The organism is Psychrobacillus psychrodurans (genome assembly GCF_050209195.1).
GTDB lineage: Bacteria > Bacillota > Bacilli > Bacillales_A > Planococcaceae > Psychrobacillus > Psychrobacillus psychrodurans.
Genome location: NZ_CP189791.1, coordinates 288,358 through 403,700, shown reverse-complemented (window position 1 = coordinate 403,700; position 115,343 = coordinate 288,358). Strand labels below are relative to the sequence as shown.

109 protein-coding genes, 5 tRNA genes, 3 pseudogenes and 1 riboswitch (2 of these 118 only partly in view) are annotated in these 115,343 nt (G+C 36.3%); of the genes and pseudogenes, 35 read left to right on the top strand and 82 right to left on the bottom strand.

What is annotated here, in order from left to right:
• Positions 1-1,228 carry the 3' portion of a guanine deaminase gene (guaD, locus tag ACQCPR_RS02050; RefSeq protein WP_427138027.1) on the top strand. The gene continues 128 nt to the left of window position 1, outside the view, so only the last 1,228 of its 1,356 coding nucleotides appear in the window; the start codon falls outside the window, past its left edge; its stop codon occupies positions 1,226-1,228.
• Between the two features lie 214 nt (positions 1,229-1,442).
• Here the strand turns inward: guaD and ACQCPR_RS02045 are convergent, their stop codons facing one another.
• The gene (locus ACQCPR_RS02045; protein ID WP_090564988.1) at positions 1,443-2,222 is read right to left on the bottom strand and encodes a YqhG family protein; all 780 of its coding nucleotides are present in this window, start codon (positions 2,220-2,222) and stop codon (positions 1,443-1,445) included.
• Positions 2,223-2,248: 26 nt separating this feature from the next.
• Positions 2,249-3,787, bottom strand: coding sequence for an SNF2-related protein (locus ACQCPR_RS02040; protein ID WP_090564991.1), 1,539 nt, complete (start codon positions 3,785-3,787; stop codon positions 2,249-2,251).
• A gap of 262 nt (positions 3,788-4,049) precedes the next feature.
• On the opposite strand from ACQCPR_RS02040, the gene ACQCPR_RS02035 reads away from it, so the two are divergent.
• The 5 genes from ACQCPR_RS02035 (at position 4,050) to ACQCPR_RS02015 (ending at position 4,798) form a co-directional block, all read left to right on the top strand.
• Positions 4,050-4,142: transfer RNA gene (locus tag ACQCPR_RS02035), tRNA-Ser, on the top strand.
• A gap of 157 nt (positions 4,143-4,299) precedes the next feature.
• Positions 4,300-4,374, top strand: a tRNA-Met gene (locus tag ACQCPR_RS02030).
• 3 nt (positions 4,375-4,377) lie between these two features.
• A tRNA-Asp gene (locus ACQCPR_RS02025) sits at positions 4,378-4,453 on the top strand.
• Between the two features lie 193 nt (positions 4,454-4,646).
• Positions 4,647-4,722 (top strand) — tRNA-Phe (locus ACQCPR_RS02020).
• Positions 4,723-4,727: 5 nt separating this feature from the next.
• Positions 4,728-4,798 (top strand) — tRNA-Gly (locus ACQCPR_RS02015).
• Positions 4,799-4,848: 50 nt separating this feature from the next.
• Here the strand turns inward: ACQCPR_RS02015 and tlp are convergent.
• Positions 4,849-5,076: a small acid-soluble spore protein Tlp gene (gene tlp, locus ACQCPR_RS02010; protein WP_090564993.1), complete on the bottom strand. Its 228-nt coding sequence runs from the start codon at positions 5,074-5,076 to the stop codon at positions 4,849-4,851.
• A 154-nt stretch (positions 5,077-5,230) separates the two neighbouring features.
• On the opposite strand from tlp, the gene ACQCPR_RS02005 reads away from it, so the two are divergent.
• The 3 genes from ACQCPR_RS02005 (at position 5,231) to ACQCPR_RS01995 (ending at position 7,767) form a co-directional block, all read left to right on the top strand.
• On the top strand, positions 5,231-5,890 hold the full coding sequence (locus tag ACQCPR_RS02005) for a hypothetical protein (RefSeq protein WP_427138894.1): 660 nt from the start codon (positions 5,231-5,233) through the stop codon (positions 5,888-5,890).
• A gap of 123 nt (positions 5,891-6,013) precedes the next feature.
• Positions 6,014-6,889: a radical SAM/SPASM domain-containing protein gene (locus ACQCPR_RS02000; RefSeq protein WP_090564995.1), complete on the top strand. Its 876-nt coding sequence runs from the start codon at positions 6,014-6,016 to the stop codon at positions 6,887-6,889.
• A gap of 65 nt (positions 6,890-6,954) precedes the next feature.
• Positions 6,955-7,767, top strand: coding sequence for an aldo/keto reductase (locus tag ACQCPR_RS01995; protein WP_427138026.1), 813 nt, complete (start codon positions 6,955-6,957; stop codon positions 7,765-7,767).
• A 53-nt stretch (positions 7,768-7,820) separates the two neighbouring features.
• Here the strand turns inward: ACQCPR_RS01995 and ACQCPR_RS01990 are convergent, their stop codons facing one another.
• The 5 genes from ACQCPR_RS01990 to xylA all read right to left on the bottom strand — a co-directional run bounded on the left by ACQCPR_RS01990 (position 7,821) and on the right by xylA (position 13,855).
• Positions 7,821-8,879 (bottom strand): aldose epimerase family protein, encoded by a 1,059-nt coding sequence (locus ACQCPR_RS01990; protein ID WP_427138025.1) that lies wholly within the window; start codon positions 8,877-8,879, stop codon positions 7,821-7,823.
• 24 nt (positions 8,880-8,903) lie between these two features.
• A complete protein-coding gene (locus tag ACQCPR_RS01985; protein WP_090565001.1) occupies positions 8,904-9,896 on the bottom strand; it encodes a Gfo/Idh/MocA family protein in 993 nt (330 codons plus the stop codon).
• Between the two features lie 59 nt (positions 9,897-9,955).
• Positions 9,956-10,939, bottom strand: coding sequence for an aldo/keto reductase (locus tag ACQCPR_RS01980; protein ID WP_427138024.1), 984 nt, complete (start codon positions 10,937-10,939; stop codon positions 9,956-9,958).
• Positions 10,940-11,002: 63 nt separating this feature from the next.
• Positions 11,003-12,502, bottom strand: coding sequence for a xylulokinase (gene xylB / locus ACQCPR_RS01975; RefSeq protein ID WP_427138023.1), 1,500 nt, complete (start codon positions 12,500-12,502; stop codon positions 11,003-11,005).
• A 30-nt stretch (positions 12,503-12,532) separates the two neighbouring features.
• The gene (xylA, locus tag ACQCPR_RS01970; protein ID WP_427138022.1) at positions 12,533-13,855 is read right to left on the bottom strand and encodes a xylose isomerase; all 1,323 of its coding nucleotides are present in this window, start codon (positions 13,853-13,855) and stop codon (positions 12,533-12,535) included.
• Positions 13,856-14,032: 177 nt separating this feature from the next.
• On the opposite strand from xylA, the gene ACQCPR_RS01965 reads away from it, so the two are divergent.
• Entirely contained in the window at positions 14,033-14,671 is a 639-nt protein-coding gene (locus tag ACQCPR_RS01965; protein WP_427138021.1) for a YesL family protein, read from the top strand.
• A 102-nt stretch (positions 14,672-14,773) separates the two neighbouring features.
• Here ACQCPR_RS01965 and ACQCPR_RS01960 read toward each other — a convergent pair whose 3' ends face one another.
• The 3 genes from ACQCPR_RS01960 to ACQCPR_RS01950 form a co-directional block, all read right to left on the bottom strand.
• Positions 14,774-15,595, bottom strand: a complete 822-nt coding sequence (locus tag ACQCPR_RS01960; RefSeq protein ID WP_090565010.1) for a carbohydrate ABC transporter permease — start codon at positions 15,593-15,595, stop codon at positions 14,774-14,776.
• A gap of 12 nt (positions 15,596-15,607) precedes the next feature.
• Entirely contained in the window at positions 15,608-16,486 is an 879-nt protein-coding gene (locus ACQCPR_RS01955) for a carbohydrate ABC transporter permease (RefSeq protein WP_090565012.1), read from the bottom strand.
• A gap of 200 nt (positions 16,487-16,686) precedes the next feature.
• Positions 16,687-17,979 carry an extracellular solute-binding protein gene (locus tag ACQCPR_RS01950; RefSeq protein ID WP_427138020.1) on the bottom strand — a complete coding sequence of 431 codons (1,293 nt, stop codon included), beginning with the start codon at positions 17,977-17,979 and terminating at the stop codon, positions 16,687-16,689.
• A gap of 164 nt (positions 17,980-18,143) precedes the next feature.
• On the opposite strand from ACQCPR_RS01950, the gene ACQCPR_RS01945 reads away from it, so the two are divergent.
• The 3 genes from ACQCPR_RS01945 (at position 18,144) to ACQCPR_RS01935 (ending at position 21,429) form a co-directional block, all read left to right on the top strand.
• A complete protein-coding gene (locus ACQCPR_RS01945) occupies positions 18,144-19,343 on the top strand; it encodes an ROK family protein (RefSeq protein ID WP_427138019.1) in 1,200 nt (399 codons plus the stop codon).
• Between the two features lie 203 nt (positions 19,344-19,546).
• Complete coding sequence (locus ACQCPR_RS01940) at positions 19,547-21,169, top strand: glycoside hydrolase family 43 protein (protein WP_427138018.1); 1,623 nt, start codon at positions 19,547-19,549, stop codon at positions 21,167-21,169.
• Between the two features lie 86 nt (positions 21,170-21,255).
• The gene (locus ACQCPR_RS01935; protein ID WP_241597570.1) at positions 21,256-21,429 is read left to right on the top strand and encodes a hypothetical protein; all 174 of its coding nucleotides are present in this window, start codon (positions 21,256-21,258) and stop codon (positions 21,427-21,429) included.
• A 151-nt stretch (positions 21,430-21,580) separates the two neighbouring features.
• Here ACQCPR_RS01935 and ACQCPR_RS01930 read toward each other — a convergent pair whose 3' ends face one another.
• Positions 21,581-24,025 carry a sensor domain-containing protein gene (locus ACQCPR_RS01930; protein ID WP_427138017.1) on the bottom strand — a complete coding sequence of 815 codons (2,445 nt, stop codon included), beginning with the start codon at positions 24,023-24,025 and terminating at the stop codon, positions 21,581-21,583.
• Positions 24,026-24,354: 329 nt separating this feature from the next.
• Positions 24,355-25,080, bottom strand: a complete 726-nt coding sequence (locus tag ACQCPR_RS01925) for a 3-ketoacyl-ACP reductase (protein WP_427138016.1) — start codon at positions 25,078-25,080, stop codon at positions 24,355-24,357.
• 51 nt (positions 25,081-25,131) lie between these two features.
• Between ACQCPR_RS01925 and ACQCPR_RS01920 the strand changes: the two genes are divergently transcribed.
• A complete protein-coding gene (locus ACQCPR_RS01920; RefSeq protein WP_427138015.1) occupies positions 25,132-25,269 on the top strand; it encodes an SDR family oxidoreductase in 138 nt (45 codons plus the stop codon).
• Positions 25,270-25,330: 61 nt separating this feature from the next.
• Here ACQCPR_RS01920 and ACQCPR_RS01915 read toward each other — a convergent pair whose 3' ends face one another.
• The 6 genes from ACQCPR_RS01915 to ACQCPR_RS01890 all read right to left on the bottom strand — a co-directional run bounded on the left by ACQCPR_RS01915 (position 25,331) and on the right by ACQCPR_RS01890 (position 34,033).
• Positions 25,331-26,455: an NADH-dependent flavin oxidoreductase gene (locus ACQCPR_RS01915; RefSeq protein WP_093493396.1), complete on the bottom strand. Its 1,125-nt coding sequence runs from the start codon at positions 26,453-26,455 to the stop codon at positions 25,331-25,333.
• 154 nt (positions 26,456-26,609) lie between these two features.
• Complete coding sequence (locus ACQCPR_RS01910; protein WP_427138014.1) at positions 26,610-28,019, bottom strand: VWA domain-containing protein; 1,410 nt, start codon at positions 28,017-28,019, stop codon at positions 26,610-26,612.
• Positions 28,020-28,235: 216 nt separating this feature from the next.
• On the bottom strand, positions 28,236-29,066 hold the full coding sequence (locus tag ACQCPR_RS01905) for a GMC oxidoreductase (protein ID WP_427138013.1): 831 nt from the start codon (positions 29,064-29,066) through the stop codon (positions 28,236-28,238).
• A 166-nt stretch (positions 29,067-29,232) separates the two neighbouring features.
• Positions 29,233-31,047, bottom strand: coding sequence for an ABC transporter substrate-binding protein (locus tag ACQCPR_RS01900; RefSeq protein WP_427138012.1), 1,815 nt, complete (start codon positions 31,045-31,047; stop codon positions 29,233-29,235).
• 30 nt (positions 31,048-31,077) lie between these two features.
• On the bottom strand, positions 31,078-32,568 hold the full coding sequence (locus ACQCPR_RS01895; protein ID WP_427138011.1) for an ABC transporter permease: 1,491 nt from the start codon (positions 32,566-32,568) through the stop codon (positions 31,078-31,080).
• A 19-nt stretch (positions 32,569-32,587) separates the two neighbouring features.
• Positions 32,588-34,033 (bottom strand): ABC transporter permease, encoded by a 1,446-nt coding sequence (locus ACQCPR_RS01890; protein WP_427138010.1) that lies wholly within the window; start codon positions 34,031-34,033, stop codon positions 32,588-32,590.
• Positions 34,034-34,345: 312 nt separating this feature from the next.
• On the opposite strand from ACQCPR_RS01890, the gene ACQCPR_RS01885 reads away from it, so the two are divergent.
• Positions 34,346-36,085, top strand: coding sequence for an ABC transporter ATP-binding protein (locus ACQCPR_RS01885; RefSeq protein WP_427138009.1), 1,740 nt, complete (start codon positions 34,346-34,348; stop codon positions 36,083-36,085).
• Positions 36,086-36,482: 397 nt separating this feature from the next.
• Here the strand turns inward: ACQCPR_RS01885 and ACQCPR_RS01880 are convergent, their stop codons facing one another.
• Positions 36,483-36,689 carry a twin-arginine translocase TatA/TatE family subunit gene (locus ACQCPR_RS01880; protein ID WP_427138893.1) on the bottom strand — a complete coding sequence of 69 codons (207 nt, stop codon included), beginning with the start codon at positions 36,687-36,689 and terminating at the stop codon, positions 36,483-36,485.
• A 420-nt stretch (positions 36,690-37,109) separates the two neighbouring features.
• On the opposite strand from ACQCPR_RS01880, the gene ACQCPR_RS01875 reads away from it, so the two are divergent.
• From ACQCPR_RS01875 to ACQCPR_RS01865, 3 genes are all read left to right on the top strand, one after another.
• Positions 37,110-37,367: a hypothetical protein gene (locus tag ACQCPR_RS01875; protein WP_241597616.1), complete on the top strand. Its 258-nt coding sequence runs from the start codon at positions 37,110-37,112 to the stop codon at positions 37,365-37,367.
• Positions 37,368-37,449: 82 nt separating this feature from the next.
• Positions 37,450-38,223, top strand: a complete 774-nt coding sequence (locus tag ACQCPR_RS01870) for a gluconate 2-dehydrogenase subunit 3 family protein (protein WP_093496686.1) — start codon at positions 37,450-37,452, stop codon at positions 38,221-38,223.
• Between the two features lie 21 nt (positions 38,224-38,244).
• Positions 38,245-39,960 carry a GMC family oxidoreductase gene (locus tag ACQCPR_RS01865; RefSeq protein WP_427138008.1) on the top strand — a complete coding sequence of 572 codons (1,716 nt, stop codon included), beginning with the start codon at positions 38,245-38,247 and terminating at the stop codon, positions 39,958-39,960.
• A gap of 161 nt (positions 39,961-40,121) precedes the next feature.
• Here ACQCPR_RS01865 and ACQCPR_RS01860 read toward each other — a convergent pair whose 3' ends face one another.
• The 4 genes from ACQCPR_RS01860 to ACQCPR_RS01845 all read right to left on the bottom strand — a co-directional run bounded on the left by ACQCPR_RS01860 (position 40,122) and on the right by ACQCPR_RS01845 (position 43,026).
• Positions 40,122-40,595 carry an alpha/beta fold hydrolase gene (locus tag ACQCPR_RS01860; RefSeq protein ID WP_427138892.1) on the bottom strand — a complete coding sequence of 158 codons (474 nt, stop codon included), beginning with the start codon at positions 40,593-40,595 and terminating at the stop codon, positions 40,122-40,124.
• 29 nt (positions 40,596-40,624) lie between these two features.
• On the bottom strand, positions 40,625-40,822 hold the full coding sequence (locus ACQCPR_RS01855) for an alpha/beta fold hydrolase (protein ID WP_427138007.1): 198 nt from the start codon (positions 40,820-40,822) through the stop codon (positions 40,625-40,627).
• 16 nt (positions 40,823-40,838) lie between these two features.
• Positions 40,839-41,216 (bottom strand): PH domain-containing protein, encoded by a 378-nt coding sequence (locus ACQCPR_RS01850; RefSeq protein WP_090565053.1) that lies wholly within the window; start codon positions 41,214-41,216, stop codon positions 40,839-40,841.
• A 496-nt stretch (positions 41,217-41,712) separates the two neighbouring features.
• Entirely contained in the window at positions 41,713-43,026 is a 1,314-nt protein-coding gene (locus tag ACQCPR_RS01845) for a GHKL domain-containing protein (RefSeq protein WP_427138006.1), read from the bottom strand.
• A 196-nt stretch (positions 43,027-43,222) separates the two neighbouring features.
• On the opposite strand from ACQCPR_RS01845, the gene ACQCPR_RS01840 reads away from it, so the two are divergent.
• Entirely contained in the window at positions 43,223-44,041 is an 819-nt protein-coding gene (locus tag ACQCPR_RS01840) for a purine-nucleoside phosphorylase (RefSeq protein WP_427138005.1), read from the top strand.
• Positions 44,042-44,365: 324 nt separating this feature from the next.
• On the opposite strand, the gene ACQCPR_RS01835 is transcribed toward ACQCPR_RS01840, so the two are convergent.
• The 4 genes from ACQCPR_RS01835 to queF form a co-directional block, all read right to left on the bottom strand.
• A complete protein-coding gene (locus ACQCPR_RS01835; RefSeq protein WP_090565060.1) occupies positions 44,366-44,989 on the bottom strand; it encodes a hypothetical protein in 624 nt (207 codons plus the stop codon).
• A 616-nt stretch (positions 44,990-45,605) separates the two neighbouring features.
• Positions 45,606-46,145, bottom strand: coding sequence for a VUT family protein (locus tag ACQCPR_RS01830; protein WP_269923251.1), 540 nt, complete (start codon positions 46,143-46,145; stop codon positions 45,606-45,608).
• Positions 46,142-46,813, bottom strand: a complete 672-nt coding sequence (gene queC, locus ACQCPR_RS01825; RefSeq protein WP_427138004.1) for a 7-cyano-7-deazaguanine synthase QueC — start codon at positions 46,811-46,813, stop codon at positions 46,142-46,144. The genes ACQCPR_RS01830 and queC overlap by 4 nt, the downstream gene beginning before the upstream one ends.
• Before the next feature lie 234 nt (positions 46,814-47,047).
• Positions 47,048-47,548, bottom strand: coding sequence for a preQ(1) synthase (queF, locus tag ACQCPR_RS01820; RefSeq protein ID WP_090565066.1), 501 nt, complete (start codon positions 47,546-47,548; stop codon positions 47,048-47,050).
• A 131-nt stretch (positions 47,549-47,679) separates the two neighbouring features.
• A riboswitch (PreQ1 riboswitch) is annotated at positions 47,680-47,726 on the bottom strand.
• A 774-nt stretch (positions 47,727-48,500) separates the two neighbouring features.
• Here queF and ACQCPR_RS01815 point away from each other — a divergent pair.
• Both ACQCPR_RS01815 and ACQCPR_RS01810 read left to right on the top strand, forming a co-directional pair.
• On the top strand, positions 48,501-48,899 hold the full coding sequence (locus ACQCPR_RS01815; RefSeq protein ID WP_093496671.1) for a (deoxy)nucleoside triphosphate pyrophosphohydrolase: 399 nt from the start codon (positions 48,501-48,503) through the stop codon (positions 48,897-48,899).
• Between the two features lie 33 nt (positions 48,900-48,932).
• On the top strand, positions 48,933-51,821 hold the full coding sequence (locus tag ACQCPR_RS01810) for a DUF3427 domain-containing protein (protein WP_427138003.1): 2,889 nt from the start codon (positions 48,933-48,935) through the stop codon (positions 51,819-51,821).
• 145 nt (positions 51,822-51,966) lie between these two features.
• Here ACQCPR_RS01810 and ACQCPR_RS01805 read toward each other — a convergent pair whose 3' ends face one another.
• From ACQCPR_RS01805 to ACQCPR_RS01795, 3 genes are all read right to left on the bottom strand, one after another.
• The gene (locus ACQCPR_RS01805) at positions 51,967-52,476 is read right to left on the bottom strand and encodes an ankyrin repeat domain-containing protein (RefSeq protein WP_090565072.1); all 510 of its coding nucleotides are present in this window, start codon (positions 52,474-52,476) and stop codon (positions 51,967-51,969) included.
• A gap of 20 nt (positions 52,477-52,496) precedes the next feature.
• Positions 52,497-53,561 (bottom strand): hypothetical protein, encoded by a 1,065-nt coding sequence (locus ACQCPR_RS01800; RefSeq protein ID WP_427138002.1) that lies wholly within the window; start codon positions 53,559-53,561, stop codon positions 52,497-52,499.
• Between the two features lie 72 nt (positions 53,562-53,633).
• Positions 53,634-54,245, bottom strand: coding sequence for a ribonuclease YeeF family protein (locus ACQCPR_RS01795; RefSeq protein WP_427138001.1), 612 nt, complete (start codon positions 54,243-54,245; stop codon positions 53,634-53,636).
• Between the two features lie 683 nt (positions 54,246-54,928).
• Between ACQCPR_RS01795 and ACQCPR_RS01790 the strand changes: the two genes are divergently transcribed.
• Together ACQCPR_RS01790 and ACQCPR_RS01785 are read left to right on the top strand one after the other, a co-directional pair.
• On the top strand, positions 54,929-55,957 hold the full coding sequence (locus ACQCPR_RS01790) for an ATP-binding protein (protein ID WP_427138000.1): 1,029 nt from the start codon (positions 54,929-54,931) through the stop codon (positions 55,955-55,957).
• A gap of 46 nt (positions 55,958-56,003) precedes the next feature.
• The gene (locus tag ACQCPR_RS01785) at positions 56,004-57,302 is read left to right on the top strand and encodes an ATP-binding protein (protein WP_427137999.1); all 1,299 of its coding nucleotides are present in this window, start codon (positions 56,004-56,006) and stop codon (positions 57,300-57,302) included.
• A 23-nt stretch (positions 57,303-57,325) separates the two neighbouring features.
• Here ACQCPR_RS01785 and ACQCPR_RS01780 read toward each other — a convergent pair whose 3' ends face one another.
• The 4 genes from ACQCPR_RS01780 to ACQCPR_RS01765 form a co-directional block, all read right to left on the bottom strand.
• The gene (locus ACQCPR_RS01780) at positions 57,326-57,706 is read right to left on the bottom strand and encodes a hypothetical protein (RefSeq protein WP_427137998.1); all 381 of its coding nucleotides are present in this window, start codon (positions 57,704-57,706) and stop codon (positions 57,326-57,328) included.
• Positions 57,707-57,772: 66 nt separating this feature from the next.
• Positions 57,773-58,102 (bottom strand): hypothetical protein, encoded by a 330-nt coding sequence (locus tag ACQCPR_RS01775; protein WP_090565079.1) that lies wholly within the window; start codon positions 58,100-58,102, stop codon positions 57,773-57,775.
• 177 nt (positions 58,103-58,279) lie between these two features.
• On the bottom strand, positions 58,280-59,215 hold the full coding sequence (locus tag ACQCPR_RS01770) for an alpha/beta hydrolase (protein ID WP_427137997.1): 936 nt from the start codon (positions 59,213-59,215) through the stop codon (positions 58,280-58,282).
• A 262-nt stretch (positions 59,216-59,477) separates the two neighbouring features.
• Complete coding sequence (locus ACQCPR_RS01765; protein WP_427137996.1) at positions 59,478-59,732, bottom strand: hypothetical protein; 255 nt, start codon at positions 59,730-59,732, stop codon at positions 59,478-59,480.
• 607 nt (positions 59,733-60,339) lie between these two features.
• On the opposite strand from ACQCPR_RS01765, the gene ACQCPR_RS01760 reads away from it, so the two are divergent.
• Positions 60,340-61,575 carry a mechanosensitive ion channel family protein gene (locus ACQCPR_RS01760; protein ID WP_427137995.1) on the top strand — a complete coding sequence of 412 codons (1,236 nt, stop codon included), beginning with the start codon at positions 60,340-60,342 and terminating at the stop codon, positions 61,573-61,575.
• A 373-nt stretch (positions 61,576-61,948) separates the two neighbouring features.
• On the opposite strand, the gene ACQCPR_RS01755 is transcribed toward ACQCPR_RS01760, so the two are convergent.
• The 12 genes and pseudogenes from ACQCPR_RS01755 to ACQCPR_RS01700 form a co-directional block, all read right to left on the bottom strand.
• On the bottom strand, positions 61,949-62,323 hold the full coding sequence (locus ACQCPR_RS01755) for an immunity 22 family protein (RefSeq protein ID WP_427137994.1): 375 nt from the start codon (positions 62,321-62,323) through the stop codon (positions 61,949-61,951).
• Positions 62,324-62,531: 208 nt separating this feature from the next.
• Positions 62,532-62,765: pseudogene (locus tag ACQCPR_RS01750) on the bottom strand (recombinase family protein); the annotation flags it as partial.
• 635 nt (positions 62,766-63,400) lie between these two features.
• Entirely contained in the window at positions 63,401-63,943 is a 543-nt protein-coding gene (locus ACQCPR_RS01745) for a T6SS immunity protein Tdi1 domain-containing protein (protein WP_427137993.1), read from the bottom strand.
• A gap of 14 nt (positions 63,944-63,957) precedes the next feature.
• Positions 63,958-64,136 (bottom strand): annotated as a pseudogene (locus ACQCPR_RS01740) (polymorphic toxin type 15 domain-containing protein); the annotation flags it as partial.
• 124 nt (positions 64,137-64,260) lie between these two features.
• A complete protein-coding gene (locus ACQCPR_RS01735; RefSeq protein WP_340878807.1) occupies positions 64,261-64,734 on the bottom strand; it encodes an SMI1/KNR4 family protein in 474 nt (157 codons plus the stop codon).
• A gap of 21 nt (positions 64,735-64,755) precedes the next feature.
• Positions 64,756-66,519 (bottom strand): T7SS effector LXG polymorphic toxin, encoded by a 1,764-nt coding sequence (locus ACQCPR_RS01730; RefSeq protein WP_427137992.1) that lies wholly within the window; start codon positions 66,517-66,519, stop codon positions 64,756-64,758.
• Between the two features lie 371 nt (positions 66,520-66,890).
• Positions 66,891-68,153, bottom strand: coding sequence for a PTS ascorbate transporter subunit IIC (locus ACQCPR_RS01725; protein WP_427137991.1), 1,263 nt, complete (start codon positions 68,151-68,153; stop codon positions 66,891-66,893).
• A 1-nt stretch (position 68,154) separates the two neighbouring features.
• Positions 68,155-68,430, bottom strand: coding sequence for a PTS sugar transporter subunit IIB (locus ACQCPR_RS01720; protein WP_090565094.1), 276 nt, complete (start codon positions 68,428-68,430; stop codon positions 68,155-68,157).
• A gap of 55 nt (positions 68,431-68,485) precedes the next feature.
• Positions 68,486-70,534 (bottom strand): BglG family transcription antiterminator, encoded by a 2,049-nt coding sequence (locus tag ACQCPR_RS01715; RefSeq protein WP_427137990.1) that lies wholly within the window; start codon positions 70,532-70,534, stop codon positions 68,486-68,488.
• A gap of 432 nt (positions 70,535-70,966) precedes the next feature.
• Positions 70,967-71,881, bottom strand: coding sequence for a glycine betaine ABC transporter substrate-binding protein (locus ACQCPR_RS01710; RefSeq protein WP_427137989.1), 915 nt, complete (start codon positions 71,879-71,881; stop codon positions 70,967-70,969).
• A complete protein-coding gene (locus tag ACQCPR_RS01705; RefSeq protein ID WP_269922857.1) occupies positions 71,878-72,735 on the bottom strand; it encodes an ABC transporter permease in 858 nt (285 codons plus the stop codon). The genes ACQCPR_RS01710 and ACQCPR_RS01705 overlap by 4 nt, the downstream gene beginning before the upstream one ends.
• Before the next feature lies 1 nt (position 72,736).
• A complete protein-coding gene (locus ACQCPR_RS01700) occupies positions 72,737-73,990 on the bottom strand; it encodes a quaternary amine ABC transporter ATP-binding protein (protein WP_427137988.1) in 1,254 nt (417 codons plus the stop codon).
• Between the two features lie 214 nt (positions 73,991-74,204).
• Here ACQCPR_RS01700 and ACQCPR_RS01695 point away from each other — a divergent pair, with 214 nt between their 5' ends.
• Positions 74,205-74,762, top strand: a complete 558-nt coding sequence (locus tag ACQCPR_RS01695; protein WP_090565116.1) for a GbsR/MarR family transcriptional regulator — start codon at positions 74,205-74,207, stop codon at positions 74,760-74,762.
• A 117-nt stretch (positions 74,763-74,879) separates the two neighbouring features.
• On the opposite strand, the gene ACQCPR_RS01690 is transcribed toward ACQCPR_RS01695, so the two are convergent.
• The 12 genes from ACQCPR_RS01690 to phnG form a co-directional block, all read right to left on the bottom strand.
• Positions 74,880-75,737: an ABC transporter permease subunit gene (locus tag ACQCPR_RS01690; RefSeq protein ID WP_427137987.1), complete on the bottom strand. Its 858-nt coding sequence runs from the start codon at positions 75,735-75,737 to the stop codon at positions 74,880-74,882.
• A complete protein-coding gene (gene phnE, locus ACQCPR_RS01685) occupies positions 75,737-76,525 on the bottom strand; it encodes a phosphonate ABC transporter, permease protein PhnE (protein ID WP_093495261.1) in 789 nt (262 codons plus the stop codon). Before phnE ends, ACQCPR_RS01690 begins: the two co-directional genes overlap by 1 nt.
• 12 nt (positions 76,526-76,537) lie before the next feature.
• Positions 76,538-77,311, bottom strand: coding sequence for a phosphonate ABC transporter ATP-binding protein (gene phnC / locus ACQCPR_RS01680; protein WP_427137986.1), 774 nt, complete (start codon positions 77,309-77,311; stop codon positions 76,538-76,540).
• A gap of 83 nt (positions 77,312-77,394) precedes the next feature.
• The gene (locus ACQCPR_RS01675; RefSeq protein WP_427137985.1) at positions 77,395-78,435 is read right to left on the bottom strand and encodes a PhnD/SsuA/transferrin family substrate-binding protein; all 1,041 of its coding nucleotides are present in this window, start codon (positions 78,433-78,435) and stop codon (positions 77,395-77,397) included.
• Positions 78,436-78,583: 148 nt separating this feature from the next.
• Positions 78,584-79,390, bottom strand: coding sequence for a PHP domain-containing protein (locus ACQCPR_RS01670; RefSeq protein WP_427137984.1), 807 nt, complete (start codon positions 79,388-79,390; stop codon positions 78,584-78,586).
• Positions 79,380-80,102, bottom strand: a complete 723-nt coding sequence (locus tag ACQCPR_RS01665) for a phosphonate C-P lyase system protein PhnL (protein WP_090565128.1) — start codon at positions 80,100-80,102, stop codon at positions 79,380-79,382. The genes ACQCPR_RS01670 and ACQCPR_RS01665 overlap by 11 nt, the downstream gene beginning before the upstream one ends.
• 20 nt (positions 80,103-80,122) lie before the next feature.
• Positions 80,123-81,304 carry a phosphonate metabolism protein PhnM gene (gene phnM / locus ACQCPR_RS01660; protein WP_427137983.1) on the bottom strand — a complete coding sequence of 394 codons (1,182 nt, stop codon included), beginning with the start codon at positions 81,302-81,304 and terminating at the stop codon, positions 80,123-80,125.
• Between the two features lie 13 nt (positions 81,305-81,317).
• Entirely contained in the window at positions 81,318-82,157 is an 840-nt protein-coding gene (locus ACQCPR_RS01655) for an ATP-binding cassette domain-containing protein (protein WP_427137982.1), read from the bottom strand.
• Complete coding sequence (locus tag ACQCPR_RS01650) at positions 82,150-83,016, bottom strand: alpha-D-ribose 1-methylphosphonate 5-phosphate C-P-lyase PhnJ (protein WP_427137981.1); 867 nt, start codon at positions 83,014-83,016, stop codon at positions 82,150-82,152. The genes ACQCPR_RS01655 and ACQCPR_RS01650 overlap by 8 nt, the downstream gene beginning before the upstream one ends.
• A complete protein-coding gene (locus tag ACQCPR_RS01645; RefSeq protein WP_340878797.1) occupies positions 83,006-84,121 on the bottom strand; it encodes a carbon-phosphorus lyase complex subunit PhnI in 1,116 nt (371 codons plus the stop codon). Before ACQCPR_RS01645 ends, ACQCPR_RS01650 begins: the two co-directional genes overlap by 11 nt.
• Positions 84,121-84,717: a phosphonate C-P lyase system protein PhnH gene (gene phnH, locus ACQCPR_RS01640; RefSeq protein ID WP_090565139.1), complete on the bottom strand. Its 597-nt coding sequence runs from the start codon at positions 84,715-84,717 to the stop codon at positions 84,121-84,123. The genes ACQCPR_RS01645 and phnH overlap by 1 nt, the downstream gene beginning before the upstream one ends.
• A 21-nt stretch (positions 84,718-84,738) precedes the next feature.
• Entirely contained in the window at positions 84,739-85,161 is a 423-nt protein-coding gene (phnG, locus tag ACQCPR_RS01635) for a phosphonate C-P lyase system protein PhnG (RefSeq protein ID WP_340878796.1), read from the bottom strand.
• Between the two features lie 531 nt (positions 85,162-85,692).
• Between phnG and ACQCPR_RS01630 the strand changes: the two genes are divergently transcribed.
• From ACQCPR_RS01630 to ACQCPR_RS01620, 3 genes are all read left to right on the top strand, one after another.
• A complete protein-coding gene (locus tag ACQCPR_RS01630) occupies positions 85,693-85,878 on the top strand; it encodes a DUF4083 domain-containing protein (protein ID WP_269922776.1) in 186 nt (61 codons plus the stop codon).
• A 59-nt stretch (positions 85,879-85,937) separates the two neighbouring features.
• The gene (locus ACQCPR_RS01625; protein ID WP_269922777.1) at positions 85,938-86,330 is read left to right on the top strand and encodes a hypothetical protein; all 393 of its coding nucleotides are present in this window, start codon (positions 85,938-85,940) and stop codon (positions 86,328-86,330) included.
• A gap of 68 nt (positions 86,331-86,398) precedes the next feature.
• Entirely contained in the window at positions 86,399-86,671 is a 273-nt protein-coding gene (locus ACQCPR_RS01620; RefSeq protein ID WP_340878795.1) for a hypothetical protein, read from the top strand.
• A gap of 100 nt (positions 86,672-86,771) precedes the next feature.
• Here ACQCPR_RS01620 and ACQCPR_RS01615 read toward each other — a convergent pair whose 3' ends face one another.
• On the bottom strand, positions 86,772-87,995 hold the full coding sequence (locus ACQCPR_RS01615) for an IS110 family transposase (RefSeq protein WP_427137980.1): 1,224 nt from the start codon (positions 87,993-87,995) through the stop codon (positions 86,772-86,774).
• A gap of 408 nt (positions 87,996-88,403) precedes the next feature.
• Between ACQCPR_RS01615 and ACQCPR_RS01610 the strand changes: the two genes are divergently transcribed.
• Positions 88,404-88,583, top strand: coding sequence for a hypothetical protein (locus tag ACQCPR_RS01610; protein WP_340878794.1), 180 nt, complete (start codon positions 88,404-88,406; stop codon positions 88,581-88,583).
• 187 nt (positions 88,584-88,770) lie between these two features.
• Here ACQCPR_RS01610 and ACQCPR_RS01605 read toward each other — a convergent pair whose 3' ends face one another.
• Positions 88,771-89,304 (bottom strand): hypothetical protein, encoded by a 534-nt coding sequence (locus ACQCPR_RS01605; RefSeq protein ID WP_340878793.1) that lies wholly within the window; start codon positions 89,302-89,304, stop codon positions 88,771-88,773.
• Positions 89,305-89,508: 204 nt separating this feature from the next.
• Positions 89,509-89,775, bottom strand: a pseudogene (locus ACQCPR_RS01600) (transposase); the annotation flags it as partial.
• Positions 89,776-89,917: 142 nt separating this feature from the next.
• Here ACQCPR_RS01600 and ACQCPR_RS01595 point away from each other — a divergent pair.
• A complete protein-coding gene (locus ACQCPR_RS01595) occupies positions 89,918-90,055 on the top strand; it encodes a hypothetical protein (protein WP_340878792.1) in 138 nt (45 codons plus the stop codon).
• Positions 90,056-90,371: 316 nt separating this feature from the next.
• On the opposite strand, the gene ACQCPR_RS01590 is transcribed toward ACQCPR_RS01595, so the two are convergent.
• A complete protein-coding gene (locus tag ACQCPR_RS01590; RefSeq protein ID WP_340878791.1) occupies positions 90,372-90,809 on the bottom strand; it encodes a DUF3888 domain-containing protein in 438 nt (145 codons plus the stop codon).
• Between the two features lie 237 nt (positions 90,810-91,046).
• Between ACQCPR_RS01590 and ACQCPR_RS01585 the strand changes: the two genes are divergently transcribed.
• The gene (locus tag ACQCPR_RS01585; protein ID WP_427137979.1) at positions 91,047-91,580 is read left to right on the top strand and encodes a hypothetical protein; all 534 of its coding nucleotides are present in this window, start codon (positions 91,047-91,049) and stop codon (positions 91,578-91,580) included.
• Positions 91,581-91,846: 266 nt separating this feature from the next.
• On the opposite strand, the gene ltrA is transcribed toward ACQCPR_RS01585, so the two are convergent.
• Together ltrA and ACQCPR_RS01575 are read right to left on the bottom strand one after the other, a co-directional pair.
• Positions 91,847-93,121 carry a group II intron reverse transcriptase/maturase gene (ltrA, locus tag ACQCPR_RS01580; protein WP_340878789.1) on the bottom strand — a complete coding sequence of 425 codons (1,275 nt, stop codon included), beginning with the start codon at positions 93,119-93,121 and terminating at the stop codon, positions 91,847-91,849.
• Positions 93,122-93,667: 546 nt separating this feature from the next.
• Complete coding sequence (locus ACQCPR_RS01575; RefSeq protein ID WP_427137978.1) at positions 93,668-94,510, bottom strand: SDR family NAD(P)-dependent oxidoreductase; 843 nt, start codon at positions 94,508-94,510, stop codon at positions 93,668-93,670.
• A 132-nt stretch (positions 94,511-94,642) separates the two neighbouring features.
• Here ACQCPR_RS01575 and ACQCPR_RS01570 point away from each other — a divergent pair, with 132 nt between their 5' ends.
• Positions 94,643-95,002 carry a MerR family transcriptional regulator gene (locus tag ACQCPR_RS01570; RefSeq protein WP_340878787.1) on the top strand — a complete coding sequence of 120 codons (360 nt, stop codon included), beginning with the start codon at positions 94,643-94,645 and terminating at the stop codon, positions 95,000-95,002.
• Positions 95,003-95,333: 331 nt separating this feature from the next.
• On the opposite strand, the gene ACQCPR_RS01565 is transcribed toward ACQCPR_RS01570, so the two are convergent.
• The 4 genes from ACQCPR_RS01565 to ACQCPR_RS01550 all read right to left on the bottom strand — a co-directional run bounded on the left by ACQCPR_RS01565 (position 95,334) and on the right by ACQCPR_RS01550 (position 101,249).
• Positions 95,334-96,038 (bottom strand): GntR family transcriptional regulator, encoded by a 705-nt coding sequence (locus tag ACQCPR_RS01565; protein ID WP_269922870.1) that lies wholly within the window; start codon positions 96,036-96,038, stop codon positions 95,334-95,336.
• A gap of 101 nt (positions 96,039-96,139) precedes the next feature.
• A complete protein-coding gene (locus ACQCPR_RS01560) occupies positions 96,140-99,295 on the bottom strand; it encodes an SNF2 helicase associated domain-containing protein (RefSeq protein ID WP_427137977.1) in 3,156 nt (1,051 codons plus the stop codon).
• 197 nt (positions 99,296-99,492) lie between these two features.
• Positions 99,493-100,794 carry a hemolysin family protein gene (locus tag ACQCPR_RS01555; RefSeq protein ID WP_340878786.1) on the bottom strand — a complete coding sequence of 434 codons (1,302 nt, stop codon included), beginning with the start codon at positions 100,792-100,794 and terminating at the stop codon, positions 99,493-99,495.
• 35 nt (positions 100,795-100,829) lie between these two features.
• Positions 100,830-101,249, bottom strand: a complete 420-nt coding sequence (locus ACQCPR_RS01550) for a MerR family transcriptional regulator (RefSeq protein WP_427137976.1) — start codon at positions 101,247-101,249, stop codon at positions 100,830-100,832.
• A gap of 175 nt (positions 101,250-101,424) precedes the next feature.
• Between ACQCPR_RS01550 and ACQCPR_RS01545 the strand changes: the two genes are divergently transcribed.
• The 3 genes from ACQCPR_RS01545 (at position 101,425) to ACQCPR_RS01535 (ending at position 103,697) form a co-directional block, all read left to right on the top strand.
• Positions 101,425-101,898: a general stress protein gene (locus tag ACQCPR_RS01545; RefSeq protein WP_340878784.1), complete on the top strand. Its 474-nt coding sequence runs from the start codon at positions 101,425-101,427 to the stop codon at positions 101,896-101,898.
• A 36-nt stretch (positions 101,899-101,934) separates the two neighbouring features.
• Positions 101,935-102,270, top strand: coding sequence for a hypothetical protein (locus tag ACQCPR_RS01540; RefSeq protein ID WP_340878783.1), 336 nt, complete (start codon positions 101,935-101,937; stop codon positions 102,268-102,270).
• A gap of 146 nt (positions 102,271-102,416) precedes the next feature.
• Entirely contained in the window at positions 102,417-103,697 is a 1,281-nt protein-coding gene (locus tag ACQCPR_RS01535; RefSeq protein ID WP_427137975.1) for a glucose-6-phosphate isomerase, read from the top strand.
• 474 nt (positions 103,698-104,171) lie between these two features.
• Here the strand turns inward: ACQCPR_RS01535 and nadD are convergent, their stop codons facing one another.
• The 13 genes from nadD to ACQCPR_RS01470 form a co-directional block, all read right to left on the bottom strand.
• The gene (gene nadD, locus ACQCPR_RS01530; protein ID WP_427137974.1) at positions 104,172-104,810 is read right to left on the bottom strand and encodes a nicotinate (nicotinamide) nucleotide adenylyltransferase; all 639 of its coding nucleotides are present in this window, start codon (positions 104,808-104,810) and stop codon (positions 104,172-104,174) included.
• A 128-nt stretch (positions 104,811-104,938) separates the two neighbouring features.
• A complete protein-coding gene (locus ACQCPR_RS01525; RefSeq protein WP_427137973.1) occupies positions 104,939-106,408 on the bottom strand; it encodes a nicotinate phosphoribosyltransferase in 1,470 nt (489 codons plus the stop codon).
• 50 nt (positions 106,409-106,458) lie between these two features.
• Positions 106,459-107,007: a cysteine hydrolase family protein gene (locus ACQCPR_RS01520; protein ID WP_427138891.1), complete on the bottom strand. Its 549-nt coding sequence runs from the start codon at positions 107,005-107,007 to the stop codon at positions 106,459-106,461.
• A gap of 59 nt (positions 107,008-107,066) precedes the next feature.
• Positions 107,067-107,867 carry an NUDIX domain-containing protein gene (locus ACQCPR_RS01515; RefSeq protein WP_427137972.1) on the bottom strand — a complete coding sequence of 267 codons (801 nt, stop codon included), beginning with the start codon at positions 107,865-107,867 and terminating at the stop codon, positions 107,067-107,069.
• Positions 107,868-108,071: 204 nt separating this feature from the next.
• Positions 108,072-108,968: an ROK family protein gene (locus tag ACQCPR_RS01510; protein ID WP_093495283.1), complete on the bottom strand. Its 897-nt coding sequence runs from the start codon at positions 108,966-108,968 to the stop codon at positions 108,072-108,074.
• Positions 108,965-110,662 carry a glycoside hydrolase family 13 protein gene (locus ACQCPR_RS01505; RefSeq protein WP_427137971.1) on the bottom strand — a complete coding sequence of 566 codons (1,698 nt, stop codon included), beginning with the start codon at positions 110,660-110,662 and terminating at the stop codon, positions 108,965-108,967. The genes ACQCPR_RS01510 and ACQCPR_RS01505 overlap by 4 nt, the downstream gene beginning before the upstream one ends.
• A 109-nt stretch (positions 110,663-110,771) precedes the next feature.
• A complete protein-coding gene (locus ACQCPR_RS01500; RefSeq protein WP_427137970.1) occupies positions 110,772-111,467 on the bottom strand; it encodes a hypothetical protein in 696 nt (231 codons plus the stop codon).
• Positions 111,464-112,135, bottom strand: coding sequence for a hypothetical protein (locus ACQCPR_RS01495; RefSeq protein ID WP_427137969.1), 672 nt, complete (start codon positions 112,133-112,135; stop codon positions 111,464-111,466). The genes ACQCPR_RS01500 and ACQCPR_RS01495 overlap by 4 nt, the downstream gene beginning before the upstream one ends.
• A 192-nt stretch (positions 112,136-112,327) precedes the next feature.
• Positions 112,328-112,666, bottom strand: coding sequence for a YrdB family protein (locus tag ACQCPR_RS01490; RefSeq protein ID WP_269922828.1), 339 nt, complete (start codon positions 112,664-112,666; stop codon positions 112,328-112,330).
• A 2-nt stretch (positions 112,667-112,668) separates the two neighbouring features.
• On the bottom strand, positions 112,669-113,352 hold the full coding sequence (locus ACQCPR_RS01485) for an MBL fold metallo-hydrolase (protein WP_340878775.1): 684 nt from the start codon (positions 113,350-113,352) through the stop codon (positions 112,669-112,671).
• A gap of 12 nt (positions 113,353-113,364) precedes the next feature.
• Positions 113,365-113,982: a TetR/AcrR family transcriptional regulator gene (locus ACQCPR_RS01480; protein WP_093495289.1), complete on the bottom strand. Its 618-nt coding sequence runs from the start codon at positions 113,980-113,982 to the stop codon at positions 113,365-113,367.
• 255 nt (positions 113,983-114,237) lie between these two features.
• A complete protein-coding gene (locus ACQCPR_RS01475) occupies positions 114,238-115,002 on the bottom strand; it encodes a sporulation protein (RefSeq protein ID WP_093495290.1) in 765 nt (254 codons plus the stop codon).
• Positions 115,003-115,267: 265 nt separating this feature from the next.
• Positions 115,268-115,343, bottom strand: the 3' end of a protein-coding gene (locus tag ACQCPR_RS01470) for a DUF2971 domain-containing protein (protein ID WP_090569850.1). 836 nt of this gene lie beyond the right edge of the window; only the last 76 of its 912 coding nucleotides appear in the window; its start codon lies beyond the right edge, outside the window; it ends in the stop codon at positions 115,268-115,270.

The following is a 115,343-nucleotide window of genomic DNA, read 5'->3' as shown; positions in this document are numbered from 1 at the left end:
GGAACATTCAGAATATCAAAATTTAGTCAGTTCCTATAAAGGAAAAGAAAATTTCCATCAGTTAGAGGATCATCAATATTTCTTGCCTGGATTTGTCGATTTACACGTCCATGCACCACAATGGGCGCAGGCAGGAACAGCGCTAGATATCCCACTAAATGATTGGTTAAATACATATACATTTCCAATTGAATCTAGGTTCGCGGATTTAGATTTCGCCAATAAAGTTTACAACGATGTTGTCAGTACCCTTCTAGCGAATGGAACAACGACGGTTCTTTATTTTGCAACAGTGCATAAAGAGGCAAGTATATTACTCGCACAAATATGCGCAGAAAAAGGCCAACGTGGACTCGTTGGAAAAGTAGTTATGGATAATCCCGAAGAAAATCCAGACTTCTATCGAGATACGGATACAAATACTGCTTTAGCCGATACAGAAGAATTTATACTAGCCGTTAAAGAATTAGGTGAGACTTCTAAGCAAGGAGTATATCCAGTTGTAACTCCTCGTTTTATACCAAGTTGTACTGATGAGGCATTACAAGGATTGGGAAATCTTGCAGCTAAATATAATACGCACATACAGTCTCACTGTAGTGAAAGTGATTGGGAGCATAAATACGTTCAGGATCGGTTTCAGAAAAATGATGCGTTCGCTTTAAATGATTTTGGTCTGTTAAGTGATAAATCCGTAATGGCACACTGTAATTTCATAAGTGACGAGGATGCTGATTTATTTGTTGAAACAGGAACTGCAATAGCTCATTGCCCTATTTCCAATGCCTACTTTGCCAATAGTGTCATCCCAATCGCACACTTCCATTCAAAGGGTGTAGAAATCGGGTTAGGGACAGATATATCAGGAGGTTTTTCTCCGAGTCTTTACGATAATATAAAACAATCGGTAATCTCCTCTAGAATGCTAGAGGATGGAGTGAATACAAAACTTCCGGCAGATGAACGTGGAGTTCCTGGGTCACGTGTCACAGTCAAAGAAGCCTTCTACCTCGCTACTGTAGGTGGAGGTGACAGTCTTAGCCTACCTATTGGTCGTTTAGCTGAAAATTATATTTGGGATGTACAAGTAATCGACACAACTAATCTCCCTCTTTATGATTCTAATCATGACTTACAGGATGCTTTTCAAAAAATGATGTATCTTATACGACCTGAAAATATACGAGAAGTTTGGGTTCAAGGAGAAAAAGTCCACTCTCGAGGTTAATAATGAATAACTTCTGAAGTTTTTGAAATCAAAAACTCAGAAAATTTTCATATACTTTAGTAAGTCAGTTACTGGTAAACCGCTGATAGGCAGCTAGCTCTAAATAGATTAGTATTAACCGTCTACTTCTGCCGCTTTATTTTTCTCATGAAGCTCACGCAAATAACATGAAACCCATCTTGAATAAAAATTCAAGATGGGTTTTTAGAGTGGCCTATTTTAAATAAAATAGGCCTCCATTTATAATTTCGATCTTTATTCTTGCTTCATACTGTTGTTGTAATGCTGTTTTCTCCATTTCGTAGCTCTCGGGTTTTTCTTCTACACCTTCATAGAAAAATTCTAATACTCGTATATCACGTTGCCACCTTTTTTCCGCTTGTGCTGCCCATGAATGATCATCATTCTGAATGAAGTTTTCAACTACTCCATCTAGCCGTTCTAAACCACGAATTGGTTTTATAACGAAAGGTAATAGAAAAGCATTAGGTGGCATTTCGGGAGCGATATTTGTCTCGCTTAAAGAAGCATGAAAGTCCGTTATGATACTGCCATTCATTAGATTAAGACCAAGTGAATGAAGCATTTCTTTCGTTTGGTTACTGTAATATGAAACTTTATAATTCACCACTAGCCACGGAGTTAAAATTGGACGTTTGTTCGATTCCTCCACTTGTTCAAACATTTGGATAAAAGTACCCATTTCATGCGTTACTTGAAAAAGTTGGCCAAGTCGTGGTGATCCGAAATGTACCAATTCTCCTTTAATGTTCTCTTTTAATTTTGTTTGGTCAGTTATTAATGTGAGCTGTGACGGACAAGGTACACCGCCAACGCTTTCAACGTATTGCCAATAATAGGGTCTATTCATTATTCGTTTATCCATATCAATCGTTAGCTGAACGGTAAGATAATGATCCGTATCATTCACAAACTGACAATTATTTTCAGTGAAAAAAGTACGCAAATAATGTTGAACCTGTTGCGGATACATATATATCCTCCTTTACATGTCCCAATTTAAATCGTTTTCTTGAAAGCGGACAATATATCATCTAAATCACCTACAACCTTTTCAAAAACATCAATTTTTTTGTAGAGCAGCTGCAAAATATCTATTTCAATGGTGTTATCAATTGCCAAATTGTATATATGAACATCATGTTCTTGGCCAAGCCGGTGCACACGTCCTATACGTTGTTCTAACTTCATCGGGTTCCACGGTAAATCGTAATTGATCACATGATGACAAAATTGAAGGTTAATACCTTCCCCACCAGATTCGGTAGCTATCAATACTTGGGCGTGTTCTTTGAATAAATGCTTCATATAATCTCGTTTATTTTTATTGAATTTCCCATTAAAAAGCACACTTGTAATACCTTTTGTATGCAAATACCACTGTAAGTAAGCTTGACTTGCTTTATATTCTGTAAAAATGATTACTTTATCCTTTGCTTGTGAAATTATTTCATATGCTTTTTCTGCTTTTGAGTTTGTCTCTAATGCCATCAATCTTTGCATAACATTTTCAACAGAAGCATTTTCCTCGGGATTTGAACAATTTTGCCGCATTTTATTTAATGTAAGAAATGTAGCTTCCTTACTACTACACATTTCCTTTTGAAGTGTAATCATCGAAAATGCACCTGAAAAAATAGGAGAGATATTTTTGAGGTTCACTATCATTTCATACACTTCTTTTTCTTCGTCAGAAAACTGTATCGGAATAATATTAACTTGGCGATTCGTCCATTCTATCCCTGTATCTTGTCTACGGTTTCGAACCATCACCTGGTTTACTAATTCTTTCAAGTAATCATCATGCTCTAAATCATGTTTGCTAGCAGAAAATGCCGACTGAAATGCCTCGTAGTTTCCAAGATGCCCAGGTTTTAATAGAGAAATGAGATTAAATAGTTCAAACACATCATTTTGAACAGGCGTAGCAGTTAACAGTAAGCAAAACTTTTTCTTTAAACTCTGCACAAATTCGTAAATTTTGGTTTTGTGATTTTTTAACTTATGCGCCTCATCAATAATAATCATGTCATAATCCTGTGCAAAGATGAGCTCTCTATGAGGACTTTTTTTCGCAGTATCCATACTTAAAACAACAACTTCACAATGTTCTAGTGGAGTATTTTTCTTATAAGGCACAGCTGGTATATAAAATTTATAATGCAGCTCTTCCACCCATTGATTGATAAGAGAGGCCGGAGCCAATATTAAAGCCTTCTTTACCAATCCACGAACAAGATATTCTTTCAATATCAAACCTGCTTCAATTGTTTTACCAAGTCCCACCTCATCAGCCAAAATTGCTTTTCCATTCATCCTTTCAATAACCGTTTCAGCAACATTCAATTGATGTTCGAGTGGTTTCAAATTAGTCAAATACTTAGGAGATTGAAGGCCAGTAAACTCAGTGATTAAATTGTTTTTCACAATTTCATAGCTCATATTATAAAGAGTCCAATTATCCCATGGCTCAATATTTTCCAAACGTTTGATTAAACCCTCTGCCCATTCCGATGACTTTTCTATAATCATTTTCATCACCTCATATTACTTTTCCTTAGGTTGTCCCAAAAATAGAAGTGTATGTTTAAGTTTGTGAAATAAAGAGAAAGTCGATTAGCAATAATTCTAGCTTAGTTAGATTTTCCTGATTTGAAATCACAGAGAATCTCACAAAGACTGCTGTTTTAAAACTAATTATTTTTTTCACAAAAAAAAAGATTGCCTTTCTGGTCGATAATGATATATAATATAAAAGTCGCAAATGATTTGAATTATATCAAATCTATTATTTAACCTCGGAGGAATACCCAAGTCCGGCTGAAGGGATCGGTCTTGAAAACCGACAGGCGGGTCATACCGCGCGGGGGTTCGAATCCCTCTTCCTCCTCCATTTTTATTTTTTTGTTGGTAGTTATAAATTTCTTATTGTCGCGGGTGGAGCAAATCGTCTAACGAAGATGACGATTAACACCGATGCAGGCGAAGCCGAAGCAGGTGTCCTACTTTTTTTGAGCGCAGTATCATGGTGTTTGTAAGTATTTTAACGTCGCGGGGTGGAGCAGTGGTAGCTCGTCGGGCTCATAACCCGAAGGTCGCAGGTTCAAATCCTGTCCCCGCAACCAAATGGTCCCGTGGTGTAGCGGTTAACATGCCTGCCTGTCACGCAGGAGATCGCCGGTTCGATCCCGGTCGGGACCGCCATTTATTATTTTGTGAGATTTAGGATAAGCAAGCTGACAAAGAGATTCGCAGCTTAGCACAAATCGATTAGAAGTTTGGAATAAGCAAACAGGTCGAGGAAACAAATGAGTGAAAGAAGGAACGTACTAAAGTACGTGACTGACTGAACGAATGAAGTTGACGAAGAGATGTGCAGCTTAGTGCAAACTGAATTGGCTCAGTAGCTCAGTCGGTAGAGCAAAGGACTGAAAATCCTTGTGTCGGCGGTTCGATTCCGTCCTGAGCCACCATATATGCGGGTGTAGTTTAGTGGTAAAACCTCAGCCTTCCAAGCTGATGATGAGAGTTCGATTCTCTTCACCCGCTTCATAATGTTAAAAGACCTATTGATCAAAAATCAATAGGTCTTTTTTTGATTATTTCTTTCGATTTTCTGCTTCGTCTAGAATTTCTCTTCGGAAACCTTCAATACTTTCTTTTCGACGTTCGTTTTTCTCTCTAATGGCTTCCCTATTGTTTCCAATGGTGTGTTCCATTGTTTCTTCAGCAGCTTCCATATTATCGATTGTGTTTTTTACCATTTTTTTTAGTTTTTTTGCATTATCTGAACGATCATCTGGGTTTGGTTTATTATTACGAGTCACTTCAATTCCTCCTCTTATTTTTTGTCATACAAATTTTATCGTCTCCTATCTTTTTAAAATTATTCGGTCGTACTTAATTTCTTTCATTCTCTGGAATAATTTTTTTTAGTTGGGACAAGATAGAAGGAGAAAATGATGAAGGGCGGTAATGACTATTACTACAGAATGGTTTGACAGAGTAACAGAGGAGCTACAGGATCACTTGAATTCGATTTGTGAAGAGTATGACCAAGTCGGTCATATGAATATTAACCGTGCTTCTAAACATCCAAGAATTGAATTTTTTGTTAGTACAGAAGACGAGGAACGAGACTATTTTTGTACCATTCTGTTTGATCCTTATAATGAAGAGTTCTATGTAGAAAGCTTTGATGTTGAACTTCTACAGCCTACCAGAATAATATTGGATGATATTACTGATATTGTAGAAGCTGTTCACGAAAGTTTTCACGAGTTTCTTACGGACGATAGTGATAGTGATAGTGAATTTTATTATTTGGACGATAATGATGATGACGACTTTGAAGATGACACTGACGAAATCACAGTCGAGGAAATTGATGTGGAATGGGAAACCCCTGAAGTCACTGCATTTCTAATAGATGATGAAATGGAAGTAACTTATCAGTTCGGTGTAGACAGCGCTAATGGTGATGGTGTTCTCCGTAGAGTGAGTCGTATTTGGACAGATGATGAAGAACTTGAAGACGAAAGTACATTTACTTTTAAAAAAGATGAAGCCAGCACTATTATAGCTATGATCGCTAGTCATATGGATAGAATGATCGGTTATGATGAAATTATAGACCTTTAATTTTATTACACCCCAATTGGTCAGTTGCCATTTGTGGGTGTTTTTTTATATTCAAAATCTAATCAACAATAGGAGATATTCTGATAAAATGAGAGTAATAAGAAATGGAATGGAGAACATACCTTGAAAACCTTTAAGAAAATGTATATTGAAATTACTAGCGTTTGTAATCTTGCTTGCAGCTTCTGTCCACCGACAAGTAGAGCAAAAAATATCCTCAAACTAGATGCATTTAATAAAACATTAGATGAGATTCGACCACATACAAAATATATTTACCTCCATGTAAAAGGTGAGCCACTTTTACATCCACGGGTGGATCAATTATTGGATGCTAGTCATGCCAAGGGTTTTAAAGTTAATATTACAACTAATGGTACCCTTATCAATAAAAATAGACATAAACTATTGGGCAAACCAGCACTTCGTCAAATCAATTTCTCTTTACATAGTTTCGATGGTCATGAAGGATCAGAAAATCGCGAGAAATATTTAGGAGATATTCTGGATTTTGTACGAGAAGCCAAGGAACACAATGTTATTATTTCCTACCGATTATGGAACTTACAGAGGGATCAAGTTTCAGAAGTTGCACAACGGAGAAATCGAGAAACATTGGAAATACTTGAAAAAGAATATAATCTAGATTTTAAAATTGAAGAAAAAGTACAACCTGGTAAAGGGATTAAAATCGCTCATAATGTCTATTTGAACCAGGATCATGAGTTTCAATGGCCGAGTTTACTTGCACCAGAGGATGATGGAAAAGGCTTTTGCCATGCTCTTCGCAACCAAGCGGCTATTCTCGTAGATGGAACCGTCGTACCATGTTGTCTAGATGGTGAAGGCGTTATTAACTTAGGTAATATCCATAATAATTCTTTCTCAGACATTATTGAGAGTGAACGGGCAAATAATTTGTATGATGGATTTACAAGAAGAGAAGCAGTCGAAGAAATGTGCAGAAAATGTGGATATAGACAGAGGTTTGGAGTTTGAAGCACTTCTAATGGAAACTAAGTGGTGCAAATGGTAATATTAAATTTTCGAGAGGAGAGATAAATATGGAATTTATTACACTTAGCAATGGTTTGAAAATCCCTCAAATTGGTTTTGGGGTGTGGCAAGTTGACAACGAAACAGAAGCTCCCGCTGCTGTAGAAGAAGCTTTGCGAGTCGGTTATCGTCATATTGATACTGCTGCTACTTATGGAAATGAAGAAGGAGTCGCAAAAGGAATTACTGCTTCTTGTGTTGCACGTGAGGACATCTTCCTAACTTCAAAAATCTGGAACGATGATATACGTGCCGGCCGTACAAAAGAAGCATTCCAAGAATCTCTTAACCGCCTAAAAACTGATTATTTGGATTTATGTTTAATCCATTGGCCAGTTGATGGTATTGTAGAAGCGTGGCGTGCACTTATTGAGCTGTACAATGAAGGAAAGATAAAAGCAATCGGCGTATCCAATTTTAAAGAACATCACTTGGAACAATTAGAAGCAGCTGGATTGATGACTCCTATGGTCAATCAGATTGAGCTACACCCGCAATTACCACAGCACGACTATGTGAATTATTTATCCAAAAAAGGTATTCATGTAGAGGCTTGGAGCCCACTAATGCAAGGAAAGTTCTTGGATTTTGATTTATTCAACCAGTTAGCTGAAAAGTACGGGAAGTCTCCATCACAAATAGTACTTCGCTGGCATTTACAGTTAGGTAGAGTTGCTTTGCCAAAATCGATTACCCCTACTCGCATTAAAGAAAATTTTGATGTCTTTGACTTCGAGTTATCCTCTGAGGATATGGAAGCAATTGCCACTTTAGCTACTAATGTTCGCATGGGTCCTGACCCGGATGAAATTCAATTTTAATAGAAAAAAATGCCGGAAGAAGTGTCTATATACTTCTCTCGGCATTTTTATTATCATTCAATCATGGTAACCCCAAAAGAATAAGTAGTTGTTGATTTATACTCTTTTCCTGCTTGTAGGATGGACGAAGGAAAATGAGGATGATGGATGGAATCAGGTGGACCTTGTGTTTCTAAGCATATACCTAAATAATCCCTTAGTTGTTCTCCTCTCATTATTTCAGAGTTGCCCAAGTTATTGCCTGTATAGAGAACAACGGCAGTTTCTGTCGTTTCTACTACCAGTTGCCGACCACTTGCCTCATCCGTTAATACCATTACACTTGATTCGTTTTCTTTCAATAAAAATGGATGATCATAACCGTTGCCTACTAATACATTTTGGGGATGAACAGAAGTTGCTCCATCAGCAATTTTACGACTCTCTCGAAAATCGAATACAGAATTCTCTACTGGAACTAAATTTCCAGTTGGAATAAACTCCTCATTCAACTCCAAATAAGCAGGACTATCAATCATTAGTTCATGATCTAATACATCCCTTTTCAGATTTCCACTAAGATTAAAATACGAATGGTTCGTTACATTTAATAATGTGTCCTTATCGGAAATACCCGAGTATGTAATAGATAACGTATCTTCATCATGTAGAATTCTATAAGCTACTTTCATCTCCAGGTTTCCGGGGTAACCCTCTTCTCGATCTCGGCTTAAATAAGTAAACTCGATTGTTGTTTCGTGGTCACCTTCCAGTATAGTAGAATTCCATAATACATGACTGAATCCTTTAGGACCTCCATGTAAATGGTTGTTATTCTCATTCATAGGAATATTGTAGACATCCTCTCCTAAACGGAAGGAACCTCCCTTAATACGACCAGCAACTCTACCTACAACCGCTCCTAAATACTTGGCATTTCGACCGTATTCCTCTAATGTATCGTATCCTAATACTACATTTTCATATTTCCCCCTTCGATCAGATGCTAAAATTTCCGTAATTACGCAACCATAATTCATGCAGGATACTTCAAAACCGTTTTTATTTCTTACTGTAAATAATGTAACGGGTCGATCATCTATAAATCCAAATAGCTTCTCTTGCACTAACACTCACCAATTCAACCCTCTCTTATGTTACTTTATCACTGCGAGTTCTCCAGTTTGAATAGATTGATAACAAGCTTCTATTACTCGCATATTATTAATAGTAGAAATCCCTGTAATTTCTGGATCACCATTTGTTTGTATGACATCTGAAAAATGCTCAACTTCAAGTCGGTATAAATCCCCGTATACACTCTCTTCACGAACCATATTTGCTACTTGTGTAATAACTTTTCCTACTCCTCCATTGTTATCTGGTCGGAAGGCAAAAGGTACTTTGATCGTGCCTTTTGTACCTATTACTTCATACTCATTCCTACCAGTCATATCAAAGCTACAGTCAAATATAGCCCGCACGTTTCTACCCATGTTTAAATATCCAAATGTACTCGTATCTACACCTGTTTCAGGGTCTAATTCCGCAAAACATTGCACAGAAACCGGTTCTGAATCTAACAAATAGCGAATTACATGAATGCTATAACAACCAACGTCATAAAGAGCCCCACCACCCATCGCTTTGTCCATTCTAAATTTATCAACACGGGATTGTAAGTAAAAGGAATGACTCGATTTGATAAGCTTTATATCCCCAATTTCGCCTGAGGAAATAATTTCTTTCACTCGCTGATGCTGTGGGTGTAACTGATACATGAAGGCTTCCATGAACTTAACGTTGTTTTCACGACATACTTCTACCATCTCTTCAGCTTCTCGGGCTGTTAGCGCCACTGGCTTTTCGCAGAGTATGTGCTTTCCTTGCTTAGCCGCTTTAAATACCCATTCCTTATGTAAATGATTAGGAAGTGGAATGTAAACAGCTTCTATTTCTGAATCGTTTAGAAGCTCTTCATAGCTTTCATAGGACTTAGTAATACCTAATTTAGAGGCTACTGGATGCACTTGACTTCCACGACTCGAAATTGCTACTAGCTCTGCATTACTTGCTCTGGAAATTGCAGGTATTAGTTGTTGCTGTGCGATATTTGCCGTACTTAATACTCCCCAACGAATGTTCTTCATCCAATCATCCACCTTTACTTTTAAAATTCAATAACTCGTTTCATTCACACAGAAAGTTACTAATAAACTCCTTTAATTTCACTGTGGACTTCTTCTTTATAAAATTTAGCTAGTTTCAGCATTTCTTCTGCTGTATATGAACTTACATTCACCGCTTGCAAGTTATCCTTTACTTGAGCAACTGTTTTAAAGCCTGGTATGACACATGAAATTTCATCATGCTCCAATATCCACTTCAATGCAGCGCGGGTCATATTATCTCTACCTTCCGCGATCCATTTTAGCTTTCCTGCTAATTCCACGCCTTTTTCTAATCCTAGTCCCGCAAAGGTTTCACCAACATTAAACGCTTCTCCACTTTGGTTAAAGTTACGATGATCGTCTGATTCAAACTTGCTATCTACATTAAATTTTCCAGTCAGCAGTCCACTAGCAAGTGGAACTCGCGCAAGAATCCCAACACCCTTTTCCTTTGCTTTAGGAAATAAATCATCCAACGGCTTTTGTCGGAAGATGTTGAAAATTACTTGAAGGCTACGAACATTAGGCTGCTCCAAACATAGTAATCCTTCCTCAACTGTTTCTACACTGACACCGTAATAGCGAATTTTCCCTTGCTCCTTTAAACGATCAAGTACATCAAATAATTGACCCTCCTTTAAAATTTCTAGAGGTGGACAGTGAATTTGAAACAAATCAATTTGCTCTCTCCCAAGTCGTCTTAAGCTATCCTCACAGTATTTAGTTACACTTCCCATGGAATATGTATGATGATCATGCACATCAGCTGCTCTACAAAATTTCGTAGCAATATGGATATCTGCATGCTTTCCTTGTGTTGCTTTAGCTAAAAGCTCTTCGCTATGCCCATCACCATATACATCCGCAGTATCGAAAAAGTTTACCCCGTTACCAATTGCATAATCTAGTGCTTTTAATGATTCCTCGTCATTTGTTTTTCCCCATGCTCCACCTATTGCCCAAGTACCAAAGCTTAACTCACTTACCTGTAAATCTGTACTGCCAATTTGACGATAATTCATCTTACTACTCCTCCCTTTTGTAAATAAGAGCCCCAACTATATAGTTGAGACTCTTCATCATCCTTACTTACGGAATTCCAAAAGTTCTTTATTTAGACTCTTCGTTTGACTGTAGACTTCTTGATAAATAGGAAATAACTTCTTATACTTTTCCACATTTGCTTCAATAGGATTAAACTGTTTATCTTCCTTTAAAAACTCATCTGCACAACCTTTTAATGAGTCAAACCATTGACATCCATAAGCCGCCAGCATCGCTGCTCCCATTCCTGGTCCCTGTTCGCTAGTTAACCGAACAATTTTTGCATCGAAAATGTCTGCTTGCATTTGAAGCCAATCATCATTTTGTGCACCGCCGCCAATAGATACAATTGTATCTATCAACTTTCCATTTTTCCGAAAAATTTCAATAGATTCATGCAAGGAGAATGTTATTCCTTCTAAAACAGCACGAACAAAGTCTTTACGCTGATGCGAACTATCCATTCCGATGAAACTAGCACGAATAATTGCATCTGCATGCGGGGTTCTTTCACCAACTAGATAAGGGGTAAATAGCAATCCATGTGACCCTATCGGAACATTCCCTACCCCAGATAATAATTCCTGGAACGACTCTTCACTTGCAAAAACCTCTTTAAACCAAGTCAAACTATGACCTGCGGCAAGTGTTACACCCATTGTGTAAAAGGATTCTGATGCTCCGTGATTAAAATAATGAACCTTCCCCTCGAAATCCTTATCCGAGTTTGCTTCATACGATAGTACAACACCAGATGTTCCTATGCTACAAAGTGTTTTTCCATCCTCTAAAATTCCTGAGCCAATTGCACCACAAGCATTATCCGCACCACCTGCAAACACACGAGTTGTTGCTGAAAGACCGGTAGCTTGTGCAACACTTAAAGAAATAGTACCAACTTCGTCATGCGAATTTAACAATGGTGGACACAGACTAGGTTCGATATCCAATGACGCACATATGGTTGTGCTCCATTCTTTCCTACTAACATCCAATAGAAGTGTTCCTGCAGCATCCGAATACTCCATATGAAGCTGGCCTGTGAGCCTGTATCGTAAATAGTCCTTCGGGAGTACAAATGTCTTTGCCTGCTCAAATATTTGTGCTTCATGTTCTTTGACCCATAATATTTTTGGCAAAGTAAAACCCTCTAAAGCAGGATTTTTTGTTATTTCAAGCAGTCTATCATCACCTATCACATCATAAATTTGCTGACACTGAGCTGTAGTGCGTGTATCATTCCAGAGAATTGCAGGACGTAAAACATCATTTTTCTTATCTAATAGAACAAGGCCATGCATTTGTCCTGAAAAACTCATCCCTTCAATATTCGCTACATCCCCTTTGAAATCCTTCAATAGTTCCTTTAATCCCAATAGAGTTTGGTCCACCCAGTGCTCTGGGTTTTGTTCACTATAGCCCGTTTTCTCCTGTATTAAAGGATAGGATTTCGATACACTTCGAACAACTTCCCCATTTTTATTAACTAGCAATATTTTCACAGCGCTCGTTCCTAAATCTACACCAATAACATATTTCATAGCTCAGCTCTCCTACCAAATGCATTCAAATTATTTATTAAATGATTGCAATAAATACTGATTGATTGTCGCCTTGATTTGCTCCAAACGTCCAGAAGTCTGTTTAATATCTTGAAGTCCCAAAGCATACGCTTCTAGCTTATGGAAATCTGTTTTGGCTTCTACAATATCTAGTCCGATACCTTCTTTATACGTTTTGTAGCGTTCATCCACAACATTTTCAAGCACTTTATCATCTATCAAGTTTTGTGCAACTCGCAAACCTACTGCAAAAGCATCCATACCAGCAATATGTGCATGGAATAGATCCTCCGGTTCAAATGACGCTCTTCTAACTTTCGCATCAAAGTTTAAACCTCCCCTGCCTAGTCCACCGTTTTGCAAAATTTCATACATTGCAAGAGTTGTAGTCCATAGATCTGTTGGGAACTCATCTGTATCCCAGCCTAGAAGTGGGTTACCTTGGTTCGCATCAACGGAACCTAACATATTATTAATACGAGCATAATGAAGCTCATGCTCAAATGTGTGACCAGCAAGTGTTGCATGGTTTGCTTCGATATTAAATTTAAATGAATTTTCTAAGCCGTAGCTTTGTAAAAATGCATGGGCAGTTGCAACATCATAATCGTATTGGTGAGTAGAAGGCTCTTTTGGTTTTGGTTCGATTAAGAATTGTGCATCAAATTCAATTTCTTTAGCATAGTCTACAGCCATATGATAAAAGCGAGATAAGTTATCCAACTCTAGTTTCATATTTGTATTTAGTAAAGTATCATAGCCTTCGCGTCCACCCCAGAAAACGTAATTTTGTGCGCCAAGCTCCTTACCAATTTCTAATCCTTTTTTCACTTTAGCAGCAGAGTATGCAAAAACATCTGCATTACTTGAAGTTGCTGCGCCATGAACAAAGCGAGGATGCGTAAAGTTATTCGCCGTATTCCAAAGCAATTTTGCTTTACTATTTTTCATATAATCCTTTATCATGCTAACAATCACATCTAAGTTATGATTACTTTCTTTAAGATTACTTCCTTCCGGTGCAATATCGATATCATGGAAGCAGAAGAACGGGACATCCATCTTTTCATAAAACTCAAACGATGCCTCTACTCGCGCTTTTGCTAAATCCAGCCCACTAAACTTATCCCAAGGGCGGTTCATACTTCCTGCTCCGAAAGGGTCCGATCCATCCATCGTAAACGTATGCCAGTAAGAAACAGCGTACCTTAAAATTTCTTCCATCGTTTTACCGCCAATTTTCTCTTCTGGATTATAAAATTTAAACGCATAAGGATTTTTTGAAGTTGCACCTTCAAATTTAACTTTCTCGACATTTTGGAAATAGACCATTATTTTTACCTCCTGAATTTTATCTACACTAATCACCGACGGTTTTTGTGTGAAATTAGATTGTTTAATTAGTTTGTTAATCATACGAACAAAGTTGTATTATTGTAAATAAAAAGTGTATGCTATTAATAATTATTAAACTCTTGCAAATAAATTGATAACAAAGGACGGTTCTCTATGAATGCAACAAGTAGTTTTATATATAATATTGCCGAATGGATTACGAAATTTGCCTATTTAAACTTGCTATGGATTTTATTTACGATACTAGGCGGTGTGATTTTCGGGTTTTTCCCTTCAACTATTTCGATGTTTGCCATAGTGAGAGAATGGTTGAAAGGTGAAACAGATATACCATTGTTTAGCACCTTTTGGAAATGTTACCGAGATGAATTCGTTAAAAGCAACTTGTTAGGAGTCATAGTCACGCTAATTACAGCTATTATAGTATTGGATATTTTTTACATACAATCTACTGATAGCAATTTGTTAACTTGGACTTACCTGCCATTGTTTGCTTTTATGTTAATATTCATCATGTTTCTATTTTATCTTTTTCCTTCTTTTGTACACTTCAACTTAAAGTTAGGACAAGTTATCAAAAATTCATTTTTTATCATGCTTATTAATCCAATTACAACTCTACTAATTTTCCTAAGCCTATTACCATTTTTCTACTTAATAAGCCTTCTCCCAGCAATCGGATTCATATTTGGCGGAAGTGTATACGCTTTTATATCGATGAGGTTTAGTTTACATGCATTTCAGAAAGTCAGCGAAAAGCAAGAAGCATTAAAAATGAGCAATGAAATATAATTTCCCATAGCGTGAAGTTATTTTCTTGTTGTCTAATTCCTGTGCCTAGCCCTTCAAGTCTCTTTAGGATTCAGGGCTTACATAGGCACATGATTTTTCTTCTTACCCTTTTACAGCACTTGCAGAAATACCTTCCACTACTTTATTGCTAAAGAAGATAAAAGCAATAATGATTGGTAGTACACTTATGATAAGAGTTGCCCCTATTGCACCCCAATCCGTCATATATTGACCGATGAAATTTTGGATACCTACTGTTAATGTTTTGTATTTCTCAGAGCTTATAAACGTATTAACGAACACAAACTCATTCCAGTTATAAATCATATTAATAACAACAGTAGTTGACATTACTGGCACTGTCATAGGTAGAATAACTTGGAAAAACATTCGATTCACTGAGCAACCATCTATAACGGCTGCTTCCTCTATTTCCCTCGGCAGCGTGTAATAGAAACCCAGTAAAATCATCATCGTAATTGGTAGATTATAGGCTGTATATGTAATTACAACTCCCAGCGGATTATCTATTAAATTTACACTTAAAAACATACTGTATAGAGGAATTAATGCTGAATGGATAGGAATCATAAGCCCTATGATGAACAAGCTAAGAACTGCCCCACTTAACTTCCATCTCATTCGAGTTATCGCAAATGTTGCCATACTTGCAAAAAGTACGGTTAACACTATCGCTAGTGCCGTGATCCAAACACTATTAAAGAAGTAAACTCCTATACCTCCATCCCACACTTTTAGATAGTTTTCCCATCTAAACTCCGAAGGTAATGCAAATGGTGAACCCGCAAATATTTCTCGATTATCTTTTAATGAGAAGATGAATAACCATATTAGCGGGACGATTTGAAACAATGCTACAACCAATAGACTAAAATATAGAAAAAAGTAGCCTACACGCTTCATATACAAACCTCCTTAATATTCTATTCTCTCTTTTGGTGTAGTTAATTTACGAACGATAAAGGTTACGATTAATGTAATGATTAAAAGCAGGAATCCAATTGCACTTCCGTACCCAAAGTTATAGCTGGAAAATGCTAACTTATACATATAGGATGCCATTACTTCACTTGCACCATTCGGTCCACCAGAAGTCATCACATATATTAAATCAAAATATTTTAACGATCCAACTATTGCTAGGACGACCGTCACACTTACTACTTCCTTGATCAAAGGCAACTTAATCTTCGTAGCAATTTGGAATGCTGAAGCACCATCGATTCTCGCCGCTTCGATTAATGACTCCGGAATATTCTTTAATGCAGCATAGTAAATCAAAATATAAAAGCCCGCATATTGCCACAAAATTGGGATGAAAATTGCAAATAAAACTAAAGATGGATCTGCCAACCAAGCAGGAGGATTTTCCACTCCTATTTGTTTAAGAAACACATTTAAAATACCATTCGATGGGTTATACACTTTAATCCAAAGCTGTGCAATCGCAACAGAGGACAATAGCATCGGTATTAAATATATCTTTCTCAATAAATCCGATCCTTTTATCTTGGATGCCAAGATGAAAGATATGGTCAAATAAATGCCTAAACTCAGTGTGGAGAATATCGCCAGTAAAAACGAATGATAGGCACTACTCCAAAACTTCATATCTTGCAGACCATTTATATAATTCTCTAATCCAATGAATGTTTTATCCCCTATTCCATCCCACTCCATTAAGCCATAATACCCTGATAGAATTAGTGGAATGAATACTAACACCAGAACTAGCAACAGTGCAGGAGAAATATATAAAGCTATTAACAGTTTGTTAGACATTACCTTGTTCAAAACAGTCAACTCCTTCCTTACCAGGTAGAGAAGGGCTATCCAACTAGGCAGGATAACCCTCGTTTTTAGAAATTCTCTTTTTAATCCAAAGTCTGATTAATGTTGGTTTCCACTTTAGAGGCGGATACTTTCCGTGGGCACGGCTCCAATCAACGAAGTCTACTTTATAATAAGTTAATTATGAAATTGACTCGTTCATTCTATTTTGAAAGGGCATCCTCATGTGCTTTTGCAAATTCTTCAGGAGTCATTTCTTTTCCAAATAGGGCTTGAATCGAGTCTAAATGTACTTGTGCTACATCTGGACTCATTTGAACATCCGCAAATAGCGTAATATTACTTGCTTCATTTAATTCATTTAAAATATCAATATACATTTCCGGAAGATCTAATGAATCAGCATCCACTTTAGTTGCAGGGATTACGCCAGCTTGTGTAACTGCTTTTTCTCCCCATTGCTTAACAAAGTACGCTGCAAAATCTTTCGCTTCTTCTTTTACTTTAGAATCCTCAGCTACGAATAGTCCAACTCCAGGACCACCAACAAAACTATTCATATCCCCGTTTCCATCTACTGTAGGGAACTTCAGGTATTCAACGGAATCTCTAAATTCCTGCGGCACAGTTTCATTCGTAGTATAGTTTGGCAAATCCCAAGTTGCGATTAAATACATTGGCACTTGCTCACTCATGAACATACTTTTTGCTTCCTCATCTGCTAATCCGTTAAATCCATTAACAAATGCACCCATATCTACAAGGTCTTGAACCTTTTGCGCTGCTTCTACTAATGCAGGATCTTCGAAAGAACCTGAGCGATCGATTGCCTTATTTAGAACTTCAGCCCCACCAAGGCGGTCCGCTAGATACATATACCAAAGCGATCCTGTCCAAGCATCTTTATTTCCTAATGCAATTGGATCAATTCCATCTTCTTTGAATACTTTTATTACATTCTCTAATTCTTCAAAAGTTTTTGGTGCTTCTAAACCTTGTTCATCAAACATCGCTTTATTATAGTAAAGAGTTACAATGTTCAACTCTAATGGTAAACCATATGTCTTACCATCTAATGCATATGCTTCTGCAGTTCCCGGTACAAAGCTATCACTTAGTTGATCTCCAATAACATCATCTAATGGGGCGAACATGTTACCACCAACATAAGGCTCTAAGAAACCTGCTGCCCAAGTCATTCCTACATCAGGAAGTTCTTTAGATGTCGATAAAACTCTCAGTTTATCTTTATATTGTTCGTTACTTAACACTTCGAGATCGACTTTAACCCCTTCATGTTCTTTTTCATAATCCGCTATTATTTCATTTACAACATCGTAATGCTGCTTGGAGCTTCCTTCTGGCCATAAATGCATAAACTTTATTTCTTTGTCTCCACTTGAACTTGATGATGATTCACTTGAATCTGAACACCCTGCCAATAAATAAAATACAGAAGCAAATAATAGAACTTTAATCATTTTGTTGATTTTCATTCTTATTTCCCCCACCCCAATTATTTTTACAACAATATTCTGAATATTGTATGCGGTTTCATTGTAGCAAATAAAACTATGTTAGTCTAGTGGATAAACAAAGTTTTTTTATTCTTCGTTTATATGATAGAATGATGAAAAAAGATAGAAAGAGCTGAAGAAGGATGAAACTAAGCGCCAACCAAACATGGAATCATCATGTTGTAAAAAAAGGGAATAAATCGCTAGTTCTAGATAAAATAAAATACAACTCCCCTATATCCAGAGCCTCTGTTGCAAGCCAAGTTGGATTAAATAAAGGAACTGTGTCTTCTTTGGTAAATGATTTACTTGAGGAACATCTTATCTATGAATCCGGTCCAGGTGAATCTAGCGGCGGAAGAAGACCAGTTATGTTACTGTTCAATGAAAACGCAGGCTACTCTATCGGAATAGATTTAGGAGTTAACTATTTACTCGGAGTGCTTACAGACCTTAACGGAAATATTCACACAGAGAAGCAAATAACATTTAAGAATCTATCTTATGAAGAGATTGAGACTAAGTTATTTGAAACAATAGAATTCCTTCTTAAGTCCACACCTGAATGTCCACACGGCGTTATAGGAATTGGCGTTGGGGTACCAGGTATTGTGGATAAGGATGATAACATTCTGTTAGCGCCTAATTTAAACTGGCGTAATATAAACCTGAAAGAAGTTCTTGAAGAAAGATATAACGTTCCAATCATTATAGAAAATGAAGCCAATGCAGGTGCATACGGCGAAAAAAATTTCGGTGCCGGAAAAGACTTTGAAAATGTTATCTACGTGAGTGCTGGAATTGGTATTGGAGTTGGTCTAATACTTAATGGTTCTTTGTACAAAGGATCCAATGGTTTTTCAGGTGAACTAGGTCATATGACGATTCAAGCAGAGGGCGCTAAATGCCGCTGTGGAAACGAAGGATGCTGGGAGCTATATGCTTCGGAGCAAGCACTCACTAGACAGGCAGAAAAGTTGGATATTCCATCAGATATGCAGGACTTAGAGGGCTTAGTAACACTTGCTGAGCACGGAAATGATGAGGTCATTGCATTATTTGAACAAACTGGAGACTACTTAGGTATTGGTATTAATAATATTATTAACATCTTTAATCCTCAGCAAGTCATTATCGGTAATAGATTAGCCTCCTCTGAAAAATGGCTAAAGGATCCGTTAAATAAAAGAGTCGCAAAACAAGCATTATGGTTTCAACAAAATGATTTACAAATCGATTTTTCTGAGCTATCGACAAGATCAACTGCATTAGGGGTTGCTGCTTTTTCCATCGAAAACTTTTTGAGTGTCAGTATTCAGCAAAAAAACACTGCCCAGGAATAAAAAAAATTTCTGTTTAACTATCAAAAAATTTAGACTTGCTAATTTTTTTATTCTAGTGTTATATGTATTGTTATATTGAAAAAAAATCTATTTTTGGAATTATTAGGAGTGAAAATAATACTGTGAAGTTTAGATTCATCATGTATTGTTACGCTACTACATAGGCTTGAAATGGAAAAACTAGATGCAAAGGATGATGACAGTTGACAACTATACGAAATCCAATTTTACCTGGCTTTAACCCAGATCCAAGTATTTGCAGAGTTGGAGAAGATTATTATATTGCCGTTTCTACTTTTGAATGGTTCCCTGGTGTTGGTATTTATCATTCCAAGGATTTAAAAAACTGGCGTTTAATTTCTCGCCCTCTTAATCGTATTAGTCAATTGAACATGATGGGAAACCCTAACTCTGGTGGGGTTTGGGCACCTGCGTTGTCCTACAGTGAAGGGCAGTTTTGGTTAATATTCACGGATGTAAAAGTGACAGAGGGACAATGGAAAGATTGCCATAATTACCTGGTCACTTGCGACACCATCGATGGAGAATGGTCCGAGCCTATCTATTTAAACAGCTCTGGTTTTGATCCATCCTTATATCATGATGAATCGGGTAAAAAGTACTTAGTGAATATGAAATGGGATCATCGTCTCCATCATCATAATTTTTATGGTATTGCACTTCAGGAATATGATGTGGAACAGCAAAAATTAGTTGGGGAATCTACTATTATCTTTAAAGGAACAGATATTAAATTAGTGGAAGCTCCTCACCTTTACAAAATTAATGGCTATTATTATTTGTTAACTGCTGAAGGTGGTACAAAATACGACCATGCAGCAACTATTGCACGTTCCAAAAATTTAGAGGGACCGTACGAGGTGCATCCGGATAATCCTTTAATAACTTCATTTCCCTATCCGAGAAATCCATTGCAAAAATCGGGACATGCTTCTATCGTCCAAACCCATACTAATGAATGGTTTTTAGTACACTTAACCGGTCGTCCACTACCAAAAGAAAACCAACCTTTACTGGATCCACGAGGATATTGTCCACTTGGAAGAGAGACTGCTATCCAAAGAATAGAATGGAAAAATGACTGGCCATATGTTGTTAATGGGAACGGACCTTCCCTTGAAATTGAAGGACCTGCAATCGAGGAAGTGGTTTGGGAAAAGGATTTCGAGGAGAAGGATGATTTTAATGGGAAACGATTAAATAATCATTTCCAATCACTGCGTATCCCACTTGACGAACATATAGTTTCACTAAAGGACAATCCTGGTCATTTGCGACTATACGGGAAAGAATCGCTTACTTCAAAGTTCACACAAGCATTTATAGCAAGACGCTGGCAGCATTTCAACTTCACAGCAGAAACAAAAGTGGCCTTTAATCCGAATACTTTTCAGCAATCTGCTGGATTAGTTAACTACTATAATACAGAAAACTGGACAGCACTTCAGATTTCCTGGGATGAGGAAAAGGGAAGAATTTTAGAACTAACTACATGTGATAACTTTACCTATGACCAACCGTTAAAAGGCAAAGAGATCATTATTCCAAAGGAACATGAATATGTTTACCTAAAAGTGGATGTTCAGACTTCTATTTACGAATATTCTTATTCATTTGATGGGGAGAATTGGACATTAATTCCTATTAAACTTGCTTCACATAAATTATCCGATGATTATATTCAAGGCGGTGGCTTCTTTACAGGAGCATTCGTCGGAATGCAATGTCAGGATACATCTGGTCAAAGCATACATGCCGATTTCGATTACTTTGTCTATAAAGAATTTATTAACTCAACTAAATAATCTTTATTTATATCATAGTTACGCATTTTTTCAATATTTCAAGCCATATTAAATAAGCATCAAAAATCGTCGAGAGGGGTTTTCTTATGAAAAATGGTACTCATATAGGAGCTAACAAAAGAGGTTCTATGGCGAAACGACCAACTAGTAAGAAAGAAGAGATTTCTCTAGAGTTAGCCGAGCTTGGTTATTTAACACCAAAGCAAGGTTCAATGTCTCCAAATCGACGTGATATGAGTGAGAGAGATAGATCTTACTAATTGAAAGATGCAAAAAAAGGACACAACGCTTAGTTGTGTCCTTTTTTAATCTACTATTGAATCAACCTTAAAATGACTTAATACATATTGTAATACTTCCGCTAAATGCGCTGTTTTTCAGTTGCACTATCTGCCTTGCTGTAACTGATAACTATTTGAACTTAGCCGGAATCATTTCTGCAGGCAATGGACGGCTATATAAATATCCTTGGAACATATCGCATTTATAACTTTTTAATAAATTTGCCTGTTCTTCTGTTTCTACCCCTTCAGCAATGACCGGCATGTTTAAGTTATGACCAAGTGCAATAATTGTTGCGATTATACTGCGGTCTTCTTCATCCTGTTGAATACCTTGCACGAAGGCTTTGTCAATTTTGAGGTGATCAATAGGAAAACGACGTAAGTAGTTCAATGAACTATATCCTGTACCAAAGTCATCCATCGCTATCAGTACACCGATTGCTTTCAACTCATTTAGCACATGAATAGCAATATCAGGCTGCATCGCAATCGTTTCCGTAATCTCAAGTTCCAAATACTTTGGGTCAAGTTTAGTTTCTTTTAGAATCAATCCTACCTTCTCTACCAGATCGGTTTGATAAAACTGTCGTAAAGAAAGGTTGACCGATACGGGTACTGGCGGCAAACCTTGTCTCTGCCATTCCTTATTCTGGCTGCATGCTTCTCGTATAACCCATTCACCAATCGGTACAATCATACCCGTTTCCTCGGCAAGTGGAATAAAGTCAGCAGGTGAAACCATTCCCAAATCTTTACTATTCCAACGCAACAAAGCTTCAATGCCTGAAACTTCATGTGTGACCGCATCGTATTGAGGCTGGTAGAAAAGTACAAACTCTTGTTTATCCAATGCTTTATGTAATAGTGTCTCCATGTGAAGGTCTGTCTTTGAGAGACCATCTATTTGGGCATTGTACATTTGATAATTGTTGCGCCCCTGTCGCTTGGCATAATACATTGCGTGATCAGAAGCCCTCATTAATCCTTTAATATCTGAGGCATGTTTTGGAAACAAACTTATACCTATGCTCGCAGTTAAAATCGCTTCAAAACCGTCAAGATCGAAGTGTTTTCCTATTTCTGATATTAACGTCTGAGCTTTTAGAAGGACTTTACTTTCATTAATATTTTGCATAATAATAGTAAATTCATCTCCTGCGTATCTATAAACTGTACCATCATGGCCCATTATTTTCACTAAACGCTCCGATACTTGTTGTAATAAAGCATCTCCCATTTCATGTCCAAGATAGTCGTTGATAAACTTAAAACGGTCAAGGTCGATCATTAAAACTGCGGAGTTATGTTTTTCTGAGGTTTGAGTCTCAATCACACTTCGCAGATCCTTCTGGAACAAGCGTTGATTCCCTAATCCAGTTAGCATATCATGATATGCCATAAAGTTTGCCTTATCCTCATTACGCTTTATGTTTGTTATATCTTTCCCAATACAATGAACAGCTGAGAGTTTACTTTCGATGAACACAGGGATTACTGTAATGTGTAACAAAACATGTTCACCTTTATGATTATGCAAAGAGGTCTCATATTGATGTGGACGTCCACTTTGAACCTTTTGAAAATTAGCTATTGTCTCCATTTGCTTGTTTTTATCAATGAAGGGAAGGAAAGGCTTTCCAATCAATTCTTCAGAGGGAACACCCAAAATTTTCTCTGTAGCATCATTTACGACTAGAAAATTCCCTTCTAAGTCAAAGGTAATAACAGGATCAATGTTGTGCTCAAATAATGCCCTATACCTCTGTTCACTTTCCTTTAGGAGGTTTTCTATTCGTATTTGTTCAGTAATATCACGAGCGACACAAATAACCTCTACTACTTCACCATCCAGTATAGTAGGGACTGCTGTTATATCAATATTAAAAACTGAACCTTCTCTATTGACGACCGAGATTTTAAACTCCGCTGTATTTCCTTTCAATACTTCAAAAAAGTAATCATTTGTAACATCGAGGTCTTCAGGTACAATCAAATTTCGAAAGCTCATACTAGTGATTTCGTCATACGAATATTTTAAAATCTTTAATCCTGTTGCATTTGAGTTTGTGAAAATTCCCTCGGGATTAATGGTAAATACTATATCAGGGTTATGATAAAACAGTGATTCAAACTCTCTCGTCGATTTTTTTAACTTATTTCGTGTATCTTGATGTTCAGTTACATCAATAATAGTTAAAATTAAGTATCGATTCCCATCTTCAAGCTCAATTGCATGCCCTGATACTTTTAATGCTCTACCTTCCAAGTTTTTCTTTAATGGCGAAGAGTCAGCCTTATGCAGCTTTGAAGAATGTTCACTCTTCAAAGCTTCGAAGTCCGAATCACTAGGAACTCCAAACATGTCCTCCCAGTTATATAAACAGATATCTTCTTTTTCCATACCTGTTAGTTTCACAGCAGCCTCGTTTGCATATATAAACTGATCTGGATACTGCCTTTCTTTTAAGGTTAATATACATATTGGTTCAGGAAAGTTCTCAATAAACCGAACAAAATCGCTTTTGCTAAACTTTGAATTTAAAGTAGAACTCTCATTATAGTAGATTTCCATCATAGTCACCTCGCTTTTAATTACTCTTAATAACAAGTCTTTTGTAATACATACTTAAGAAGATTATAACAACCAAGAGCATGCATTACAACACGAATATAAGTACTAAGGCTTATTTTTCAACTTATACATTTATAAAAATAAATCAAAATACCTATAAGTAGTGACAACGAATTACCAAAAACTTATTATTGTAACTAAATACCCTCATCTAGAACTTTAGTAAACCTTTGAAGGACTCTCACCCATTAGAGAAATAAGTGCTTCAAACACAAAAACGCACCATACCTCAAAAGGAATGGAGCGAATTTATAGGATTATTATGCAAATTAGAATGGATTAGTCGCTAATAGACTAGCTGTCTTCACGTAAATTCTTGAGTTTAATTTCAATTGTGAAACTATAAATTCTGCTATGTCTTCTGGTTGCATAAATTGCTCAATTTTCTCTTTATCCACTAAAGATGATTTAGTAGCAAGTTCGGTTACTACTGTACTTGGAGTCAATGCTGTCACACGTATATTATTTCGACGAACTTCCTGTGCCAAAGATTCTGTTAGCCCAATAACGCCGAATTTAGATGCACTATAAGCACTTGAACCAGGTGCTCCATTTAAACCATTCGTAGAAGAAATATTTATAATATCTCCTCCATTTTTTTCGATCAATTGCGGAAGAACTGTATGTGTCACATAATAAGTACCCATTAAGTTAACATCAATGATTTTTTTCCACTCCACAGGGTCTGTATCTACTAGTTTCACAAAGCCACCAATTCCTGCATTGTTGATCAATATATCGGCAGTTCCTAATTCATTAGTTAATTTCTCTATTGCTTGTTTCACTTCTTCTAATGAAGAAACATCAGCTGATGCATATGCCACTTTAACACCTAAGCCATCTATTTTCTTGGCTACATCCTTTAATGCTTCCTCTGTTCTAGCTAGTAGTCCAACGTTTACTCCTTCTTTTGCCAAAGCAAAAGCTATAGCTTCGCCAATACCTCTCCCTGCTCCCGTCACAAATGCTACTTTACCCTTTAATGATTGTCCCATTTTTAGCAACTCCTTTGAAATGATAATCTATCTCCATCATAATGCTGAAAAATGGAAAACTCCAATAAACGCACTTTATTTGGTCAACCTCGCGAAATTGCACAAGCTTCTCTATGGTTAGCATCGGATGCATCATCTTACGTGACGGGTACGACTAATCACGCGGATGCAGGTTATACTTCACGTTAATTAAAATAAAACTTTGCATCTAAAAAACGAGAGAAGTGATAATCACTTTTCTCGTTTTTTTTTAGTCTTCTACCGGTAACCAGCCTTTTACATTCATCAGTCTATCCCACAATGGATCTGGAATAACTAGCTCTTCCTGCGCTTGCCTAGAAAGGGTTTTACGTATTTGATCTTCCTGACCAGCTTGAACTTTCTCCACCCAGTTTGGTTCCATCAATAATTCTCGACCTAGTGCAATGAAGGGTACACCTGTTTCAAGTGCTTCTACTACTTCATCTGGTGTATGCAATGAACCTACCCCGACTACTGGAGTACGATTCCCTACTCTTTCATGTATCTTAATAATTCTAGATTCTGTTTTATCTTCTTCACGGAAGGAGCCATTCCAAAAATGATTAACAGACACATGTAAATAATCTAAGCCTTGATCTGCTAGCTTATCTACAAAATGAAGTGTATCTTCCAATTGAATACCTGGATTACTGCCCTCTTCTGGGGATATTCGATAACCAACTACAAATGGTTTTTTTGCATAATCCTTTACTGCTTTTTTAACAGAATTTACGATCGCCATAGGAAACTTCATCCGATTCTCAAGGGAACCACCCCACTGGTCTTCTCTTCTATTTGAATGCGGCGAGAAGAATTGTTGTAATAAGTAAGTGTTTGCTCCATGGATTTCTACACCATCAAAGCCTGCTTCAATAGCTCTTCTAGTAGCATCTCCAAAGTCCTGGATTGTATTATTAATTTCATCCTCTGACATTTCTCTCGGAACTATTGCACCTTCACGTTCCGCAGCAACTGCACTTGCTGAAACAGGTTGTTTATCTGGAAGTAATTCTGGAGGTGACTGTCTGCCTCCATGATAAATTTGGATAATCGCTTTTGTACCATTCGACTGAATAGCTTTTGCTAGTTTTTTCAATCCCGGCAGAAATTTGTCATCATCTATACTGAATTGGCCTGGAAATCCCTTTCCATCCTTACTTACATACGCACAAGCGGTAATGAATGTCCCCACTCCACCAGTACGTTCTTTATAATAAGCTAGCTCTCTTTCAGAAACTTCCCCACTTTCTTCAGAGGAATAGTTAGTCATCGGCGCTACCATTATTCGATTTTTTACTTCTACACCTGATGGAAAAGTAAATTCTTGAAAAATCTTCTCGTATTTTTGCTTCATAGTTTTTTAACTCCTCTACTAGCCCTTCCGGCGAAGGACAATGTGTGATCTCTTTTTAATAGTACAGAAGTTGGCCGTAATCTTCCAACAATCTGCAATCCAAAAATCCCTATGAACAAACTATTCAATGATAGTATGCTACATAGGGATTTATTTATTGCTCTGCTCTAATTTTTTCTATTTCATTTGCCCAAGCGTCGATGTTTTGATGAATGCGCTCATACTCATCATCAACCTCTTTGTCTTTAGCGGTTTTTAGTTCTTTATTGATGGCAAGTAATTGGTCCTTACGCTGATTAACCATCTCGGTAAGTTCTTCTCCTTGTTCCTTCGTAATCATCTCTTCCGTAACTAATAACTGAATCATTTCTCTGAAGCGACTACTTTCTATTGTGACTGCATTATTTAGTTTCAATGACAGTTGTCCTATTGAATATTTTGCATTAGATACCGCAAAACCATTAGGTCCTGATAGCTTAATATGAACTACATCTGTCATACTAGGGATAACCCACTTTTCAGCAATACTATTATTTAATTCTTCGCTATTATTTGCAGAAATATACTCTCCATTACCAGCTTCAGCTACTGCTTTTAACTGGTCTTCTCCCCTTTGGTCCACATTAAATCCAATAATATTCACTTTACGATTCTCGTTATCCTGCGCAAACTCTTCTGCTGCTTTAATCGGATCTCCATCACAAGTTTCTGCTCCATCACTTACAATATAGACTGTTAATGGACCTTCCATATCTTTGCTCGCCGCATTGACCGTCTGAATAGCAGCAGCTAATGGAGTCCACCCTTTGGCAGCCACCGCATCTACCGTAGCATCAAATTCTTTTTCCTTATAACTTTGGAATGGAAATACTTCATCTATTTGTGTACATGAGAGTTCTTTGTCCTTATCTTCCTGTGTTCCAGCATGTCCATAAACATAAAGGGAGACTTCATTGTCTTCTCCTAAAGTTTTCGCAAACCGTTTAACCGCAATTTTAGCAATACCCATTTTTTGCTTCCCATCTACTGAAAGTAGCATACTGGAGCTAGCGTCCAACAACAGAAAGGCTTTTGGTGGTGCAACCTTCTCATCATTCTCCTCTGCACCAAATTCTTTTGTTGGTTTTGGTAAATATGGCTCGTTCATGACCGCAGCATAGTTAATCTGCTTATCTAGTAAATCTTTATATACATTACTTCCAAAGTAATATTGTAAAGCCTGCAACATTACACTGGTATCATCTGTTGCTGTTACTACACTTTCTATCTGTTTCTTTTCCTCCGAGCTTAGTTCCCTAGCATCCTTTGGCCAGCTAGATGTTTCATAATCTAATGTATAGTCAAGTGCAAACAATCCAGGCTCCGTATGCTTCCATTCTTCTATTGTTGTGGGAATCACTACTTTGTCGATGACACTAAGGTCTGCTTCTTTAGATTTCTCCATACCTTTTTGTTCCTTTACAACTGTCTCCTCTAACTGCTCAGTGACCTCTGCTTTTTCATTTTCACTACAGCCCGAGAAAAGCAATGCGAGTAAAACAACGGGAATAATTTTTCTCAACATTGAAGACCTCCTTTATTAACCTTTAGTTTCTATACGTATGTACCTAGTATTTGTTTCACTAAAAGTGAATGTGATTTTAGAAATCAGAAATAGCCCATTTGCTCACTAGACGTTATTTTGTAGAAACACTATATACTTTTAGTTCTCTATAAAAAAACTCCTGACCACATATTAAATACGGGTCAAGAGCTCTTTTAAAGAATAACTAGTTGTCATTTATGCTTTAACTAGTAATCCGCCTTCTTTTAAATATTTTTGAATACCTTCTGCTGCACGATAAGAAAGTGCACCCAGTGTACCAGTTGGATTAAAGCTACTATTATGTGGAAATGCAGATGCACCTAAAACAAATACGTTTTCAGCTTCCCACATTTGTAGGTAAGTGTTTAGCGCTGATTTCTCTGGGTCTGTTCCCATAATTACTCCACCTGTATTATGAGTGTTTGAATCTTTGTTTACGTTAAATGGACCTTGCTCTTCATTTGTATCAATAATATCTGCACCAATTTCCTCTGCAAATTTACGTGTGATAGCCGACATGTATTTACCCATTGCACGATCATTATCTGTATATTCATATGTCATGCGTAATAATGGATATCCAAATTCATCTTTAAATTCCGGATCAAGATCAAGGTAATTTTCTTTATGTGGTAAAGAAGCGCCCTGCGTTTTAACTGGGAAGTTTGAATTCGCATATTTAATAGATTTCTCTTTGAACTCAGCACCCCAGTTTGGTGTTCCTGCGGGTACACGGTTTACAGCAATTGGACGGTCGCCGTATTGTGTTGAACGAATGCCAGCTCCATGAATGAAGTCTACTTCGGAATGGTCAAAGTTATCACCCATATATTCAGCAATTTCCATCCCTAATGCACCAGCACCGCCGTACAGATTGAACTCTTTATCCTCGAAGAATAGCTGAGAACTTCCAGCAGTTACTTGGTAACAGTAATTTTTACCAATTGTCCCTTTACCTGTTTTGGGATCATAAGGAGTACCAAGAGGATGTTGGTCACGAAGGCGTTGCCACACTATGTGGCGCACTTAGCCTTTGTACTCCACCTAAAACGGAAATCAGCAGGATTATTCACTCTTAAAAGTGTCGAAAACCCAGTGTGCACGGGACATTTTTTATACTTTCTTATCTATTTTAAAAAAACACCAGCCTCTAATACAAATCGAAATTTGTATAGAAACCGGTGCTTTATAATTATTTTTTACTTGCATGGTAAGCTTCTAAGAACTCCTTCACTTTCGCTGGATCTGCAACTACCTCATTTCCAGTATCAACAAGTGGACTTACAGTAGAAACTGCTTTGTTTTTGTTTCCTTGGTAATAATTCAAAATTTCATCTTGGTTAATGGAATACAGAATAGCTTTTCTTAAATCTTCACTATTAGATACTTCACGATTTTGAGTATTGAACAACAGATAGGATACAGCGTTACTGTCATTTTTTTGAAGGGTTAATTTACTATCACCCTCTACTAGGTCATATTTTGTTTCTGGCACTCCATTGAATATATGGATTTCCCCATTACGTAATGCTGAGAGCGCGCTATCCGGATCTTGTATGAAACGTACAGTTACATTGGAGATTTTAGCTTCATTTTCTGTTCCTGTCATGTACGCTGGATTCTTCAAGAATATAGCTTCGTAATCATTTTTATATGACAAGATGTAAGGACCGCTTGCATATAACGTATTGTTATACTTGTCACCTTCTGTAACTGTGTTTTGGTCTCCATATGGAATATCTGTATTTACATCAAATGTTTCGACATCGTACGTATTTATGCTTTCTACTTGTTTCTTAGATACGATTCCAGCAGATTGGTGAGCTAAATAATTTAGTACTTGCGGGAAAGGATTTACAGTAGTAATTTTAACTACTTGATATTTTCCCGCTGCATTAGCTGCTGTATTTTTGTCTTCTACTAATTCTGTAATTTTAGCATCTAAGCCATTTTCAAGAGCTTCTTTTACAGTAACATCGCTTCCAGATTGTTTGACATCAAGCTCTGACAGGTCCGTTACTACTTCGATTGCTTCCATACTTTCATGTAAGCTATATGTGCGGTGATCTGGTACAGACTTTTCGTCTTTAGCACGGTTCATCGAGAATACAACATCATCTGCACCAACGCGTTCCCCAGTATCAACTGCTTTTTTATCTGCAACGGCAGCAAAGTTTATATCATCACGAAGAAGGAAGTAATAAGATTGATTCCCTTCGGCAATTGCATGATTAAGTGATAATGAGCCATCTGAAACAACTTTATCGTCATCTGTTAAATTTACAAGTCTTACATACATATTAGTGTTTAACGTATTAATAGAACCGTCATTTCCCTTAATCGGATCTAAAGATGTTAGTGCTCCAATTGCTTGTTGCATTATTAATGGTTGTGTTGCTCTGTTAGAAGTGTCTGTAAAGTCAATAGACTCCCATGCAACTGCACGTGATTTTGCCAGTCTTACCGTATCTGCATTTAAAATTTCTTTGTTTACGCCCTGTGCTTTGAATGAATTATAAAGAGGTGCAATATATGCTTTATCCAGAACAAGATGTTGCTCTAATTGTTTATATGTTTCTGTAAAATCTTCTTCCGTTTCTGTACTTGCTTTATCAATTAACTTATCCACTTCTTCATCAGACATAATACTATTGTCACCGTCTGATTTGAATAGTGAACGTACCGCATAATCAGGATTCCCTGTAACTGTTGTCCAGCTAGATAGTGCTAAATCATAGTTACCAGCATCTTTTTGAGCTGTAAAGCTTCCGTAATCTGGTTGGATATTCAGCTTCACATCAAAACCATTTTTAATCAGTTGATCACGTACGATGTTCATATCCGCTTCTCCAGTACTCATACCTAACAGTTCAATAGCGACCGGAGTATCATCCGTTTTTACATCTTTATTATCATTTCCTTTGTCCGCTACGTCAGACTTCGTATTTACGCATCCAGCTAATATCAATACAAAGCTAAATAGTATTGCCAATAAACTTTTTTTCATATCCATGTCCTCCTATATAATATTATTTTTTTAATCCATCCTCGGATCAAAAGCATCTCTTAACCCATCTCCTAAAAAATTGAAAGATAATACAAGACCTATAATTGCTAGCCCCGGTATAATTGCTAGATAGGAATGAGATTCAAGATAAGTACTTCCTATTTTTAAAATATTTCCCCATTCTGGAATATGTGGTTCAACCCCTAGTCCAAGGAAACTTAAGCTACTAGTTGCAATTACAGCGCCACCAATAGTTAAAGTGGCTTTTACAATCATTGGCGCAAGCGAGTTTGGTACAATCTGCTTAAAAATTATAGATAAGTCAGACGAACCTAATGCACGTGCAGAATCTACATATTCATAATTCGATACCATAAGTACGTTCGCCCTCATCGTTCGTGCATAGCTTGGAATGGCACCAACACTAAGAGCTAGTATTAGATTCATCGTGTTAGCTCCGAATGCAGCAATAATAGCTATGGCAAGCAAAATTCCTGGAATAGCATACAAAATATCTAGCAATCTCATAATAATGTTATCCGCTCGTTTCGTATAATAGCCCGCTATTGCTCCAAGAAACCCGCCAATAATTAGCGGAATGATTGTAGACGCAAATCCTACCAGAAGAGATATTCTTGCTCCAAAAATAATTCTTGAAAATAGGTCTCTACCAAAATCATCAGTTCCAAAGGGATGTTCTAAGCTTGGTTTTTGTAGCAAACTTCCATAGTCATTTTCAACAGCCAAATCATAATCGAACGTATACTTGCTACAAACTGATAGAGAAAGCATAAGAATGATGAAGAACAATCCTAATATTGCAGTGGAATTCCGAGTAATTTTGTTCCACATCGTGTTCCACTTCATAATTCTAGAACGATCGTAGCTGCGAGCCTTAATGACTAGACTAATACCCAGTAACAGATTAAACAAATTTCCAGTTAGTGATGAAATAATTAATAATACAGCAATGATAAGGAACCAAGATGGCGCCGATTCATCCTGTACATATTTCCCTACAAGAACTAAGGTCACTATTTGAAAAAGCAGGATTCCCAGAAGAATACCCATAGCAGGAACAAAAGTATCTGTCACATACGGTTTAAATAAGTTGAAAGCCGAGACAGCAATTACGAAAATCTGTGTAAATAACATAAATACAGCAAACGTATACTCTGGTGGTTTTTTCTTTTTAATCAAGTTAAAAGCAAATGATGCCGTAAAAACATTTGCACTCAATATACTTAAAAGTTGAATATATCCGAGCTTTCTTGTAATAGGTTGTATTGCACCAAATTTCAAAAGATCTTTTTTAATTTTCCAGGTTAGGAATAATTGATATACAGTGAATACGGCGTAAACTATAAATATAGTAAAAACAAGAGACTTAATCGTTCCTTCTTTGTAGTTGAAACTATTTATCAGGAAAACAAGGCTTACTACGAAAGAAAGAACCCATGCAAAGTTTGCTTGCGTATACTCCCGAGACAATTTCAAAGCATGTTTTTTAAATGAATTCACCTCTACACCTACTTCTAAATTACAGTTGCTTCATCTTAGATCGTATGCGAGGGTCGAAAAACGCATACAAAATATCGATGAGCACGTTTACTAATGAAATTGTTATAGCAATATAAATTACCCCACCCATGATGGCAGGAATGTCAGGAATAAACTGCTTATCAACGATATAGCTTCCTATACCACTAATATTGAAAACTTTCTCAGTAACAGCGGCTCCACCGAGCATATCCCCAAACAGCAATCCAATTACTGTAATAATGGGAATCATAGCATTACCAATTGCATGTTTCCAAAGTACCTGACGCTTATTAAGCCCCTTAGCTTTTGCCGTAATAATATAATCTTCATTTATTATTTCTAGCATAGAGGAGCGAGTCATTCTTGCAACAGATGCTGTAAGCCCCGTCCCTAAAACTATTACTGGCATAATAATAGATAACAAATTCTGAGGATTATAAGTCGCTGGTAACCATTGCAATTTAATAGAAAAATTCAAGATAAATATTAACCCCTGCCAGAAATTCGGAATAGATAAACCAATTAACGCTATAAACATAAAAGAATAATCTAAAAATGTGTTTTGTCTAGTTGCTGAAATGATTCCAACTGGGATTGCTATAACAACTGCCATCAAGAGTGAGAAAATCGCAATTATTAAAGTGATAGGAAACTTATTAGCAATGCTTGCTGCAACGTCTTCATTTCCAGTAAAGGAAGCTCCTAGGTCAAACGTGAAAATGCCTTTGACAGCATTCCATAATTGGGCCAAGTAAGGCAGATCCAAACCATAGGTATGATTGAAAGATGCTATTTGCTCTTTTGTTGCAGCTTCTCCTAAAAGATTCGCTGCGGGATCAAAAGGTGACAAATACAAAATAGTAAACACTAGAACCGAGACCCCCGCAATAACTAAAACACTCATAACTAGACGTTCGAAAACAAATTTAATAAAGAAATTACTAATCAAAAAAAGCAGTATATACATTAGTATTCCAGGGATAAACGAAACAATTAAAAACGGTGGTTTTTTTAGTAAATCTCGAAAATACGAAATATAATTGGGCTTTACTAAACCTTGCTGTTCATACTCAGCATCAATATTTTCCGCAAGTAACTTCGAGTATCGTTCCTGTACAAGTCTATCTACTTCACTGTTCATATGCTGTTCATCCACTGTCTCATGAAAGAAAGCATGTTTCCGGACGTATTGTTCTTTGAATTCACTTTTTAATTTTTCTTTAAGCCCTGACGTTTGTAACGAAGCATTTATTTTTTTATGAATAATAGAATATGTATCATTGTTTCTCTTCAATTGGTAGATGATAAAAATAACGACATGTAAGGGAAACCCTAGAAGAAGCAACAAATATTTATACGTATTTCTCTTCATCATTTTTTCAAATATATACGCAAGATGATCAAAAAAAACCAAATTCACCGATGGTTCTTTATTTATTCCCATCGACTATTTACCTCCTTTCTGATATATTAGAATTCCTAGTGGTATTGTATAGTATAGATTTTGAATTTTATTAAGTCAATGACATTTATTTATTAATTGAGTCAATTTCATAAAATCATATTTAATAGTGAAACGCGAACAACACTGATTTCCATTCTAGTCGAACGCTTGCCGATCCAAGCTACGAAATCGACTTTTAAAAACCCATTAAAAAGCTTCTTTATTAAATAAATATCCGTATTTTTAAGTAAAACAAGTAGTTATGAAATAGACATGATTAATTACATATACTGAATTAGGTAGGTGTTTATATTGGAGACTGTTCTAAGAGTGAAAGATTTAAATATCTCGTTTCTAACGAACGAAACAGAATTTGAGGCTGTGCGAGGGGTAAGTTTTGATGTGAAAAAAGGTGAAACTATTGGAATTGTTGGAGAATCCGGTAGTGGAAAGAGTGTTACTGCTCGTTCGATCATGAGACTTCTTCCCTCCCCTCCTTCTTTGCTGAAAAACGGCGAGATTGAATTTCTCGGTGAAAATCTTATAAACAAGTCAGAAAAAGAGATGGAAAGTATCCGAGGTCAGGATATTAGCATGATCTTCCAAGACCCAATGACCTCCCTTAATCCTACTATCCGAATTGGAAAGCAAATAGCTGAAAGTCTTATGAAACACCAAAAGTTATCCAAGAAGGATGCAAAAAAACAAGCACTTGAACTTCTCAAGCTAGTAGGGATTAAAGATAGTGAAGGTCGGTTCAATCAGTACCCTCATGAATTTTCTGGTGGAATGCGTCAAAGGGTCATGATAGCAATAGCATTGGCTTGCCGCCCTACTCTACTGATTGCGGATGAACCTACAACTGCACTTGATGTTACGATTCAAGCACAAATATTAAACCTAATGAAAGATATGCAGATACGTTTCGGAACATCCATTATTTTAATCACACATGATTTAGGTGTAGTTGCAGGGATGTGTGACCGAGTAGCAGTCATGAGAAATGGGGAAATTGTTGAAACTGGGACAACAGAAGAAATTTTTGAAAACCCTCAACATGACTATACAAAAAAACTACTCAATGCACTCCCACGCTTGGATGAGAAAAAAAAACCTAAACGCCCTTCTCTCCGTTCTATCGGAACAGAAGACGGAAAGCCTTTATTAGTTGTACGTTCTCTTAAGCAACATTTCAATTCTGGAAAAGGAAATGTACTTAAAGCTGTTGATAACATTAGTTTCTTCATAAAATCGGGTGAAACACTTGGGTTAGTAGGAGAATCGGGTTCAGGTAAATCTACAACCGGTAGAGCAATATTACGACTCCATGAGCCAACAGATGGCGATATACTATATCAAGGGGTAGCTATAAATAGGCTAAGTAAAAATGAAGTCAAAACAATGCGTAGACATATGCAAATGATCTTTCAAGATCCTTATTCTTCATTAAATCCACGGTTTAAAGTGCTGGATATAATCGGGCAAGCTCTAGATATTCATCGTTTAAGTAAAAGCAATGAGGAAAGAAAAAAGCGTGTGGAAGAATTACTCATTATGGTTGGTCTAAAACCTGAACATGCTATGCGTTATCCACATGAATTTTCTGGTGGACAACGTCAAAGAATTGGAATTGCTCGTGCACTTGCTGTAGAACCTGATTTTATCGTTTGCGATGAACCATTATCTGCTTTAGATGTCTCTATACAATCTCAAATCGTCGAGTTACTTGAGGATCTTCAGCATCGTTTAGGACTTACGTATTTGTTTATTGCGCATGATTTATCTATGGTCAAGCATATTAGTGATAGGGTAGCAGTAATGTACGCTGGAAAAATTGTTGAGCTTGCAGAAAGCGAGGAGCTATATTCTAACCCTCAGCATCCATATACAAAATCACTACTAGCTGCAATTCCAATTCCAGATCCTAAAATTGAAGCAAAGAAAAAGCGGGCCCTAATGGAAGAAAATTTAGAAATAGACAAATACCAATTAAGTCAATCGGAGTTAGTAGAGGTATCCCCAGAGCATTGGGTAGCTATACCGAAATATTAAGCAAGACCGTTTTGTAAATGGATATACTGGTATTAATACAATTCAGAATTAATTTGTATCTGCCACAGTATATAATAAGAAAAACCAGCAAAAATGCCCGGTCCTTATAGTTCAAATTCTGTTTCTAGCGTTTTCGAAGTACTCTCGACAGACTTATCGTTGTATGAATTACCGAATGGTTTTTTAGAGCTATGCTGAATCTTCTAATGAAGTACTACACACTGATTAATTGGAGTGCAAGGTGGCGTTCTTATCCTTTGTTCCTTCACCTGCAACGGAAATCAGCAGGATTATTCATTCTTGAAAGTGCCTTGATCTCAGTATCCATGGGACTTTTTTATAAACTTTCTAATCTTTCAAAAAAGCCAACTATTTTAAAATAGTTGGCTTCTTAATATTAGATTTTCTTTTTATCGTCTGTAACTTTATCATCTAATTTAAATTCTTCTGCTACATCGTCCACGATATCTTTAGTCGAGTTTTTGAATTCTTTTAACGTTTGTCCAACTGCTTTACCTAATTGAGGTAACTTTTTCGGACCGAACACGATTAAAGCAATTATTAATATAATGATTAAACCTGGTACACCGATATTTGGCATTATGTTCCCTCCTCATAACTGAATATATATAATGATCCTGAAAATTTATGCATAAGTAGTATTCAAAAGTATTGGTTGTTTTGTAACAATTACACATTATACTCCTTCGTCCCAATTTGTAAACACATAGTTATAAAAACTATTTACTGATAATGAAATCAACCCCTAAAAAAATAAGATTACGCATAGTCTATTGGCATGTTTTCTCAGAGATTTAATTAGTCGTTTTGTACCACTAACATTGTGTATCCTCCATATTAATTTGTAGAAAAGAGAGTAATTTAACGTTATTTTCAGAATAAAACTATATTTTATTTTTTTTGCAAATGTGTAGAAATCGTGAAAAAAAAGGAGTAGACTTGGAAACGGTTGTTTTGTATCGGTACATTTTTTAAATAGTTTATTAATCGAAGGAGAACAAAAGTGACTCAATATAATTTAGAAGAATTAAAACTCTTGAATCAAGTTCTTTTTGCATTATTTATAGCGGCAGACTTATCACTAGGTCTTTTTTTCTATAACAATGAATTCCCTTGGTTTGCATTATTAGGTTCAGGTATTGGACTAGCTATCATTGTTCTTTGCTGGACAGGAACAAAACATATATACTTTATCGCTTCTTTATTGGTTTATACTGTCTTATTCTCATTAGTATACAACTGGCATACTATCGTTCATTAATGAGTATATTTTTTTAATTTATTATTTACCTAAATAAAGAAATTCGTTCAATTTTCTACTTATTTATACTGGAGGTTATATTATGTCAGAACAGGAAAAAAATGCTCCATACTTAGACAAACGTTCATCTAGACGTACATTTATAAAGAATTCTGGGTTAACAGTAGGTGGGGTTGTACTAGGTGGAGCTCTAGGTTCTTTACTAAGTAAAGACTCAACAACACAAACTCATGAAACAGGTGTTCATACTACAGCAACAGCAGTAAATTTCAACCAAGCACTAATGTATTTTGACAAAACACAATTCGACACAATTGATGCAGCGGCAGAACAAATATTTCCAAAAACAGAAGTAGGACCAGGAGCAAAAGAATTACTCGTTGCTTTTTATATTGACCATCAGCTTGCTGGAAGTTGGGGACTAAATTCTAAAGAATATATGTCTGGACCATTTTATCCAGCAGAAGCTACACCATTGTTCGGACATCAAACACACTTAAACAGACAACAAATTTTCAATCTAGGGATTGAAGCTTTAAATTCAGAAGCAGCAAAACAATATAAAGCAAAGTTTTCAGAAATAACAGCGGAAGAACAGGTTGCTATTTTACAAGCTTTTGAAGCAGGTGAAGTCACATTAAATGGTGCTGTTACTTCTACATATTTCTTCTCATTACTAAAAAGTGCAACTATTGAAGGTGCTTATGCCGATCCTTTATATGGTGGGAATAAAGATATGGCAGGATGGAAGATGAAAAACTTCCCGGGCCATCAAATGAGTTATGCAAATATCATTGAAAAAGATGAATTTGTAAAAATCGAACCGACAAGCTTGAATTCACAACATAAACATTAATCGAAAGGGAGCTAATTAGACATGGCTAAGAAATTACCAAAAACAGATATAGTATTGGCAGGAGTTGGCTGGACTGGTGGTATTATCGCTGCCGAACTTACTAAAAAGGGATATAAAGTAGTAGGTTTAGAGCGCGGTAAAGAAAGGAAGACAGAAGATTATCTAATGGTTCACGATGAGCTTAGATATCAACAAAGAAATGAAATGATGCAAGATCTTTCTAAAGAAACTTTGACATTGCGACATGACCGTTCAAAGAGAGCTCTACCCTATCGTCAACATGGTTCATTTTTAATCGGTGATGGTGTAGGTGGTTCTGGTGAACACTGGAATGGATTAACATATCGCTTTCTTCCTTACGATTTTGAAATTTACACAAAAACTGTAGAGCGTTATGGAAAAGATAAAATTCCAGCGGATATGCCTCTACAGGACTGGGGAATTACTTATAACGATTTAGTACCATATTTTGAAAAATTTGAAGCTATGGCTGGTATCTCTGGGGAAACTAATCCACATCCAGAAGTCCCAGAAGTTAAGTATCCTACAGTTCCACTTAAAGAAACGCCTTCAATGAAAATGTTTAAGGAAGCTTCTAAAAACTTAGGATATCATCCTTACATTGCACCAGCGGCTACACTTTCTGAAAGCTACACAAATCCAGATGGAATCTCTCGGGCAGCATGTCAATATTGTGGTTTTTGTGAGCGTTTCGGTTGCGAATATGGGGCAAAAGCATCGCCAGTAGTAACTGTTTTACCAGTGGCAAAAGAGACAGGTAACTTTGAAGTAAGAGCGCACTGTGTTGTTCGCAAAGTCTTACATACGAACGGAAAAGCTACTGGAGTTTTATATGTTGATACTCGAACTGGAGAAGAATATATTCAAGAGGCTGACGTTGTAGTTGTTTCAGCGTATGCACTTAATAACATTAGAATTCTATTAAACTCTCAACTTGGACGTCCGTATAATCCAGAATCGGGAACTGGCGTAATTGGAAAGAACTACGCTTATCAAATGACGTCATCAGGTTCAACAGGTTTCTTTAAGGAGAAAGAATTTAATTTATATGCAGGTACAGGTGCACTTGCAGGAGTACTAGACGATTTTAATGGAGATAATTTTGACCATACTGATTTGAATTTTATTCACGGTGGTAACATAGCACTTGGTCATTACGGAAAACGTCCTATTTCAAATAATTCTGTCCCTAAAGGTACACCAACTTGGGGTAAAGAATTTAAAGATGAATCTATTTATTGGGCGAACCGCAACTTGTCAGTAGGTTCACAAGGCTCAGTTATGCCAAACAAAGAAAACTATATTGACCTAGATCCTACGTATAAAGATCAATTTGGTGATCCATTATTACGTATGACATTTAACTATAAAGACAATGAAAGAAATCAACAAAAGTATATTAGAGATATCACTACGAAGATTCTTGAAGAAATGGGAGCAGACATGATTAATACCCCAGGAGATCAAGGTGATTGGGATACGACAAAATATCAAACTACTCATAACACTGGTGGAGTTATCATGGGTGCAGATCCTAAAACAAGCGCATTAAACAACTACCTTCAAATGTGGGATTGTGAAAATGTATTTGTTCCTGGCGCTTCAGCATTCCCACATAATTCTGGTATGAATCCTACAGGCACAGTTGGAGCTCTTGCGTATCGTGCTGCAGAAGGTATCGAAAAATACTTAAAAACTGGTGGATCTTTAGTTTAAATAAGAGACGCTTATGAAAGAGCAAAGAATAGAATTATATTTGTTAAAATATTAAAAGAATTTTACTATATATAGAATTAGCCAACAACTTGAAAAACTACTAACCTTCTTTCGAAAAGAAGTTAGTAGTTTTTTCAATTATATTTAACATTTACTTCTCTTTACACTGCTTTTCCAATAAATAATTCTACTATTTTAGTATAGATTTCTGGTTGTTCAGTATGAACTAAATGACCTGCAAACGGCACAATCGCAACGCGAATATTTGGGTTCTTTTCAGGGTAAATAGTTGCTCCGATTGTTTCATTCGGTTTATTCTCTCCCACGATAAAAAGCACAGGGAATTCAAATTCAGTTACCGCTTTTACATCCTCAAATGGATACCATTTTTCGTCCTTTCCAAAATGAATAAATTGCCTCCAATCTGACGCATGTATTTGATCGAAGTAACTACCTATTTCTTTACTAGTCAATAAGTCGGTTTGTCTTCTCACATCTTCCTCATGCATTTCCAACCAGTTGTCCGGCTTTATCGGCGTAATTCCCGAAATAACTAAAGAGCTAATCCTATCAGGAAATAGTTGAGCAAATTGAATCGCGACAAGAGCTCCCAACGAACACCCTACTAGATGAATATCAGATATTTTTAAGTGATCCAGCGTTTCTAATAAATCCTTAGCTGAGTCCTCAAAAAATTGTCTGTTATAGATTGCCCATGGCCTCTTAAATCAGGAGAAACCACTTGATAACTTTTACTAAAATAATCTCTTTGAAACTCAAAATCTAATAGACCGGTTTGTAGACCAGTATGTAGAAAAACGATGGGCTTACCATCACCTGTAACATTTGTATGTAATTTCAATTTATCCATACTCCTTTTACTTCATTACATATTCAGCTAATACACTTTGAACTTTATATATATTCAAGGATTTGTTGAATTTCTTCTGTATAGGAGCTACACTACCCGACAACCATATTTTTAACTCAGCATCTAAATCAAAAGTTCCTGCTGTTTCAATTGAAAAATGAACGATGCTTCTATACGGTATCGAATGATACTCTACCTTTTTCCCCGTCACTCCTTGTTTATCGATTAATAATAAACGTTTATCCGTGAAAACAATTAAATCACGAATAAGCTTATACGCATGCTCTACCCTCTCCGAAGGAGCAAGTAAATCTTTTAATTCACTTTCAACTTGACCATTTTCCATCTCTGATGCATTCCCCATCAATCCATCTAAAATTCCCATCTATATTCCTCCTAAGTACACATTTTAATACTAATTCAAGAACTATATCCTAATCTCCTGCAAGTATAGAAACAAAGTAAATTATTTGAACCAATTTCATAATAGTGAAATACGAACAATGCTAATTTACGCTCAATGCGGATGCTTTCCGCTGGCACTGCATCAAACTTCTCGTCACTACTTTCCTATTCGGCTTTCAGTTCGAGCTGTTCCTGCTGGAGTCACCGCCTGCTGGTCCAATCAACGGGATTAACTTTTAAATAATGAATAATAAATTGTGATATCGAAGCTTCAGTTATATCTTTAACCGTTCATCGCCTTGTTTTCGGTTTCCTCCTGTTAGGGATTAGCATTCAACTCTTTCAACTAGTTGGTTCTTTTGTGATAGGTGTTTCCATATCACTTCAAACCAAAAGCAAACACAAAAAAATAGATACTTCTACTTGAGTAGAGTATCTATTTTTTTAAAGCAAGCTGTATAACAACTAAAAAGCAATTACTTTAGCGGAATTTCCACAATAGCTGTTGTCTCTGATTCAGCTGTTGATTCAATGGAGATTCTTCCATTGTATTTATTTACTACTTCCTTCACGATAAATAATCCTTGGCCTCTAACCTGCCCTTTTGCTTCATCTTTGGTTGAATACCCTTGTTTGAAAATTTGTGCTTCCTTACCTATACATTGCCCGGTATTCGTAATGACAAATAGATAATTAGTATCGTTAACCGAACAATCAATCGTTATTTTCCGTTCCCCTTCTGGCAACTCTTTCGCCGCATCAATAGCATTATCGATTAAATTCGATAAAATAATTATTAAATCTGTGCTTTTTATTCTACCAAATGAAGCATGGGGGATTGTCATCTCCATATTTATACGATGATTTTGTGCAGCTAGCTTCTTTGATTGCAATAATATCGATAGACCAGGATGATCTATATTTAACTTAAGAGATTCAATAGTTTCTACTTCTTTAAAAAGGGTGGATGCATATTGTAATGCCTTCTCCGATTCCCCTATTTTTAGAAGCCCATGCAAAACAAGAATATGATTAGAAAAATCATGTCGTAATGATGAAACCGAGGTTATTAAAGTTTTTATCTCTGTTTGATAAGTATTCTCCGTATGACCTACTTCCTTTTTAACCTCTCTTTGATACCATTTTTGCATAAATAAGAAAGAGCCTAGCACGATGAAAATAAATAAACCATTAAATGCAAAGATTAATATATTCCTTTTTAACCCAGCCCCTTCAATCTGATTAATGGTATGTATACTAGTATCTATACCTAAATAACCAAGTATTTTCCCATCATCGTCCTTTATAGGTGCTCCAACGGATAAATAATCTCCATAATCCGGATCTTTCAGCACTTCGGTTACGTATACCTGACCTTTATAGGCTTTCGTAACTTGCTCTTCCGGAACTGTACATGCAACACCTATCTGATAATTATCTAAATTAGCTATTTTACCGGAGTGCGCCAAAATCATCGTTTTAGAAACTTTAGGATTATCGACTTCTAGTGTGTAAACATATAAGGAACCTAACTTTTCGCGCACATCATTCAAATAAACTTGAATCTCTCGAAAATGTTCATTTTTCTCGGGGTTACTCAAAAATTTTTGATACGTGTCGATATCTATTGATGAAGCTATTGACCTAGCTGCTTGCAAACTTTGGTTTGCAATTGACTCTTGTACTGTATTTTTCATTTTCACGTACGAAATATAAACATTTAAAGCAGAGAAAAAGATTAATAAAACAGTAGACAAGACTAAAATTTTTTTTACTTTATGACTTTTCATATGCATATGTACTTCCTTAGCTTATTTCTCTTTAAAAGTAGATTATTCGACAATTATCTTGTAAATAATGTAATTATACTATAATACATCATCAATAACCTTGTTTATGAGCATATTCCTTTTTTTGAAATAATACACTTTGAGTGTATACTACATTTGTATTGTTTTTTATGTACCATCTCAAGGAGGAATTATGATGTACAACATTGGAGATATTTTAGAAACTAGAGACTTCATTATGAGTAAGACAGATCACCGCCCTGTGATTGGAATGACTTTAGGGTCAGGCTTAGGTACGCTTGCTGATGAAATTAAGAACCCCATAAAAATTCCATATAGCGACATTCCACATTTTGCAAAATCTGAAGCAATTGGTCATGCAAACGAACTAGTCATTGGAGAATTAAATGGAAAAATAGTTGCTGCCATGAAAGGTCGCTTTCATTATTATGAAGGCTTTACTTTGGACGAAGTAACCTTCCCAGTACGTGTAATGAAAGCACTTGGTATAGAAAAAGTTATTATTACAAATGCCTGTGGTGCCGTGAATACAAGTTTTAATCCAGGAGACTTAATGTTAATAACAGACCACATTAATTTAGTAGGAAGCAATCCATTAATTGGTCCAAATAATGACGAATTAGGTACACGCTTCCCTGATTTATCTGAAGTATATAACAAAGAGCTACGCAGTATTGCAACTAAAGTAGCGAATGAACAAAACATGGAATTGCAAGAGGGTGTTTATGCTTGGTGGAGTGGTCCTACATACGAAACCCCGGCAGAAATCCGTATGTTCCGCATATTAGGAGCTGACGCTGCAGGTATGTCCACGGTTCCGGAAGCGATTGTAGCTACTCACGGTGGTATGAAAGTACTTGGTATTTCATGTATAACGAATATGGCGAGTGGAATATTAGATCAGCCTCTAAATCACGAGGAAGTAATTGATGTTGCAGGTAAAGTAAGAGTTAAATTTGTTGAATTAGTAAAAGGTATTTTGAAAGAAATTTAAAATTAATTGTTTAACTAAATTGCAAACAAAAAGAGTGATCCAAGGGATCACTCTTTTTTGTGCTGTCATAGCTGCTCGGAGGAGAAGAAAGGAAGTTTCAAATCCTACAGCACCTGTTACCCGAGATTTTATAGATTTTTTATCGCTAAATAATGAGCGTTAGGATGTAAGAGAGTTGATCGTTAACCTTTTAGCTTTAAGGGTTGAGCTTTAAGCTTTATAGCTTTCGTAAATACTATAGTTGGGAGCAGGGATTTACCCAGACCCTGCAAACGGGGAAACTTTCTTCTTTTTCGCTATAACAGCAAAAAGTTCTTAAGATATTTATTGTTTAATAGTGATTAACGTGCGTGCATTAATTTCACTTAGAGCTACATCCACGTCATCTTCAAAAGACTCAATATCTAAAGCCATCTTTGTTGCGATTTCTTTTACATGAATTGGGTCAATTAATTTAGTTTCCTCGGATTCCCAAAACAACTTTTTGTACCCTTCAACCGCAGTTAAGTCTGTTTTACCATCTTTTGAAATCATGTTATTTAACTGAGTGTCTAATCTATCTTGGGCAATTTCGTTATTAACTTCTACCTTTTCTTGAGACTGAGCATAATCGGTATTCATTTTACGAAGGAGTGTTTTTTCGATTTCAATAAAGTTTTTACGCTCAATTGCATCCGCCACCGTCATTTTGACTCCAGATACTTCAACAACAGTTCTTGCATTAGATTCTACAATCGATTTTTTGATTTGCTTTCTACGATCCATTAAATCTTTTATAGATTGTATACTTTCTTTGGCTTCCTTTTCAAACGCCTCAACAGTCTTAAAACCACGAATATTCTCTTTTGGTTTTTTAGATGCTGCGAAAGTTGTCTCGTTAATCTTCTTTAATATGCGTGCATCCAATGTCTTTAACTCGCGTAAAGCTTTTGTAATAGAAATTTCCATCGGCATTTCACTCCTCAATTGTATCTTTATGGTAATTATTAGTTTATAGGAGATTACTAGGTTATTCAAGTAACCACATCATTTCATGCATTATGCTGCGTCCGTTTTCAAAGACGTCTAGACAAGCATTTAGAAACTTAGTTTAATGAAAAAGACAATTGGTGTTTTAGCACCAGTGGTCAAATAGAATAGACGGTTCTTCTCAGGGGAGTTTGGTTGACTATTTAACAATCAATTTCTATAACAGCATATTAAATAATGAAATCTAAACAACGTTGTTTTCCGCTCCAGGTGGACGCTTTCCGCGGGCACGGCTTCAATCTCCTCGTCACTACGAAAACATATGCTCCTGCGATTACTCGTCGCAAAGACACTGTTCAAACAAAGTTCGACCAATGTCTTTCCTGTGGGGCTCTCAGCTCGCGCTGTTCCCGCTGGAGTCGCCACCTTCCGCTTCAATTAACGAGTTCTACTTTTCTGATATCACGTAAACATTTTATAATTGAAAAAGAAAATATAAAATTTATACCTAGGAGTAAATATGTTGAGATGACCTAAGAAATAGCCTTCCAAACCTACTCGGAAGGCTATTTATACTATGAAACTTTTCATAAAATCATTCAGACAGAAGACGCTTCTCCTTTACTATTACTACTTGATTCAAAATAAGTGCCCCAATCATCTGAATAACCGTTTTCACGATAATTTGCCCTACAATAGCAGCTGGAACTGCTTCCCATGGAAGAAAATTTGCTCCAAGAGGACTTAAGCCAATTACAACAAAAATTACAGAATCTAGGAATCCGCCAACTATCCCACTATAGAATACTCGCCATGCCATTGGTAATTTTAGTCTTGTGTAAATCTCTGTATCTGCTGTTTCAGCTACAACAAATGAAATTGCCGAAGCAAGTACAATTAATAAAGTATCCCCCAATATAAATGAGGCTAGTGCAGAAAATGCTAAAGCCACAAAAATAAATAAGTAGGTTTTTGCTCTCCCATATTTATTTTGTACAAGGTCTCGGAAAATAAAAGTAGCTCCCACGAAAAGTGTTCCCATAGGGACGATAAACATGGCAAACTCTAATGGTGCAAAAGCTGCTGTCACGACATTAGCAGTCACTATTGATATTAAATAAAATAAGATTCTCATGCTATTACTCCTTTAGTAGATTTTGAACTCAAGTACTCGTTCAGTCCTTTATTTCTCAGCTTACACGCCGGGCACTTCCCACAGCCATCTGCTATTACTCCGTTATAACAGGTCAACGTTTTCTTTTGGACAAACTCTAGTGCTCCAAGTTGATCTGCCAGCTCCCATGTTTGTGCCTTGTTCAACCACATGAGTGGTGTTTCAATCACAAAAGTAGAATCCATTGTAAGATTTAGCGTTACGTTTAATGACTTCACGAAAATATCACGACAATCTGGATAGCCACTAAAATCAGTCTCACACACGCCAGTTACGATATGCTTTGCTCCGACCTGGATAGCTAAAACACCGGCAAAAGATAAAAAGAGCAAATTCCGACCAGGTACAAAAGTCGACGGCAATTCACCTTTTCCTCCGTCCTCTACTTTTATGTCATCTCGCGTCAATGCATTCGGTGCAAGCTGGTTTAAAAGTGACATATCCAGTATGTGATGCTTTACACCGAGTTCCTTCGCTATCTCTTTTGCACATTCAATTTCAAGACTATGTCTTTGCCCATAATCAAACGTCACTACCTCGATTTCTTTAAAACGTTCCTTCGCCCAAAACAGACAGGTCGTGCTATCCTGACCACCACTAAACACTATAATTGCCTTTTCCTGCTTCATCCGCAAACTCCCTTATACTGAAAAACAGCACCCAAGAAAGAATGCTGTTATCTTCTTAGTTTTTTTAAATTGTCTAGCTTCAGCGCCTAGCCCCTCGAGTCGCTTCAGGCTTTCAGTAAAGGCATAAAGAAGCCTTTACGTGTAACCCTTCCAGCGCTTTTCGGGACTTACATAGGCACTTCCGCTTTTCTAAAGAGGGTAGCTAAAACCTCTTCCTTCAAAAGGACTATTCAATTATCGATTATCAATTTTCTCTGGATAAAGATCGTGGTTCATCAATCGAAAATCCGCCATTTCTACATACTTCGTCCCCGGTCTTCCATAGTTACACCACGGATCAATCGAAATACCTCCGCGTGGTGTGAATTTACCCCAAACTTCGATATACCTTGGATCTAACAATTCAATTAAATCGTTCATGATAATGTTCACACAGTCCTCATGGAAATCTCCGTGATTTCTAAAGCTGAACAAATACAATTTTAACGATTTACTTTCTACAATTTTTTTATCCGGAATATACGAGATATACATCGTTGCAAAATCGGGCTGATTTGTAATTGGGCATAAACTTGTGAATTCAGGACAATTAAACTTCACAAAATAATCCCGAGTAGAATGCATATTATCTACCGACTCCAATACCTCAGGTGCATAATCAAATGAATATTTTGTGCCTTGATTACCTAACAATGTTAAATCCTTCAAACCTTCATCATGACTTCTTCCAGACATAATAAAAAAACCTCCTATTAAAAATGTTTCCCAACACTTTCAAAAGAGGTTTCATAAACCAATCTATACAAACAAAAGGATAAAAACAAAAAAAGCCACGTCCAAAATATATGGACATGGCGAATAGTCATGTATCCATAGTTTTTTATAGAGGGTATTAGCTATGAACCTCTCCCGGTCAAGTACGGGTACTCAATCATATTATAGAATATTGACCAAAACGTCAAATAGGTATTTTAGTCATTAGATATTCAAATCTTATTTTAAGAGATTCAAATTTTTTTATAATATCATGCATAAACTCAAACTATATTGACTATATTGTTAATAGAATAAGAGATTAAAGGAGGAACAATAATGAAACATCAACTTTACTTACCTGAACAATTACCAGAAACAACAGAAGAGTTATTAAAGTTAATATTACAAACTATCTTAGCCTAGGAGAGATTTAGATTATCAAAGAGACTCAGAAACATAGAAAAGTAGATACCTCTACTTATGTGGAGATATCTACTTTTTGTATTTAATTTCAGCTTGTCTATAAAGTGTCCCATTACTATCCTTGAGTAAGGCTAAATACTCTTACCACTTAATTATTTTCTACTGGCAATCTCTACTACAATTCTGTGTTCCTTCAGTTTAAAAATCCTTCATTTATTAAATTTCCACAATCGGGAGGAATGGTATTTCATCTTCCTTCCATACATTATCCTTAAGTCTTGAGTACAGAGTAGCTATTATTGTATGCAGCTATTGTTTTGTAACCTAAACTATAATTACATGCCCCCCCAATCTCCTTTTGCTAAATTGTATTAGAATCTGTATGGTTTTACTTAATAAATAAAACACGAAATAATCAGTTAATTAAAATCATTTGATGTTTCTTGCTGTTCATTACTCTAAAATCAGATATGATAAAGATATAAAATAAATTTAGGGTGATAATTTAATGAAAAAGTTAGTCCATGTTGTTGGGGCAATTATTGAAAATAATCAGCATGAAATATTTTGTGCGTTAAGAAGTCCGTCAATGTCACTTCCAAATCTTTGGGAATTTCCTGGTGGAAAAATTGAGTCCGGAGAAACTCCAGAGCAGGCTTTACAGCGAGAAATTACAGAGGAATTTAATTGTGCAATTGAGATTGGTCATAAGGTTGAAGATACTACTTATGAATACGAAAAATTTATCGTTAGACTAGAAACTTATAAAGCAAAACTATTAGAAGGTATCCCTATTGCAGCAGAGCATGCCGACACTAGGTGGGTTACTCGGGAAAACTTACATAAGCTTAATTTTGCAGCTGCTGATATTCCTGCAGTTGAAAAAATAGTAAGTGAAAAAATGTAATTCGGAAAATATGAATGAAATGACGTGATTAATATGGAACAATTGATTCGCAAAATGAAGAATTCATTATATAAAGGATTTATCGATCAAAGTAATCCAGTAACAGGACAGTTTAAGCCTAAGCTACTATCAAATAAAGCTCATGAAAATGTTCTATCTACACTTCTTCAAGAAATGAAAACATGCGAAACCTTCACTTTTTCCGTAGCTTTTATTACCGAGGGTGGTTTAGCTACATTAAAAACTATGCTATTCGATCTTCAGCTAAAAGGTATAAAAGGCCGTATTCTAACGTCTACTTTTCTAAATTTCAATCAACCCAAAATGTTTAAAGAACTATTAAAACTTGAAAATGTAGAAGTCCGTCTAACTGGCGTCAAAGGCTTCCACTCTAAGGGATATATATTTGAACACAAAGACTATTATTCTTTAATAGTAGGAAGCTCAAATTTAACGGATAGCGCTTTAAAAGCTAATTATGAATGGAATGTCTATTTAACTTCTTTAGAAGATGGAGAAATCATTCATCATTTTAAAAATCAATTTGAAGAGGCTTGGAGCGAGGCTATCCCTTTAACTATAGATTGGATTAATCATTACAATCTTAATTATGAACAACAGCCTTTCATTAAACAGGCATCCTCAAATGTATTTGAATTGAACACAGACTATCTCACAAACAGTTTATCCGATAGTCTTACTATTCAGCCAAATAAAATGCAAATAGACGCTCTGAAACAGTTAAGAACTCTTCGTGAAAACGGTGCTAAAAAGGGATTAATAATCTCTGCTACTGGTACAGGAAAAACATATCTATCTGCTTTTGATGTTCGTAACTTCACACCTAAAAAAATGCTATTCGTTGTACATAGAGAACAAATTTTGAAGAAGGCACTTCAAGATTACCAAAAAATATTAGGTGGACACCCCGATGATTACGGATTACTTTCGGGTAATTCTAAAGATACAGGTGCTAGATACTTATTTGCAACAGTTCAAACTCTATCATCGCAATCACATTTACAACAGTTCCCAAAAGATGAATTCGACTATATTTTAATAGATGAAGTACATCGTGCAGGTGCAGATTCTTACCTGAATATTATTAATTACTTTGAACCCGATTTCTTACTTGGAATGACAGCCACTCCTGAACGTACGGACAGTTTTAACATTTTTGAGCTCTTTGATTACAATATCGCTTATGAAATTCGACTACAGGCTGCTCTTGAAGAAGAAATGCTTTGTCCATTTCATTACTTTGGTGTGACAGATTATGAGAGGAATGGGGAAATAATCGATGATACATCTACCTTGCAGCACCTTATATCGCATGAACGTGTCCACCATATCCTCGAAAAAATTAATTACTATGGGTATTCTGGGAAGAGAGTACGTGGATTAATTTTCTGTAGTTCTAAACAAGAATCACATGCTCTTTCAGCAGAGTTAAATACCCAAGGATTAAAAACTACTGCCCTTACTGGTGATAATTCACAATTTGAAAGAGAAGATGCTATTCGTAAATTAGAACGATACGAGCTAGATTATATTTTAACGGTGGATATTTTTAACGAGGGTATTGATATTCCTTTTTTAAACCAAATTATCATGCTTCGTCAAACACAATCAAGTATAATTTTCATTCAGCAATTGGGACGTGGATTACGCAAGCATAATGAAAAAGAGTATGTTACTATTATTGATTTCATCGGTAATTATAAAAACAACTATCTAATCCCAATTGCCCTTTCAGGCGATCAATCCATGAACAAGGATAATGTTCGACGTAAAACGGTTAACACTGACTATATCCAAGGAGTTTCAACAATAAATTTTGAAGAAATTGCTAAAAAACGTATTTTTGATGCAATTGATAATAAAAAGTTGAAATTGTACAATATGGAGTTTCTCACGACTCCTTACAAAGAGTTAAAAAATCGACTGGGGAGAGTCCCTCTTCTAATTGATTTTATTAAAAACAATTCTATTGATCCTGAAGTAATCTTTATAAAAAAGAAAAATTACTTTGATTTTTTATTAAGTATGAATGAACCTATAACATATATAAATGATTACGAGCAAGCAGTATTAACAATGTTTTCTCAGGAACTCATAAATGGCAAAAGAATTCATGAAGTATTATTAGTTCAAAATCTCATAGAAAAAACTAAAGTATCTAAAACTGATTATCTAAAGTTATTAAATGATTCTGGAACTTATAGTAATAAAGAAACCATTGATTCTGTAGAAAATTTACTATCTTTAAACTTTTTCGTAAAAACTGCTCAGAAAACTTATGGTTCAAAACCAATAGTAATTTTAGAAAATGGAAAATACCAGCTAAACAGTGAACTACAGAAAAGTCTAGAAAATGATCAATTTAGGGAATTATTAGAGGATATAATACTCTGTAGTTTAGAAAAAAATAAAAGATATAGCAAACAGACTCCTCTGACAATATATGAAAAATATTCAAGAAAAGACGTGTGTAGACTTTTGAATTGGAGTAGTAATGAAGAAGGCACCTTAAACGGCGGCAGAATTAAAATGAACTCTTGTCCTATATTTGTAAACTATCATAAAACTGACAATGATAATTTAGAAGTGAAGTATATGGATGAGTTCTTGTCAACTGACATTTTCAAATGGTGTTCAACTAAAAACAGAAAAGTTACAGCTAAAGATATCGCTCCAATAGTAAACTCTTCTGTAGAAAACACAAGTGTTCATTTGTTTGTAAAAAAACATAATGGTGAAGGAAAAGATTTCTATTACCTCGGTGAAGTTATGGTAGATTCAGATAGTGCAGAAAACGATACTCTTATGGATCAAGGAAAAGTATATAATGTAGCTACTATGAACATGATTCTTGAGCAACCTGTCCAGTACGATATATTTCATTATTTAGTGGAAGAATAAGAATAAAAATACGAATAGCAAGATTGAAAAGAGTATCTAAATATTCTGTAAAGGTGAAAATGCTCCTTTTATAGGCTACCAGGTTCTAAAACAATTCTAAAATGTATTAGAACCTGGACCTTTCACTATTCTTTCTAACACTTTATTAATTTTTTTCATCCATCTTTTGCTTTAGATATTCAGCAATTTCTGTTTGTCCTCTTTCAATAGCAAATTCATAAGCCCCCATATCTTGCATAGTATTCCCAGTATACTTAACGTTAATATCAATACCATTCTGAACAAGATACTTTACTATATTGAGGTGTCCTCCATAAATCGCTGAGAATAGAGGATTTCTATTTGGGTCACTAGTATCTAATATTGCACCATTCTCAAATAAGTATTCTACAATACTAATTTCACCTTCACTAGCTGCATTTGCAATAGGTGCTGACTTTGGTACACCTTCGTTAATGTTAATATCCATACCAGAATCAACTAAAAATTTTATCATATCCAGTTTACCTGCTCTAGTCGCAACATGTAGCCACGTTCCAAAAGGTGTTATAAAATCAAGCAAGCTTTTATCAGTAATAATTATCTCTTTCACTCGTTCTATGTCACCATTCTTAATTAAATCATAGATTTTTATGGCTTTTTCCTTATTATCCATGGAATCCTCCTAAAATATCTTTATTTCATCGATGCAGCTTCTTCACCTAGCAGCTTAAGCATTTCAACAATTTTTTCACGATTACCTCCAAAACTATCTACTTCATTCAACTTATCAACAATATGTTGAAGACGTTCTATACTGTGTTGTCCTGTAATTCTATTTGGTGCCCAAATAAGATTTTCTTTGCCAATTATCGGTTCTATTCCATACTTCTTTAATATTTCTTGACCTTCTCCAACAAGTTCTTGTTGCTTCTGGCCAAGACCCTTTTTAAATAAAATATGATGTGCATGTGGATCCACCATATCGGTAGGCGGGCCACTTATTAGCCTTTTAAGATACTTACCAAAATCTATTTTAATTAATGCTTCATCATATATTTTAGTAATGCCTAATTCAGACATTTTTTTACTAATTTCGGAAAGCTCATCTACACTAAAAGTATTATTCTGAATAGCATTTTTAAGCTTATTCATCTTAGCAGAATCTACTTTCCCCTTTACAATAATATCATTAGTATAATCACTTATAGTTTTATCCGAACCCCTAAAACCACTCTCCACTCTAACTATAGAATTTATTCGATCCCTCAAATCCGCCGCATTCACTACGTTATAAGGAACTTCACCTGCGATTGCAAACTGCGGACGGGGTCCGTAGGGTAATAGTTTAGCTAATGAGTCTGAGGCATTGTTGGCGGCTCCGACTACTTTTGGAGCAACTGCCTTTGTGACCGTGACCCCTGATTTGGTAAGTGCACCGACACCTTTTGTTCCAACTACTGAAGTGGCAACCGTGCCTAATGCATAGGTTACCCAGTGAGCACGGGAATTGGCATCTCCGTTGACCATATCGCGTTCGTAGGAAGTAGTGATGGCCGATTTTATCGTGTTGTATGTCTCTTTAGGATTAGTAACTGCCACTATCGTAGCATCTATTGTGGCTTTTGGATCCTGAACTATATCTACAATACCAGTAACAAAATCTTTCCCTACATCAAATAAACCACTTAAAATTCCATCTACTATTTCTAAACCTGTATCTATAACCGACTTATCTTCCTCTTCTTCACGTATACACATTTCTCCTTCAACCGTTGGCGTGGAAATGGTTAATGGGCGACTACATGCAACTAACTCCGCCCAATGATCTGTTTAAAAATGGATATCCGTGAGATTACTTGTGAACATCTCTTCCATGTTACGGATCCACGTATCCATTGCCTGCATGTCTTGCTCGAAAGGTAGTAAAGCGGCTGTCTGTGTTGCATCAAATTCTAGTAGCCTACTTACTGTATCGTCTCGTTTTCTTTTGGCATCTAGAACGCCTTGCTGCACTCCACTATCATCCAAATATGGAAGAACTACGATATCGCTGACCTGGTCCATTAGACTGTTTGACTCATTCGTTAGATTTTCAGTCAGTTGTGCGATTGTAGTAAGTCCCAGTTCTACCTCACCTTCCAGAAATTGCTCCACAATATGGCCGGATGTATCTGGTTCAAGTGAATAAAGAGCACTTTCCATTTGTTGAAGCACTTGCTTATAACTTGCAGCAGAAACGAGGAATTGTTGGAGTAATGGCAGATGGCATTCCGCATAGAAAGCACGAATAGCACTCCCACCCTCTCCTTTAAGTTCTTCTTCCATCCCTACTAATCCTTCTACTGCACGATGTATTGTTTCTACTTCACTTCCAAGCCTGTCCAACATTGCAATATTTCGTCTTAATCCATCTTGAAATAAATCTACGTCTAGTATTTTCATAGGTACACCATGGTTTCTTTTCTTCTATTGAAAGAATGTAAGCGACAAATGTTAACTTTTAAGAATGATATCTTCCTTTCCTGAAACATTAAACCCCTCCTCAACACTATTAGTTATAATATTCCATTTTTCAGATGGATGGTAAAGGTAGAATTCGATAATACTGGAAAAATGATTCATAGGGACGGTAAGTATCAGATTTTTAATGCAACTAATGGTTTAATAAAGTCTTCCAAGACGTTTATAAATACCTATAATAATGTTTTATAGTTATAAGATCCCTGCGTTTTTTAAATTTAGGAAAGGAAAGTTAAGAATCTAGGCAATCCATTAGCCTTTTTTACCACTTTTAAACAAATTTCCCTATGAATCTTCTGAATATTCATTAAAAAATATTGTGCATTCCACATTCTTTCGTTAATATTAATTTATAAAATTATTAGGAGAGATATATATTGGGAATTATAACAATGCACTTTCTATTTAATCTTTCGTTACTAATGATTTTATTTTTTGTTTTTTTTCTATTAGATAAGAGAGCCGGTAGTATCCATTTACATAAACGAGCAGGTTTATTTTATTTTGTTTTTTCGTTAATAATTTGTTCTGTATTTTCTTATCCCATACAAAGTGGGTATGTTCTGGATCTGAGGATAATTCCTTTTTTATTGGGTGGCTTATATTTGAGGTTCAGTCCTATACTAGGATTTTTGGTTATTTTGTTTCGAGCATTCCATGGAATAGACGTTGGATTCTTTATAGCAGTTGCATTTTATACCGTATTTAGTTTTTTTATATGGTATATTTCTCCTTGGTTTTTAAAACTTACTTCTAATATACGAATACTTTTTTCCACTGGTATTACTTTACTGATAAGTGTTGGCATCTTATTCACTATAGCATTAAACAAAGTATCTCCTGACCAATTTATAGATATATTCATCGCCTATGTGATAGTCCCTCCACTTGGGGTTGCAATTATTTCTTCCACCATTGAAATAAGAGAAAAGAATCAACAGTTGCAACAACAGTTAGTAATCGAAGAAAAGTTGGCTGCAGTCGAACAAATGGGGGCTGCAATATCTCATGAAATTAGGAATCCTTTAACTACAGCAATTGGATTTATTGAGCTCCTCGACCAAGTTTCTCTTGATAATAATAAAAGAACCAAATATATCTCCATTATAAAAGATGAATTAGATTCTGCAGAAGGTATCATACAAGATTACTTAACCTTTTCTAAACCAGTTATTGAATCAATAGAAGAACTAGATATTCAGAAAGAACTTACGCATATTTTAAAATTACTACATCCTCTGGCTAATTATCATTCAGTAAAGGTTTCTACTGATTTTTATACCTATGGAACAATCCAAGGAGACAGATCGAAATTCCACCAATGCTTCATTAATATTATAAGGAATTCAATAGAATCCATGCCTTATGGCGGTGCATTATTGATCAAGACAATTGCTACCCAGAATAAGATAACTATTTCTATACAAGATACTGGAACAGGATTGAGCAAGGATCAAATTAACCATCTAGGAGAACCACACTATTCTCCGAAGGGACCTAAGGGAACTGGTCTTAGCATGATGGTTGCTTACAGTATATTACGTGCTATGAAAGGAACAATTGAAGTTCAAAGTGAGATTGGCAAAGGCACCATCTCCCTATTTCATTTTAAGCTCCATAAAACTAAGGTATAGAGAAGATGAATCTTTTTACATAAAATAGTCTTGGAGGAATAATATCTTGGAATTAACAGTACATTTCTTTTTCAACTTATCCTTATTAATTGTAATACTTTTTTTTGGAGTTTTATGGGCAGAAAAGTCAAAAAGATTTTGGTCTCACCAAGCTATTTTCATCATCCTTTTAATAATTAGTTTAATGCTTTGTTTTATTTTTACTTATCGTATAGAAGGCAGTAATGTCGTTTTTGATTTAAGAAAAATTCCGTTCATTGTCGGAAGTTTGTATATGGGTTTTGGTCCTTTTTTAGCTGCATTCATTATGCTCGTAAGAGGTTTTTTTGGAATTGATTATGGGTTTTGGATGACAGTACTTTATTATGGTGGGCTTGCTATTCTTTTTTGGCGAATCTCTTCATGGTTTTTAAAACAATCTCCCAAACAGCGAGTTCTTTTTTCCGTAGGCGTAACATTTCTGTTCAGTTTTGCCCAAACTTTTACAATGGGAATTTGGCAATTACCTCATAGTAGTACCGAGGTTTGGTTTGCTTATTTAGTCATTCAACCCATTGGAGTCGGAATTATTTCTTATATTATTGAAGAAATTCTTATGACTATTCAATTGCGCCAACGGACTATGAAATCCAAACGGCTAGAGGCCGTTGAACGAATGGGTGCAGCTATTAGTCATGAAATTCGTAACCCTTTGACAGCAGCAATTGGTTTTGTTCAACTTTTGCAAAATGACTCTATTTCAAAAGAAAACTATACTCAATACCTTTCCATTATTAAAAACGAGCTAAAATCTGCTGAAAGTGTCATTCAAGATTACTTGAATTTCTCTAATCCTGAAATTAAATCGATGGAACCCCTACTTCTTCAAGAAGAACTAGAACAAGTAGTTCAATTGCTACAACCACTGGCAAAGCGAAATTCGGTCAAAATAGTTTCTATGTTTTCACCAGGAGAGGAGATTGGAGGAGACAAACAAAAATTTCATCAATGCTTAGTAAATATCATGAAAAATGGAATAGAAGCAATGCCAAAAGGAGGAATTTTAACGGTAGAAACGGAGAGCACACAAACAACTGTAAGTATTCTCATTAAAGATACTGGCTCAGGTATGACACTTGAACAGGTGACCCGTTTAGGTGAGCCTTATTATTCAACAAAAGGAAGTAAGGGGACAGGTCTCGGCATTACGGTAGTGTTTAGTATCGTACGTGCTATGAATGGTACTATTCATGTAGAAAGTAAAATTGGAGAAGGAACGACATTTAAATTTACATTTCCTTCCTTATCACCTATTTTTCTAGAACCAGAAACCAAGGAAACTGAGAAAGAACTTGTTATGAGTTGATAAGTGCTCATTACAAGTCTATTTTAATAGTTAAAATGTGATGGTATTTTAACTAGCGTATAATCAGTCGTCCACTTCTGAGTCGTAACAATCAAAATTTTTCCTTGTTTATCAAAGAAAAGTCCACTACCATCTTTTCGTTTGAAAATCCAACCATGCTGAATGACCATTTTCTTAGTAATTTCATCTGCCACATTTGTATTTCGTTCACTTATGATATACCATTCATAACCATTTTCGTCTGATAATTTAACAATTTGTTCATTAGAATCATTTAGCTTTTTTATTACTTCCTTCTTGTTAATACTTTCCATAGGAAGTGTAGGATAGTAGAGTTTGTTGTAGAATACGATTGCTCCCAAAAATAAAATGATCAACCCGATTGCAAATAACCATTTCTTCATAAAACACCTCTATATAAGGTTTATAGTGTTCAGAACTGTTTAAGTTCCCTATGTGCCAAACAGATATTAACGCCGAGTACGATTTTCTTTTTTGATTCTCGAAATTCTATAAATTTGATTGCTTACCGGCATCGCTTTAAAACGATTATAGAACATTGGGAGAACGAGACCCACATAATCATCTAAAAACTTGTTATCCATTCTTTCTTCTATGAGCACTCTATATTTAACTAAAGCACTTACGATTAGTTTTTCGTTTGGTTCAGACATACTAATCGTCTCTATATGTTGAATCGACCGAGTCTTGGATCGCAAAACCTTTTCAACTTTTTTTACATAATCTTTCGTATTTTTTACTTCCACTAACATATTTACTACTGTTATTACTTCAATCATTATTAGTCCTCCATGCTAGAATCGCTGATACTTTTTACTAATGGTAGCATATTATATCATCAGTAAAACGTATAGAGAAAACTCCTCGGCTTTAGCTTTACATAATAATTAATAACTGAAGTTTTCATTAATAATTAGCTATAGTAATAACTTTAGTGGTAGGTACCAAGCTTCTATTCAATCATTTGCAAATGCTTTGGTAAAATCATTAACATATTTACTCATTTCCTTGTATTGAGTCCAGTGTAGATAATGATGCCCTTCTAAAGGAACAAGTTTATGTAGAGAAGTATTACGTAATTCCGATTGATAAAAAGTTATATTTGATTTGCCTTCCTCATTTACCTTCCCATCGTTCGTCGTAAAAATCATAACAGGCAAATCTGAAGGAAATGACATATTACGTGTTTCTTCAATGTTATTTTTTATTTCATTTGCTTCATTTACTATATTTTTGTTATACCCTCTCTGTGCGGACAGGATTTTGGTCATTTTTATATTTTTTTCCGAATAAGTTCCCTCGTTTGCTATGGGAAGGAAGTCTTCGGGACTTAAATATAATGCCAATCTAGCAATTCCGGTTGGGGCGATGTAACTCATATATTTGGGCATTGTTGGGACAGATTCATCAAAGTACTCCAAGGCATTAGGTAACGTCGGATCGATTCCTATAATAGCTTTAATTTCCTCTGGGTATTTATTTGCGTAGTACATACTATATATCCCAGAAATAGAATGAGGCATTAATATATATGGACCTTCGATATTCAATTTTATTAAAGCTGTTCTTAGTTCTCCTACTATACTCTCCACTGTTCGATTCTTATCAGTAAGGTCGCTCCAACCATAACCGAAAGGCTCTACAACAACTACTTTATTACTTTTTGACATCTCATCAATCAAAGGCTCAAAATCCAACACAGGTGCGGTCGTTCCTAAACCACTTAACAAGACAATTGTATCTGGACCTTCACCCTTCGTATATACATGTATATTCTTTCCATCTACTTCTACTAACTCTCCTAATTCGGGGTATTTCTTTTGTTCATATGCAGCCATAACTTGATGGATTGTAATCCATATAAGGAATAAAGCAGCTAATGCTAAAACCACGTTTCTAATAATAATCCTAAATCTAAACCTTTTCTTGGTTTTCACTATTCTTCACTGCTTTCATATATAAATTTGTACTAGATTGAAAGGCAAAATCGTTCTGTCTTTATATTACGATAAATATTTTTTTTAGTTTCCTCCCCCATTTATTTTGACCATAAAAAAACGAGGGAATTTCTCCTCGCTTATCTTCTTTATGCAATTGTATATGTGATTAAGAACAATAGTTTTTAATTTTTCTCTAACAATACCTTCTTCTAAATTACTTTTCTTTCCGCGCTCTTACAATCATAAAGTGAGCATTTTTCATAAGCTTTTCATAGTTTTCTGGCTCTTGCTCTTTAAATGCTTTTGTAGGTTGCGGTTCGATTAACTTTTCCAGCGAAAAATACGCTATGGTTTCATTAACTATCTCATGGAGTGGCCGACGATAAAACGGAACCTCAATGAGTTTCCCTTCTCTTTTCCACTGATCGACAATAAGTTCATTAGAAAAATAGTCACCATTCACTGACATTTTTATATCCATAAATGAGTGGTGTACAGAAAAAAGCAAGTTCCCACTAGGTTTTAGTATTCTTTGAAACTCGCTAAAAGGCTTGCTCCAATCCTTTATGTAGTAGTTCCTTACACAGGGTCCGGATTCTAACTACAAAGGAAATGACATCTCTGGAGTTCCTTTTTTCAATGCTTCTAATGCAAAAGCAGGACCTGGAATTGAATTTGCTTCAAGCAATCCCGAATTCAGAAAAGCATTTGTAAATATAATCGCTCAGCAACGATTCTGGAATAGAGATTTCTACTAAACTGATCTTTGGTACCATGTTCTAAGTAATTTAGACAATTGTACACTGTTGAATAGAATAACTAAATGAGTGAAAGCCTTGTAGAGAGATTTCTGCAGGGTTTTTTAGATTTTAATAGCACCCTGTGTAAGAAACAAACATGAAAGTTTAAACATTCATGTTTATTGGAAATATCACGAATGTTTCCTACACAGGGACGAAGATTAGGGACGAAGATTAGTTTTTTCTGATACAATAATAATTATCTCATTTCACTTGTTACAAATATGAGCTGCGCATTAGGGTACCGACAATAATATATACAATGAGGTGAAATATATGGATTACATTTATAACCAACTTTTAAAACTAGACATGGATTCCACCTTAGCAGGGTACCTTTCCATTATTATTATGTGTCTTTTAATAGTTCTTATCTGTATTATTGCTAATTTTATTACGAAAAAGGTAGTAATCAGGATAATCTCTAAAATCGTGAAAAACACTAAATTCCGATGGGATGATATGCTTTTGGAAAGGAAGGTATTTCATAAGCTATCGCATATCGTTCCAGCGATTATTATTTACTTCTTTGCTTCCGCCTTTCCAGAATCCCTTGAATATTTAATCCAAAAGGTTGCAATAGCATATTTAATAATTATGGGGTTAGTCATTATTAGTAGCGCTTTAAATGCTATGAATGATATTTATCAAACCTATGAAGTATCTAGAACCAAGCCTATTAAAGGGTATATTCAAGTCGTTAAAATTGTAATCATAACTCTTGGGATCATTCTGGTGATCGCGAACCTTATAGGGAAAAGCCCACTTCTTCTTCTAAGTGGAATTGGGGCACTTTCTGCAGTGTTCATGTTGGTTTTTAAGGATTCTTTATTAGGTCTTGTTGCGGGGATTCAGTTGTCGACGAATGATATGGTTCAAGTTGGGGACTGGATTGAAATGCCAAAGTATGGTGCAGACGGAGACATTATTGATATTTCCCTAAATACAGTCAAGGTGCAAAACTTTGATAAAACTATTACAATGATACCAAGTTATGCTCTAATATCCGATTCTTTTATAAATTGGCGTGGGATGCAAAACTCTGGAGGACGACGGATCAAACGTTCATTATTTATCGATAAGAACAGTATTTCATTTTGTTCGGAAGAGATGATTGATAACTTTAAAAATATCCACTATCTTTCGGATTATGTAACCCATAGAGAAAGTGAAATTGCAGAATACAATACAAGAAATAAAATTAATCAGAGTAGTCGAGTGAATGGAAGGGCTCTTACAAATATTGGTGTGTTTCGAGCATATATTAGCAACTATCTTCGTCATCATCCTGGAATCAATCAGGAAATGACTTTAATGGTTAGGCAGTTAGCCCCAACCGAGAACGGATTACCATTAGAAATATATGCATTTACCAACGATATACAATGGGCAGTGTATGAAACGGTTCAAGCAGATATCTTTGACCATCTTCTCGCCGTAGCACCGGAGTTTGGAATTCACCTTTTCCAGAATCCAACTGGAAATGATTTTAAAAAAATTACTGATATATGAGTTAAATAAACACATAAATTGAAACAGGTGTAGAAAAACGTATCTTTTCTACACCTGTTTTTTGCTGACTTCATTATTTTTACTCAACTATCGACAAGGTTATTTACACAAAGTGAAATTCATTAAATAGGGCATAAAATTTAAAGGTACTGTATGTACTAAAAAATTTGTTAAAACATCAGATTGGGATTGCAAGGGGTATCTCTATTCTGTAAGTAATAAATAGTTCATTCATCACTAGGTATCTCTTTAACAAAGAAACCTTGAAAGGCAATTTGCCAATCAAGGTTTCACATAAATTACATTATATCTCAGGTATATATATCAATCTCTTTGCCTGGAGACTTACTAATTAGGACCTTTAAGAGTTATTTTATTCATAATTTGTAGTAGCAATAAAATCAAAAGCACCTGTTGAACTAATTTCATTTTTATATTCAAAATTATATATTAAAATTACTGCATTATATGATTTCTTTAGGTTTATACTTTTCTGGATTTTTGAGATGACAATTTCTTCATACGAACAGCCATCTAATAATGCTGAAATATCACTACTACTATTCTTATAGACCGCTTTTTCTATAGTATCCTCATCTGTTTCATCCATATCAATATTAAAATCTATAAAGAATTGGGATGGGACAGACTCACCATCCTCATCATACGTTAAATCAACATACTCTCCTATTGAGTCCTCATCGTTAATATTCCCTAACCAAATTGAAACCCATCCTTGTTTTTCCATTATAGTATCCTCCTACTTTAATCTTAGACCTTGCGGTAAAGACGATACTCCACCCTCTAATTTATTATTAGCCCAATTATTAAGTCGTCTAACAAATGTATCATAGTCGCTAGAAGTATCTATTATTGCTAAAAATTCATTATGTGCTTTACTTGAGCCTAATGAAAATTGGGAGTCATTAACGGCTTGTATTGAGTACAACCAACTAATTAATTTGGACAGACGAAAGGTGAGCCAACATTTTCTGTAAGCCCAACCTGTCTATTTCCAATGCTTCTTCATTCAGTTTCGCGCCACTTATTCCTTCATCTCTAAAAATATGTATCAAGTTCCAGCCCTGTTCTTCACAGTATGCTTTGATTTCATCTTCTTGATATTTCAAACTGTATCCATCTTTCGCTTGCCCTTGAGTCGAGGCCCGTATATACCCAACAACGTTCAACTTTTCACCCTCCCGTTACATAAATTGTAATTTTCGTAACGCTTTTTTTACGAATAGCGAGTATTATACGACCGTCTCTAGTAAAAATACAACACAATTTTTGTCTGCCCTATTGCTAAACTAGGAACTTTCTTATGTAACCTACCGTTTATCGCCACGAACTTTGTCATTCTCGTTAGTTTTTTATCCATTCCCTGTCATAACTACCCCTGCCATATTATCGTACTTTTCTTACTATCAAAGTATTAAAACGATACTCCATGATAGTACAACCATCATGAGCTTTCGATTCTCAAACAAATCACATTCTTATTGTCTCACTCAAAAATCTTCACTTTTTATTATTCACTATCTTTATGTATCCGTATCGATACCACCTTTAGCATTACGAGCTTTGTCATTGTCTTTAGTTTGTGGGTTTTGCAGTATCATAAGTCTCCCTGCCACTTAAAATGTCATCTCGCCTATTTATCGTACTTCTCACAAAATCCAAATATAAAATCAATACTCCATGATGGTACTACCTTCATGAGCTATGAATTTCAGTAAAGCAATATCCAATATCGTCCAAAGTTAAGATTTCTAAAAAAAAACAAAAAGTGCTTATAGTTAATTCTGTAACATACTCCCGAATATTACTGAACTGGTCCCATAAATTCAGTAATAATAAGAATATGTTCCTTCAGTTTGACTTTTTTTAGATTCTCTACTTTTTCTGCTCCACCTAAACCTAATAGCGGTGTATAGCCGAAGCACTCATCATAATGCAACTCACTATATTGTTTAAGGGCTTCGGGATAAGGTTGCCAAGACAAATCTTCATCTTTAAATTCCAAATCATTAATATTTTGAAAGAAAAATTCAAATGTAAACATAATTGTCTTTACCACACCATACCTGCAATTAAGTAGTCTAACATATCCATCTGACCAAATAACTAGGTCACCCATACCTGTAGCAAACAACACAACTGAATCTTTGTATCTCTGACTACTCTCTCCCAAAATCTCTTTAAATTCCTCTGGATTTACACTTTTAAAATACCCTTGCATAAATGTACCAAATCCATAATTACTCCATAAATCTATAATTTCATTTGGTACCAGTTGCATATATTTTTCAATGATTTCACTCGGAACCTTATTATGCAATTTAAAATCTTTTAGATATTTTTCCATTTATACTCCTCCCACTAATGTGTTAATTTCACATTTAAATAAGTATTTTTTAGTTGTTCTGGTGTCATACTTTTTGCTAATTCCTTGATTTGTTCATCAACAATATCAATCCTATATCGCCATTGACTACCTATTGTGAATCTATTCTCTTATCTCCCAAACCTCCTATTACTTCAGCCTTTCCTCCTGCTATCAATTTCTCACAAAAAACAAAAAGCACCTGTTGCCTATTAGACAATCAAGTGCTTAAAGTAAATTAAATAAGTGTTACTAACTTAAGGGCATTATATCAAGGTTTAGATACTACCGACAAGTATCTATTCTGTTAACATATTTAGAAATTCTTCAAAGCTATTACTTACAATATATGTTATAGGATTTAAATCTGAAGACTCTTCATGATTCCAAACGCATACAATAGGCTCTTCAACATTGTTACGATAGTCTAAGCAAACAAAGTCACCTGCAAATAAAACAGCTATTGGTAGCAGTTCAGTACCTACTAAATTTTCATCAAAAACAATTCTTTCGTCTAGTTGTGTTCTAACTACTCCTATATCGTAATACTCATCATCTCTTTCCCCGGTTACTTTTAAAATACATAAAAACCTATCAATCGCATAAATATGGCTATTACACTTAAAACTATCCTTTATAGGAGTACTACCATTATATTTTTTTATAAATTCTTTATACGTCTCTGGTAAATTTATTCTCCACTTACCTTCCTTTTCAGAAAGCAAAGTATCGTCCGGCAAGGGATAAATTATTGAACCATCCTTAAATTCCATTTCTATACCTCCTCAATATTATTATCTTGGAGCGTCGGCCCACATTCCTTTTGTCCTTCCACCATTATGAGGTGTAATATTATGAATACCAAAGGGGACTAGCTCCATTTTACCAGGAACCTCCGTATGATGCCATGTTATCCCTTTTCTTGTACCACCTATTTGTTCGTCTAACCACTTAAACTGTTCTTTATCCGATAACTTCCAAAATCTCTCTGGTAGCTGAACAGTCTCTTCTACAACACCTGCACTTGCAAAGTCGGCAAATCCATACCTCATACCATCTGCTTTTGTAACCTTTATTTCAGGAATATGTCCTTTTTCTATAGCCATTTCTTTTATCTTTCTTTTTTGAGCAGAAGACAAGCTATCTCCACCCGGAATAGTATCATCCCAAGACCAAGGTTTGTTTAAATCAACATGTTCTTTATATACTTTTGCATAGTCTTCAATGACTTCATCAAATTTCTTGTTACCATTTATAAAATCATCAATATTTCTTAAATTAGTTTCACTAACTCCCTTATCTTTAACCGTACCCTTACCAGTATTCTTTGCCTTTTCTCCACTTTTCAACAAATCTAGTCCGGTATCCGCAATCTTTATTGGTTTACCAAAGGTAAATACAGCTGCGGCTAATCGTTCGTTTACAGTAGAATCAGGACCAAACATTGTAACGAGGTCCTCTGTATAGAAGTCGAAGGCAAACATACCAATTGGCGCTAGTCCATCTGCTGTTCCCGATCCATTCCCACCAACAACTTTTCTCATTCCTTCAAAAGTATGTAAGTATTCACCTGTTAGCGGATCGACTAGGGTATCTGAACGGTAGTTACCGAAATCAGGGTGTTTCGCCAACTCAGCATAAATCACCTTCAGTTCTTCATCTACTATATTTGTGTCATTTACTTTATCCTGCCTGTCGCTTTGTACGGACGACAATCTAGAAAAAGCTAATGTTTCAGGCCCAAAAAGAATAATTGGACGATGGATTAGTCCACCATAGCCAAAACGAATTGGATTTGTACTAGACATAAAGGTTTTGAACATCAAATTTAACTGACTTTCTTTAGATAGTTTGTTCGAAATTCCAGCAATCGATGTTGTATGAATTATCAGGTCCGACTGAAATCTATTACGTGAAGTCAACTTCGCCCAGTGATTTTGTTGAAAGTCGATATCCGTAAGATTACTGTTAAACATTTCTTCCATGTTTTGGATCCATGTATCCATTGCATCCATGTCTTGCTCGAAAGGTAGCAATGCGGCTGTCTGGGTTGCATCAAATTCTTGTAGCCTACCTACTGTATCGTCCCTCTTTCTTTTCGCATTTAGAACACTTTCCTGTACTCCACTATCATTCAGATGTGGAAGGGCCACGATATCACTTACCTGGTCCATAATACTGTTTGACTCATTCGTTAGATTTTCAGTCAGTTGTGCGATTGTAGTAAGTCCCTGCTCTACCTCACCTTTTAGAAATTGCTCCACGATATGACCAGACGTATCTGGTTCGAGTGCATCTAGAGCGTTTTCCATTTGTTGAAGCACTTGCTTATAACCAGCGGCAGAAACGAGGAAGTATTGGAGTAAAGGTAGATGACATTCCGCATAGAAAGCCCGAATAGCATTACCTCCTTCTCCTTTAAGTTCGTCTTCCATCCCTACTAATCCTTCTACTGTACGCTGAATTGCTTCTATCTCGCTTTCAAGCCTGTCCAACATTGCTATATTTCGCTTGAGTCCATCTTGAAATAAATCTACGTCTAATATTTTCATAGGCATACTTTTAACTCTTCTTGTCTAGAGAAAAAATCAAAGTAACACCTGCCTACACCATTATATGATATCTTCCTTTCTTGATACATTAAATTCCTCCTCATCCCCTTATTAGTATAATATTCCATTTTTTATACGGTTGGTAAAGGTGGAAGTATATAATTTTAGTAAAATGAATCATAGGGCGGGTTAATATGACATTCAAAGCATTACTAATGTTTTAGAAGAATTTACATAATGGTTTATAAATATCTACATAAGTAGGTCAAACTTCCCCCGATTAACAAAATAGCCATGGACTGCTATCGTCCATGGCTGTTTTGATTTTTATTTAAACTGATAGGGTGATTTCCTACGTAGTTGTACTGTTCATGTTGTTAACTAAATAGATTAATAATATACCCAATGATAATTCCTACTACACCGAAATCAGAGTCTCCAAAAGTGGTGCCTTCAAATCCTAGGGAACCTAGAACTGGCAACAACATTGCTGGTAAGAAACTGATTAATATTCCTTGTACAAAAGCACCAATTACAGCACCTCTACGTCCTCCTACCGCATTACCAAATACTCCAGCGGCTGCTCCACAGAAAAAGTGTGGAACAAGTCCTGGTACGATTACTGCCAATCCTGCGAGTGGAAGTAAAAACATACTTAGTAATCCTGCTACGAAACTTGATAAAAACCCTATAATAACCGCATTTGGCGCAAAGGGGAATACAATTGGTACGTCTAGTGCAGGTTTTGCGTTTGGAACAATTTTATCTGCAATCCCTTTAAATGCAGGAACTATTTCAGCAATTAACATACGAACGCCTGCTAAGATGATGAAAACACCGGCAGCAAAGGTAATGGCCTGTAGTAATGAAAATACTAAAAAGTTAGTACCATCACTTAGGTTTTCCTCTATGTAACTAGGACCAACAAAAAGAGAAACCACAAGGAACATGATAGTCATTGTCAACGCTAGTGCTACAGACGAATCTCGTAAAAAGCCAAGGGATTTTGGTACTTTGACCTCTTTCGTAGATTTCGTTTTGTCACCTGTCAATTTCGCAACTTTAGCAGCTGCAAAATAACCGAATGATCCGAAGTGACCTACAGCAATATCATCTGAACCTGTAATTTCTCTTACCGTAGGTTGTAGCATTGCAGGTAGTAGAACCATTAATGCACCTAAAATTAGAGAGCCTATGATTACAAGAGGAATACTACCCATCCCTGATGTGGAAAGAACAGCAGCGAGTAAACAAGCCATGAACATAGTGTGATGTCCTGTCAAGAAGATATATTTAAACTTCGTATATCGAGCTAAGACGATATTAACTAACATACCTATTAACATAATCATAGCTGTCTCAGTACCAAAAGCATTTTGTGATAACGCCACAATTGCTTCATTGTTTGGAATAACACCTTCAATATTAAATGCCTTTTCAAACATATCTCCGAATATAGTTAGTGAACCCGTTAATACCGTCGCACCTGCATTAAGAATAATGAATCCCATTATTGTTTTTAATGTCCCAGAAACAACATCGGTAATCGCCTTCTTTTGTAACATCAAACCAAATAAAGCGAACAAACCAACCAGAATGGCAGGAGTCCCTAAAATATCCTTCATAATCAAATCGAACATACTATTTTTCCCCCAAGATATGAGAAGTTAACGCTTTCTGGATTTCATCTGCACTGACCATATTGATAATACTAATAGTTTTTTTGTTACCATCTTGCAATTGTTCCATAATTTCAGGAGTGCCAATATAATAATCAGCTACTTCGGTCTTTGCACTCGCTAAGTCCATATTCTTACATTCACCATCAATATTCAATTCTTTTAGCGCCTTATTTACATTTATTGATAAAATAAAACTCGTACCTAAACCATTTCCACATACTGCTAAAATTTTCATTTTTATTTCCTCCTATTAATAGTTAGTTTCGATCGTATATCCATTGCACACAAGCCTATAGTTCAGAGAACTCTACAACTAAATCTAGAATATCCTGTTTTGTCTGCGCCTTCTTCAAAAGTTCTAATTTTATAGGATCACTCAACAATGTAGTCAATTGAGCCAAAGCTTTTAAATGTGTTTGGTTATCAATAGCAGCTAAACATATGAATATTTCTACTTTGTTTTGCTCCTCACCTAGCAAGTAACTAGGTTCTGATAATTTCAACAAGCTCATCCCTAATTTTTTCACTCCAAATTCTGGACGTGCATGAGGGATCGCAACTTGTTCGCCGATGATAATATACGGTCCCATTGTTTCTATGTTCTCAATCATGACATCTACATACTGATTTGTAATTGAATCATTTGATAACAAAGGTTCCGCTGCTGTCTTGATTGCATCTTTCCAATCACCAATATTATGCATAAATTGAATATTTTCTTCGATTAATAAATCCTTTAACACTGGTTGTTTCCTCCCTAGATTCAAGTGATCATTTTTAAACAAGGCCTGTTGTAATGCACTTTTTAGCAGATCAGGCTGTTTGATATCAGCATACTGACGAATAATTTTTATTAACTCATCTGAAGTTGGATTATGGTATGACTGTTGCAGCGTAAGCCCTTCTACTGTTTGTACTAGTTCCTTCTTTTCCATTTCACTCATAATCGGTCTAATAATAAATAATGGTTTTATTGTTTTAAGTACAACAGTGGAAAATACAAGATCATACTCTGTATCTTTAAGATGTTGAAAATCATAAGATGAAAACGACGAAGTCCACTTAAACTGTGGAAAAAGTGATCTTAACTGATTTTCCAGCATTAAACTTGAACTAATCCCATTTGGGCAAACGATTACAGCCCTAAATAATTTTATTGAACTTTCACTATCCAGTTTAAGTAACCCTCCGAAATGAAGGGTAAGAAAGCCTACCTCATCTTCCGGTACCTTAATATTTAACATTTCCTCAATCGGCTTGAGTACTTCCTTAACCACAATAAACAAGTCTCGATGCTCTTCCTTAATATCATCCAGTAATACATTTGTAATTGGTATTTTAAAGAGCATCCGGTAGTAAGCTGGCTTGAAATGTAAATATAGTGTTTCCATTGCCTTGTTTCTATCTAACAATTGAATACATGCATAACGTTCAAAGTTAACAATGATTTTCTCCGTAATAGCAAACAGCGCATCAGTCCTAGCAGGGCTAACCTCACCTTGGCATATGCCAAGTAGTTGAATGGTCAAAAAAGCAACTTCTTCCCGATTAGTTGTATATCCTAAGCGTTGCTGTATCAATGTAGACACCAAAAAAGCCTGTTGATTTTCCAAAAAATTCACTGTATCTGGATAAATCTGCACCTTTTTTTGTTGTTGTTGGCGAATATGTATCATTTGAAGCAAGTAGATAAATTCATCCAATCTGTCTTCAGTGAATGAAAATGAATATTGCTGTTCAAATTCCTTCAAAACTTGTTGATAGTCCTCATACTGATTTTGCAATTGTTGCTGTTGAAATATAAATGTGAATTTCTCATGAGCATATGATTTAATCTTTAACATGGAAATTGCCTTAAGCATTAGGTTTCGCTTATCTTCTTCCGTACCTTTTAAATGGTACCCATGTTCTCTTGAATAGCGTACTTCTACACGGAAATCCACACAAAACTTATTAACTCGCTTCACATCTGAACTGACGGTATTTTTACTAACACCAAACAAATGTTGAAAGTGAAAATTGGAAAGAGGTTCATGTCGGATGAAAGTATATAACAGGAATATGATTACTCGCTCTACTTGCTCAAAAGAAAATTGATTTGCTACAAAACCTGCTCCATTTCCCTTCCAATAATCGACAACCTCTTGTTCTATCAAGATTCGGTCACCCGAAATTCTAATGGGTGGTACCCCCACGTCTAATAGAAAGCTATTAACTTTCTCTACATCATATTGAAACTGACGTTCTGTTAAGTTTATCTTGTCAATAAAAGAGGATTGTTGCGCCGGTTGCAATTTCATCAATTGATAAAAAGTATTTAGGCTTCGTTTCTCCAGCATCACTAGCTCCCCCTCACATAAATTATAACGGAAATCGCTTTCACTTCAGATGACATTTGGTCACAAAAGTTGCTTTCAATTTCTTACTACATTGGTATGTACATTTTATAACAATAAAACTCATAGTAAATCCACCAGAAGCTTAGAACAACTTATTAATATTGAAGGTACAGTTGAAACCTCCGTGACACTTAAAACCCAATGCTAAAAAAATATGCATTCCTAAGGTTTTGCTGGTACTAAAGTGATTACATATAGGAATATCCCTTGTTATATAGAGAAGCAGGAGCTTAGACTGGAACTCAGATAAACAAACATGAAAATAGAAACATTCACGTTTGTTTGAATTAACGCGAATGTTTCCTACACAGGGACAAACTAAAAAACCCCAGAACAAGTTTTAAACTTGCTCTAGGGGTTTGTTTATAATTATTATTTTTTCAAATCTTCAATTGATGTGATGTCCATATATGCTGGAACAACTAAGCCAATTTTCACACCTGTCATGCTTGTGCCAAGGTCTTCAAATTTACCATCGAATTTTTCAGCATACGTAGCATGTGTTAACGGCAACCATCCAGCAAGTGATGCATCTGCACTACCGTCGGCAATAGCTGTCCACATTGGACCTGCTTCAACTTGAAGCATTGTTACGTCATATCCTAAGCTTGTTAATACGATGCTCATAACGTTTGTACTGGCGATTTCACTATCCCATGCAACATATGCAAGTTTAATCTTGTCGCCGTCGACTTTTTCAATACCATCTGTCCATGCTGCAACTTTCTCGGGATTTGCATCTACCCAAGCTTGTGCAGCTACTTCTGGTTTTTCACCGTCTTTAATAGCAATCATCACTTCACCCATATCATCCTCTGACCAGTTGAAATTGGAAAGGACTTGGTGAGCTTCTGGCATTTCTTCTTGTAATCCAGTACGACCAATTGTGTGAATTTCTTCTTCCCCACCATATGAACCTTTTGGATCTTCAAGATATTTCAAATCATATTCAGCAAATTTCCAGTGAGGAGTCCAACCTGTTACGACAATCGGCTCTTCCGCATCATATGCTTTTTTTAGAGATGCTGTCATTGCAGCACTTGAACCACTTACAAGGTCCCACTCATCTAATTCATAATCTGTAATAGCTCGTTCTGTTGCTTCCATAATTCCAGCACCAGGATCAATACCAGTAATTTTGTAGTCAAGTGACTCTCCAACTGAACTTGCATTTGAATCCGTAGATGATGTTGAATCATTTTTATCTTCTGTATCCCCACATGCTGCTAACCCAAGTGAAAGTAATGCAACTGCTCCTAGACCTGTTAACTTTTTTGCTAATTTCATATTGTATTTCCCCCTAGTTTTTTCTTTCTATTTCCAGCGTATTGCGTGATTCTATCTAAAATAATCGCAACGATTACGATAGATAGTCCAGTTTCTACGCCAACTCCTGTTTTCAATTGTGTAACAGAACGGTAAACTTCTTCACCAAGCCCCGGTGCACCTACCATCGAAGCTATTACAACCATTGATAGGGATAGCATTATACTTTGGTTCACCCCTGCCATAATCGTAGGTTTCGCTAGTGGGATCTGGATTTTAAACAACCGCTGCCACGTCGTTGAGCCAAATGCTTCTGTTGCTTCTATTAAATCTTTTGGTACTTGCTGAATGCCTAACATCGTCAAACGGATTGTTGGAGGCATTGCGAAAATTACCGATGCTACAACTCCCGGTACGACCCCAATATTGAAAAAGAAAATTGCCGGTATTAGATAGACGAACGCAGGCATTGTTTGCATTAAATCCAATATTGGATTTACTACCTTTCGAACACCAGCTTTTTGAGAACTAAGAATCCCTATAGGAATACCAATCACTAGTGCGAAGATGACTGAAGTCAATACTAACGTTAGCATCTGAAGCATTGGGTACCAATATCCTAAATAATCGATGAATAAAAGGCCAATCAGTGAGAAGAAGGCAATCTTCCTCGTAGAAATTAGTCCCGCTATTAAAGCAAAGATGAAAGCTAATAATATAGAAGGAACTAAATCCAATATATCCACTGAACCTTCTACTACTCCTTCTAGTACATCAGCAAAACCGTCTAGACCTGTTCCAAACGTATCTACTAACCAATCAACTCCAGTATCAATCCAATCGGCAAAAGGTAGGCGAGGTAATAGTTCATTCATCTTAAATCACCTCCGTAATAGGTTGCTCTGCGGAATCCACTGTTCCATCTTTGTTAATGAACTCTTTATCACCAGATAGTGCACCTATGAGGGCACCACGTATAATAATTCCTTGTAGCTTTTGTTCTTCATTAATAACCGCTACAGGAATGCTTGCTGTTGAGACAACATCAAATAACTCTGTGAGAACCGTATCTGGTAAAATCATCGGAAGATCAGAAATAATGACATCATTCAGTGATTTCTCTGATTCAATCGCAGCTACAGTATCTTGCGCTGTAACAGCTCCCAATAAGCGATTCGCATTATCTACTACATATATAGAAGAAATACCTAATTGTTTCATCAGTCGAAGTGCTACACGAGGACCACGGTCAACTTTTACTGTGTCGGCTTTTTTCATAATATGACCAGCAGTTAGTACTTTGGATAAATCTACGTCTTCCACAAATCTTTCAACATACTCATTGGATGGACTCATCAGAATTTCTTCAGGAGATCCAATTTGAACAATTTCCCCGTCCTTCATCAGTGCTATACGGTCACCAATGCGAAGGGCTTCATCTAAATCATGTGTGATGAAAATTATTGTTTTTTGCATATCGTGATGAAGCTGAAGCAGCTCATTTTGCATGTCTTTTCGAATAAGCGGATCTAATGCACTAAACGCTTCATCCATAAGCAAAATATCTGGGTTATTCGCAAGTGCTCTAGCAAGACCAACACGCTGTTGCATACCTCCACTTAGTTGTTTCGGGTACTGTTCCTCATATCCTGCAAGACCGACAAGTCTTAAAGATTCTATTGCTTTTTCGTTTCTTTCTTTTTTAGAAACCCCTTGGATTTCTAAGCCATACTCTGTATTTTCAACAATTGTTTTATGTGGAAAGAGGGCAAAATTTTGAAATACCATTCCAATTTTCTTCCTTCTTACATCACGAAGTTGTTCCTTATTCATCTGAACAATATCCTTACCATCTAGTAAAATTTGGCCCATTGTTGGATCTATTAATCTATTAAGCATTCTAACTAATGTTGATTTACCACTTCCGGATAAACCCATAATGACGAAAATTTCACCTTCATTGACATCAAAGGATACTTGTTTCACTCCAACAGTTGCACCAGTTGCTTTCAAAATTTCACTTTTTGATTTACCATCTTTCAGCAACTGTATTGCACGACCACTACTTTTACCAAAAATCTTTGTAGCGTCTTTTACTACTATTTTTTTATTTATATATTCTTCACTCATGCCTTCACTCCTCACCGTCCGAAACACACGAACCCTATTCATTATAGAGTTAATTTCATAAATTTTCAACAGTTTAAACTAAATTAATTGTTTGTACAGTAAAAACTGTACAATAAATATTTAAAAAAATTGCTTTTTGGGTAAGGATATAATACATTTAAATTTAGTTAGCTGGATTATGTGAACAAGGCTAATTTCAGTGGAGGGAACGTATATGGAGGACCATGAAAAAATAGATAAAGCACGGGAGAGAATTATAGAGACAATTGCCCAAAATATACATTTATACGGCTTGGTACCTTCTGCAGGTAGACAATTCGGAACAATGTTTTTTCAAAATGAACCATTAACATTAGATGATATGACAGAAAAACTAGGCATGAGTAAAACAAGTATGAGCACTTCTGTCCGAGCACTATCTGAACTAAAGTTAGTCGAACGTGCCTGGAAAAAGGGAGTTCGTAAAGATTTATATAAAGTGACAGATGATTGGCACCAAAGCTTCATCGATTTGTTTTCTATTAAATGGCAAAGATCAGTCACACTGCATACGGCGGCAATTAAAAAGTCACTGGCAGAACTTGAAGAATTATTACAGAATCCTGTCCTAAGTGAAGAATTACGTGAAGAGGTTCAAATAGATATTGATAAGCTGAAATACATGAAAGACTATTACAACTGGTTGGAACGCCTCATAGATGCTTTTGAAGACCAACGAATTTTCGATTTAGTTCCTAAGTTTGAGAATTCTAACGAAAATACTAAAAACTAATACAAAACCCCAAAATAGCTGCACTTTTTACAGTGCATACTATATTGGGGTTTTTGTGTCCCTGTGTATAAAACAAACCTGAAAATTTAAACATTCATGATTGTTTGAATTAACATGTTAATTTACAGATGTAGCTGGGAAATAACGACTTTTTAATCTAGTAGATGTTAACTCTAAGACAATTGCTAGGATTAGGATCATGTAAGTAATTAATCCGACCTCTCGCATATCAAAGTAGAATCCAGAAGCCATAAACAATTCGAATCCGATCCCTCCTGCACCTGCTGCGGCTCCCATTGCAACAGCTACAGAGAAATTGATTTCGAATCGTAAGAATGTCCAAGATAGTAAATAGGTGAACGTCGAGGGTAAGATAGCATGAGTTACAGTATGCCACCAGTTAGCACCAGTTGCAGTAAGTGCCTCCAATATCCCCTTATCTACTTCTTCAAAAGCCTCCGAAAATGCTTTTACTAAATAGGCAATTGAGTGAAATAGCATTCCAAGAACAGCTGCTTCACTTCCTAGCCCTGCTGCGATTGCAAAGATTAGTACCCATAAAACGGTTGGTACTGCGCGAACAAAGGCTACTAGAATTCGTACTGTTTTCGATATCCATTTGTTTGATAAATTAGTTGCTGCCATCAAGGCCAAGAAGAAGGCAATCACTGCTCCTAGAATTGTCGAAAGAAATGCTAATCCAAGCGTAATTCCTACTTGATAAAAAGCCTCCCCCCATGTGAAGTGACTCAAAGCGGGTTCGAGGAACATCGTCTTCAAATTATATGCTGTTTCTGAAATTGCTTTAGTTAAATCTAAGCCAGAATAATTAAATGACATAAAAGCTAAAATAGTTAGTGCAAACAGAACAATCCCTGTCGCTTTCATGACGCGTTCTACTTTGTTGCCAGATTTAATCGAAATTCGACCGTTTGACTTTTTCCTGATGTATATCGGTGTGGATGTTACTTCCATTATAGAATCACCTTCCGGATATGATTTGAAATCAGTTCTAGCATAATAACGGAAATGACGATACTAAGCGTAACAAGCGCCACTGCATGATAGTTAAGGGTTTTATAATAGAGGTCAAATGAGTATCCAATTCCCGTACCAGTTAAGATACCAACTAATGTGGCACTACGGATATTTGTCTCGATCATAAACAAAATCCAACTGATCATTTGAGGCAAACATTGTGGAATAACTGCTTTATAGACAATTTGAAAGTAGGTAGCACCAGTGGCCCTCAAGGCTTCCACTGCGCTTTGGCTAGCTTCATCGATAGATTCAATAAATGCTCTTGTTAAAAAGCCCAGCGAGCCAACAAACAAAGCTAAGTACCCAGTCACTGAATTTTGCCCAAAGGATAGAAGCAATATTAAAGCCCAAGCAACCACTGGAATATTTCTTGCCACCGAAGCGATAAATCGAGCAAATGCACCAAGTAAATTACTTGTTCCAGTTGTTTTTGAACCCATTAACCCTAAAAAGAGAGAAAAGACTGTCGCAGTTGTGGTGGCTGCAATAGACATAAGAATAGTTTCTGCTAATTTCTCCAGTATTTTCGGGAGCCTTTCTAGCGTTTCTTGGGTAATAAATAGATTTGAAACTATCCAAGTAAAAGCATTTGGTAACGTAGCAATTCCATGAATGATATTAAAGTTCGTTATATCCGATGATAAATATGTCAGGACGATTATAATCGTAGCAAAGATAATCGTTTGCCATTTCCGTTGGTTTCGCATTACTTTTTCATTCACTTTGATTACTCCTTACACAGTAACTAACTGTCTTTTTTCTACCGTTTTTGTGCCATAAATTAGATCCGTACTGTCTGTAGATAATCTATAGCTAGGACCGTCAAAGACGATGCCACCTTTACTTAAGCCGATAATACGATCAGAATAGCTTCGTGCAATTTCCACTTGATGCAAATTCACAATGCATGTAATGTTAAGCTCCATCGTAATCGATTTTAAATAATCCATAATCACTTTAGATGCATTGGGATCAAGTGAAGCAATTGGTTCATCACACAGAACAATTTTCGGCTCTTGGATGAGAGAACGAGCAATTCCTACACGTTGTTGCTGACCACCACTTAGCTGATCACATCTTTTATATGCATGCTCTCCAATTCCTAATTTTTTTAGAAGGTAAAAAGCTTGTTCCTTTTCATCTTCTGTAAATTTCCCTAATATACCTTGAACAGTTGTTTTATATCCGAATCTACCATGTAGTACGTTCTCGATAACAGATAAGCGTGGAACAAGATTATAATGTTGAAAAATCATGCCAATGTTTGTACGCATTTTACGTAGTTCCTTTTTGTTCAAAATACCTACGTCATTACCATCAAAAATAACTTTGCCTTCGTCGATTTCCACCATCCGATTTATACAGCGTAATAGTGTTGATTTTCCAGCTCCTGATGGTCCAATAATTGATACAAATTCTCCAGCTTCTACTTCAAAGCTAACATCGTTAAGAACTTTCGCATCCGCGTTATATGACTTTCCTAATTTCTCCACTTTAAGTAAGGACATTTATCTGTACTCCTTTAGCTAATTTAATGAATAAGAGCATGCATTTATACGTATGCATACTCTTATTTTGAATACCTTGTTTACTATTTTGAAAGTTCACGAATTGGATTGAACCAAGCATCTTCTACTTCCGCGAATCTTTCATTTCCTGACTTAAAGAATAATCCACCATCTCCTGAATCCTCTGGAACAAAGATCTTTTCATTGTTTGCAATTTCATCAGAGGTGAATAATTCTATTAATTTATCATAATCATCTTGACCTAAAGCTTCTAAATTTGCTGCAAATGGTGCGTTTAATACTGGTGTAACAGACATTAACAAAAATTCTTTCCCTGTAACAGTGTTAAAAGGCTCTGCGGCATCGTCTTTAACTTTATAAACAGACCCGACTTTGTTCTCGTCACCTTCCACTACATCCACGTAGTTTTCTACACATGTATCACAGAAAGCAGCGACCTCTGAATTATTACTTAATAGGTTTACTGCTGAACCCTGATGTGAATTGCCGAATAATACTTGAGAGAATAGCTTGCCGCCCTCCATCAAATCTTCTGCTACTAAATCTTCAAATCCTGATTTTTTTACATAGTGAGAAATAATGGATGACGTCGGTACCACAAATCCCGATGTCGAGCTATTTGATACAAATGAAATACTTTTTTGTTCTAATTTATCTAATGAAAATTCTCCGTCTACCTTGAAATCATCTTGTGCATCTACATTTATAGCTAACCAACTATGGTACAATGCGTCATCTAATGTACCTGATTCACCTGTTGGTACGACTAAAGGTTGAATAGCATCGTTTCCATTTTTAGCTTCGATATAACCTTGCGCTCCCATGAAAGCAAGGTCAGCGTTATTATTTATTAATGTTTCAATGGCAATTGCATAATCAGTAGTTAACTGATGTTCCACTGTTTTACCAGTAGCTTCTTCAATTACTCGTCCAATTTCATCACGTGAAGACTTCATATCCGAACCTGATTCATTTGGATACCAAGCGATTTTTATCACGTCATCCACTTCAGCGTTTTTCGCCCCAGCAGTTCCTTCTGAACATGCAGATAACAATATAGCTACCACTAAAACCAGACTGATAATAGACCAATTTTTCTTCATTAATAATTCTCCTTTTCGCTAAATGAAATGGTAGTGCATTTAAAACCTGTTCGTACATGTATATTGAAACATAAATTATTTACCAATTGTGGAAATTTACAGTATCTTAGCAGACTATTAAACTTCTTTACATCTTGACAAGTATTATTTAGCTAAATCTTTCAAATAAAGGACTCACAATATCTCCAACTTCAATAGTGGCGCCATATGAGCCGTGAAAATCCGTGCCACCTGTCATAATTAGTCCATATTTTTCTGCTAAAATTTCTACCTTTTGATAATCTTCCGCAGTGTGATCTAAATGGTTTCTTTCAATTCCACCTAAGCCAGCCTCTATTAGCTCGGGTATCAACTCATAGGTATTTAGCTGACCAGGGTGTGCAACGACTGCTAATCCCCCATCTCCGACAATGGCTTGTATTGCCTCAAATACATCAATGTATTGGATATCTCCTGAAGCAACACCATTACCTTTAAATAATTTTTTATATAGCTCTTTATATATTGCAGATGTATAAGGGGCTTCCGTTAAATTATGCATAATATGTTGCTTGTAAATTATGTCGGATGGCTTTGCAGATTCCTTAATCGCTGCAAGATCAAGTTCATATCCAACAGCTTTTAATTGTTGTATTTGCCAAAGCGAATGTTCTTGCCTTCGCTTTAACAATGGATTACAAATAGCTTGGATATGAATTGCTTTAGGATGATAGTTATATCCGAGCACATGTACTTTACGGTTTCTTTTAAAGTCAAAGGCGGAGATTTCGATACCAGGTATGACTTTAACTCCGTATTTTTTACCAAGTGCAAGAACTTCTGGGAGTCCCTTGACTGTGTCATGGTCAACAAAACTAATATGCGTGACACCTTGTAAGCTTGCTAGTTTCATCACTGTTTCAGCATATTCCGATCCATCTGAATAGCGGCTATGAACATGTAAATCAGCTTTCATAGGTTATCGTCTCTTTTACAACTGTTTGCTGTCTTGACTGTATATCGTAAACCTTGTCACATAGACCTTCCATGAATTCAATATCATGAAATATTCCAACTAAGGTTGTACCTTTATTTTTCAGTTTTTCAATCATTTCACGGACTTTTACTTTAGATTGTTGGTCGAGACTTGCAGTTGGTTCATCTAGCAATAGTAAACGCGGATTTTTCACCGTTGCCATCGCAATGTTTAGTCTCAGCTTTTCCCCACCAGAAAACGTATTAGGATAGCTATCCCATAATTTTGGATCCATTTCGAAATGTGTTAGTGCCTCTCCTGACTCCTTGAGAGCAACTTCCTCGGATTCACCCATTTCTAGTAATGCATTAATAACAAGCTGACGGCAGGTCGTTCTTGGCATAACGTTTAAAAACTGGGATACATATCCTATCTCATATTGGCGTAAATAAAGCATTTTTCTTTCCGATATTGTTGCCAAATCCACTTGTCCAAAACGTGCCGAGTTATATAAAATATTGCCGGTATCAGGTAAATAGGAGCGGTAAATACTCTTCAATATCGTCGATTTACCACTGCCACTTTTCCCAACAATTCCAATGAACTCCCCAGCTTCTAAGGAGAAATTAATATGTTCGATTGCTGGCATTGTTTTCTCTAAGTGATGAATCGTGAATCGTTTGCCAAAATCCTTGATTTCTAGCATTGTCATTTCACTACCTCCTTGATTTACTATTTAATCCGGTAATGTGTTGTCGTTATTAATGCTCCGTTTACCATTGTTGTAGTCAGCATCGGATACCCATCTTCCATACGTTCAATCACTAAAATATCCGCTTTCTTGCCAGGTTTTATCGAGCCCAACTCATCGTCCATTTTTACTGCTTTAGCAGGATTTAACGAGACCATCATAAACATTTTGTGCAAATCATTGCCATGCTTCTCGTGCAGATCAAAGATTGCGTGTAGCAATGCTGCTGGATAGTAATCACTACAAAGAATATCTACACAGTCGTTTGCAACTGCTTCAGCCGCCGACAGATTGCCGGAGTGTGAGCCACCGAGAAGCACATTAGGAGCCCCCACAATTGTATGTAGCCCAATTTCCTTTGCTTTCTTTGCTACTTCAAGGGTTATAGGAAATTCACTAATTGTTGTTCCAAAGGATTTTACTAATTCTAACTTTTGAATTTTGTCATCGTCATGTGATGCAATTGCAATACCTTTTGAAATCGCAATGTCTGCTACTTCCTTTATTTTTTCACTTGTTAAAAATTCTGTACTTTGCCGCTCTGCAATTAACACATTGACGTCATCATCTGAAATGTCCCGGTACCCTTTTAATGTTTCACGATATACTTCAAGATTTCGATACTGACCTTGCCCTGGTGTATGGTCCATAAATGACAACAGATGGACTTTGCCATCCTCCATATTTTTTACAAGCGTGTCTATTTCATCTACATTGTCTATTTCAAACCGTGCATGCATGCGGTGACGGATTAAATGTAGTTCTTTATGCGTCGCGTCGATCGCATCTACCATTCGCTGAATATTATTCGGATTTCGCATCGGTTTATGGGTAAAAACATCTTCTCGGTAAAATGACAGGGAATGAAACATCGTAGTGATTCCATGACTGATCAATATTTTCTCTGCTTCCCTCAAACTAATATTGAAGTCCATCATACTAGTTGGTCTAGGCGATGCTATTGTCTCAATATAATCCGAATGGATATCTATAAATCCAGGAGATATGTATCCCCCTCTTGCATCTATTAACTGCGCATTGGTATAAGTAGACACTGTTTCTTGGGGAATTATCGACTGAATTATTTCACCTTCCACTACAACCGCATACCCTTCCAAAATTGTTTCTTCTGTTATGATTTTCCCATTATGAATAATGTACAAAGTCACCGCTCCTCTATAATAATGAGTAAACTAATTGCTGTGTGTACTCATGCTGTGGGTCTTCTAAAACTTGATCGGTTAAACCTTCTTCGATAACTTTCCCGTTCAACAGCACGATGGTACGATCTGCAAGCATACGTATTACGCCTAAATCATGCGAAACAACAATCATACTAATCCCTAAATCTCGTTGGATTTTTTTGATTAAATCCAACACGTTAGCTTGCACGGAAAGATCCAATCCGGTAGTTACTTCATCTAAAAAGAGAATAGGAGGATTATTCGACAACGCCTTTGCAATTTGAACCCTTTGCTGCATCCCCCCCGAAAAGTTTCGCGGTTCTTCTTTCATGCGATGCAAAGGTATATGCACATTATTCAACAGTTTTTTACTCGTAGCTTCCATATTTGCAACATTGCGATTCCCTGCCGCAATTAATTTCTCCGCTATATTGCCGACAGAAGAGAAGTTCATTCTTAAACCATGGACAGGGTTTTGATAAACCATTCCATATACATGATTACGGATAGAGCGCTTTTGCTGGGAGGATAATCCAAAAACATTCTGCCCAGCTAATATCGAATCACTAATATACGCTTCTCCTGAAGTGACATCTGCATCGAAATATAAGCATTGCATCATCGTAGATTTACCACTTCCACTTTCCCCAACGATTCCTAAAATTTCTCCTGGGTACAAATCGAATGAAATATCTTGGCATGCATAAACTGTCCCACAACTCTTACAAAAGTTTTTTTCTAAATTCCTTTTCATAAGTTCAGAGCAATCCTTGCACCCCGTTCCAAATTGCTTCCGTAGGTTCCTTACTTGGAGTATCGGCTTCTCATGCATAGCTAGTTTGCACCTCAACTTTCTCTTTCCTGTTCAGTTGATCCATACAGAAACTTGTATCGTTGCATTGATGACTCTTTTCCCCTGTTTGTTGATCTATTATTTCATCTAAAAAGATATCTGTTGAACCACATAAGTGACACTTATGACCTTCAAAGGACTCCACAGTGAATGGATAGTCCTCAAAAGCTAGAGATTCCACATTTGTAAAAGGTGGAACTGCATATATTTTCTTTTCTCGCCCTGCTCCAAGTAAGATTAAAGACTCTGATTGATGCATTTTATTGTTATCAAATCTAGGAATTGGGCTCGGTGCCATCACATATCGTCCATTTACGTAAACAGGGTGATCGGCAAATGTTGCCGTCCTTCCGTATTTCATGATTTGTTCAAATAACATGAGCCAAACACCGCTATAATCGTCTTCTGAATGCATTCTTTTCGTCACAAATTCCCTTTCTTCCACTCCTCGAAGTGGTTCTGGAGTAGGCACTTGTAAGACAATAATTTGATCTTTTTTTAAGGGAACTTCTGGTATACGGTGCCTTGATTGAATTATAGTTGCTTCTGAGGTTTCCTCTGTTAGCTCTACATTAGTGGTTTCATGAACTAACTTTTTTATACTAACTGCATTTACAGATTCGTCTGCACCCTGGTCAATTACTTTCAGCACATCCGACTTACCAATGATGGAAAGGGTAATTTGCAATCCCCCTGTACCCCAACCACGTGCAATGGGCATTTCTCTTGAAGCAAATGGCACTTGATAACCCGGTATTGCTACAGCTTTCATGATTGCACGGCGAATTTCTTTTTTAGATCCTTCATCGAAAAATGCAAAATGGGTATTAGCTTTCAACTGTTTGCCCCCCTTTCTTCACTTGACGGATACTATCGAGTTTTGATTGGAACGTCACATAATGTGGTAGCTTCAAGTGGGAAATAAACCCTGTGGATTCTACAGAATCTATATGCAATAGCACAAATTCTTCATCATGTGTTGGAAAATCTGATTCTGGTTGCTCCAGGCATTGATCTAAAATGCTCATAGCGATAGCTTTCGTTTCATTTTGCCCATAACAAATGCCATATCCAATTTCAAATTCCAGTTCATATTCGTTATTTTCATTTTTCACGTTCGTTGGAACAAAAGACTCAACTTCGGTTACTTTAATTTCACCAATATAAAATTCATCCTCGTCACTATGCTCCATCTCATTTGGATGCTGCACATAAATCGGGACAAATCCTACTCTAACTTCTCCGACAGTTGGATGAACCTGCCCATATCCTCTTAATGATGCATAGCCTAGTGAAGTAACTGCACCAGTTTGTCCTCTTGTTAGAACTTGAAGCCTCTCACTACGCGTTGTTGGAAATTTTAAACTTCGCTTTGTAACATCTATAGGAGGGGTATTGTCTGCCTTGTATGTTTCAAAAAGTCCTTCTTCTCGCAAGTAATCTACTACTTTAGGAAAATAGCTTACTTCGCCTAAAGCTTCAATTTGTTTTAATTGATCTTTATAATTTTGTAACCATTGTAGGTTATTTTCTAGATTTTCTTCTATTAATGTAAAATCTAGTAAGCGGTGTGTGTAATCATACGTCGCTCCTAATAATTGTCCACCTGGGATATCTTTGAAACTTGCTGAAATACGACGCTCTACAAACATCTTTTCAGGCTCAACTGTTTGACTGTAATAAGGACGGGGCAAAGTCGAACGATGAGCCCTCATAAGAAATACCGCCTCTTCCATACTTCCTTCCGCTTGCTTGACAGCAAGTGCTGCCAAGTATGGAGAATACAAGCTACTTTCTGACATAACTTGATCAACCATTCCCCGCATAGTTGACATAATCGTCTCTACATCAATTATTTCTTGACCTTTTAACCGTTCAAACTTTATGCGCTGAATAGATGCATCAATTGCCTGCGTGCCGCCTTTTACCGGAACGTATCCCATTAGCTCACCCCCATAACACTGATTGATGTTGTTCGAGGAATGCAGACTACTTGAGCGTTTTCGTCTGTGAAAATCAAATCAATACCTAGTGGATATTCTTTCGTTTTTTCGTTTCTCGCTTGCCACATCGAGTGATCAAAGCTTGTATGCAATTGTGCTGTTTCCTGAATTCCAGGACCTCTCAAAGTCAATTCACCTTCACTAGATAATAACGTGCTTTCAATAATCCAAGTTGACGATAGCTGAGGATCAATCAGGGTACCGTTTTTACAATTTTGAAGACCACTTTGTATAGCTGTTTCTGTATCTTCACGCAACACAATGACAAAGTCTGCTTCGTTAATTGGTGCATATTTTGCAGATGTATATTCTGAAATTTTTTCGATTAACTCTTGCTGATCCTCTGAAAGTATGTGAAATGTAGTTTCTGCATCAAAAAATGTCATGGCACTTAAAATAGTTGCGTCGTAACAAGGAAGATTCATATCTACACGCTCTGCTATATCAGTTAGGGACGAAATGGTGCCTGGTCTAGACATACTGTGCAATATTAATCTGTAAACTTGCTGTAAATCATGTACTTGATCAAACGTCATACTATCTCTCCTATTGGTTATTTAGACTTCCATCGTTTCAAAATTAACTTTTGTCTCAAAAAGCTCGGCTTGCTTTTTTGCTCGTTCTTTTATAATTTGCTTTTCTGCTTCTATTAAATAGGTTTCCCACGTGATGGTTTCAGGTAATTCCGCTTTATATGCAGCATCGATAATCGCTAAATGTTGTGCAAGCTTGTCTTTCATGCCGACTACAATTCCTATGCCAATACGATTATTAATCTCCACTTTTGCTTCTGTTATTAAGACTTCTCCTATATAAAATAGTGAGTTTTTTGCCGTTTCTCGCATTTTAATCATGGTCAATCCGTATTGAGGAGCTACAATTTCTCTACACTCATAAGTATCTACAATCGATTCCGCCAACTTTTGCGCCAACTGGACATTGCCTTGAACGAGAATCTCGGTTCTTCTTTTTCTTTTCATATGCATGAATCCTCCTTTGCAAATTCATCTTAACTTGTCGCCAAGTTCAAGTGTTTTAAGGTATCGTAAATGTTTCGTAAATGCTCTTAATAATTAATGAACAAATACGATTAAGAAAACCAGGCAAAAAAAACGCCCAGTCCTTCAAGAACTGGAACGTAGATATGCCATTGATTGTAGCGAAGGGCGTGATAAGGGAGACAGATGAAAATTCATATGGAACGCGAAGTGGCGGGGAAGATTCATCGCGTCGGTCTGAAACGAAAATCAGTGGTATTAGTCATGTTTTTACGTTACATCTTTATATACTTTCTTTTAAACAAGGTTATGTTAGAGGCTTGGGTTGATTTTTTGTGAGGTGGTTTTAGTTTGTGAAATGCTACACTTAAACTAACGCAGCAGGTTAGTTCAATAAGGATTGACTAATAAAGAGTCTAATTAACAATGAAAAATGGTAGAATGAAGTAAATATGGAATGTGAGAGGTAATGTAAAGTTGTGCTTGACCATTTCTATACAAGGGGATTATTTAATGTTTAATGTGGGAGACATGATTTATCAGGTTATAGTATTGGCGCTTATCGTTTTATTTGTAGTATCGTTCACCTTATTTATAAGGAGATTACTCTTGAATCAACAGGCAAAAAACCATCAACTTAATGAAATAGAAAAGAAAATGGATAAAATAATAGAGTTAATGGACTTCAAGAAGCAGTAAATCCTTTATTCTTATTGAACTAAAGCGGCGGTTTAATAAAATAAAATGGGGGTCAATTTTTGAAAAGAAACAAAGTAATAATTTTCATTATATCTGTTATTTTTTTATTGTGCTTAGTTTGGATTTTATTTCCTAATAAGAGTGCAGAAGTAAAAAGTTTCACCTATGAGATTGAGGAAAACAATGAGGAACTTATTATTGAAGTTAACTATCAATTCACTATCAATAAAGGCGATTTTAGTTATGCAACTATTGTTTTAGACAGTTTTTTTTATCAACGACTTAAGAATCCAGAATCTATTGAACCCATTTTTTTAAACGGTGGAGTATCTGGTTCTACAAGAATAATTATTAACAAAGAGGACTTAACTTCAGACTTTATTGAATCGTTAAAATCAAAGGAAAGAAATCCTTTTCGTGCTATAAGTATAGGTGAAGAAATTAGATTGTAATAACTCAACTAACGGATGCTTTATTTCAAGTAGGAGTAAATAGAGATATAAAACCGGGGGGAGAAAAATTGGAAGAAAACGATAGAGGCACTTTATATTTTAATATGTCCATTGGTACTCTTGGACTTCTCATTATTGTAGTAGGATTATATAAATATGTTGAAACCATCGGTGGGGATTCTTCATATGCATTGTTAGGTTTTCCTTTAACAATGATTTACTTAAATTATCTTGAAGGGAAAGCTGGCATAAGTAAAAAAATATTATGGATTAAATCTATCATAGCGATTTCCTTACTGTTTATAATTTACATCTTCTTATTCAACTCCCATGAAAATTAAAATCTTCGATTTATAGAAAAAGGCAATACGAAATCGGACGCAGCTCAATAATTTTTAAAAAAAGTGCAGCGCCTAAATGAGAATTAAATTATGGGTTGGACTAGGAGGCATTTAGTTCAGTGATTGTAACGTTGTAACCTAAGTTTTCAAGTCTTCGAACAGAATATCGTACAATCGATTGTTCTTTTTGTTTGTCAAAGTAATCTTCCCCTAAGTCTACGTACATTTCTTTGCGTGTTAGGAGATAATAGCTGATTCTTAAAATGGCATGAGCGACTGATATCCCTGCACGCTTTTTACCCTTTCTTGATGCAGTACGCCTATACAGGGCTCCCAAGTAGGTTTTGGATCCTCTAACAGAATGAGCTGCTTCAATTAATGCCGATTTCAAGTACTTGTTTCCTTTTTTCATGTTGGTTGATTTCCTCTTGCCCGCACTTTCATTATGTCCAGGTACTAATCCTGCCCAGGAACATAAGTGCGCCGAACTGGGAAATTGCTTCTCCACATCTGTACCGACTTCGGCTAAGATTTGTTCGGCCATTCGAGTGGCGATGCCAGGAATGGAATCCAATCGTTCTATATCTTCTTGATGGGAGGATAACCTAGTAGCAACCTCTTCGTTTAATAGCTCAATCTGCTCAGTTAGAAATTCTATATGGACCAGAATGGTTTTTAACATGAGACGTTGATGTGGATTGATATACCCTCGAAGAGCTAGCTCCAGTTCACTCTTTTTCTTCTTCATTGATCGGCGGGCAAGGCTAGCTAATTTCTCAGGATCATTTTCGCCATCGGCGATAGCACGGAGCATATCAAGAGACGAAACACCCATGATGTTGGAGACAACGGAACCGAGTTTGATATTCGCTCCTTCTAAAACCTTTTGAATCCGATTATGTTGTCTCGCACGCTCTTCAATAATACTTCGACGGTATCGAACTAACTCTCTTAATTCCCGCTGATTTCGGTCTGGAATAAAACTTGCTTTAAGTAGACCGTGACGAAGAAGTTTGGCAATCCATTCTGCATCTTTTACATCGGTCTTACGACCTGGTACTGCTTTCATATGTTGAGCGTTCACTACTAAAAACTCAATGCTCTCGGCTTCTAGCAAGTTGACAATAGGCTTCCAAAATACACCTGTACTTTCCATTGCTACGTGAGTACAATCATGCTCCTTAATCCAGTCAATTAACTGTAATAGAAATACAGTTTTAGTGGAAAACGTTTGAATCTCCTTTCCTTTTGGGGTAATAATACAAGCAGTAATGGAATCCTTATGGACATCCATTCCACAAGCACGTTCAATGATTACTTCCATTGTAATCATCCTTTCTACGGCACGGCAAATAGTATTGGAGGCTGGTGCAATAACCAGAGTAGGATTAATCTCCCATGAGTGCTACTCGTATAGAGTGCGACAGTCTGTGATGCACCGTGGTCGTTGGAGTCAGACTAACGGATGGGCTCTATGGCACCATAGTTCATCGACCTTCTTCGCCAGCCGTAGTATCCTATACCCGATTTTCACATTTTCATTCTCTGTGGTGAAGCGCTGATTTTGCGCTTCATGGATGGCTAACGGGTGCTTTAGCTAAGTATCACCGACCTGTTTACGCAGCTTTTTTCTTATTGAACTAACGAAGCAGTTTAGTTGTAGAAGAAAATCCTTTAAAAAGATTGTAGATTTTAAAAGCTCGAATATACTGTAAATAAAGGAGAGATAAATATGATTTTGTTAATAGTTCTTATTATTCTTTTTGTTATTATCACCTTTGCTTTATTAGTTGATAGGAGAAATAAGAAAATTAATAACAATAATCAAAATCCAATTAATTCAAATACAAAACCAGGAGAAAGTTCTAATATCTATATGATGGGAGATAATAGACATAAAAGTGGAGAATAACTCGCTTAATTTACAGAGTTTGTGAAGTGGTGTACTTAAACTAACGGTGTCCTTTAGTGAAATGTAGAGCTGATAATACAGCTCTCTTTTCTTGTTTAACTAAAAGTGCAGGTTAGTTTAATAAGGACATAATAAGAGCTCTGTATCAACATTTTTTAATACAGAGCTCTTATTTTTCATGGAGGAATTAATAATCCAATTGACGTAGAACCAATAGTAGTTCATCTCCATTTTTTATTCTTTTAAATTTATACCTTCGGATTCGGCTTTCAATTTTATTTTGCTCAGCATCTTTATCGCTGAATAGGTTTGCTATTTGAAGTATTGCTTCAGATAAAATAGTAACTATTCCCTCAGAACCTAATTGCAATCCTAAAGTTTCGGTTTCTGATAGTTGTGATTCAGCATATTTATCTATTTCCTTTTTATAATCACCCTTGATTACAATATAATTTTCTTTGTTTTTAAAAGCTAATAGTAAATCTTCTACATTAAATACTTCAAAATATGGATTTTCTTGTTCTAGCTGTAATAACTCTTCTAAAACAACACCCTCACTCTTCTCGACTGTTTTAGCAATCGCTTGTATCGTTTTAACTGAATAACTGCTTACATTTTTATTGTTCACACTCGCAAGCTGTTGCTGACTTGTTCCAGTTTCTTTGAATACGTCGTACCGTTTCTTTCCGTTTTTTTGCAAATAAATATCTAAAAGGCTCATTTATACATAACCCTCCCATTTAAATTATTTTTTACTAAATTATACTTTAGTATATGTATACGCTCAAATAATCGCAACAGAATTAATATTTAGAATATTAACGCGATGGCTTATTTAATTTGATTGTGAAATATTGTACTTCGGATGCTTTGGCAAAATATGGCCATCGGGGTAGTGACCTGCAGCTAATTGGCTGGCATGAGTTCGGTATTTTACCGGACTCATGCCGGCCAGTTTTTGTTTAATTCGATCGTTGTTATAATAATTGATATACTTCTCCATTTTCGTTTGTAACGCTTCGGAGGACATCAATTCTTCCCCGTAATACATTTCTTGTTTAAGTAAGCCAAAGAAGTTCTCCATTGCCGCATTGTCCGCACATGTTGCCTTACGAGACATGCTTTGGAAAATCTTGTTTTGCTTTAATGTTTTCACCTACGAACTATGTTGGTAGTGCCAGCCTTGATCCGAAAAGTTTAGTTCAATAAAACGGATTTTTGATAATTTCAACTGGGAAATTTAAGCATATTAAATTAAGCTCACGGTGTGCTTTGGTAAAATACACCATCATTTCAATGGTTTACTTGAAGATAATTTAAGGAGGTTAATATTAATGAAAAAAACATTTGAAGTTATGTACAATGGTCACCATATTCTAGTGGAGAATAAATGGTTTACTGGAGAAAAGCTATATGTAGACGGAAAATTACAGGATGAAAATCTTGGACTTGGTGTAAGAGCTATATTCTAATGGCGTAGAACTTGAAGAAACACATAATAAAGAAGGCCTGATATTAACTTAAAAAGTACAAAAAGAACTTGCAGGAAAATATAAAGTTTCGTTTTCACCTTCTACATTCGCAAGAGAACATGCAAATAAAAAGCAGTTACTCTTATTGCATTAACGAGTGCTTTACTTCAAGAAGGAGTAAAGCCTTTTTCTTCTTAAACTAAAGAAGCGGTTTAGTTGAACATATTGAATGTATTTATGTAAGTTATTTGAAGGTTAGGTAATAAAAAAATCCCCCAAAAATGGGGAATAAATTTAAAAGATCCAAACCATACAATCATTTACTTTTCTTTATGATGTCTTGCCAATGCCGAGGAAGTTCGTAAGTCTCCAGATGATTGAAATTTTTAAGGTTAACTTTACTTGGAGTTATAGAAAATGTTAAATGGTCTTTTCCAACTTCAATGTGTGGACCGACAACTGGAGTGACTTCAATGGTTACTAAAAAAATGAAACCTCTATAATGATTAGTTCTTTCCATCTTTAAAATTTTGATTTGATACGGATACACCAAAGGCCTTATAGTAAGATAATCTGAATAGTAATTAGAAACTGCCTCTTGAATATTCGGTAAAAGTAGTGAAAAAAACAAGTCCATCACGAGTTCTTCTTTAGACTCTTCAGCGGGCTGATAATAATCTGGTTCAGCATAAGTTAATGTTGCTGACATTAGAAACAACAGTAAAAAAGAAGGAACTATAATAAATTTTTTCATCACCACACCACCTTAATGATTATTTTGTTCTGAAAAGACTAACTTATCTCAGTCAAATATTTCTTTTTTAAAATGGAAAAAAATAAAAAAGTTGATGGGAAAATTAACGTTTTCAAAAAAATTGTCTTCAACTCTTTTTAAAGTAAAGTACATATTTAGTTCAAAAAGAAATGTCAATTAAATAATTTTCATTAAGCTGGGAATAATACACCTAAAGATACTTTGAGGTGAAGAAAAATGACCAGAACTATTTCCCTATTCCTGCTTTCATTTTGTTTGTTATTTTTATTCACCGTATTTGTAACTGCAAACAATAAGCCCAGTCCTTATGAAGTAATATATCCTGAAATTGGATATAAGACTGTGGAAGAAGCATCTAAGGATTTTGAACAACATTTTAAACAAAGACTAAAGCTGCCACTTAGAGTTCCCCCGATAAGCTTCACTCATCATTTCGGAAGATTTAATGATTTAGATGGCGACACCAATGACTCATTTGAATTAGAATATATCAGTGATTTGTCATCTGAAAATCATTATAAAATTGATGTTCGACCTATTAAGTACGGCATTCCTAAACGAGAGAAGTATGTGTTGAAAACCTATGAATTAAATAATGGGAGTGAAGCCACTTATATGACTATTTCAGGTTTTAACGTGCTTGTTTTCGAAAGAGAAAATTGGCAGTATATGCTAAGTATCAATAAACAAGTTTTAGATAAAGTTACTCCCGAAAACTTAGTTGAAATAGCAAATTCTATTGATTATTGAATCGAATCAAAAATTTTTCTTCTTAAACTAACGGTGTGCTTTACTTCAAGAAGTAGTAAAGCCTTTTTTCTTATTGAACTAAAGCAGCAGTTTAGTGGAAGAAGGATTCTTCGTGTCTAACTAGTGATAAACGAATGTTTGAGCTATTCCTGGTCGCTTTCTCTAATCTAAAAAGAAATGAACTAATCGAGTAGAGGGAAAATAATTTAATTATTTTCGCCCCTCTCACACCACCGTACATACGGTTCCGTATACGGCGGTTCAATTTATATTACAGAGTGTACTTTTAGATAATGTTCTAAAGCAGATGGAAGTCCTCTTTGCTTAAGTCTTTTATTGGAGATTGCTCTTTGGATGACTTTGGATAGTCCGATGTACCGGTAGCCTTTTCGACAGTAAGTTAGTCCTTTTGCTTCTTCCTTCGGAATTCCTAATTGAACAAGCGATTTGATTTGTTTCTTCGATACCTTCCATTGCTTCCAGATGATAACTCTGATTCTGGAACGAAGTTTCTTATCTATCCCAGTCATCGCTTTTTTCATATTCGAAATCCTAAAGTAATTAACCCATCCAAGTATGACTTGTTTTAGTTTTAAAATTCGGAAGTCCAGCCGGACGCTCCAATTTCGTTTGGTTAATTTTCGAAGCTTTCTTTGAAATTTTTGTATGGACAGTGAATGAGGTTTAACTTGATATTTGTTATTTAGAAAATCGTAGTAATACCCAAATCCCAAGAATTTTAAGTCTTTTGGACGGGAGATTTTACTCTTTTCTACGTTGACTATCAGTCCTAATTTCTTTTCTATAAATCTCACGAGTGATTCCTTCACTCTATTTGCGGCTTTTTCACTCTTCACAAAGATTAAGGCGTCATCAGCGTATCTCACGAAGTGGAGTCCTCTACTTTCTAGTTCCTTATCCAATTCGTTTAACATAATATTACTCAACAACGGGCTTAGGTTTCCTCCTTGCGGAGTTCCAACTGGTGTTTCTTCATATTTTCCATTCACCATAACCCCACTGGCAAGATATTTTCTTATAAGAGAAATGACATCTCCGTCGTCTATTGTATTAGAAATGATTCGCATGAGTTTATCCTGGTGGACTGTATCGAAAAATCTTTCCAGGTCAATATCCACAACCCAATCATGTCCATCATTCAGAAATTCCAAGCTCTTTATAATTGCCATCTCACAACTTCTTTTCGGTCTAAAGCCGAAACTGAATTCGCTGAACTGCTTTTCGAATATCGGACTGAGTACTTGATGAACCGCTTGTTGAACTACCCTATCCACTACTGTTGGTATTCCCAGTTTGCGCATCTTTCCATTTTCTTTTGGGATTTCCACTCGTAAGGCAGCTTGTGGTTGGTATTTTCTAGTTCTGATGCGCTGACGTATCTCATCCTTGTTCTCTTTCAGATATTGTTTCAGCTCATCAACAGTTATTCCATCGACACCACTTGCCCCCTTATTTCTATAGACACGCAAGTAGGCATCATTCATGTTTTGATTACTAAGGATCTTTTCTAAAAGTTCCACACTCGTTTCTCCTTTCCTCTCACGTAGTAAATGATATCTCCGTTTTGGTTATCCTCTGAGTTACGCTCATACTTTTACCATTAACACATTCGGAGTTCGTCACTTACGCATTCGTGGCGTTGAAACACTATAAATTGTTCAGCCCTTCATGACCTTAGGTCATTACTATGGCTTCTGCTGACTTCTTGCGACTAACCTTTTTCGACTGTAAATATGTACATCCGCAAGACCTCCCAGGGTAAGACAGCTATCTTTCCTCTTTTACTCGCCTGATTTACCCTACAAAGTTACGCACATCTTTTGGACTTTAACTTGTTTAGGAGCCTTATCCCTTTGTAGAGCCTTTGTATCAGATTTCTGTTCGTCGAGCCAAGATTTTATTCCACGCTTCCTCTAGCCCTTATCTCACGATAAGCACCTTGCGCTTCCTTAGTGGTTGGTCGATGTGTACCCCCACAGTGGACTTTCACCACCTAGATAGTTGCCATGCCTGGCACACTAATAAAAAGGCTGTCGAGAAAGTTTCGACAGCCTGCTTGACTCAATTTATAGTGGCAAAAATTCTTTTTCATATACAGATTGTACTTGTAATAAAACATTGGGTGCATGCTGTTTAAATTTGAACTCAGCAGGCTTTCCTTTTGAGATATACAATCCAGCTTCATTCGGGGACCTCTCTAACCCAGCAAACAATCGGCTTGCCCCTACACTAGGATGCGGACCAAACAAACGGATAAACGGCTGCATGATCAATGGCAAACCTCCATTTCTACCCTTTCGCATTGTATTATTGTTGCCTGGATCAATGCTGATAATTGTCACACCCTCTCGCTGTAGTTCTGGTGCCAATGCATGTGTCCACAAAGTGATTGCCAACTTCGTCGATGCATAGGGGCCAATCAGTTTCTGAAATTTAGGCGGGTTTGCCAATTCTTCCGGCACGAAAGATTTTTTAAAGTTAAACGCTTCTGAACTAGTTTGGATAACGATAGCCGGATTTCCCCTTTTTACAAGATCAAGCAGTTCCATTGTGATGATAAAGGGAACCACTGTCTGAATTTCATAATGCAGTTCACGTCCTTGTGGTGAAAAGAGGAGGTTCGAGAAACTGCCTCCAGCATTATTAAAGAGAGCATCCAACTTCGTTTCTTTCTTCTTTATTTGCATCAAAGTAGATTTAAGTTGCGTAAAATCAGATAAATCGGCAATATAAATACGGATATCTCCTTGACGGATTTTTTGTTGGAGCTTTAGCTCCTCCTTTGGAAATTCAGAGCGGATTAAAGCAGCAACCTCCCACCCGTTCTCGATTAATTTTTTCGTTAGTTCCAGCCCTATTCCGCTGTTCGCTCCTGTAACAAGTGCTATTTTTCTTTCTGACTTTAACATTTTATTTACCTCCTATTAGTGAATGACTGTAGTATAAAACATGGAGCTAACTTCAGGTCAATAGTAAAGAATCAGCTTGACCTGGAGTTGACTTCATGTTTTATAATTTATCTATAAGAAGGAGGCGGACGTATGTATACCATCAAACAGGCTAGCACTCTTACCAGGTTGAGCATTGATACAATCAGATATTATGAAAAAGCTGGATTGCTTCCAAATATTAAACGGCTTCCGAATGGACATCGGGTCTTTTTACCATCCGATATTGAACGGTTGCAACTGATCCTCTGTATGAAAAAGGCAAGTCTTAGTTTAGAAGAAGTGAAATTATATCTTGATATTGCTGAAACAAGTAGTATGACTCCTGAAATGATCTCAAGCATGCTCCAACATAAGGAAAAAGTAAAAAGTCAAATGGCTCAATTACAGACTGTCTTGGATTTTATCGATGAAAAATTAGCTGAAGGAACATGGTTAAAGAAGAAAGCTTAAAAAATAATATGTCAATAATTATTCCAGCCATACCACTTGCTAATGAGGTGGTTCGGATGGAAAATTTTAGCTACTAACTATTGCTTAGAATGAGTCTAGTATCGGTTATTTGATAAACTAAAACCAAGGAAGTTTTTCTCAAAGAAAAGATACCTTTCTATTTATGCTACTAGCAAGGCAGCATTCTTGTAGTAAAATGTTAAAATTGTGAAGAATTGCACTTAAAGTAAGGGTGTGCTTTACTTCAAGACGAAATAAAGCTTTTATTCAACTTGAAACATAGCCTTAAACAAAAAAACAGATAGTGGACAATAATCGTCCTTTACCTGTTTCAATCCATTGATATATCATATTTGAACTTATCACTTCGGTAGAGTATTTTTGTATGTTCTAGTACTTTATTGGAGGCGACATCTATGCAGTCACTTTCAACCACAATGAGTGGAACCATACTTTTACATGATAACAATTGTTGTTCATCTGAGGTGGGAAATGTAATACTTAGCAAGCTTTTTTTACTTATAAATTTCTTATAACCCAACTCTCGATAGTAAGCAAACATTGACTCGATCTTTGGTCCATCTTCTAAAATTTTCGGAAACATCTTTTCACTAACAAAGGAATAATGAATTGCAATTGGCTCCCCATCTATATAGCGAATTCTCCCCACTTTATAGACATCTACCTCTGCCTCTATATTTAAACTATTATAAATTTGTTCATTATATGCGACTTTTTCACAAACAATATTATCCGTTTTTAATTTATACCCGGCTTGTTTCATCTTATCCGTGAAACTTGTTTTCCCAGTTAGGTGTAATTGAATCTGCATCGATTCCTCTTTCAAATATCTTCCTTTGCCTTGCTTAGAATAAATATATCCTCGTTCTTCTAATTTCGTAAGTGCATTTCTCACGGTCATTCTAGGTACTTTATATCTTTTTGCGAACTCATTTTCGGAAGGGAGTTTCTCCCCATGTTCAATTGACTTTGAAACTATTAGATGCATAATATCATCTATAATTTTTGTTTCCATATCCAATGATATAAGAATCGCCTCCCCATTTGAGTCCCTGTGCAAGAAACAAACATGAAAATATAAACATTCATGATTGTTTGAATTAACGTGAATGTTTCTTACACAGGGTCAATCATCAATATCTCTTTTATATCCTCTTCCGTCATAGCAGAAAGGGTATCTTCTCCCGAATGAATAACTTCGTCAATCATGCTTTTCTTTTTGTGTTGGAGTTCGTTTATTTTTTCTTCTATGGTACCTTTTGCAATTAAACGAATGATGTGTACTTCGTTTTGCTGTCCCATTCGATGAGCGCGGTCTGCAGCTTGCTGTTCGACTGCAGGATTCCACCATAGATCGTATAATATAACAGTGTCTGCTCCAGTTAAATTTAACCCGGTGCCACCAGCTTTTAGTGATATGAGAAATAGATTTCCTTCTCCTTTGTTAAAGCGATCACATAGCTCCACGCGTTCGGCAGGCGGTGTTTGCCCATCTAAGTAAAAATAAGGAGCTCCTTTTCGTATCAATTGTCCCCTAATTATGCCTAGCATTTGAGTAAACTGAGAAAAGATCAGTACTCGTCTACCTGATATTCGACATTCTTCTAAGATTTCCATTAACTGTTCAAACTTTGCCGAACTTCCTTTGTAGCCATCAACAAAGAGACCTGGATGGCAACATAGCTGACGAAGCCTTGTTAAGCCAGCCAATATTTTTATACGATTTCTTTGGAGATTGCCTTTCTTCAAATGCTTCAGTGTATCATGTTTTAGTTCTGCCAAATAAGCAGCATACAATGTTTTTTGCTGGGCTTGTAGGTCGGAGAATAGCATTGTTTCAATTTTCTCTGGTAATTCCTTCAATACATCCTTTTTCATGCGTCGTAATATAAATGGACGTACTCTTTTGGCAATATTATCTCTACTTAATTCACTAAAGGCCCTTCTGCCAGGCAATAAAGCAGGAAATACTACATGGAAAATAGACCATAGTTCGTCTAATGCATTTTCGATCGGTGTTCCCGTAAGTGCAAACCGATACTCTGCTTGGATCATTTTTACAGATCTAGCCGTTTTAGTTGCTGGGTTTTTAAAGGCTTGTGCTTCATCTACAAACAATGTATGAAAAATTCGATTCCGATATAGTTCTGTATCCATTCTTAAAGACGGATAAGAGGTTATTATAACGTCAGTGTTTATTGATGATTTCCATAATGCATTTCTTTCGACCTTGTTACCGTCTATTACTCGTACTTGAATATGTGGTGTAAATTTCTCTAGCTCGTTTTTCCAATTATAGATGAGTGAAGCAGGGCATACGATAAGTACAGGTAGTTGTCGATCACGAACGTCTGTAAGTACCGATTCGATGAATGCAATACTCTGTAACGTTTTCCCAAGACCCATATCATCGGCCAGTATTCCACCAAATTTATATTTAGCTAGTAGCTGGAACCAACGGAAACCTACTTTTTGGTAATCTCTAAGGATATTTGCCAAAGGAATCGGTCCATCTAAGTTTAAATTCTCTGGATTATTTAAACTTTTCATAAGCTTGGCAAAGTTTTCACCAGAATCTACTATTTCACTTTGCTCTAAAGAGTCGATTATTTGCATTCCCTTTATTAACGGGAGACGAATTTCTTCTTGAATGGTATCACTTGATATCCCCATATCGATCATAAAATTTGATAACGCCTGAAACTCAGGTGTTTCCAGCGATACTAAATTTCCATTTGGAATACGATAAAATTTGCGTTTTTCTTCTACAGAGGCCATAAGCCGTTGAATTTCTTTTTCCGGAATGCCATTTAGATCAAACTTAAACTCTAACCAATCTGTCCGTTCCTTCACTTCAACTCTTATCCTAGGGCCTATATATCCCCTTTGGACACGCATCTTCACCGCAGTCGAGGCATATATTTGGACCCATTTCTCCATACTCGAAACTACGTGATACAAAAAGTGATATTCTGCTTCCTCATCAAATAAGAAAAAACCACCCGGTGTTTGCGTAAACCCACTCTCTATTAATAGATCGATGATGTGTTGTTCTTTATCCAACTGCCGTCTAATTCCAGGGTAGTGCATGACCTCTTGTTCTATTTCTTCACAAGGATTGATAACAAGATGCCCGTAATGGAATTCCAGTCCAGCGAGAATTCGATGTTTAACACGATCCAAAAACAGCTTTACTCGAAGTGGAGTTTCTCCGATTCTTTTGGAAATAGATTCCGCTATATGTACATATCCGAGCTTCATAAGCCCAGGTATGGTTTTCTCCATAAAATGATCTATTTGCCCCTCCGAGATGACCAACTCATGTTTTCCAGACTGATCGAGCATCTCTTTTAATTCTGCTAGTCGAATGCATTCAGCTGGAGGAAGTTTATATAAAATACCTTCTGAAAATGCATATCCATAGCCTTTCAATACTACGACTCGGTCAAGGCCAGCCACATTTAGTTGATAATTAGTCTTCTTCGTTTCATCAAAGGCAAAACGGAGTGGCAGATCTTTTCCGAAGTGTACACCATCATACATTTTTCCTTCGTGCTTGAATTTAACCAATGGTACATTAGTTAATAAAGGAAGTAGTTGGTCCCAATCCGATGCTGAAATGACCAAAATATCTGATTGTATTACTTGCTCGTGCTGACCTTTTAGCAATAGTTGGAGAACTGTATCAGTTTCTTTTGGAAAGCTATAGATTTCCTGCGCATAGTACTGTCCTGGTGCATATTCAAATGGTTCTTTTTTTTCAATACCTCGAAGAAAATCCTTAATGTGAGAAATACTATGTAACTTATTTGGACCTACATTTAACTGAATGCCAAATCCATTATCCCCTGCTACTAATGGTATTGGAGTGCATATAAATTCGACATGTAACGACTGTCTTTCATCAAAATGCAGCTGCTTTGCGGTTGGATGCACTGCACTACTTTCAAACAAATCGAGCATTCTTGTAGCTAAACGTTCCTCTGTTTCCTTTTCTTCTACTACAAATAGGACCGCTGCAATATGATGACAATACGTTTTTACAAAACCAACCGGTGGGCAAGTACAAGTACCTCCGACCTTACCATCCGAATCTGCTACCACCATGACCTCAACATCATCTACCGCATGCACAGTGGCTTTGATGATCGACTCATTTGGTTGAAAAGATTGAACCTGCACTTTTCCTGCTTGAAAATAGGATTTACCTTTTTTAAAGGCTGTTACACCACATAATTTCTTTATTTTTGCTTCATTCATCGAAAAATTCATTGCATATCCTTTCTCGATCCTTAAATCAAGAATATTTTTTGATCGCATAATTTGATTTTACTTTATTTTAGCATATACCTAAACTTTCGACCTTTTCTCAAATAAAAGCCTTAGAAACTCCAATGGTTTCTAAGGCTTTTCCTAATATTTTGGTTTTGGTAGCGGAGATTTCGCTCTTACTCATCATTCCTATTGAATTAAGAAGTTATTTTAATGACCTCTATAAAATGTAATTGATGCCCTTCTTTTTCGTAAATAGAGAAGTTGTATCCATTAAACTTAATCTGATTATCCATTAATAGATCCATATCTTGTGTGTAATACCAACCTCCGATAGTATCAATATCAGGATTTTCTAACTCAATTCTTAGAAGTTTTGCTACATCATCTATCAATACCTTTGAATGAATAATATAGTGGTCATCCTTTAGTTTACGAATGTCCGCAACCTCATCTTCGTCAAATTCATCACGAATTTCCCCAACGATTTCTTCTAGAATATCTTCTACTGTTACAAGACCAGACGTACCTCCATATTCATCCAATAGAATTGCCATATGCGTACGTTCCTTTTGCATTTTCAATAACAAATTATTAATCGGAGTCGTATCAATCGTATTAATGACAGGGTTTGTAAATCTTTCTATCGTAAACGTTTCAGCAGTGACACGGTTGCTCATCCCCTGCGTTAAAAAATCTTTTATATTTATAAACCCGATAATATTATCTCGATCTCCTTCATAAACAGGATAACGCGTATATCGTTCTTCTGAAATGAGTGTAAGCACATCATGGAATGTTGCATTTTTTTCAAATCCAATGATTTCAGTACGTGGCACCATAATTTCACGAGCAATACGATCGTCAAATTCAAATACATTATTCACATACTTCAACTCATTTTGATTAATTTCGCCACTTTTGTAACTTTCCGCTAGTAATAGGCGCAGTTCTTCTTCTGTATGAGACAATTCATGTTCAGAAGCCGGCTTCATACCAAATAGACCTACTAAGACACGCGCAGAACCATTTAAGAACCAAATAAATGGATACAAAATTTTATAGAAAATCATTATTGGTTTAGCAAAAACAAGCGTCACCGCTTCTGCCTTTTGAATCGCGACCGTTTTAGGTGCTAATTCACCCACCACTACGTGTAAAAATGTTGCAATGGCAAATGCGGCACCAATTGTGAAGTAGTGGATATAATCTGTGCTAATACCAATACTTTCGAATAAAGGATGCAAAATAAATTCGAATGTCGATTCACCTACCATACCAATACCAAGTGCAGTCACAGTAATCCCTAACTGACAAGCTGATAAGTATTCATCTAGATGTGTGGTTACATGTTTTGCTGCAAGTGAGCCTTTACGACCTTCAGCCACTAGCTGATCGATTCTCGAATGTCGAACTTTTACAATGGCAAACTCTGTTGCGACGAAAAATCCAGTTAATGCTAGTAAAATAATAAATATCGTTAAATTTAATACGGTCAATAAGTCGTCTTACTATAATAGTAAGACTTCACCTCCTATGTGATAAGTAGAAGTAAGGATTGTATAAGAGCAACGCTTTCAGTTGAGATTTTTTGTTTGATGTTGTGTTGTGTAGTTTCTTCTTCTGTATTAATTTGCTCAAGCAAATGAGAAACCTCTTTTTCCAAATACTGCATCTGTAAGCGTAGTTCCTGAATATCTACTTCTTCTATTTGTTCCTTTTCGAACTGTTTTTTAATAGCTTCCAGGGACATACCTGAAGATTTTTTTTCTTCAATTATTCTTAATTTCTCAATCGTTTCTAAAGGATAGTAACGATAATTCGAAGCGGAACGTTCAGCTTCTAATAAACCGAGTGTCGTATAATAATCAATGGTACGTTTAGTAATACCTGTTTTCTCTGCTAATTCACCAATTTTTAGTTTTTCGATCCCAATTAGATCACTCCAAACCATAACGTTATAGTTTTAGTATAATAATAGTTAAATATATTTGCAATTATTTAGTCCAACTAGATTTAAAACATCAGTAAATGGGTTGTTCTTTTAACATTTACCGACTTTTGTTTACGGCAGAATCTAATGGGTAAATTAAACATAATACATAAATAACATATGGAGGTATAAACAAATGGCAGATAAAAAGTTTGTGGGATCATTTCTAACAGAACAGGAAGTACTAGATAAAATTAACGAACTTAAACTAGAAGGTTATGTAGAAGAGGATATTTATGTCGTAACAAATCACAAGGAATCGCTTTCGATTGTTCGTGGACAAACAGGCGTAGAGCTGGAATCCGCTGGGGGTAGCTGGTTAGATAAATTCAAGGCATTTTTAACAGGGGATGAGCCTGTACGAGCAGCTTTTAGTCAAATGGGGTTTAGTGATGAGGATTCTGAACGCTATTACAGTGAATTGAAAAATGGAGGTATTCTCCTTTATGTGGATAAGAATTACGGCACCGTTTATGATGAATATGCCAAAACCCAATCAGACTCATCCTATGATGGAGATAATTTAGAAGGCACTGGTGAATCAATACGTGCGAAAGATGTAGAGAATCGATTAAATCAATATCCACTAAGTGACCGCGGTGAACGTTAATTTCATTAATACACTCGAACTAAAGGAGTCATTCATATGAAAAAACTATTTACTGCACTCTTAGGAGTAACCTTATTAGTGGGATGTTCAGATGATGCATCCACTGATACCGAATCAAAAAATATACCAATAGTAAAGGAAGTAAATGAAGCGTTAAATGATCTTCCCGAGTATGATTTACTGGCTCAATATATTGATTTGTCTACATATGAGGCAGATGTAGAAAGCGATAATAATGGAACACGCGTCATTTACTTTGAGGATGAAGAAGGACAAAAAGGGTACAAGAGTGTGTTTGTAAAAAAGTCCAACCATTTAAAGGTGGTTAGTTTAGATAATGATGGATTGGTTTACGATAATATAATTCAATAACTAGAACTATCCCCAAACATAAGTTATAACTGTTTGGGGACTTTATTTATAAACTGAGCAAAACTTCTATTTCCCAGTTCTCGTTTTTTTAACTATTTAATGGTAAAATTAGACCTATAAAACATAGGAATACAAAGGGGATGCTTATGAACATTAATGTTAATTTTTCAGGGGACTTTACACAACTTGTAACACCAGAAGTTACGAGTAGACTAGAGGCAATTCAACAGGGGATACATACAAAATCAGCAGCCGGGGCAGAGTTTTTAGGCTGGGTTGATTGGCCGAGTAGTATGAGTACCGATTTTCTACAAGATATCCAAAAAACAGCCGAACAAGTACGTTCTAATTCGGATGTGCTAGTCGTTATTGGAATTGGTGGATCATACTTAGGATCCAAAGCAGTGATAGAAGCACTATCATCACCATTCGAGAAAAAAGAAGGTTTGGAAGTTGTTTTCGCTGGTCATATGGTTAGTGGGGAATATTTGAAGCAACTGATGTCTTACTTAGATGGAAAAGAAGTATCATTAAATGTCATTTCTAAGTCAGGTAAAACAACTGAGCCAGCCTTAGCATTCCGATTTTTACAGCAATACATGGAAGAACGCTATGGAGATCAGGCAACATCTCGTATTATCGTGACAACTGATGAAGAAAAAGGTGCACTTCTATCACTTGCGATAGAAAAGGGATATAAGCGCTATGTCGTGCCAAATGACATAGGAGGAAGATATTCAGTATTTACCGCTGTTGGTTTACTACCTATTGCAGCTGCAGGGTATAACATCGATAAATTAATTGCCGGGGCTAGAATTGCGGAACAGGAATTCAGTACAGTAGATACAAAAACCAATAGCGCTATTCAGTATGCTATTATCCGCAAACATTTATATGATGCAGGATACCCGGTTGAGATTATGGCTACCTTTGATGAAAAACTTCGATATATACAAGAATGGTGGAAGCAATTGTTCGGTGAAAGTGAAGGCAAAGATGGTAAAGGGATTTTCCCAGCATCCGTTGTCTATTCGACGGACTTGCATTCATTAGGACAATACATTCAAGATGGAAAACGCATGTTATTCGAAACGTTTTTAACTGTCGAAAAAACGAATGAGGACCTAACTGTTTTTGAAGCAGAGAACGACGGCGACGAATTAAACTATTTAAGTGGATTAACACTTCACAAGTTCAACCATGCCTGCCATGAAGCAACTGCTAGCGCTCACTTAGCTGGCGGGGTACCACAGGTTTCCTTGTCCATCGAGCAAATCGACGAAGAGCATATTGGTCATTTGTTGTACTTCTATATGATTTCTTGTGCCTATAGTGCATATTTATTAGATATTAATCCATTTGATCAACCCGGTGTGGAAGATTACAAGAACAATATCTTCAAAATCCTTAAAAAACCAGGTTATTAATGGTGGGTAGGGGAACCACTACTTAATCCCCCCTTTCTGTTACTATACAAGAAAAAATGGTCAAAAAGACGAAATCTGTTTCTACCGTTTTCAGTAGGCTGTGGACAGACTTGCTGTATTATAACTGAGTGAATTTTTAGGGATGCTGGTTGATGATGACATCAACCAACATCCCTTTTATCGGTCATCTTATGGGGTTTGTCTGTCCGTCGCTCTCCTACAATTCTTAAAAACAGGCAAGTGCAGTTTTGGGTAACTAGAGAAAAGAAACTTTCCTATTCACAGTAGGAGCTCTCAAAGATACAATTTCGTGAGCTATTCTGCTTCTATATTGAAGGCACTTGAAAATAAGAGTATCTACATGCTTTAGTAAGTAAAGAAAAAATGAACTCGGAAATGTTTCATCAAGCTCATTTTTCTGTACAAAGTAACCACGTATCTCAACATAGCCCTACCTTATTAAATTATTTTTATCTAAATTTCCACGGTCGAATTTTTCCAACCATAAAGTTCATTCTCTTTAATGTAGTTATAGCAACTTGTCGGTAAGAGGTATTTCGCTTCCCCGCCTATAGCAAATTCATCACGAATATAGGTAGAACTGATTTCCATGGCGATACCCTTATCAATTAAGTGAAAAGTGCTTCCATCGTCGTTATTGCGTAGCAAAGGAGAACTACTTATAGCTTTCAACATATCAATACCATCTCTAGCCATGACAATGAACTTATTTTGACTCACCAATTTGTCTGCGTTACCCCACTTACCATCCCCGATATCTACTAACAAGTCTGCTCCCATAATGAAATATAAATCATCCTCTGGATATATTTTCTTTAAATGCTCCATCGTCTCATAGGTAGATATTTTCCATGCATCTTGCTTCATTTCAAAATCATCTAAAATGAATTTTTCGTCTGATTCAATAGCCTTTTCCAGCATATTCCACCTATGTTCATCCTCTGTTTTCATCGTTTTGTCTTTTCTTTTGTTGGAACAAGGTAAAAAAATGACCTTATCTAACTTGCAACGATTCGCTATGGTGCTCGCTGTAAAAAGATGTACATTTGTAATAGGGTCGAAAGATGACCCGTAAATCCCTATTTTAGCCATACGGTTTCCTCCAAGTATTCAAAATTAGTTGTGCTGTTTATCCATAAGTTCTCAATAGAACTGAAAAGCTTCTTTCAATGTGAAGGAGACAGACACGCTAGAGCATATATTATTCAAGTCGCCATAATTTATCGCGTTCTCAACTCTTCTACTTTTTCTTTCACCTGTTCAATATTAGCCATTTTGTTATCCCAACATTTTTGGCTTAAATCGACTGGGTATTCCTCAGGATTTAGAAGTCGTTTATATTCATCCCATAGGAACAACAGGTTTTCTTTTACGTCCTGTTGGATCTCTAAGATTCCAGGCAATTCGTACACCAGTTTACCGTCAATAATTATATCGTGGTGAAGTTCTTTTGCTACATAATTTGTCACAAACTTACTGATATACGTATGAACCGGATGGAACATTTTCAATTTTTCTTCTTGTTCTGGTTTTTCATCATCCATAGCGATGTAATCACCTTCTGACTTATTACTAGTCAAATTGATAATGCGGTAGACCTTTTTAAGTCCAGGTGTGGTAACTTTCTCTGGGTTCCCCGAAATCTTAATGGTATCTACCATTTCCCCATGATCATCTTCAATGGATACCAGTTTGTAAACTGCTCCTAATGCAGCTTGATCATACGCAGTAATTAATTTAGTGCCAATTCCCCATGCATCAATTTTAGCTCCCTGATGCTTTAATTGAGAAATAGTATATTCATCCAAATCATTAGATGCTACGATTTTTGTTTGTTCAAAACCAGCATTGTCTAACATCTTTCTAGCTTCTTTTGATAAATAAGCCAAGTCACCACTGTCGAGTCGAATCGCTTTGAAGTTGATCTTATCCCCTAGCTCCTTTGCTACTTTAATAGCAGTAGGAACTCCTGATTTTAATGTGTCGTAGGTATCCACTAGGAAGGTGCAATCTTTATGTCTTTTTGCGTACTTGTGAAATGCGGTATATTCATCTCGATAAGCTTGAACCATTGAATGAGCATGTGTGCCAGATACAGGAATACCAAATAATTTCCCGGCTCTTACGTTACTAGTTGCTTCAAATCCTCCGATAAAGGCTGCTCTTGTTCCCCAGATAGCTGCATCCATCTCTTGAGCGCGTCTAGTTCCGAATTCCATAGCGGTTTGATCACCAATCACTTGTTTCATTCGAGAAGCCTTTGTGGCAATTAACGTTTGATAATTGACAATGTTTAGTATAGCTGTTTCAATCAATTGCCCTTCTGCTAAAGGTGCCTCGATACGTAGCATAGGCTCATTATGGAAGACCAATTCTCCTTCTTTCATTGAACGAATCGTTCCAGTGAATCTCAGCGTTTGAAGATACGCTAAAAAGTCTTCTTCGTACCCTAGTTCATATTGAAGGTACTCAATATCACTCTTGGTAAACTGGAAGTTAGAGATGTATTCGACAATTCTTTCAAGGCCGCTATACACCGCATATCCGTTCCCGAATGGTAGTTTTCTAAAATACACTTCAAAAACAGCTTTTCTGTTGTGTATATTGTCTTCCCAGTAAGTTTCTGCCATATTTATTTGGTATAGGTCGGTGTGTAATGCAAAGCCATCATCTTTATAAATTTTCGTCATGTTAAACCCTCCAATTCATTTTAATACCATTAAGTAACAGCTACTTGTTTCTATCTAATCTCTGCACCTATGCTATTTTGAAAATGACCTAAAGCCCATTCGTGACCTAGCTGATTGAAGCTTGCGACAGCATCTTTATAAACGACTACTTTAAACCCTTTGTTAAAAGCGTCCACTGCTGTATGAAGCACACAAATGTCAGTACATACACCAACAAGATGAACTTCTGTAATCTGTCTTTCCCGAAGCTTTAACTCTAGGTCTGTACCAGCAAACGCAGAATACCTAGTTTTGTTTATCCAGTAGACTTGAGCATTAGTTTTATTATTTTCGTATAGCTCTTTGAGTCTGCCAAACAGCTCTCTGCCTTTGGTTCCATCTATATTGTGAGGGGGAAATAACTTAGATTCAGGGTGGTAGTTGTCATCCTTTTGGTGTGTATCTATAGCGAACACCACGAATTCCCCATTCGATATAAAATCTTCGGTTACCTGTACAATAGCTCCCTCAATGTCCTGGCCCGGTTTACCACAAGTTAATGCACCGTTGTCTGCAACAAAATCCACTGTGTAATCAATGTTTATCAATGCTTTTTTCATCATTCATCCGCTCCTTCATTCACTAATTGTTAACTGCCTAACTGTTAATCATTAACTTTTTAGTAATTTGCGTTATAGATGGAAACGAAAGGATCGAAGTCGGTAAATTGATATAACTGTGCCTTGTTTTTCGACCATCTATTTGATTTTTTTAACTCCCCTTTGACCATTACCTTATCTATAAATGGTAAAGACGGTGCTTTTCTAAAAAATTGAGCGTCTAGTTTAATCCATGGGTCATCTAATACAGTTAATAATACGCCTTGTAATTCCGACAACACGAATTCATTTGGTAAAAAGTTCTTTGCTAATGTAGTGAGGGCCATGTCTTTTTTAATAATCCAAATTGCATCACTGATTATTTGTTCATGGTCGAAAGCAAGATCCAACTTGTCAATTTCTTCTAACGTGAATAATTGAACATCTGATGCATCGTCTGCTGCTTTTCGTTTGATTAATTGATCTTCAGGTACGATAGCGTAATGCGCATTGGAGATAATCCAAGCGCGTTTGTCACGACCAGGTTTGTCGTAGGTGCCGAAGTGTTTTATCTTGAGTTCTGTTACTCCAGTCTCTTCTTCCAACTCTCTGGAGGCTGCCTCAAATGCAGTTTCATCTGGTTGAACAAATCCGCCTGGTAATGCCCATTTACCACCCTCTACATTGGGTTCTCCCTCTGCATCCTTCACTGCTCGCTGTATCAACATCAGCTTCAATTCTTTTACTGGTGGTTTGTGTTTTTCTAATTCAGTTGAAATGATAGTAAATACGGCAATATCGCTAGTGTAACCTCCTGGTGTTTCATATTTGTTTGTATCGTAATTCTCCAGCATTTCTTCTTCCGTCTTGTATTCTCCCATTATTTCTACCTGCCCTTCTGTCTTGTTACAAACTTATGTTAATATTTTTTTATGACTTCCTTCTTTTTAATTAACAATTAGTTAACTGTTAATCTTATTGTATGCTCTAACCTTTTTTAATGCAAGTAAAAAAAAGATTATTTGCATTTTTTAAAGCTTTTTATAAACAAAAAAAGTGTGCATGATATATGCACACCTTTTTACTTATTTTGTTGAATCTATTACAAGCATCGCTGCTCCTAGCATTCCTGCTTCATTGCCAAAAGTTGCACGGCTCACTTGAACGGGCTTTAGCTTCAATGGTTCAACTTTTGCTAGAAGCTCTTCCCACCAGAAATCAGCAGAGTCAGATACTCCGCCTCCTATAACAACACAGTCCATATCGAGGACTGCTTGAAGACTAGAGATAACTATCGCAAAGTCAGAAAGGAAACGCTCTCGAACCGCTATTGCTCCGGCATGCCCATTGGCAGCTAAACGGAATACATCATGAGGCTTCGCCAATTCATTGGTTTCCGCATTGATAACATTTCCCTCTTGGATAAGTCTCTTGATAGCGGTTCCAGATACATACTCTTCACTACAGCCAGGTCGGCCACAACCGCATACTATACCATTTGGATATAATATTAAGTGACCAACCTCGCCACCACCACCGTTCTTCCCATTCATCACTTTTCCATCAAGTACTATGCCCCCACCCAGTTTTGTTCCAACTGTTAGACAAACTACTTGATTGAACCCTGCTGCTGCACCAAGTCTAGCTTCTGCTAGAGCAGCACAATTGGCATCATTGTTTATCTCAACGGGGAGCCCTGTTGCAGCTTCAAGTAATGCTTTTACGGGCGTCCCTTGCCATCCTGGCATTTCTTTTTCAAACGTGATGACACCCGTCGCTGCATCTACCATCCCTCTAGTTCCAATGCCCACTCCAGCTATGTCGGGAACATCGTTCATCATAGCAAGAACCTGCTCCTCTAAGTAAGGATATAAAGGCAACACAGTTGGTATCGTTTTATCAACTAGAACTTCACCCTGTTCATTTACGACACCCATTCGTATTTTCGTTCCCCCAATGTCAACTCCCAGTACTTTTTTCAATTCTCTATCTCCTTTTTATAAGCGACCACAAAGGCTTCATATGGACGAATTTCTACTATTTTTTCATTTATCTGTACCTTATCATAGTTCGATATAATGAGTCCAAGTGACTTTGATGGCACGTCACAGATTTTCCATTCTAGTTGTTCAGTTTGATCAGAAAAGTTTGTAACAACTAACCACTCTTCACCAGCAGACTGCCTCTTATAAACAAACAAGTTTGGATGATTAGCAAGTAAAAGTTGAAAGCTACCATGTGTAATAATATCGTGCTGCTTTCTGAGTTTTATTAGCTTTTGATACGTATAAAAAATAGAAGAAGAATCATTTATAGCTTGTTCGACGTTTATCTCTTTTGTATTGGGGTTCATTCGGATCCACGGAGCACCTGTCGTAAAACCTCCATCTGGTGTCCATTGCATAGGAGTTCTTGCATTGTCCCGACCTTTTGCATAAATACTAGACATAATGTCGTCATGCAAAATTCCCTGCTCCATCTTTTCTTTATACATATTCAACGTCTCAATATCTCTGTAATCGTCCAGACTCGGGAATTCCACATTTGTCATTCCAAGCTCTTCCCCTTGGTAAATATACGGGGTGCCTTGTAGCATATGTAGACAAATCGCTAACATTTTAGAAGAAAGCTCCCGGTATTCTCCATCGTTACCAAATCGGGACACTACCCGTGGTTGATCATGGTTGTTCCAATATAAGCTATTCCAGCCCACTTTATGAAGACCATGCTGCCATTTTTCTAAATTTCTTTTTAACTCAATTAGCTTTAATGGTTGAACGTCCCACTTTCCATTTGGTCCACTATCTAAATCCATATGTTCAAATGTAAATACCATATTTACTTCGTTATTGTCTGGATTAGTGTAAATACGTGCATCATCAGTTGTTGCTCCAGGCATTTCTCCAACAGTGACCACATCATATTTACTCAACACTTTGTCATTCATCTCTCTCAAGTAAGAGTGTATTTTCGGTCCATTCATGAAATACGGGCTTCCATCTCCATATAATTTGTTTGGTTGAACAGCACCATCAGGTAGCCTCATATCCTTCGAGATAAAGTTAATGACATCCATGCGGAAGCCACCAATCCCTTTTTCTAGCCAATAAATCATGAGTTGGTACACGTCCTCCCTAAGAGGCTCATGCTCCCAATTTAAATCTGGCTGCTTCTTGGAGAACAAATGAAGATAATAGGAATCCGTCAGCTCATCTTTTTCCCAAGCAGAACCTGAAAAAACGGATTCCCAATTATTAGGCGGATGATCGGCCTTCCCATCTCTCCAAATATAGTAATCTCGATACTTAGAATCTTTGGAAGCTCTCGACTCCACAAACCATTCGTGCTCATCAGAACTGTGGTTAACAACTAAATCCATCACAATACGAATTCCGCGTTTCTTGGCTTCATCTATGAGCTTTTCCATATCTTCCATTGTCCCAAATTCCTGCATAATCGTACGATAGTTTCGAATATCATAGCCATTGTCATCATTTGGGGAATCATAGACAGGGCTTAACCAAATAACATCTATACCTAGCCTTTCAATGTAGTCTAACTTGGAAATAATCCCTTGAATATCTCCAACACCATCACCATTCGAATCCATAAAGCTTCTTGGATATATTTGATAAACAACACTTTTTTTCCACCAAGGATTCATTTGTTCGCCCATTTTTCCACCGCCCTAAATGTAACTTAATAGAGTTATTTTAATCTTTCCGCAATAATTATGCAAGCGCTTGCATTAGTATGTTTTATTCTAATTTTATTCATTACAAATTCTAGTCTAGTTCAGATTCCTCTAAGAAATGGGTAAACTCAATATGTGTACCTCCCCCTGAGGAAGAAAGTCCATTTTCATTTCCTTCAGGATACGTAATTTGATCCGAGCTATTGTATGTGTTCCAACCAAAATAATACGGTGCGGCTGTTGGAGAAACGTTTAACGAATTAATTACTGAAGTCCACTCCTTAGAAAGTTTCATACTTCCATAAAGATTCTCTGATAAGGTAATCTCTTGCTCTAGTTGCACACCTGGTTCGTAGTGTACTTCATCATAATTAACTTCAAATCCTCTTTTATTTATTAAGTAGAACTTCATATAATTCACTTGATCCTGAGGTGGGTAGTTCCAAACAGCATGGTAAGTTGTCGGGTCTTTACTATTTATCTTCCAAACACGTATATCCCCATCTGTCGATACAAAAACCTCATGCCAGTTACGATTGTTCCACTCCCATAAACTAAACCCATACATTTCATGCTCTGTAATAAAGGGAACAAACACGTGGCGATCATCTAAAAAAACAGTATCTTGAATTACACTATTAGAAACTATCGAAAAACTATTACTCATCTCTTCAATTAGTTGATCGTCCGTAGGAAACGAGGTTGGTTCCGAAGTGTAGTACCAGAAGCTAACAAAAAGTATAATAGTACCAATTACTATAAATACAAGTAATTTTGGCTTCTTCATTTATTCCCCTCCTCTAACAAGGGATGCTCCGTCTGAAAATAGTATTGCTTATCCTGTGTAGTTATTAATATCCCTTTACCCTTTTCCTCTAGATAAACAGTAGTATGAAGTCCACTTCCCCATTTTGGATGTGTATTCTCTAGCATATAAGGAAAGCGTTCAGTTGTTTTATCTGATTCCATGACTGTCTCGTTGTACCAACTATGACTGAAGTAATTTTGTTGCTTAGCATCTTGTATTAAGTCTATTACGTTTTCTTTAAGAATAGTGCTTTCGTGTGCCGTTGGATGAGTATTAATAATATAGGCATCCTCCACATTTGAAATATATGTACTTGGGTCACCTGGCGGATAAAGTAGATAATTTATCAGTATTCCAACCACAAAGAGTATTAATAAAATAAAATTAGCTCCAAATCCCAACCATGCAAACATTCGATACTTTTGCCAGGTTTCTTTATTTTTACTTAACAACGCATATAATATCCATACTCCAAGGGGAAGAATAGAAATCTGGGCTACTTGACCAAAAACATCCAATTTAATTGAAAACGTAAAAAAACCTGCGAGAATAATTATGATTACTTTCCAAAACACAGGCTTTTCTAATTGCCTTTTATATAAACGTGAGGCTATTAATCCAATTATTATCCATCCAATAAGAATCATTACACTTTCAACAAATCCACCATTCCACCAAATAATAACTCACTCTTTTCTTCTATTATATGTTCTTTAATTCTACAGGACTTCCAATATTTCCTTCTTTACACTTGCAACAGTTACGTTCGACGTACCAGACATACTAGACCATGGAACCTAAAAAAGACCACAACATAATAGTTTTGGCCTTTAACATTTTCATTCCTCTATGGAGTACATTAAAATCATTTCTATTAAAACAACAAAACCAAAAATAATTGCTAGTTTACTTTTTCCTGTCGCAAATAGTGCAGTGGTTGCAAGTGCAAATACTATTATTTGAAGCAATATTCGAATAGGAATAGTCACCGCGAAAGTAGCTTTCGGAGCAATGAAAATCCCCCAAAATATTGCGACTAATAGTGGTGTTCCTATTCCAAATACAGTATTGATGAACCAGCCTTTGTTCATGTGGAAGCCCCAGTAAGAAAAAGCACCAAGCGCAAAAAGTTCCATAGCAAAAAACAATCCAAATACCGTATATTTGAATACCATCATACCTACTGACCTCCTAGCTTTCTCTCCATACTTTTTACGTACTCCTCTAGTTGATCGGAAGGTTGAAACACAGTATTTCCGTGACATACTTCTAGTTGTTTTGGCTTTAGTTGGCTTATTATACTAGCACTTGCTACAGCCTGCTCCATGTCTGCAGTGAAAGTAGCCATAGGCTGCTTAAGCTTTCCTTTTTTAGAAGTGAACAAATCACCAGCTAACAATACTTGGTCCTGTTCATGGTAATACACGACATGACCTGGGGAATGACCAGGGGTGAAATACGGGGTAAGTGCCCCCATTTTCTTTAGTTTTGTTAGGTCGTCCTCTAATAAAGGACTAACAATTGTTTTCGGAAGATTATTCTCCAACTTTTTACGTTTTGGGTAAACGACTTCACCCTGCATATAGGGGATTTCTACTGGATGTGCATACACTGGGACTTCATACTTTTTCAAAATTCCCTTTACTGCCCCGACATGATCTGAATGTCCATGTGTTAGAAGGATTCTCTGTAAAGGACCGACATTTAGTTGTTCCATAAAGTTAATGATTCCTTTTGTCATCATCGGCATTCCTGCATCTATTAATGTGATACCTTCCTTTTCAGCTACTACCCATACATGAATAGGAATGATCATCCATGTTTTCAAACTCCATATATGCTCAGAAATCTTTTTCACCTTCATCGTCATTGCCCCTTACTTTAATTTTTCTTGAAAGCCTATAAGTAAAACTTCTATCGAAAGGTTAAACGTAGGTATCAATCTTTCCATTAGTACATCGAGCGGTTCATGCTGATAGGAGTATGTACTTAATACTCCATTCAGTTGGTAATATAAAATTCGAGAAAATGCTAAAAGCTGTTCCTCATTTGAAATGGAGAGATTTTCTTGAATGGTAGATTTCAATAGTTCAAATATCGATATTCGAAGTTGATTGATTTGTAATTCAGGCTTTTCATCCACCCTAGAGGATTTCGCATTGAAAAAAATATCATACATATTACGGTTTTTTAAACAAAAGAAAATATATTCTAAACTAATTTCTTTAAGCTTACTTTCCGATGATATTGAATCTCCCCTTGAAATACCCTGCATTTTTTGATGTAGCTCTTTCAATGGCGGCAAAGATAGCTGGTGAAGTAATGTTTCTTTGTCTTTAAAATATAGATATATCGCTGTATGTGAACAGCCAGCATCCTTTGCAATTTCTCGTATTGTTACTGCATCATACCCTTTTTTCGCAAATAAGTTTGCTGCAGAATCCAATATTAACTTTTTCGTTTCTTCTGAACGTTGCTCCTGTTTACTCTTCATGTTACGGATCCTCTTTTCACTTTAACTAACCAGTGGTTATATTATAACCATTGGTTAGTTAAAGTGTCAATGTATTTGAAAACAAGCAAAAAACCTCAATAAAACCAGGCAAAAAGACACCCGCTCCGAGCGGACGCTTTCCGTGGGCACGGCTTCAGCCTGTTAAGCCCTTAGTTACTATTAAAAAAACACCCCCAACCATTTGAAATAGTTAGAGGTGCTATTATTTTATATGCAGTTAGAAGGAATAAAGTGCTATATCCCAATTGCTCGTTGTAGTTTGTCTTTAATAGTCGGTATGTCTTGTGCATTGATCGTTAATCGAATGAATTTCTCGTCCATTTCAAATGCCTCTGCTAACAGTCCACCTAGCCCTCTTGCTCTTCGGTCAACCTGCATTAAAATGTCAGCTGATTGGGAGGACTGGGACAGAAATAGGATTTCCAGCTCATCAAGTTTTGATCTATAGGCACCGCTGACCGGAACAAATTCAAATTCTTGTACAAATGGATATTGACTGCCTAATTTATAAGAGGCTTTCTCACATTCAACTTTCCGTAATTTAAATCCAAGTTGTTCAATCGCTTCTAAAATATGTGTAGCTAGTTTTGTTGGTCGTACGTTAATATAATCTTTATCTGTAGGATCTACACTATTTTTGATATCTAACCCTGTGCTAACCCATACACGGGTGTTACCATAAGTGACTGGTGCATCTTCAGGAAGCGTTAGCGAAAAGGGAATTATTTTCTTTTCATTTGCTCCAATTGTAAAGGGCTCAGTAACTTTAAATTTTTGAATGGCCGCTACATCCGTGTATTTTCGATCATTCGATTCACGAATATATGTTGTATTTACCGTTAAGTAAATCGCATCAATCTGTTGTTCTAAATTTCCGCCACTGACTTCCACTACACCCTGCATGATTTCTCCAGCAGTAAACTCTGATTTTTCTAGTTTCGTGTCTACTTTAGCCCCGCCAACCCCTACACTTGCTAATACTTTATTGAAAAATGACATATACATTCTCCTTTGATTTTAATAACACTTTTACGCTTTTACATTGTAATAGGTTTCACTTTGTTATAAAAAAAGAATCTGTTCCTATTCATCACCTAATTACTACAGCCCGAGTTACAGCCCGAGTCTTTTCAGATAAGCATTTTCAGTGATAAAATAACTTTCCTACTTGTATTTATGTAAATTTAATTCAATTTATTAGTATTAATAAATATAGAGCTGATTATTTGAAATACCTACATCTGGGTTCAAGGTAATTTCCTTATTAACGATAAGGAATATGCGATAGTTTAATAGGAACAGTTGGGTATCCTACATTTTTCAAATAATAATTGATACTT

Bases quoted from the DNA above. Each gene is read 5' to 3' on its own strand.
- ACQCPR_RS02045 (WP_090564988.1), bottom strand. From the start codon at position 2,222: ATGTATCCGCAACAGGTTCAACATTATTTGCGTACTTTTTTCACTGAA.
- ACQCPR_RS02040 (WP_090564991.1), bottom strand. From the start codon at position 3,787: ATGAAAATGATTATAGAAAAGTCATCGGAATGGGCAGAGGGTTTAATC.
- ACQCPR_RS01995 (WP_427138026.1), top strand. From the start codon at position 6,955: ATGGAATTTATTACACTTAGCAATGGTTTGAAAATCCCTCAAATTGGT.
- ACQCPR_RS01985 (WP_090565001.1), bottom strand. From the start codon at position 9,896: ATGAAGAACATTCGTTGGGGAGTATTAAGTACGGCAAATATCGCACAG.
- ACQCPR_RS01980 (WP_427138024.1), bottom strand. From the start codon at position 10,939: ATGAATTATCGTCAAATTGGCAGTACAGATTTACAGGTAAGTGAGTTA.
- xylB (WP_427138023.1), bottom strand. From the start codon at position 12,502: ATGAAATATGTTATTGGTGTAGATTTAGGAACGAGCGCTGTGAAAATA.
- xylA (WP_427138022.1), bottom strand. From the start codon at position 13,855: ATGGTCTATTTCCAAAATGTCGAGAAAGTTAAATTTGAAGGTGCAACT.
- ACQCPR_RS01965 (WP_427138021.1), top strand. From the start codon at position 14,033: ATGAATGCAACAAGTAGTTTTATATATAATATTGCCGAATGGATTACG.
- ACQCPR_RS01960 (WP_090565010.1), bottom strand. From the start codon at position 15,595: ATGAAGCGTGTAGGCTACTTTTTTCTATATTTTAGTCTATTGGTTGTA.
- ACQCPR_RS01950 (WP_427138020.1), bottom strand. From the start codon at position 17,979: ATGAAAATCAACAAAATGATTAAAGTTCTATTATTTGCTTCTGTATTT.
- ACQCPR_RS01945 (WP_427138019.1), top strand. From the start codon at position 18,144: ATGAAACTAAGCGCCAACCAAACATGGAATCATCATGTTGTAAAAAAA.
- ACQCPR_RS01935 (WP_241597570.1), top strand. From the start codon at position 21,256: ATGAAAAATGGTACTCATATAGGAGCTAACAAAAGAGGTTCTATGGCG.
- ACQCPR_RS01930 (WP_427138017.1), bottom strand. From the start codon at position 24,025: ATGGAAATCTACTATAATGAGAGTTCTACTTTAAATTCAAAGTTTAGC.
- ACQCPR_RS01925 (WP_427138016.1), bottom strand. From the start codon at position 25,080: ATGGGACAATCATTAAAGGGTAAAGTAGCATTTGTGACGGGAGCAGGG.
- ACQCPR_RS01920 (WP_427138015.1), top strand. From the start codon at position 25,132: ATGGAAAACTCCAATAAACGCACTTTATTTGGTCAACCTCGCGAAATT.
- ACQCPR_RS01915 (WP_093493396.1), bottom strand. From the start codon at position 26,455: ATGAAGCAAAAATACGAGAAGATTTTTCAAGAATTTACTTTTCCATCA.
- ACQCPR_RS01910 (WP_427138014.1), bottom strand. From the start codon at position 28,019: ATGTTGAGAAAAATTATTCCCGTTGTTTTACTCGCATTGCTTTTCTCG.
- ACQCPR_RS01900 (WP_427138012.1), bottom strand. From the start codon at position 31,047: ATGAAAAAAAGTTTATTGGCAATACTATTTAGCTTTGTATTGATATTA.
- ACQCPR_RS01890 (WP_427138010.1), bottom strand. From the start codon at position 34,033: ATGGGAATAAATAAAGAACCATCGGTGAATTTGGTTTTTTTTGATCAT.
- ACQCPR_RS01870 (WP_093496686.1), top strand. From the start codon at position 37,450: ATGTCAGAACAGGAAAAAAATGCTCCATACTTAGACAAACGTTCATCT.
- ACQCPR_RS01865 (WP_427138008.1), top strand. From the start codon at position 38,245: ATGGCTAAGAAATTACCAAAAACAGATATAGTATTGGCAGGAGTTGGC.
- ACQCPR_RS01850 (WP_090565053.1), bottom strand. From the start codon at position 41,216: ATGGGAATTTTAGATGGATTGATGGGGAATGCATCAGAGATGGAAAAT.
- ACQCPR_RS01845 (WP_427138006.1), bottom strand. From the start codon at position 43,026: ATGAAAAGTCATAAAGTAAAAAAAATTTTAGTCTTGTCTACTGTTTTA.
- ACQCPR_RS01840 (WP_427138005.1), top strand. From the start codon at position 43,223: ATGTACAACATTGGAGATATTTTAGAAACTAGAGACTTCATTATGAGT.
- ACQCPR_RS01835 (WP_090565060.1), bottom strand. From the start codon at position 44,989: ATGGAAATTTCTATTACAAAAGCTTTACGCGAGTTAAAGACATTGGAT.
- ACQCPR_RS01830 (WP_269923251.1), bottom strand. From the start codon at position 46,145: ATGAGAATCTTATTTTATTTAATATCAATAGTGACTGCTAATGTCGTG.
- queC (WP_427138004.1), bottom strand. From the start codon at position 46,813: ATGAAGCAGGAAAAGGCAATTATAGTGTTTAGTGGTGGTCAGGATAGC.
- queF (WP_090565066.1), bottom strand. From the start codon at position 47,548: ATGTCTGGAAGAAGTCATGATGAAGGTTTGAAGGATTTAACATTGTTA.
- ACQCPR_RS01815 (WP_093496671.1), top strand. From the start codon at position 48,501: ATGAAAAAGTTAGTCCATGTTGTTGGGGCAATTATTGAAAATAATCAG.
- ACQCPR_RS01810 (WP_427138003.1), top strand. From the start codon at position 48,933: ATGGAACAATTGATTCGCAAAATGAAGAATTCATTATATAAAGGATTT.
- ACQCPR_RS01805 (WP_090565072.1), bottom strand. From the start codon at position 52,476: ATGGATAATAAGGAAAAAGCCATAAAAATCTATGATTTAATTAAGAAT.
- ACQCPR_RS01800 (WP_427138002.1), bottom strand. From the start codon at position 53,561: ATGTGTATACGTGAAGAAGAGGAAGATAAGTCGGTTATAGATACAGGT.
- ACQCPR_RS01795 (WP_427138001.1), bottom strand. From the start codon at position 54,245: ATGAAAATACTAGACGTAGATTTATTTCAAGATGGATTAAGACGAAAT.
- ACQCPR_RS01780 (WP_427137998.1), bottom strand. From the start codon at position 57,706: ATGAAGAAATGGTTATTTGCAATCGGGTTGATCATTTTATTTTTGGGA.
- ACQCPR_RS01775 (WP_090565079.1), bottom strand. From the start codon at position 58,102: ATGATTGAAGTAATAACAGTAGTAAATATGTTAGTGGAAGTAAAAAAT.
- ACQCPR_RS01765 (WP_427137996.1), bottom strand. From the start codon at position 59,732: ATGTCAGTGAATGGTGACTATTTTTCTAATGAACTTATTGTCGATCAG.
- ACQCPR_RS01760 (WP_427137995.1), top strand. From the start codon at position 60,340: ATGGATTACATTTATAACCAACTTTTAAAACTAGACATGGATTCCACC.
- ACQCPR_RS01755 (WP_427137994.1), bottom strand. From the start codon at position 62,323: ATGGAAAAACAAGGATGGGTTTCAATTTGGTTAGGGAATATTAACGAT.
- ACQCPR_RS01745 (WP_427137993.1), bottom strand. From the start codon at position 63,943: ATGGAAAAATATCTAAAAGATTTTAAATTGCATAATAAGGTTCCGAGT.
- ACQCPR_RS01735 (WP_340878807.1), bottom strand. From the start codon at position 64,734: ATGGAATTTAAGGATGGTTCAATAATTTATCCCTTGCCGGACGATACT.
- ACQCPR_RS01730 (WP_427137992.1), bottom strand. From the start codon at position 66,519: ATGCCTATGAAAATATTAGACGTAGATTTATTTCAAGATGGACTCAAG.
- ACQCPR_RS01725 (WP_427137991.1), bottom strand. From the start codon at position 68,153: ATGTTCGATTTGATTATGAAGGATATTTTAGGGACTCCTGCCATTCTG.
- ACQCPR_RS01720 (WP_090565094.1), bottom strand. From the start codon at position 68,430: ATGAAAATTTTAGCAGTATGTGGAAATGGTTTAGGTACGAGTTTTATT.
- ACQCPR_RS01715 (WP_427137990.1), bottom strand. From the start codon at position 70,534: ATGCTGGAGAAACGAAGCCTAAATACTTTTTATCAATTGATGAAATTG.
- ACQCPR_RS01710 (WP_427137989.1), bottom strand. From the start codon at position 71,881: ATGAAATTAGCAAAAAAGTTAACAGGTCTAGGAGCAGTTGCATTACTT.
- ACQCPR_RS01705 (WP_269922857.1), bottom strand. From the start codon at position 72,735: ATGAATGAACTATTACCTCGCCTACCTTTTGCCGATTGGATTGATACT.
- ACQCPR_RS01700 (WP_427137988.1), bottom strand. From the start codon at position 73,990: ATGAGTGAAGAATATATAAATAAAAAAATAGTAGTAAAAGACGCTACA.
- ACQCPR_RS01695 (WP_090565116.1), top strand. From the start codon at position 74,205: ATGGAGGACCATGAAAAAATAGATAAAGCACGGGAGAGAATTATAGAG.
- ACQCPR_RS01690 (WP_427137987.1), bottom strand. From the start codon at position 75,737: ATGGAAGTAACATCCACACCGATATACATCAGGAAAAAGTCAAACGGT.
- phnC (WP_427137986.1), bottom strand. From the start codon at position 77,311: ATGTCCTTACTTAAAGTGGAGAAATTAGGAAAGTCATATAACGCGGAT.
- ACQCPR_RS01675 (WP_427137985.1), bottom strand. From the start codon at position 78,435: ATGAAGAAAAATTGGTCTATTATCAGTCTGGTTTTAGTGGTAGCTATA.
- ACQCPR_RS01670 (WP_427137984.1), bottom strand. From the start codon at position 79,390: ATGAAAGCTGATTTACATGTTCATAGCCGCTATTCAGATGGATCGGAA.
- ACQCPR_RS01665 (WP_090565128.1), bottom strand. From the start codon at position 80,102: ATGACAATGCTAGAAATCAAGGATTTTGGCAAACGATTCACGATTCAT.
- ACQCPR_RS01655 (WP_427137982.1), bottom strand. From the start codon at position 82,157: ATGCATGAGAAGCCGATACTCCAAGTAAGGAACCTACGGAAGCAATTT.
- ACQCPR_RS01645 (WP_340878797.1), bottom strand. From the start codon at position 84,121: ATGGGATACGTTCCGGTAAAAGGCGGCACGCAGGCAATTGATGCATCT.
- phnH (WP_090565139.1), bottom strand. From the start codon at position 84,717: ATGACGTTTGATCAAGTACATGATTTACAGCAAGTTTACAGATTAATA.
- phnG (WP_340878796.1), bottom strand. From the start codon at position 85,161: ATGAAAAGAAAAAGAAGAACCGAGATTCTCGTTCAAGGCAATGTCCAG.
- ACQCPR_RS01630 (WP_269922776.1), top strand. From the start codon at position 85,693: ATGTTTAATGTGGGAGACATGATTTATCAGGTTATAGTATTGGCGCTT.
- ACQCPR_RS01615 (WP_427137980.1), bottom strand. From the start codon at position 87,995: ATGGAAGTAATCATTGAACGTGCTTGTGGAATGGATGTCCATAAGGAT.
- ACQCPR_RS01610 (WP_340878794.1), top strand. From the start codon at position 88,404: ATGATTTTGTTAATAGTTCTTATTATTCTTTTTGTTATTATCACCTTT.
- ACQCPR_RS01605 (WP_340878793.1), bottom strand. From the start codon at position 89,304: ATGAGCCTTTTAGATATTTATTTGCAAAAAAACGGAAAGAAACGGTAC.
- ACQCPR_RS01595 (WP_340878792.1), top strand. From the start codon at position 89,918: ATGAAAAAAACATTTGAAGTTATGTACAATGGTCACCATATTCTAGTG.
- ACQCPR_RS01590 (WP_340878791.1), bottom strand. From the start codon at position 90,809: ATGAAAAAATTTATTATAGTTCCTTCTTTTTTACTGTTGTTTCTAATG.
- ACQCPR_RS01585 (WP_427137979.1), top strand. From the start codon at position 91,047: ATGACCAGAACTATTTCCCTATTCCTGCTTTCATTTTGTTTGTTATTT.
- ACQCPR_RS01575 (WP_427137978.1), bottom strand. From the start codon at position 94,510: ATGTTAAAGTCAGAAAGAAAAATAGCACTTGTTACAGGAGCGAACAGC.
- ACQCPR_RS01570 (WP_340878787.1), top strand. From the start codon at position 94,643: ATGTATACCATCAAACAGGCTAGCACTCTTACCAGGTTGAGCATTGAT.
- ACQCPR_RS01565 (WP_269922870.1), bottom strand. From the start codon at position 96,038: ATGGAAACAAAAATTATAGATGATATTATGCATCTAATAGTTTCAAAG.
- ACQCPR_RS01560 (WP_427137977.1), bottom strand. From the start codon at position 99,295: ATGAATTTTTCGATGAATGAAGCAAAAATAAAGAAATTATGTGGTGTA.
- ACQCPR_RS01550 (WP_427137976.1), bottom strand. From the start codon at position 101,249: ATGGTTTGGAGTGATCTAATTGGGATCGAAAAACTAAAAATTGGTGAA.
- ACQCPR_RS01545 (WP_340878784.1), top strand. From the start codon at position 101,425: ATGGCAGATAAAAAGTTTGTGGGATCATTTCTAACAGAACAGGAAGTA.
- ACQCPR_RS01540 (WP_340878783.1), top strand. From the start codon at position 101,935: ATGAAAAAACTATTTACTGCACTCTTAGGAGTAACCTTATTAGTGGGA.
- ACQCPR_RS01535 (WP_427137975.1), top strand. From the start codon at position 102,417: ATGAACATTAATGTTAATTTTTCAGGGGACTTTACACAACTTGTAACA.
- nadD (WP_427137974.1), bottom strand. From the start codon at position 104,810: ATGGCTAAAATAGGGATTTACGGGTCATCTTTCGACCCTATTACAAAT.
- ACQCPR_RS01525 (WP_427137973.1), bottom strand. From the start codon at position 106,408: ATGACGAAAATTTATAAAGATGATGGCTTTGCATTACACACCGACCTA.
- ACQCPR_RS01520 (WP_427138891.1), bottom strand. From the start codon at position 107,007: ATGAAAAAAGCATTGATAAACATTGATTACACAGTGGATTTTGTTGCA.
- ACQCPR_RS01515 (WP_427137972.1), bottom strand. From the start codon at position 107,867: ATGGGAGAATACAAGACGGAAGAAGAAATGCTGGAGAATTACGATACA.
- ACQCPR_RS01505 (WP_427137971.1), bottom strand. From the start codon at position 110,662: ATGGGCGAACAAATGAATCCTTGGTGGAAAAAAAGTGTTGTTTATCAA.
- ACQCPR_RS01500 (WP_427137970.1), bottom strand. From the start codon at position 111,467: ATGAAGAAGCCAAAATTACTTGTATTTATAGTAATTGGTACTATTATA.
- ACQCPR_RS01495 (WP_427137969.1), bottom strand. From the start codon at position 112,135: ATGATTCTTATTGGATGGATAATAATTGGATTAATAGCCTCACGTTTA.
- ACQCPR_RS01490 (WP_269922828.1), bottom strand. From the start codon at position 112,666: ATGATGGTATTCAAATATACGGTATTTGGATTGTTTTTTGCTATGGAA.
- ACQCPR_RS01485 (WP_340878775.1), bottom strand. From the start codon at position 113,352: ATGAAGGTGAAAAAGATTTCTGAGCATATATGGAGTTTGAAAACATGG.
- ACQCPR_RS01480 (WP_093495289.1), bottom strand. From the start codon at position 113,982: ATGAAGAGTAAACAGGAGCAACGTTCAGAAGAAACGAAAAAGTTAATA.
- ACQCPR_RS01475 (WP_093495290.1), bottom strand. From the start codon at position 115,002: ATGTCATTTTTCAATAAAGTATTAGCAAGTGTAGGGGTTGGCGGGGCT.